The sequence below is a fragment of the Vibrio sp. TRT 21S02 genome (genome assembly GCF_050113675.1).
GTDB lineage: Bacteria > Pseudomonadota > Gammaproteobacteria > Enterobacterales > Vibrionaceae > Vibrio.
This window is the reverse complement of the sequence record NZ_JBNJOI010000002.1, coordinates 115,344-230,686: the sequence shown is the minus strand read 5'-3', so window position 1 is coordinate 230,686 and position 115,343 is coordinate 115,344. Positions and strand designations below refer to the sequence as shown.

102 protein-coding genes, 1 tRNA gene and 1 pseudogene (2 of these 104 cut by a window edge) are annotated in these 115,343 nt (G+C 41.4%); 56 read left to right on the top strand and 48 right to left on the bottom strand.

The genetic code is table 11. The features are described from left to right. Positions 1-1,055: the 3' end of a hypothetical protein gene (locus ACQEXU_RS03175; RefSeq protein ID WP_427009651.1), read on the top strand. 1,135 nt of this gene lie to the left of the window's left edge; the window shows 1,055 of its 2,190 coding nt (coding positions 1,136-2,190); its start codon lies off the left edge, out of view; it ends in the stop codon at positions 1,053-1,055. 55 nt (positions 1,056-1,110) lie between these two features. Here the strand turns inward: ACQEXU_RS03175 and ACQEXU_RS03170 are convergent, their stop codons facing one another. From ACQEXU_RS03170 to ACQEXU_RS03155, 4 genes are all read right to left on the bottom strand, one after another. Further along, the gene (locus tag ACQEXU_RS03170; protein ID WP_427009650.1) at positions 1,111-1,341 is read right to left on the bottom strand and encodes a hypothetical protein; all 231 of its coding nucleotides are present in this window, start codon (positions 1,339-1,341) and stop codon (positions 1,111-1,113) included. Positions 1,342-1,743: 402 nt separating this feature from the next. Beyond that, a complete protein-coding gene (locus tag ACQEXU_RS03165; protein WP_427009649.1) occupies positions 1,744-2,061 on the bottom strand; it encodes a c-type cytochrome in 318 nt (105 codons plus the stop codon). 88 nt (positions 2,062-2,149) lie between these two features. Next, positions 2,150-3,154 carry a low-specificity L-threonine aldolase gene (gene ltaE / locus ACQEXU_RS03160; protein ID WP_427009648.1) on the bottom strand — a complete coding sequence of 335 codons (1,005 nt, stop codon included), beginning with the start codon at positions 3,152-3,154 and terminating at the stop codon, positions 2,150-2,152. A 9-nt stretch (positions 3,155-3,163) separates the two neighbouring features. Further along, on the bottom strand, positions 3,164-3,694 hold the full coding sequence (locus tag ACQEXU_RS03155; RefSeq protein ID WP_427009647.1) for an NUDIX hydrolase: 531 nt from the start codon (positions 3,692-3,694) through the stop codon (positions 3,164-3,166). A gap of 268 nt (positions 3,695-3,962) precedes the next feature. Here ACQEXU_RS03155 and ACQEXU_RS03150 point away from each other — a divergent pair, with 268 nt between their 5' ends. Together ACQEXU_RS03150 and viaA are read left to right on the top strand one after the other, a co-directional pair. Beyond that, the gene (locus tag ACQEXU_RS03150) at positions 3,963-5,618 is read left to right on the top strand and encodes an ATPase RavA domain-containing protein (protein WP_427009646.1); all 1,656 of its coding nucleotides are present in this window, start codon (positions 3,963-3,965) and stop codon (positions 5,616-5,618) included. 10 nt (positions 5,619-5,628) lie between these two features. Continuing rightward, entirely contained in the window at positions 5,629-7,074 is a 1,446-nt protein-coding gene (gene viaA, locus ACQEXU_RS03145; RefSeq protein ID WP_427009645.1) for an ATPase RavA stimulator ViaA, read from the top strand. A gap of 53 nt (positions 7,075-7,127) precedes the next feature. On the opposite strand, the gene ACQEXU_RS03140 is transcribed toward viaA, so the two are convergent. Further along, positions 7,128-9,125: a methyl-accepting chemotaxis protein gene (locus ACQEXU_RS03140; protein WP_427009644.1), complete on the bottom strand. Its 1,998-nt coding sequence runs from the start codon at positions 9,123-9,125 to the stop codon at positions 7,128-7,130. Between the two features lie 190 nt (positions 9,126-9,315). Between ACQEXU_RS03140 and ACQEXU_RS03135 the strand changes: the two genes are divergently transcribed. After that, positions 9,316-10,866 carry a DUF3369 domain-containing protein gene (locus ACQEXU_RS03135; protein ID WP_427009643.1) on the top strand — a complete coding sequence of 517 codons (1,551 nt, stop codon included), beginning with the start codon at positions 9,316-9,318 and terminating at the stop codon, positions 10,864-10,866. 12 nt (positions 10,867-10,878) lie between these two features. Here the strand turns inward: ACQEXU_RS03135 and ACQEXU_RS03130 are convergent, their stop codons facing one another. After that, positions 10,879-12,825 (bottom strand): ATP-binding protein, encoded by a 1,947-nt coding sequence (locus tag ACQEXU_RS03130; protein WP_427009642.1) that lies wholly within the window; start codon positions 12,823-12,825, stop codon positions 10,879-10,881. A 99-nt stretch (positions 12,826-12,924) separates the two neighbouring features. On the opposite strand from ACQEXU_RS03130, the gene ACQEXU_RS03125 reads away from it, so the two are divergent. Beyond that, positions 12,925-13,896: an ABC transporter substrate-binding protein gene (locus ACQEXU_RS03125; RefSeq protein ID WP_427009641.1), complete on the top strand. Its 972-nt coding sequence runs from the start codon at positions 12,925-12,927 to the stop codon at positions 13,894-13,896. Between the two features lie 13 nt (positions 13,897-13,909). Here the strand turns inward: ACQEXU_RS03125 and ACQEXU_RS03120 are convergent, their stop codons facing one another. Next, entirely contained in the window at positions 13,910-14,824 is a 915-nt protein-coding gene (locus ACQEXU_RS03120) for a GGDEF domain-containing protein (RefSeq protein ID WP_427009640.1), read from the bottom strand. Between the two features lie 127 nt (positions 14,825-14,951). Here ACQEXU_RS03120 and ACQEXU_RS03115 point away from each other — a divergent pair, with 127 nt between their 5' ends. Continuing rightward, the gene (locus ACQEXU_RS03115; RefSeq protein ID WP_427009639.1) at positions 14,952-15,296 is read left to right on the top strand and encodes a HopJ type III effector protein; all 345 of its coding nucleotides are present in this window, start codon (positions 14,952-14,954) and stop codon (positions 15,294-15,296) included. 30 nt (positions 15,297-15,326) lie between these two features. Here the strand turns inward: ACQEXU_RS03115 and emrD are convergent, their stop codons facing one another. The 3 genes from emrD to ACQEXU_RS03100 all read right to left on the bottom strand — a co-directional run bounded on the left by emrD (position 15,327) and on the right by ACQEXU_RS03100 (position 18,391). Continuing rightward, positions 15,327-16,532, bottom strand: coding sequence for a multidrug efflux MFS transporter EmrD (gene emrD / locus ACQEXU_RS03110; protein WP_427009638.1), 1,206 nt, complete (start codon positions 16,530-16,532; stop codon positions 15,327-15,329). A 191-nt stretch (positions 16,533-16,723) separates the two neighbouring features. Beyond that, positions 16,724-17,032 (bottom strand): cysteine-rich CWC family protein, encoded by a 309-nt coding sequence (locus tag ACQEXU_RS03105; RefSeq protein WP_427009637.1) that lies wholly within the window; start codon positions 17,030-17,032, stop codon positions 16,724-16,726. A gap of 435 nt (positions 17,033-17,467) precedes the next feature. Next, a complete protein-coding gene (locus ACQEXU_RS03100; protein WP_427009803.1) occupies positions 17,468-18,391 on the bottom strand; it encodes a DMT family transporter in 924 nt (307 codons plus the stop codon). Positions 18,392-18,527: 136 nt separating this feature from the next. On the opposite strand from ACQEXU_RS03100, the gene ACQEXU_RS03095 reads away from it, so the two are divergent. After that, positions 18,528-18,983, top strand: a complete 456-nt coding sequence (locus ACQEXU_RS03095) for an Lrp/AsnC family transcriptional regulator (RefSeq protein ID WP_367989743.1) — start codon at positions 18,528-18,530, stop codon at positions 18,981-18,983. Here ACQEXU_RS03095 and ACQEXU_RS03090 read toward each other — a convergent pair. The 3 genes from ACQEXU_RS03090 to ACQEXU_RS03080 all read right to left on the bottom strand — a co-directional run bounded on the left by ACQEXU_RS03090 (position 18,976) and on the right by ACQEXU_RS03080 (position 22,307). Beyond that, entirely contained in the window at positions 18,976-20,031 is a 1,056-nt protein-coding gene (locus ACQEXU_RS03090) for a GGDEF domain-containing protein (RefSeq protein ID WP_427009636.1), read from the bottom strand. The two genes, ACQEXU_RS03095 and ACQEXU_RS03090, sit on opposite strands and share 8 nt — an antisense overlap. A gap of 129 nt (positions 20,032-20,160) precedes the next feature. Then, a complete protein-coding gene (locus tag ACQEXU_RS03085) occupies positions 20,161-21,420 on the bottom strand; it encodes an SGNH/GDSL hydrolase family protein (RefSeq protein ID WP_427009635.1) in 1,260 nt (419 codons plus the stop codon). A 410-nt stretch (positions 21,421-21,830) separates the two neighbouring features. Further along, positions 21,831-22,307: a MarR family winged helix-turn-helix transcriptional regulator gene (locus ACQEXU_RS03080; RefSeq protein ID WP_367989747.1), complete on the bottom strand. Its 477-nt coding sequence runs from the start codon at positions 22,305-22,307 to the stop codon at positions 21,831-21,833. A gap of 459 nt (positions 22,308-22,766) precedes the next feature. Between ACQEXU_RS03080 and ACQEXU_RS03075 the strand changes: the two genes are divergently transcribed. Beyond that, positions 22,767-24,344 (top strand): BCCT family transporter, encoded by a 1,578-nt coding sequence (locus ACQEXU_RS03075; RefSeq protein ID WP_367989749.1) that lies wholly within the window; start codon positions 22,767-22,769, stop codon positions 24,342-24,344. Between the two features lie 122 nt (positions 24,345-24,466). Here ACQEXU_RS03075 and ACQEXU_RS03070 read toward each other — a convergent pair whose 3' ends face one another. Genes ACQEXU_RS03070 through ACQEXU_RS03060 form a run of 3 tightly spaced genes read right to left on the bottom strand, consistent with a single transcriptional unit; the run spans position 24,467 to position 26,843 of the window. After that, on the bottom strand, positions 24,467-25,396 hold the full coding sequence (locus tag ACQEXU_RS03070; RefSeq protein ID WP_427009634.1) for a biotin-dependent carboxyltransferase family protein: 930 nt from the start codon (positions 25,394-25,396) through the stop codon (positions 24,467-24,469). Then, on the bottom strand, positions 25,389-26,102 hold the full coding sequence (locus ACQEXU_RS03065) for a 5-oxoprolinase subunit B family protein (RefSeq protein ID WP_427009633.1): 714 nt from the start codon (positions 26,100-26,102) through the stop codon (positions 25,389-25,391). The genes ACQEXU_RS03070 and ACQEXU_RS03065 overlap by 8 nt, the downstream gene beginning before the upstream one ends. Further along, entirely contained in the window at positions 26,103-26,843 is a 741-nt protein-coding gene (locus ACQEXU_RS03060) for a 5-oxoprolinase subunit PxpA (RefSeq protein WP_427009632.1), read from the bottom strand. It abuts the gene before it with no gap. Between the two features lie 248 nt (positions 26,844-27,091). On the opposite strand from ACQEXU_RS03060, the gene ACQEXU_RS03055 reads away from it, so the two are divergent. The 4 genes from ACQEXU_RS03055 to galE all read left to right on the top strand — a co-directional run bounded on the left by ACQEXU_RS03055 (position 27,092) and on the right by galE (position 32,574). After that, a complete protein-coding gene (locus ACQEXU_RS03055) occupies positions 27,092-29,029 on the top strand; it encodes a TonB-dependent receptor plug domain-containing protein (protein WP_427009631.1) in 1,938 nt (645 codons plus the stop codon). Continuing rightward, positions 29,019-29,522, top strand: a complete 504-nt coding sequence (locus ACQEXU_RS03050; protein ID WP_427009630.1) for a YfiR family protein — start codon at positions 29,019-29,021, stop codon at positions 29,520-29,522. The genes ACQEXU_RS03055 and ACQEXU_RS03050 overlap by 11 nt, the downstream gene beginning before the upstream one ends. Beyond that, positions 29,509-31,473: a diguanylate cyclase domain-containing protein gene (locus ACQEXU_RS03045; RefSeq protein WP_427009629.1), complete on the top strand. Its 1,965-nt coding sequence runs from the start codon at positions 29,509-29,511 to the stop codon at positions 31,471-31,473. Before ACQEXU_RS03050 ends, ACQEXU_RS03045 begins: the two co-directional genes overlap by 14 nt. Before the next feature lie 84 nt (positions 31,474-31,557). After that, the gene (gene galE, locus ACQEXU_RS03040; RefSeq protein ID WP_427009628.1) at positions 31,558-32,574 is read left to right on the top strand and encodes a UDP-glucose 4-epimerase GalE; all 1,017 of its coding nucleotides are present in this window, start codon (positions 31,558-31,560) and stop codon (positions 32,572-32,574) included. 142 nt (positions 32,575-32,716) lie between these two features. Here the strand turns inward: galE and ACQEXU_RS03035 are convergent, their stop codons facing one another. The 6 genes from ACQEXU_RS03035 to napF all read right to left on the bottom strand — a co-directional run bounded on the left by ACQEXU_RS03035 (position 32,717) and on the right by napF (position 37,290). Continuing rightward, positions 32,717-32,851: a TIGR02808 family protein gene (locus ACQEXU_RS03035; protein WP_367989758.1), complete on the bottom strand. Its 135-nt coding sequence runs from the start codon at positions 32,849-32,851 to the stop codon at positions 32,717-32,719. A 12-nt stretch (positions 32,852-32,863) separates the two neighbouring features. Next, positions 32,864-33,442, bottom strand: a complete 579-nt coding sequence (locus tag ACQEXU_RS03030) for a NapC/NirT family cytochrome c (protein WP_427009627.1) — start codon at positions 33,440-33,442, stop codon at positions 32,864-32,866. Positions 33,443-33,472: 30 nt separating this feature from the next. Beyond that, complete coding sequence (locus ACQEXU_RS03025) at positions 33,473-33,931, bottom strand: nitrate reductase cytochrome c-type subunit (RefSeq protein ID WP_427009626.1); 459 nt, start codon at positions 33,929-33,931, stop codon at positions 33,473-33,475. Between the two features lie 70 nt (positions 33,932-34,001). After that, complete coding sequence (gene napA / locus ACQEXU_RS03020; protein WP_427009625.1) at positions 34,002-36,491, bottom strand: periplasmic nitrate reductase subunit alpha; 2,490 nt, start codon at positions 36,489-36,491, stop codon at positions 34,002-34,004. Continuing rightward, complete coding sequence (locus ACQEXU_RS03015) at positions 36,488-36,793, bottom strand: chaperone NapD (protein WP_427009624.1); 306 nt, start codon at positions 36,791-36,793, stop codon at positions 36,488-36,490. Before ACQEXU_RS03015 ends, napA begins: the two co-directional genes overlap by 4 nt. Positions 36,794-36,804: 11 nt before the next feature. Then, on the bottom strand, positions 36,805-37,290 hold the full coding sequence (gene napF / locus ACQEXU_RS03010) for a ferredoxin-type protein NapF (protein ID WP_427009623.1): 486 nt from the start codon (positions 37,288-37,290) through the stop codon (positions 36,805-36,807). 245 nt (positions 37,291-37,535) lie between these two features. On the opposite strand from napF, the gene narQ reads away from it, so the two are divergent. The 6 genes from narQ to phaC all read left to right on the top strand — a co-directional run bounded on the left by narQ (position 37,536) and on the right by phaC (position 44,839). Continuing rightward, a complete protein-coding gene (gene narQ, locus ACQEXU_RS03005) occupies positions 37,536-39,236 on the top strand; it encodes a nitrate/nitrite two-component system sensor histidine kinase NarQ (protein ID WP_427009622.1) in 1,701 nt (566 codons plus the stop codon). Between the two features lie 11 nt (positions 39,237-39,247). Continuing rightward, positions 39,248-39,880 carry a response regulator gene (locus tag ACQEXU_RS03000; protein ID WP_427009621.1) on the top strand — a complete coding sequence of 211 codons (633 nt, stop codon included), beginning with the start codon at positions 39,248-39,250 and terminating at the stop codon, positions 39,878-39,880. A gap of 755 nt (positions 39,881-40,635) precedes the next feature. Then, on the top strand, positions 40,636-41,376 hold the full coding sequence (locus tag ACQEXU_RS02995) for an SDR family oxidoreductase (RefSeq protein ID WP_427009620.1): 741 nt from the start codon (positions 40,636-40,638) through the stop codon (positions 41,374-41,376). 14 nt (positions 41,377-41,390) lie between these two features. Further along, the gene (locus ACQEXU_RS02990) at positions 41,391-42,599 is read left to right on the top strand and encodes an acetyl-CoA C-acetyltransferase (RefSeq protein WP_427009619.1); all 1,209 of its coding nucleotides are present in this window, start codon (positions 41,391-41,393) and stop codon (positions 42,597-42,599) included. Between the two features lie 34 nt (positions 42,600-42,633). Next, positions 42,634-42,981 (top strand): phasin family protein, encoded by a 348-nt coding sequence (locus ACQEXU_RS02985; protein WP_367989768.1) that lies wholly within the window; start codon positions 42,634-42,636, stop codon positions 42,979-42,981. Between the two features lie 58 nt (positions 42,982-43,039). Beyond that, entirely contained in the window at positions 43,040-44,839 is a 1,800-nt protein-coding gene (gene phaC, locus ACQEXU_RS02980) for a class I poly(R)-hydroxyalkanoic acid synthase (RefSeq protein ID WP_427009618.1), read from the top strand. Positions 44,840-44,954: 115 nt separating this feature from the next. On the opposite strand, the gene ACQEXU_RS02975 is transcribed toward phaC, so the two are convergent. After that, complete coding sequence (locus ACQEXU_RS02975) at positions 44,955-45,743, bottom strand: M48 family metallopeptidase (protein ID WP_427009617.1); 789 nt, start codon at positions 45,741-45,743, stop codon at positions 44,955-44,957. A gap of 74 nt (positions 45,744-45,817) precedes the next feature. Between ACQEXU_RS02975 and ACQEXU_RS02970 the strand changes: the two genes are divergently transcribed. The 6 genes from ACQEXU_RS02970 (at position 45,818) to ACQEXU_RS02945 (ending at position 51,985) form a co-directional block, all read left to right on the top strand. Next, positions 45,818-46,261: a hotdog fold thioesterase gene (locus ACQEXU_RS02970; RefSeq protein WP_367989773.1), complete on the top strand. Its 444-nt coding sequence runs from the start codon at positions 45,818-45,820 to the stop codon at positions 46,259-46,261. Positions 46,262-46,273: 12 nt separating this feature from the next. Then, positions 46,274-46,510: a DUF3389 domain-containing protein gene (locus ACQEXU_RS02965; RefSeq protein ID WP_427009616.1), complete on the top strand. Its 237-nt coding sequence runs from the start codon at positions 46,274-46,276 to the stop codon at positions 46,508-46,510. Positions 46,511-46,579: 69 nt separating this feature from the next. Continuing rightward, entirely contained in the window at positions 46,580-48,286 is a 1,707-nt protein-coding gene (locus ACQEXU_RS02960) for an SgrR family transcriptional regulator (RefSeq protein ID WP_427009615.1), read from the top strand. Next, the gene (locus ACQEXU_RS02955; protein ID WP_427009614.1) at positions 48,279-48,530 is read left to right on the top strand and encodes a hypothetical protein; all 252 of its coding nucleotides are present in this window, start codon (positions 48,279-48,281) and stop codon (positions 48,528-48,530) included. Before ACQEXU_RS02960 ends, ACQEXU_RS02955 begins: the two co-directional genes overlap by 8 nt. 500 nt (positions 48,531-49,030) lie before the next feature. Then, on the top strand, positions 49,031-50,989 hold the full coding sequence (locus tag ACQEXU_RS02950; RefSeq protein WP_427009613.1) for a methyl-accepting chemotaxis protein: 1,959 nt from the start codon (positions 49,031-49,033) through the stop codon (positions 50,987-50,989). A gap of 108 nt (positions 50,990-51,097) precedes the next feature. Then, positions 51,098-51,985 carry a LysR family transcriptional regulator gene (locus ACQEXU_RS02945; RefSeq protein WP_427009612.1) on the top strand — a complete coding sequence of 296 codons (888 nt, stop codon included), beginning with the start codon at positions 51,098-51,100 and terminating at the stop codon, positions 51,983-51,985. Between the two features lie 45 nt (positions 51,986-52,030). Here the strand turns inward: ACQEXU_RS02945 and ACQEXU_RS02940 are convergent, their stop codons facing one another. Continuing rightward, a complete protein-coding gene (locus tag ACQEXU_RS02940; protein WP_427009611.1) occupies positions 52,031-54,715 on the bottom strand; it encodes a GNAT family N-acetyltransferase in 2,685 nt (894 codons plus the stop codon). A 217-nt stretch (positions 54,716-54,932) separates the two neighbouring features. On the opposite strand from ACQEXU_RS02940, the gene ACQEXU_RS02935 reads away from it, so the two are divergent. Beyond that, entirely contained in the window at positions 54,933-55,508 is a 576-nt protein-coding gene (locus ACQEXU_RS02935; RefSeq protein WP_367989781.1) for an SPOR domain-containing protein, read from the top strand. Between the two features lie 156 nt (positions 55,509-55,664). Next, entirely contained in the window at positions 55,665-56,657 is a 993-nt protein-coding gene (locus ACQEXU_RS02930; protein ID WP_427009610.1) for a D-alanine--D-alanine ligase, read from the top strand. Here the strand turns inward: ACQEXU_RS02930 and ACQEXU_RS02925 are convergent. Further along, a complete protein-coding gene (locus ACQEXU_RS02925; protein WP_427009609.1) occupies positions 56,654-57,610 on the bottom strand; it encodes a tyrosine-type recombinase/integrase in 957 nt (318 codons plus the stop codon). The two genes, ACQEXU_RS02930 and ACQEXU_RS02925, sit on opposite strands and share 4 nt — an antisense overlap. 101 nt (positions 57,611-57,711) lie before the next feature. Here ACQEXU_RS02925 and ACQEXU_RS02920 point away from each other — a divergent pair, with 101 nt between their 5' ends. Both ACQEXU_RS02920 and yciH read left to right on the top strand, forming a co-directional pair. After that, positions 57,712-58,089: a DUF3319 domain-containing protein gene (locus ACQEXU_RS02920; protein WP_367990727.1), complete on the top strand. Its 378-nt coding sequence runs from the start codon at positions 57,712-57,714 to the stop codon at positions 58,087-58,089. A gap of 5 nt (positions 58,090-58,094) precedes the next feature. Next, complete coding sequence (yciH, locus tag ACQEXU_RS02915; RefSeq protein WP_367989785.1) at positions 58,095-58,406, top strand: stress response translation initiation inhibitor YciH; 312 nt, start codon at positions 58,095-58,097, stop codon at positions 58,404-58,406. A gap of 101 nt (positions 58,407-58,507) precedes the next feature. Here yciH and tkt read toward each other — a convergent pair whose 3' ends face one another. Beyond that, complete coding sequence (tkt, locus tag ACQEXU_RS02910; protein WP_427009608.1) at positions 58,508-60,499, bottom strand: transketolase; 1,992 nt, start codon at positions 60,497-60,499, stop codon at positions 58,508-58,510. An 82-nt stretch (positions 60,500-60,581) separates the two neighbouring features. Then, positions 60,582-61,532: a transaldolase gene (gene tal / locus ACQEXU_RS02905; protein ID WP_427009607.1), complete on the bottom strand. Its 951-nt coding sequence runs from the start codon at positions 61,530-61,532 to the stop codon at positions 60,582-60,584. A gap of 464 nt (positions 61,533-61,996) precedes the next feature. On the opposite strand from tal, the gene ACQEXU_RS02900 reads away from it, so the two are divergent. Both ACQEXU_RS02900 and ACQEXU_RS02895 read left to right on the top strand, forming a co-directional pair. Then, complete coding sequence (locus ACQEXU_RS02900) at positions 61,997-62,989, top strand: sugar-binding transcriptional regulator (protein WP_427009606.1); 993 nt, start codon at positions 61,997-61,999, stop codon at positions 62,987-62,989. A 984-nt stretch (positions 62,990-63,973) separates the two neighbouring features. Further along, a complete protein-coding gene (locus ACQEXU_RS02895) occupies positions 63,974-64,834 on the top strand; it encodes a LysR family transcriptional regulator (protein ID WP_427009605.1) in 861 nt (286 codons plus the stop codon). A 32-nt stretch (positions 64,835-64,866) separates the two neighbouring features. On the opposite strand, the gene ACQEXU_RS02890 is transcribed toward ACQEXU_RS02895, so the two are convergent. Next, positions 64,867-65,382: an A24 family peptidase gene (locus ACQEXU_RS02890; RefSeq protein WP_427009604.1), complete on the bottom strand. Its 516-nt coding sequence runs from the start codon at positions 65,380-65,382 to the stop codon at positions 64,867-64,869. Between the two features lie 145 nt (positions 65,383-65,527). Between ACQEXU_RS02890 and ACQEXU_RS02885 the strand changes: the two genes are divergently transcribed. The 13 genes from ACQEXU_RS02885 to ACQEXU_RS02825 all read left to right on the top strand — a co-directional run bounded on the left by ACQEXU_RS02885 (position 65,528) and on the right by ACQEXU_RS02825 (position 76,780). After that, positions 65,528-65,806 carry a Flp family type IVb pilin gene (locus tag ACQEXU_RS02885; RefSeq protein ID WP_427009603.1) on the top strand — a complete coding sequence of 93 codons (279 nt, stop codon included), beginning with the start codon at positions 65,528-65,530 and terminating at the stop codon, positions 65,804-65,806. Positions 65,807-65,860: 54 nt separating this feature from the next. Then, positions 65,861-66,634, top strand: coding sequence for a pilus assembly protein CpaB (locus ACQEXU_RS02880; protein ID WP_427009602.1), 774 nt, complete (start codon positions 65,861-65,863; stop codon positions 66,632-66,634). Positions 66,635-66,710: 76 nt separating this feature from the next. Then, positions 66,711-67,958, top strand: coding sequence for a type II and III secretion system protein family protein (locus tag ACQEXU_RS02875; RefSeq protein WP_427009802.1), 1,248 nt, complete (start codon positions 66,711-66,713; stop codon positions 67,956-67,958). Further along, positions 67,958-68,419, top strand: coding sequence for an ATPase (locus ACQEXU_RS02870; RefSeq protein ID WP_427009601.1), 462 nt, complete (start codon positions 67,958-67,960; stop codon positions 68,417-68,419). Before ACQEXU_RS02875 ends, ACQEXU_RS02870 begins: the two co-directional genes overlap by 1 nt. A gap of 2 nt (positions 68,420-68,421) precedes the next feature. Next, a complete protein-coding gene (locus ACQEXU_RS02865; protein WP_427009600.1) occupies positions 68,422-69,615 on the top strand; it encodes an AAA family ATPase in 1,194 nt (397 codons plus the stop codon). Then, the gene (locus tag ACQEXU_RS02860; protein ID WP_427009599.1) at positions 69,612-70,877 is read left to right on the top strand and encodes a CpaF family protein; all 1,266 of its coding nucleotides are present in this window, start codon (positions 69,612-69,614) and stop codon (positions 70,875-70,877) included. Before ACQEXU_RS02865 ends, ACQEXU_RS02860 begins: the two co-directional genes overlap by 4 nt. After that, positions 70,874-71,788 (top strand): type II secretion system F family protein, encoded by a 915-nt coding sequence (locus tag ACQEXU_RS02855; protein WP_427009598.1) that lies wholly within the window; start codon positions 70,874-70,876, stop codon positions 71,786-71,788. Before ACQEXU_RS02860 ends, ACQEXU_RS02855 begins: the two co-directional genes overlap by 4 nt. Continuing rightward, on the top strand, positions 71,788-72,654 hold the full coding sequence (locus ACQEXU_RS02850) for a type II secretion system F family protein (RefSeq protein ID WP_427009597.1): 867 nt from the start codon (positions 71,788-71,790) through the stop codon (positions 72,652-72,654). Before ACQEXU_RS02855 ends, ACQEXU_RS02850 begins: the two co-directional genes overlap by 1 nt. Continuing rightward, a complete protein-coding gene (locus ACQEXU_RS02845; protein ID WP_427009801.1) occupies positions 72,654-73,787 on the top strand; it encodes a tetratricopeptide repeat protein in 1,134 nt (377 codons plus the stop codon). The genes ACQEXU_RS02850 and ACQEXU_RS02845 overlap by 1 nt, the downstream gene beginning before the upstream one ends. Further along, complete coding sequence (locus ACQEXU_RS02840) at positions 73,784-74,311, top strand: TadE/TadG family type IV pilus assembly protein (RefSeq protein ID WP_427009596.1); 528 nt, start codon at positions 73,784-73,786, stop codon at positions 74,309-74,311. The genes ACQEXU_RS02845 and ACQEXU_RS02840 overlap by 4 nt, the downstream gene beginning before the upstream one ends. After that, positions 74,301-74,885: a tight adherence pilus pseudopilin TadF gene (gene tadF / locus ACQEXU_RS02835; protein WP_427009595.1), complete on the top strand. Its 585-nt coding sequence runs from the start codon at positions 74,301-74,303 to the stop codon at positions 74,883-74,885. The genes ACQEXU_RS02840 and tadF overlap by 11 nt, the downstream gene beginning before the upstream one ends. Before the next feature lies 1 nt (position 74,886). After that, positions 74,887-76,212, top strand: a complete 1,326-nt coding sequence (locus ACQEXU_RS02830; RefSeq protein WP_427009594.1) for a TadE/TadG family type IV pilus assembly protein — start codon at positions 74,887-74,889, stop codon at positions 76,210-76,212. Between the two features lies 1 nt (position 76,213). Continuing rightward, positions 76,214-76,780, top strand: a complete 567-nt coding sequence (locus ACQEXU_RS02825) for an OmpA family protein (protein WP_427009593.1) — start codon at positions 76,214-76,216, stop codon at positions 76,778-76,780. 61 nt (positions 76,781-76,841) lie between these two features. On the opposite strand, the gene ACQEXU_RS02820 is transcribed toward ACQEXU_RS02825, so the two are convergent. From ACQEXU_RS02820 to moeA, 6 genes are all read right to left on the bottom strand, one after another. Further along, positions 76,842-77,669, bottom strand: coding sequence for a sulfurtransferase (locus ACQEXU_RS02820; protein WP_427009592.1), 828 nt, complete (start codon positions 77,667-77,669; stop codon positions 76,842-76,844). 69 nt (positions 77,670-77,738) lie between these two features. Further along, positions 77,739-78,044 carry a hypothetical protein gene (locus ACQEXU_RS02815; protein WP_427009591.1) on the bottom strand — a complete coding sequence of 102 codons (306 nt, stop codon included), beginning with the start codon at positions 78,042-78,044 and terminating at the stop codon, positions 77,739-77,741. 60 nt (positions 78,045-78,104) lie between these two features. After that, positions 78,105-78,593, bottom strand: coding sequence for a hypothetical protein (locus ACQEXU_RS02810; RefSeq protein ID WP_427009590.1), 489 nt, complete (start codon positions 78,591-78,593; stop codon positions 78,105-78,107). 3 nt (positions 78,594-78,596) lie between these two features. Continuing rightward, positions 78,597-80,714: an LruC domain-containing protein gene (locus ACQEXU_RS02805; protein WP_427009589.1), complete on the bottom strand. Its 2,118-nt coding sequence runs from the start codon at positions 80,712-80,714 to the stop codon at positions 78,597-78,599. Positions 80,715-80,896: 182 nt separating this feature from the next. Continuing rightward, entirely contained in the window at positions 80,897-81,646 is a 750-nt protein-coding gene (moeB, locus tag ACQEXU_RS02800; protein ID WP_427009588.1) for a molybdopterin-synthase adenylyltransferase MoeB, read from the bottom strand. An 8-nt stretch (positions 81,647-81,654) separates the two neighbouring features. Continuing rightward, positions 81,655-82,890, bottom strand: a complete 1,236-nt coding sequence (moeA, locus tag ACQEXU_RS02795) for a molybdopterin molybdotransferase MoeA (RefSeq protein ID WP_427009587.1) — start codon at positions 82,888-82,890, stop codon at positions 81,655-81,657. Between the two features lie 150 nt (positions 82,891-83,040). Between moeA and folE the strand changes: the two genes are divergently transcribed. Beyond that, on the top strand, positions 83,041-83,694 hold the full coding sequence (gene folE, locus ACQEXU_RS02790) for a GTP cyclohydrolase I FolE (RefSeq protein WP_367989806.1): 654 nt from the start codon (positions 83,041-83,043) through the stop codon (positions 83,692-83,694). Between the two features lie 103 nt (positions 83,695-83,797). Beyond that, positions 83,798-85,174 (top strand): ATP-dependent RNA helicase DbpA, encoded by a 1,377-nt coding sequence (dbpA, locus tag ACQEXU_RS02785; RefSeq protein WP_427009586.1) that lies wholly within the window; start codon positions 83,798-83,800, stop codon positions 85,172-85,174. A gap of 66 nt (positions 85,175-85,240) precedes the next feature. Here dbpA and msrB read toward each other — a convergent pair whose 3' ends face one another. The 4 genes and pseudogenes from msrB to ACQEXU_RS02765 all read right to left on the bottom strand — a co-directional run bounded on the left by msrB (position 85,241) and on the right by ACQEXU_RS02765 (position 91,427). After that, a complete protein-coding gene (gene msrB / locus ACQEXU_RS02780; RefSeq protein ID WP_427009585.1) occupies positions 85,241-86,380 on the bottom strand; it encodes a peptide-methionine (R)-S-oxide reductase MsrB in 1,140 nt (379 codons plus the stop codon). A gap of 131 nt (positions 86,381-86,511) precedes the next feature. Then, a complete protein-coding gene (locus tag ACQEXU_RS02775) occupies positions 86,512-88,260 on the bottom strand; it encodes a formate--tetrahydrofolate ligase (protein WP_427009584.1) in 1,749 nt (582 codons plus the stop codon). 324 nt (positions 88,261-88,584) lie between these two features. After that, positions 88,585-89,961 (bottom strand): annotated as a pseudogene (gene pyk, locus ACQEXU_RS02770) (pyruvate kinase); the annotation flags it as partial. A gap of 86 nt (positions 89,962-90,047) precedes the next feature. Beyond that, positions 90,048-91,427: an MFS transporter gene (locus tag ACQEXU_RS02765; RefSeq protein WP_427009583.1), complete on the bottom strand. Its 1,380-nt coding sequence runs from the start codon at positions 91,425-91,427 to the stop codon at positions 90,048-90,050. Between the two features lie 343 nt (positions 91,428-91,770). Here ACQEXU_RS02765 and ACQEXU_RS02760 point away from each other — a divergent pair, with 343 nt between their 5' ends. Genes ACQEXU_RS02760 through ACQEXU_RS02750 form a run of 3 tightly spaced genes read left to right on the top strand, consistent with a single transcriptional unit; the run spans position 91,771 to position 96,636 of the window. Further along, positions 91,771-93,021, top strand: a complete 1,251-nt coding sequence (locus ACQEXU_RS02760; protein ID WP_427009582.1) for an extracellular solute-binding protein — start codon at positions 91,771-91,773, stop codon at positions 93,019-93,021. Further along, positions 93,018-95,381 carry an ATP-binding protein gene (locus ACQEXU_RS02755; protein ID WP_427009581.1) on the top strand — a complete coding sequence of 788 codons (2,364 nt, stop codon included), beginning with the start codon at positions 93,018-93,020 and terminating at the stop codon, positions 95,379-95,381. Before ACQEXU_RS02760 ends, ACQEXU_RS02755 begins: the two co-directional genes overlap by 4 nt. Further along, positions 95,368-96,636, top strand: a complete 1,269-nt coding sequence (locus tag ACQEXU_RS02750) for a sigma-54-dependent transcriptional regulator (protein ID WP_427009580.1) — start codon at positions 95,368-95,370, stop codon at positions 96,634-96,636. Before ACQEXU_RS02755 ends, ACQEXU_RS02750 begins: the two co-directional genes overlap by 14 nt. Positions 96,637-96,691: 55 nt before the next feature. Here the strand turns inward: ACQEXU_RS02750 and ACQEXU_RS02745 are convergent, their stop codons facing one another. Next, the gene (locus ACQEXU_RS02745) at positions 96,692-96,880 is read right to left on the bottom strand and encodes a hypothetical protein (protein ID WP_427009579.1); all 189 of its coding nucleotides are present in this window, start codon (positions 96,878-96,880) and stop codon (positions 96,692-96,694) included. A gap of 39 nt (positions 96,881-96,919) precedes the next feature. Continuing rightward, on the bottom strand, positions 96,920-99,271 hold the full coding sequence (locus tag ACQEXU_RS02740) for a fatty acid cis/trans isomerase (RefSeq protein ID WP_427009578.1): 2,352 nt from the start codon (positions 99,269-99,271) through the stop codon (positions 96,920-96,922). A gap of 301 nt (positions 99,272-99,572) precedes the next feature. Here ACQEXU_RS02740 and ACQEXU_RS02735 point away from each other — a divergent pair, with 301 nt between their 5' ends. Beyond that, positions 99,573-100,394: a 5'-nucleotidase, lipoprotein e(P4) family gene (locus ACQEXU_RS02735; protein WP_427009577.1), complete on the top strand. Its 822-nt coding sequence runs from the start codon at positions 99,573-99,575 to the stop codon at positions 100,392-100,394. Between the two features lie 226 nt (positions 100,395-100,620). Here the strand turns inward: ACQEXU_RS02735 and ACQEXU_RS02730 are convergent, their stop codons facing one another. Then, entirely contained in the window at positions 100,621-101,859 is a 1,239-nt protein-coding gene (locus ACQEXU_RS02730) for an L-lactate MFS transporter (RefSeq protein WP_427009576.1), read from the bottom strand. Positions 101,860-102,255: 396 nt separating this feature from the next. Between ACQEXU_RS02730 and ACQEXU_RS02725 the strand changes: the two genes are divergently transcribed. The 4 genes from ACQEXU_RS02725 to ACQEXU_RS02710 all read left to right on the top strand — a co-directional run bounded on the left by ACQEXU_RS02725 (position 102,256) and on the right by ACQEXU_RS02710 (position 106,694). Beyond that, a complete protein-coding gene (locus ACQEXU_RS02725) occupies positions 102,256-102,795 on the top strand; it encodes a DUF3332 domain-containing protein (protein WP_427009575.1) in 540 nt (179 codons plus the stop codon). A 175-nt stretch (positions 102,796-102,970) separates the two neighbouring features. Beyond that, the gene (locus ACQEXU_RS02720; RefSeq protein ID WP_427009574.1) at positions 102,971-104,971 is read left to right on the top strand and encodes a HAMP domain-containing methyl-accepting chemotaxis protein; all 2,001 of its coding nucleotides are present in this window, start codon (positions 102,971-102,973) and stop codon (positions 104,969-104,971) included. A 155-nt stretch (positions 104,972-105,126) separates the two neighbouring features. Further along, complete coding sequence (locus ACQEXU_RS02715) at positions 105,127-106,530, top strand: transporter substrate-binding domain-containing diguanylate cyclase (RefSeq protein WP_427009573.1); 1,404 nt, start codon at positions 105,127-105,129, stop codon at positions 106,528-106,530. A gap of 89 nt (positions 106,531-106,619) precedes the next feature. Beyond that, positions 106,620-106,694, top strand: a tRNA-Gly gene (locus tag ACQEXU_RS02710). 320 nt (positions 106,695-107,014) lie between these two features. Here the strand turns inward: ACQEXU_RS02710 and ACQEXU_RS02705 are convergent. Together ACQEXU_RS02705 and ACQEXU_RS02700 are read right to left on the bottom strand one after the other, a co-directional pair. Further along, a complete protein-coding gene (locus ACQEXU_RS02705) occupies positions 107,015-107,164 on the bottom strand; it encodes a DUF3693 domain-containing protein (RefSeq protein WP_427009572.1) in 150 nt (49 codons plus the stop codon). Between the two features lie 206 nt (positions 107,165-107,370). Beyond that, positions 107,371-107,988 carry an OmpA family protein gene (locus tag ACQEXU_RS02700; RefSeq protein WP_427009571.1) on the bottom strand — a complete coding sequence of 206 codons (618 nt, stop codon included), beginning with the start codon at positions 107,986-107,988 and terminating at the stop codon, positions 107,371-107,373. 250 nt (positions 107,989-108,238) lie between these two features. On the opposite strand from ACQEXU_RS02700, the gene ACQEXU_RS02695 reads away from it, so the two are divergent. After that, positions 108,239-108,862, top strand: a complete 624-nt coding sequence (locus ACQEXU_RS02695) for a thiol:disulfide interchange protein DsbA/DsbL (protein WP_427009570.1) — start codon at positions 108,239-108,241, stop codon at positions 108,860-108,862. Positions 108,863-108,879: 17 nt separating this feature from the next. Further along, positions 108,880-109,353 (top strand): FKBP-type peptidyl-prolyl cis-trans isomerase, encoded by a 474-nt coding sequence (locus ACQEXU_RS02690; RefSeq protein ID WP_427009569.1) that lies wholly within the window; start codon positions 108,880-108,882, stop codon positions 109,351-109,353. 48 nt (positions 109,354-109,401) lie between these two features. Here ACQEXU_RS02690 and ACQEXU_RS02685 read toward each other — a convergent pair whose 3' ends face one another. The 4 genes from ACQEXU_RS02685 to nrdD form a co-directional block, all read right to left on the bottom strand. Then, positions 109,402-110,019, bottom strand: coding sequence for an ATP-dependent zinc protease family protein (locus ACQEXU_RS02685; protein WP_427009568.1), 618 nt, complete (start codon positions 110,017-110,019; stop codon positions 109,402-109,404). 74 nt (positions 110,020-110,093) lie between these two features. Beyond that, positions 110,094-111,275 (bottom strand): aromatic amino acid transaminase, encoded by a 1,182-nt coding sequence (locus ACQEXU_RS02680; RefSeq protein ID WP_427009567.1) that lies wholly within the window; start codon positions 111,273-111,275, stop codon positions 110,094-110,096. Between the two features lie 174 nt (positions 111,276-111,449). Beyond that, positions 111,450-111,920, bottom strand: coding sequence for an anaerobic ribonucleoside-triphosphate reductase-activating protein (gene nrdG, locus ACQEXU_RS02675; protein WP_427009566.1), 471 nt, complete (start codon positions 111,918-111,920; stop codon positions 111,450-111,452). 73 nt (positions 111,921-111,993) lie between these two features. Continuing rightward, positions 111,994-114,114 carry an anaerobic ribonucleoside-triphosphate reductase gene (nrdD, locus tag ACQEXU_RS02670; RefSeq protein ID WP_367989865.1) on the bottom strand — a complete coding sequence of 707 codons (2,121 nt, stop codon included), beginning with the start codon at positions 114,112-114,114 and terminating at the stop codon, positions 111,994-111,996. Positions 114,115-114,406: 292 nt separating this feature from the next. Between nrdD and ACQEXU_RS02665 the strand changes: the two genes are divergently transcribed. Continuing rightward, a complete protein-coding gene (locus ACQEXU_RS02665; RefSeq protein ID WP_427009565.1) occupies positions 114,407-115,297 on the top strand; it encodes an endonuclease/exonuclease/phosphatase family protein in 891 nt (296 codons plus the stop codon). Between the two features lie 11 nt (positions 115,298-115,308). Here ACQEXU_RS02665 and ACQEXU_RS02660 read toward each other — a convergent pair whose 3' ends face one another. Next, a protein-coding gene (locus ACQEXU_RS02660; RefSeq protein WP_427009564.1) for an efflux RND transporter periplasmic adaptor subunit crosses the window boundary here: on the bottom strand, positions 115,309-115,343 show its final stretch. Its footprint extends 1,003 nt past the window's final position; 35 of the gene's 1,038 nt are visible here — the last part of the coding sequence; its start codon lies off the right edge, out of view; its stop codon occupies positions 115,309-115,311.

The following is a 115,343-nucleotide window of genomic DNA, read 5'->3' as shown; positions in this document are numbered from 1 at the left end:
ACCAATGGGTTGTAAACTACCTCACAGTTACTGCCGATAGTGTGGGGCAGGACGGTTTCTATAAAACGGGTAAGCTCAAATGGGGGGAGAGTGGACCTGAAGTGGCTGAAATCACCCCGACACTGATTCCATTATCGACCAACGACTCGTTATACATGTATTCCGATCAGCTTGGAGGAGAAGTTAAATACCTTGAAGGAAAAACAAGCCTGACGTATTACGAACAAACCTTTATCAATGGTAGTGAAACAGGTTCTGGTGAGTTACTTAATTCTGGTTCGGTCACCTTTACGTGCTACGACAATTGCCCAATTGGCACCTTCCAGTCTACTGATTTGGTTAACTATTCGGGTACTGGAAGTCCCTATGAAACAACGACGGGACCTTTTTCTTTCACCTTTAGTAACACAGGTGGTAACGCATTAACACTTGTGAGTAGTACAAGTTCAGAGCCAGTCAGGTTTGCTTCTTCTCTTACGGAAAGCGATATTTCGTCGTCTCCACATAGTTGGGGAGTTCGTAGTGGGCCGATGATCATTGGAAGTGTTAGTAACCCGTGGGATATTTATGATCCTGCAATTACAACTGAGTTCTATGTATGGGAAACTGGATTACAGACATGGAATCAAATGGCTACACTGAAAGATAGCTCGGGTAATTACTTAAGTTTCGATAGGCCAATACAGTTCACGTATCAACATACTTCAGCAAACGATCGTAGCGGAAATGCAGGTGTCTATGCTCAGCAAACGTTTTTGTTGAATTATGGTGGTAATGGCAGTTTTTGGGGTGTTCCCAGTGCAACGGATGGTGATGGCCGTTATCAACCTGCGTTTTCCATTGCTGATGGTGTAGTCATGGGGTCAAGCAATCAATACGTGATAAAAGCGTTAGAGATTGAGCAAACTATGCAAACCGCACCGGGAGAATGTGGCAGTCTAGTATTAAGTGATCCTGCTGCACCTGTGCCTACTGGAGTCACTGGAGACGCAAACATCGGTACGATGCCGACGGTCTCCGATGAGCCCGCTGTAATTGCTGGTGTTACGCAATAATGCTTTTTATTGTATCGTCTGTCATGTGTTGTGGCAGGCGATACATTTCAGTTGCTTAGGATTGTTGCTCTTTATCGATTTCTACTTTACGTGTAACGAAGTGTTCATAACCTAATTTATTCCCTTCAAATAAGCCTTTCATACAGGCTTCTTCTTTTGAAATACCTCGGTTGATCCTTTCACGTTTTAACGTGTTGCGGTAGCTGGCCTGAGTTTTATCGTACATTAAGTACGAATTTTGATAGCAAACTTCGTAATCTGTAAGGCTATCGGCTTTATTAGTCATTTGTCGAACAGTCTCATTGCTCGCGCATCCTAGGAGAGTCATTGCTAACCAACTGGTTATAATAATTATATGTTTATTCATCGCTCTATTTATATATTTTGAAGGCGATGCGTATCGTAATGATCAGAACTGATGAAATGTCAGGAAGGCGTTAGCTGCCAATTGTTGTTTGAATGCAAGGTTATTATTTGTCTTCTGTATGAGTTATTGGTGGTGCATTTGCTTGTCTTTGTTTTGTGGATATGAATTGACCGCGGCAGACAAGCAAAAACACCTCAAGGCCTATTGGTTGTAGGTATATTCTGAATGTTTATAACATGTTATTTACAGGCTCAGATCTGAGTCATCGTTAAGATTACAACCTAAGTTCAAAAGGCCTTAGGTTGTCATTTTGCTTACGAGTCAAGGAAGCTCAGCATAAAACGCGGCAACATCTTTTAAATCTAGATCGTTGAGCTTTTGAAGTTGAGCTTTCATCATTTCAGCGAGAGGTCCTTTGCGTTGCCCCGTTTGATAAGACTTCATTGATTGATATAAGTATTCGGCATTTTGACCATTAAGGTGGGGATAACCGCTGTTTTCTGGTGAGCCGTCTTTTGTATGACAATAAACACAGCTTGGTGCTTTACGCTCTCCAATTATTGGATCACCAAATTGCTGTGCTGCTGATGTAGAAAATGAAGCAATTAGAAAGACAAGTGATAGGGGGGCATATTTCATATCAGGATCTCAATAACCTATTGTATTTAGGTAAAATAAAGCTTCCCCTAAGGGGAAGCTCAATGTGGTGAGATCAACAAAATAGTACTTATGTGTATTGCTTAAGTTTTTCGAGTAGGAAATCGACATCCGTTTCAGTGATGTCGTGATGCGTTACAAAGCGGATTGGATTCCCGGCAGACACAGTGATGCCTTCTTGCGAAAGTTGTTCGACAAGCGTATTAGCATCAACAGACTCCGCTAGTTTAGCGAAAACGATATTTGTTTGAACAAAGTCGGATTTCACTTCGAATGCATCGAGTTTTTCGAGACCGTTGGCGAGACGTTTCGCGTTCGCATGGTCGATTTTTAGCTGTAGTACTTGCTCTGTTAATGCTAGTTTGCCAGCAGCGGCAAGAATTCCTGCCTGACGCATACCCCCCCCAACCATTTTACGTAATCGGCGTGCTTTGGCGATGTATTCCTTTGAACCGAGTAATAAAGAGCCAACAGGCGCGCATAACCCTTTAGAAAGGCATATTGTCATCGAATCGAAGTATTGGGCGATTTCTTTGACATCGATATCAAGCGCGACTGCAGCGTTGTATACGCGAGCGCCGTCAAGGTGTAATGATAGCTTGTGTTTATCTACAAACTCTCGGGCTTGTGCAAGGTATGAGATCGGAAGTACTTTGCCGTTAATGGTGTTTTCCAAGCTTAAAAGCTTCGTACGTGCAAAATGGCTGTCATTGGGTTTAATCGCAGCAGCCACTTTACTGAGGTCCAAGGTACCATCTGGATTGTTCTCAATTGGTTGAGGTTGAATCGAACCTAACACTGCTGCGCCACCTGCTTCATAACGATAATTGTGAGCTTGTTGACCACAGATGTATTCGTCGCCACGTTCACAATGCGCCATCAAACCAAGAAGGTTGGCTTGGGTTCCTGATGTTGTAAAAAGTGCAGCTTCAAAGCCATGTCGTTCAGCAGCCCAATGTTCCAGTTCATTGACTGTTGGGTCATCGCCATAAACATCATCTCCGACAATGGCATTGGCCATTGCTTCGCGCATTGCTGCCGTTGGTCGAGTTACCGTATCTGATCTAAAATCCATGCCACACTCCTAAATAAATCCACAAAGCTTTGCTTTACTCAAGCAAGCGATGGTCTTGGCGTCGGTAATTTCTCCCTGAATGATCTTATGTTCCAACTCAGGTAAAGAAAGGGTAATTACTTCAATAATTTCGTCTTCATCACATTCGTAACGATTGGTTTTGGATAGATTTTTTGCCACATAAAGGTATTGGATCTCATCACAGAAACCAGCCATAGGTGTTACTTGTCCCATAGGGATAAATGTTTCAGCACTGTATCCTGTTTCTTCTTCAAGTTCACGTTTTGCGCAAGTAAGTGTGTCTTCTTTTTCTTCGATGGTTCCAGCAGGCAACTCCAACAACCACTTTTTTAAAGAAGGGCGAAATTGATTGATAAGAACAATCTGATTGTCTTTAGTGATAGGAAGAATCACCGTCGCACCTGGATGAATGATTGTTGTATGTTGAATAGTTTGATTTGTAGGTAGCGTAACGGTCTCTTCTACGAGCGAAATACGTTTCCAGCGATGTATGGTTGTGTTGTGTTTTTTATGATTCATCTGTCTTCTATAAGCGACACTTCTAAGCTTGCTTTACATTACCACTAACGAGAAGGATTGGCAGGCTCATCTTTGAGTATCAACTTGTATATTCTTCTTAGAACAGTGATTTAATTATCATTAATGCAAACAATGATTACATCATAAGTCACAGAAATTCGTTCTGCTATAAATATCCGTCTGATAAAAAATCCACTTGTAACAAAGTGATAACAAATGTATAAATTTATATATACATAGCATACGGCTAAGGTGAAAGGAACGAAGCATGATCAGCCCGACTAGAGCATCACATTCTCAAAAAGCTTTGCTATCTGAGCGGATCAACAAGCTCGCTCAAGCTTTGTCTGATGGTGTTTACGAACGTGAAGATACCATAAAGATGTGTTTGCTTGCTGCACTTGCGGGTGAAAGTGTCTTTTTACTTGGTCCTCCGGGAATCGCGAAAAGCCTAATAGCTAAACGGCTGATTCAAGCCTTTGATAGCTCTTCTTATTTCGAATATCTGATGACACGATTCTCCACACCTGAAGAAGTGTTTGGTCCGTTAAGTATTCAAGAATTGAAAGATAACGGCCGTTACGTACGGCTAACAGAGGGTTACCTTCCAACTGCCCAAGTCGTATTTCTTGATGAGATTTGGAAAGCTGGACCTGCCATTCTGAATACACTGCTGACTGTCGTGAACGAAAAGACCTTCAAAAATGGTAATGAAATAGAGCGTGTGCCAATGCGTTTGTTGGTTTCAGCTTCAAATGAATTGCCTGACGAAGACAGTGGCTTAGAAGCATTGTATGACCGGATGTTAGTCCGAGTATTCGTAAACCGTATCCAAAATAAACAAAACTTCAAATCCATGTTAACGGTTGGCACTTCTCAAGAGGCGAAAGTTCCTGAAGGCCTAGCCATTACTGATGCAGAGTACCATCAATGGCAAAGTGAACTTGAACAATTAGAACTTTCTGATGATGTGTTTGAAAAGCTCTACGAGTTAAAAAATATGTTAGAGCAAGCTTCAGAGACAAATACGCTATCAGACGGTGATTTATACATTTCGGATAGACGCTGGAAGAAAGCAGTCAAACTACTTAAGGCGAGTGCGTATTTTAATGGCCGAGACGCGATCAATCCTTTGGACTTACTGCTATTACAGGACTGCTTATGGAACAGCCCTGAATCACGTGACGTTGTGCGCAGTGTAATTCATAATTTTGCGCTCAACCATGCATTCAATCAACAAGATGTTGAACAGCAAGTGAACTATTGCCGAGAGGAGCTGGAAGATGTTCAGCAAGCTCTAGAGTCGCAATTTGGCATTGAGCTGTCTAGTGAATCAACGACTGGCCTATTGAAAAAGCAGGTTAACCATTACGATATTTCTGGTGCGAAAAGCTACAAAGTGGGCAGTGCATTTGATTTGGTTAAACTTGTGTTGTTGCAAAGCAATATGTCGGTATCTGAATCAGAAAAAGGCGATAGCCGTTGGGTTTACGTTCCTAAGAATGAACTTGAGCGTGTGATAAAAGATGGACATGGTGATGTTTATGGTTACGTTAACCAAAACACCAACATGTGCCGGTTACGCTTCGATGTTGATGCTGCCAATAATCTAGTCATTAAGGATATTGCGAACCGAGCTGTACTTGTCGCGTTGGTGACAAATAAAGGGCTAGATGACGCTTTATACCAAAGCTGGGTAGACAAATCTCAATCTGCATTAGAGCAACTTGAACAAGCAGAACATGCTTTAAGAAAAGCGCGATCTGACTTCCATGGAGCACTGCCTCATGCATTCGTCGACCAAGATATCCTACGGACGATGGAAGCAAGCCTACAAAACCTTTCTCAATTAATCGAATCTACTAAAACCGAGTGTGAACGTACGGTTTTTCGTTTTAAAAACCTAAATCAATTTTTCTCTTAAGGAGGCGGGCATGCTCGGTGCAGATGGTTTAAACCTTGCTTTGATGATCGCGGATTCAGGCATTATTGACTCCGCAGTTAACGACTTAATGGCTCGTTCTCAAGTCATGGTTATGGCTGAAAATAAAGGGGTAAAAAGCTCGGTTAAAAACCATCTACTGAAGTGGCGTGGTAGCGTAAAAAAGAGAATCACTAAAGTCTGCGAAACTGAGCGCTTCCAACAAGAGCTCGCACTGTATCAAGAAGTTATTCACTGGGATGAAGAACGTTTTTTTAATGATATTCATGAAGTCATCAAAAAACTGGAGTGGCATTCTGCGTTCTATCTTCAAGCTCGTCGCTTGATAGAGAAAAACAAAGGGGTACATAACCCGATGTTCCCGCATTACTTTTGTGATGAATGGTACAAGAGTCTTTCTGATGCAATATTACAAGCACAGGTTTCTGAACTAGAGACAAACAAGGAGAAAGTACTTAAAGACCTTTATCAACGAATGGAAACCATGAAGAACATGGACAAGGTCGCGGAAGAAGGGGATATCGGTAGTGTGGGACGTTTGTGGGATATGGCTTCCGCTAAGCTGAGTAAAACGGATTTAACCGTTATGAAGCGTCATGCCGAATTTTTGAAAAAGAATAAAGGCCTGCAAGATATCGCTGAAAAACTAGGACGAATGGCCGGACACGTTGATGATCCCGAGCTAAACAAAGCGCCGGTAGAAGAATTACAGATGGTCGAAGAGAAATCGGACGAAGCTACTGACGACATCGTGGGTATTCATCAAAGTGACGATTTAAACAAACTTCTTCCAAATGAAACCATGTTTCTTGCTTATCCGGAACTAGAAGTTGTTTTCTACAAAAACCTCGCTGACAAGCGGCTAATGAACTATCGAATGCAGGGTAAGTCTCGCACTTTGCGTAAAGTCAAAGCACAGAAACCTGACAACAAGCAAGTTGACGTCGAAAAAGGGCCATTTATCGTTTGTGTTGATGCGTCAGGCTCTATGAGTGGATTCCCAGAACAGTGCGCCAAAGCAATGGCCTATGCCTTAATGCAAATCGCGCTAGCAGAGGATAGAGAATGTTTTGTTATTCTATTTTCAACTGAGCAAATTACGTATGAATTAACTAGGCAAGATGGTTTACGAGAAGCCAGTGACTTCCTGTCATACAGTTTTCACGGTGGCACTGATTTAGAACCCGTTTTGGGCAAATGCGTTGACTTGATGTTGGGTGATAAATATAAAAACGCAGATATGGTGGTAATTTCTGACTTTATTGCGCCAAAACAATCTGAAGCGTTACACGCGCGGGTGATGGCATTAAAAGAGAAAAAGAATCGCTTTCACGCTATCAGCTTATCTAAATACGGAAATCCTGAATTGATGAGTATGTTCGATCATTGTTGGGCATATCATCCAAATCTTGTTGGTCGTTTAATGAAAAAATGGTGACCGTATTGAGGCATAACTTTGGTATGCCTCAATACGTCATGTTAGCCTAGTTTTTATGCCAATTTAAAGGTTTGAAGTTGGTTCTGCACATGCTTAGCTTCTGTGCGGTAGTTATGGACGACATTATTCAAGTTGTTGGCAAGTTCCCCTGTGTTCTGAGCAATTTCAGCTAAGACATCAATATCTTTATCCACGGCTTCACTAGCTTTAGATTGTTCAATTGTTGCATTAGCAATGCTGGTTATGTGCGCGTTAACAAGCTCAATTATGGATTCTAACTCACCGACACTCTCAGTTACTTGTGAGACCGACGAGTGAGTTGAATCGGTTGCGGTGCGGCTTTTATTCATGTTTTCTACTGCGGTTTGAGTATTGCTGGTCATGTTTTGCAAAAGTTGACCAATGGACTCTGTCGCTTCTTTACTTCGTTGGGCTAAATCTCTTACTTCTGAAGAGACGACTGCAAAACCACGCCCATGTTCACCGGCTCGCGCAGCCTCAATGGCGGCGTTGAGAGCGAGCAAGTTTGTCTGCTCAGAGATGCCATTTATTGTATCTACGATCTTGCTGACGCTACTCGCATCTTGCTCTAGCTGCTGCATGCAACTTTGAGTTTGTTCGATCTGATCAACTAGCGCTTCAACTACATGGAAAGATTCTTTGCTTTGTGCTTGGCAGGCCAGAACTTTTTCAGTCATTTGTTTAGTTTCTTCAAGCGACCGTTCGGATGATGTTGCTATATCGTGACTCGACTGTGCAAGCTCGGTCATTGCAGTTGCGATGTTATCGCACTTGGCTGTGGTGGACTGGCTGCTTTCACCTAAATTCGTCGCATTTTGAACGATCTGTTCCAGTCTGTCAGAACTGTGGTCATTGGCGCGTGTTATGTCGGACAGTAATTTTTTCAGATTCTGAGTTAGACCGTTGACGCTTTTTGAAATTAGAGAAACTTCATCTTTGCCATGGTTCTCAAGAGAAATACTGAGATCTCGTTGGTTTGACATAATCGCGAGGTTCTCGGTTAGTAGCCCAACGCGCAGTTTAAGGTTCTTAACACATACATAAAGAGAGCCAACTAAGATAAGGGCAAGTAATGTGGTTGTTGTGAATAACATAGTTTGCATGAAAATAGCGTTATTCGCTTGGTTAGAAGCAAGAGCTGTCATCTCTTTCTGTATTTCATTCCGAACATTATTTAAGGATTTAATTCGCTCTGTTGCCATACCAAACCACTGAGAAGATTCTGGGCCAACAAGGGAGGATAATGTTGCTTTTTGAGAGAGGTAGGAATTTTGTATCTCAACCACTTTCTGCCATGTATCACTTTTAATCGCACGATTTAACATCACTGCATATTGGTTGGGCAGAGTAATGAATGCCATTCTTTGACCATACTCACCCGATTTTATGTACCCTTCGATTGAGGTGTATTGGCCTAGAGTTGAACTTTGACGCGCGAATGCACCGTTCAATGCACCGCGTACCTGACCGGCACGTTCTTTCATCGTGATAACTGAAACGAGTCCACTACCGAGTGAAGAAACTTGTGGGTTATTGAGCGAAGAACTTAACGTAGTGGCATTATCTATGGCCAGTTGATTTAAATTGGAATAATACGCGAAAGGAGAGAGGTTAGGCCTAAGCGTATCGACCTCATTTCGGACTTTAGTGAGCTCGTTTAGTTGTGTGGTTACGTCCTTTCGTAAAGCATGGACAAATTGTTTTTCAAGATAGACTGGTTGGAAATCAAGAAATGCATTTACATGCGTATTAACCGTAGAACGATGGCTCTGTAATTTTTCGACTTGCTTATTATTCCCTTTACTTCCAAGCACTCCCGCTGTTAATCCACGCTCGACCGCCAAGTTGTGTGCGAGATTGTCATACAGCAAGATAAGCTGAACGCTTTCTTTATCTTTTTCCGCATGGATTACTGCGTTCTTTTGATTCGAAACTAGCTCAATAGCCATCGAGATTGAAATAAGAATTGGAATTCCAGCTAACACAGAGACCACTACATAGAGTGGGAAATATTGTAATACCTTTTTCATTGGGTCACCTAAAGCATTATTGTTATATGGCAGTATTAGAATAGTTAATTTTATGAAATTAATGGTTAAGCAATTCGTGTTATATGATTGCACTCACAAAGAAAATTCACTCTCATTTTCGTATCGTAATTAACCATTTAAGTCGATTTTGTGCTAAACCTAAGTTGTGGATGCTAAGGAGTGTCAGAGCATGGAGCTTTTCGCTGATAAACGACAACCTAATAATGCTAGGCTGGATGAGAGTTCGAGTAAGCCAGAGGAATTAACTACGCCTTGGCGCGTATTGTTGGTGGATGATGATGAACAAATGCATCAGGTAACTCGACTAGCGTTAAGCGGATTTAAGTTTCAGGGACGTGGTCTAGAATTGATCTCTGCGTTGTCTGCATCAGAAGCAAAATCCATCCTTGATAAGGAGCATGGTATTGCGTTGGCACTGGTTGATGTTGTGATGGAAACAGAACATGCTGGCCTAGACTTAGTAAAATATGTCAGGGAGCAGACGAAAGATCACAAGATTCGACTCGTTTTGAGAACCGGACAAGCCGGGCAAGCGCCAGAAGATCTCGTCATACAAGAGTATGATATTGATGATTACAAAGAGAAAACTGAGCTTACGACCCAAAAGTTAAAAACGCTCTTATATTCAATGCTCCGTTCTTACCGTGACCTCTGTTTAATTGAAGAACAAAAAGAAGGTCTTTCTCGCGTTATTAAAGCATCTGCAAATGTTCAAAATACCACCACCTTAAAAACTTATGCTTCATCAGTCCTCAGTCAGCTAACCTCTCTCCTCAATTTAGATGCATCGGCATTTTATTGCTTAGCTCAACCATCACCCGATGGTGAGCAGTGCAGGGCATTAACATTAGCTGCAACAGGTGGTTATGTTGATTTTTCAAATAAGTGCGACTTTGATTTATTGCCTGAAGTGGTAGCAAATCGGTGCAAGCAAGTACTTGACTCTAAGAAGTCTCAACACTTTGGTGATGCATTTGTTCTGCTATTAAGTGATGAACACGATATCGATAATTTGCTTTACGTGAATCTCAAGCGGGAGTTAAGTGAATTAGACAGAAAGCTATTGGAAATCTATATGCAAAATATTGGCCTAACATTTGAAAACCTAAATCTGATGTTAGATCTAAGGGAAACCTCGAAAGAACTTGTTTATAACTTGGCAAATGCCGTTGAAGCACGAAGTAGGGAAACGGGTGCTCACGTTCAACGTGTTTCACTTATCTCGGAACGTCTTGCTGAGTTATATGGCCTCAATGATACTCAAGTTAACCATATTAAAAATGCAGCTCCTCTCCATGACGTCGGAAAGGTCGCAATTCCCGATAGCATTCTTCACAAACCCGGCAAACTTGACGCGGATGAGTGGGAGATCATGAAGAAACATGTCGAGTATGGTGTCGATATTCTCAGTAAATCCAAGCGTAAGCTCATCGATTATGCAAAAGAAATTGCAGCGACTCATCATGAAAAATGGGATGGCTCTGGCTATCCAGCAGGTTTGAAAGGTGAAGCGATTCCGATCAGTGGACGTATTGCCGCTGTAGCCGACGTATTTGATGCTTTAGGGGCCAAACGCTCCTATAAGGAACCCTGGCCTGATGATGAAATCATGCAAGAACTTGTAGCGCAAAAGGGCAAGCATTTTGATCCAGATTTGGTTGATCTCATGGTGGATTATTGGGATGACTTTATCCGCATACGTGACAGTTTACCTGATTAATGAACCGGTACGTTAACTCACCTTGCTATTGATCTCTGAAGGCAAAACAACGGGTAGGGTAATAGTGTAGTGGACCCCTCTATCTGGTTCTGAATGGAAACTAAGTGTCCCCTTTAATTTTTGATTCACTAAATTGAACACCAAATTCAATCCAAGCCCCGATCCCCCCTTACCACGTTTACTCGTGAAAAACGGTTCAAATATCTTGTGGTGGAGCTCTTTGGCTACGCCGACACCGTTGTCATGATATTCCAAATCGATGCTGGAGTTATCGTTTAAATGAAACTTGATAAGGATCTCTGGTGTCGCTGTTTGCTCGAAAGCATGGTTAACACTGTTCATAATTAAGTTGGATACGACCTGAGTTAACACACCGGGTAGGCTATTCATCATTATGCTTTCATCTCCTTCAACTTGGGGGATTACAGGCACTTTTCTAGTTTCAGGATGTAAACTGGCGATTAAGGCTTCAAGTACTTGTTTTACCTGAAACTGACTTCGGCTTTCGGATACTTGATCAACGGCTGTTTGTTTAAAATCTCGGATTAGTCGTGATGCACGATTTAAGTTTTGTTCCAACATAGATGAACTTGCAGTGATTTGTTGCATGAGCGAGGCAAACTGATCCGTCGTTAGGGATTGAGATTCAAATGCACCATTGAGTGTTTTTGTTGTATCTTGGATGACAGAAGCTGCGGTAACAGAAATTCCCAAAGGAGTATTCACTTCATGAGCTACACCAGCAACAAGCCCGCCAAGTGCAGCAAGCTTTTCCGATTCAATCAGCTTTTCTTGGGTACTTTCTAGCTCCTTCATGTTGTTTCTTAGATCAATCGTTCTTTCCGCTACAGTGTGTTCAAGATTTTGATTAAGTGCTTGAAGATCAAGTTGCGTCAGTTTTAAATCGGTAATATTTATCGCTGAACCGCGAAAACCCACAAATTTATCATCAACATACCGAGCTTGGGCTTGAAACATGAGGTATTGCGTCACCTCGTGGAGAGTAATCGACGTTTCAATTGTATTGAAATCATTTCTTCGAGCGACCGCTTTTACCAAATTCGTAGCGTGTGCGAGTTGAGGGATATCACTGAATAAAGGTTTGTCTAAAGCACTAAGTCCAAGCGCTTCGTACATGGAGTCTGAACAGTAAATGAGGTTGCCATATTCATTGGTTTCCCAAAGCCAATCAGAAGAAACATGAGCGAAATCCTGTAATCGTTCCTTTTCCTGTTTAATGTTTCGATAGAGGGTTGTTAGGTTGCTGGTTAGCCGGTTTGTTTCTTCACCCAACCAATCAAGCTCATCGACATTCTCTTTCATCCAGCCACCACGCATTAATTTTAATTGCTCTGGCGGATGTCTAGGACTGTACTCCCTAAGATAATGACTGATTTTGAATAGACGACGATTAATACTTTGATGAAAAACTAAGAGTATTACGGTGCAAACTAATAGGGTTTTGATGGCGTTAAGTAACAGCGTCACAATGAATTGCTTGATTAGGTAGTTGTAGATCTCTTGTGCATTTGATTCAACGTAAATGTGTCCAATGGATTCAACTGTACCCAATTGCTTGTTGTGATAGTTCAATGGATAAGTATCCGCTACGATGTCACCTGCAGTTTTTTGGCCAGCGTTAAAAGAGTACGTACCTGAAGTAACTTCCAGATAATCGATTTTGGGTAGATTGACCAAACCTTCTAATCGCTCTTGTAAAACAACGAGGTCGAAATTCCAAATAGACGTCGCGAGTAGATCAGCATGTACGGTTTGAACTTCAATATGTCGCTGCTCGACAACATTAAACTGATCTTTATAGTCCCAATATAGTTGAAGCAGGGTGGTCAGTAACGTGATGACACCGCTTAACAAAACTAGGATCAATATAATCCGTCTGCCAAGCCTACTCGAAAATGGGTTTGTAATACCTTGCTCAAACCTCTGGGCTCTACTCATCTTTATTCTTTCCCATTTAGCTTATTAGTTTGAGTATAGGTCTAAAAAATCATCGTTAAGTTCTAAACTTAATATATCGTAACTGATGTGAGGCAAATTATGCGTCTAGTTGTATTGCTGTTTTTGTTTTTCCCCTGTTTAGCTTTATCGGCTGATGTATTAATCATCGAAAGTTATCACAAGGAATATGCATGGGATGCCAGTTATGTCGTTGGTATAAAAACAGGGTTGGGCGATGAATATCAAATTGAACGATTTGAGATGAACACCAAGCGTCTACCTAAAGAAAAGTATCAAATGATGGCAAATAAGGCCTATAAACGTTATCAAGAGTTGAAACCACGTATTGTGATATTGGGAGACGACAACGCATTTAACTATTTACTACCTCAGCTATATAACGAACCTATTTCGATTCTGTTTTTAGGTGTGAACTCAAACCCTAGAAAGCTCATGAATAAATACAAAGGGCAGGCCGAAATATCGGGCATTCTTGAGCAACCATTATTTGTAAAAAATATTGGAGAAGTTGGCGCCATGCTGCCTAACGACAAAAAGAAGATAATTGTGTTGTTCGATTCTGGTGTAACGTCAAAAATTGCAAGTGATTATATGCACCTTCAATACAACTTGATTCAAAGTAAATTGGGAATCGAAGTTGATATCCTAAATATTGGCGCCTTATCCGACTGGAAAGCGGCAGTAAAAGGAGCAGCCTCTCAAGGAGTTGGGGCAATTATAGTCGGGTTATACCACACCATTGTTGACTCGGAAGGACGTAGCGTGAATGCTGATGACATCTTGGCTTGGACAAACCAAAACTCAACAGTTCCTTTATTTGGTTTTTGGGATTTTTCTGTAGGCAAAGGAAAAACGGCTGGTGGGGTTGTTTTATTCGGTGAGGCGCAAGGGTTAATGATTGGTGATATGGCAAAGAGTATTTTAAATGAAAAGAAACGCGCTAGTGATATTCCAATCCAAGTTGGAGTGAAAGGAAGGGCAATCTATAGCCCAACTGAGTTTGAACGATGGAATTTAGCCGCTCCCCCGCAATGGGAAGCGGTTGATTAAATCTATTCAGCTTTTAGTGCTCACTAGGCGTGTGTTGACTAGCATTACCGATAAGACTTTGGAGCGTTGGTTTGCTAAAACAATCTGAAATGGTTTGTTTTAGAGAAATTCGGCTAAGACTTAGGTTTTCTGTCTCTTTAGTCAGCTGATTGTAATCTTCAAAAATCCGGTTAGAAAGTTGGTTAAGTTCACGTCGCGTATTCAATAATGATAGGACGACAAAGGTTTTTTCATCGATACGTGCAATGATATCTGTTTCGCGGCAAACGTTTTTAAGTACATCAGCGACGGTTACAATGCACTGGTCTGCCGCTTCCACACCATAAGCATGGCTTACCTTATCGAGCTTATCGACGTCTAAAACTAGCAGCCCAATAGATTGCTCGTAACGAGGAGCATCTTTAAGCTTTTGCTCGCCCATTAAATTAAAGCCGTTGCTGTTGAGCAACCCAGTTAGTTCATCTGTCAGTATCAACGCTTCATTCGCATGTTTATTCCACAAAGTTAATAGGTCACCATGAAGTATGTGGGCTATTTGATTAATTAACTTCTCTAAACTTAGTGTTACTGGTGATGAGAGTTGCACCAAAACACAACCAAATAGCTCTTTATTTGACCAATAAATGGGTGAAGCGATAGCGGAGTGTTGATTAAGGTGGATGTTTTTTGGTTGGCTTTCTATTTCAATGTTGGGAAGTTGATTGAGAAATGCCACGTACAGATCACTGAGCTCCGTTGAAGGTAGGGTAAATGAATTAACATCCTTTTTGCTACTCGACACAACACTGAAATGTTTTTCGCACTGCTGCACAATATGACATTGCGTGTTGGGAAAGAGTTCAGCTACCAGCTCAACGGCATCCTGCCAATGTGAAAGGTCAATCAAACTATTACTATGGTGCGATAGACACTGCTGAGTATTAATCATAATGCAAAACCTTGTTATTTTTCTGACCTGCTAAAGCAAGTGGTTTTATGATGTGGTCAATTAGTTTAGCTATGAAAGCGTTACACATTGTCATAATATAGTTTGATTTTATTAAAAAGAGTGACATATGGACGTGAACACATTGATCCAAAAGCTAAAAGATGCACCACAAACTGTAGAGTTTGATGAAATTATAGCCGTTATTGACGACGTATATAATTTTAGTCCAACAACCTTTACCAATGGTGAGACAAAGAACGAACAAGGCCAAAATAACGGCTCATGTAAAATTTTTGCCTTTGCTAAACTAAATGGTCTAACTAAAGAGCAGGCTCTCGCCTGTTTTGGTCGCTATTATAGGGAAGATGTTCTAGGAAACCTAGATGGAACTGATCACCAGAATATTCGTAACTTTATGAAAACAGGTTGGGAAGGAATCGCGTTTTTTGGTGAGGCTTTAAACCTAAAGTGAATAAAAAAGGGAGGCAACGCCTCCCTTTAATTATATTGCCAATGGCATCTGACTTGATGAGTCGTGAGTTTTTGCAACTCGAATTAGTCCAAGTAGGGCAATGATGGACATTACTGCCATAATTGCGCCAACAGGCATCTGGTCAGTCGCAGGGATTGCTGACGCAATTAGTGTTGCAATACCTGCCCCCAAGTTTTGCATACCACCCAATATTGCGCCGCCAGTACCAGCATGATACGGGTAGGGTGAAAGTGCACCTGTCGTTGCCGCAGGGAATAGGATCCCGGCGCCTAAGAAATAAACCGTTGCTCCCCCAACAAGCGTTAAGGCGGTTGTCATCCCCAGCATCCCAGGGATAAGTACAATCAACGAGCCAACCATGATGGCAACAAGACCTACGATTAGTGATGCTTTTTCAGAACGTTTCCGTGCGATGTAACTGGATAGGCCTGCACCAATCAGGTAACCAGGAATAGGTAAAACAAACAAGATGCTCACAATCGTTGCCGGAAGCTTTAAAACACCAGCAAGTAATACACCTGCTGCCGCTTCAAAAACAGCGACGCCTGCGAACGTAGCAACCAAGCACAGCAAGTAACCTTGAAAGCGCTTGCTAGATAGAACAAAACGGTAGCTATCGGTAACGCGTTCATATTTTCTTTTTTCAATCGGCAAGGTTTCGTTAAAGCTCGTCGCCATCGTTATTACCACTGCAATCCCAAACAGAGCAAGGAACAAATAGCTAGAACGCCATCCGAAAACTTCGGTCAAGTATCCGCCAAGTACAGGTGCTAACAAAGGTGAAAAAATAACACACATACTAATAAGGCTATTTACTCGGTGTAATTCGTTTCCTGAAAAACAGTCACGAGTTAGTGTCCGAGACATCGCACCTCCGCAGCCAATTCCAACACCTTGAATAAAGCTACCAGCTAAAAACCATTCATATTGGTGGGCAAATAACGCAAGCAATGTACCCAGAATATAAATAACAAGCCCTGAGATAATAATGGGTTTGCGACCAAGGCGATCAGACAAAGGTCCATAGATAAATTGAGATAAACCGTATGGAATTAGATAGCAGGCCATGACAGCTTGTAGCGCTGCTGGTGACACTAGGAACTCTTTAGCCATGTGACCGATTGACGGTACGTACATGGTTTGAGTCATTTGACCAACAGCCGTCAAAATGGCAATTAGAAAAGTAAGTTTAATGACATTGGAAGAAGCAGACATTACTTTACACCTGAAAGAAAAACCATTAGCAGTAGCTATGGATTAAATTGCGAATTGAATTAAGTTAGAAAGTTCAGGCGCGAGATATTATAGGGGGTTAGAAGAATGGGCAATCAAAAAGTGTGATCTTGAGCAAGATATATTTCTATATTGCCCATTAGAAAATCTAATTAATAATTTTAGTGTACGGTTCATGATATAGGTTGCTTTTCTAAACAATCTCGGCATAAACAAAGCTGGTCTTGTTTGGTTTTAAAACACTCTCGTAGCTCCAGCTCAAAACACCAACAATGACTTTTTCCCGCTTGAATGTCACAGGTAGCAGGTTGGTTACAAGAAGGGCACTGGTTGTTAGAAGTGTGCCTAGACAAAGTTGATAGGATTTCATCACGCTTATGGTCGGTATAGCTTTGACATTGGCTGATTTCTAACATCGTTCGTTTACAACCTGAGCAAATGCCACCATTATTTTTACAAGCGGAGATACACGGTGTTTTCATATGTGATCCCTAGTATTTTAACACTGGCAACTATAATTGATTCGTTCTCAATTGCGAAATTGTAATGTGGTCTAAGTCCTAGATGATTGAAGGGAAATTGAGATTTTAGCTTGACCAAGTAGTCATAAGCGTTAATCTAAAAGTAAATGATAATTAATCTCATTGTAACGATATGATTTCTCTGTTTGCTACTGTTGTTTTTATTTTGGGCTTAGGTTCTAAGTTAAGATTCTCTGTATCTGAGATTTGTTTAAGTGTGTTAATGTTGGTGACAACGTCACATGCTAGACCGCAAAGTGCAGTATACATCCTTATTACACTATTCGTAATAGCACCTTTTTTGGTTCGTTTTCGAGAGTCATTCTTGAGTCGATGCGCATATTGGTTTTGTTTTATTGGCGCTAACTTATTTAATTTGTATTACTTTAGCCTTTCCTAATTATGCTTTGGCGGTTGATATAATAGGGAGTCATCATTTTTCATAAAGATGTTACTTGCGATTAAGCTGCCAATACAGACTAGCCCTAAGCTAAGCAGAATTCCTGCAGAAGGGTGCTCATCAAATATAAGCATTGCCATCAAGGTTGCCAATGCTGGTGTTGCTGAACCAAATGCGGCAGAGCGCTCAGCTCCTAAAACTGTCACCGCTTTTAAATATGTATATGCAGCGATTATGCCCGCACCAAAGCCTTGCACTAGCGTATGTACGGCAAGTTCGGAGTACGGCCAGTTAGAAAGTGGTTGTGAGAAGAGGTAACTGGGTAGTACGTCTAATCCGACGAGTAAAATTAAAGTTACCGTAGAGCAGATTGAAATGAAACCAGCGCTGACTAAAGCTTTCAAGTTAGCGACTCTGGCACAGATCGTAAAAGTCGCCCACATGATGCTCCCCAGAAGAAAGAACAAATGTCCATGAAATAATGTCGGTTGGTACTGATTAAAGCTATTAAACAAAAAGCCTGTAATACCTAATGACAGAATGATCAGACCAATGATGCGATGAGCACTTAAAGGTTGCTTAAAAAACAGGACTGCAATTGCAGAGACAAATAGGGGCAGCGTTCCGGGTATGAGTGCGCTACCGTCTGCGACGGGTGCATTTTCCATCCCAAAGCTAGCCACAAGTAAATAGGGAATACCGCAGCCAATGAACATCCCGAGCAAGTATTGTTTTGGGACAGCTATCAAGGTTGACCTGTGTTTCCACACCCATGGGAATAGTATTAGTGCAGGCAGGGCAAATCGAGTTAATGCGATATCTGCTGGGGTGAGCAGTGACAAAGCACCTCCTCGTAATGAAAGAAAAAATCCAGACCATAATAATAACGTTATGGTCATTGCAAGATATCCAGCCAGCATCATATGTTACTCAAATGTAAATAATGGTTGTTATTATGAGTTTTAACTATTGCTTTTGTGTGGCAAAGTTAGGCAAAAATGATGACTAAATTAGAGATTAATAGCGTAGAATGCACATTTTTTGATGGAAACGATTATGGATAGAATTGATAGACATATTTTGGAATTACTTCAGAGAGATGCACGCCAATCTACTGCTGACCTTGCAGAAAAAGTTGGCTTATCAGCATCTCCATGCGCACGTCGTGTAAAACGATTAGAGGAAGAGGGCATCATTGATGGATACCATGCCAATTTATGCAAAACTAAAGTTGGTGTAGGGATGGTGGTATTTGTTGAGGTCAGTTTGAGTAATCATCAAGTGGATTCTATTGATGTTTTTGAAGGGGCTATTACAGAGATGAGCCAAGTGATCAGCTGTCATGTGGTGTCAGGCGCATACGATTATTTATTAGAAGTAGTGAGTAAGGACTTAGAAGGATATGAGTCTTTTATACGTCAATTGCAATGCATGGATACGGTTAAAGATATCCATACGCACCTATCCATTCGACAAGTAAAAAAGACACGTGAATTACCCGTCTTCAATTAGATATTTTCTGTACTTCCTCAATAGGGCCAACCTCATTCTCTAATTGTAATGGTGGGGCATAAAGGGATATTTGGTTACGTCCACTTCTCTTGGCTTGATAAAGGGAAAGATCTGCTCGTTTTAACCATTTTTCAATATCATCCCCATACAGCGATTCTGCGATGCCAACACTTAACGTGATGTTAATATCGTTAGGGAATGTAATGTCTTTGATTTGTGAAAATACTTTACGCATCGCAATGTGTGCTGAATTTTGATCGGTATCGTTGAGTAAGAGTAGAAATTCATCCCCCCCTAAGCGAAACAAGGCGTCTTGAGTACGAGTACTGCTTTTGATGGTCGTCACTACTTTGTTAATGACGTCATCGCCGACGTCATGTCCATATAAATCGTTAACGGTTTTAAATCTATCGATATCAATCATAGCAACGGTAGAAGAACTTGACTGCCGCAAACTCCGTTGCAAAAAACTATCCAGTTGGCGACGGTTTAATGCTCCTGTCATCGCATCTCTAGTCGATAAATAATGCAATTCATTGTGCAAATTCATGATGGATTTAACCACATAGTGACCGATGATCAGACACGTTATTAAGGAAATAAAAAATCTTAAAGTTTCCGCAGGATCTTGATGAGGAAGCGCAACAATGGAGCTACCAGCAATAATGATGACATTGGCTGGTAAATAACGGTTCTCTGGTAGAAGAAAAATGACAGAAATCACCACAGGATAGACCCAATAAGTTGCCAGAGTTCCAAATATATGGACAGACAAAAGTAGAGAAGTAATAAGTAAACAGAGCGGTATAATATGGCCAACAATACTTCTTCGGCTGTATATGATCGCTGCGATCTCCGCCAATAAACTTAATTCAAAGCTAAGCAGTACCGCTCCTAGCATTATTTCGCCAATAATCAGGTTTTTGATACCCAAGGGGAAAAAAATCAAGATCGTAATAGTCGCAACGACTTTAAGTACTTTTTTTTGTTGAGCAGTGCTGAGAATGCTATCGGATGCTGAATCAAGGAAGAGAGACTTTCTATCCATAACTCCCCTCATAGGTTAGGAAAACGGCGGAGATAGTACGATATGTATAGTTAAAAAGTAAGTCTAAAGTTTGATAATTGCAATGTAAGGCAGGAACCCGGGACAGGGCATTACTGTCCCGGGATGGTTTTAGAAAGGATAGTAACCTAACATCTCCATCATGATTTGGTCTGATATATAACTGTGTGCTGCGGTTGTAGGGTGAGTAACGCCCCAGAACACGTATTTATCAGAGCCATATTGGGCACAGTCATTCGTAAGGTTATGACTTTTTAGATAGTCGAACGCTGAACTACGGTTAATATCGAGACAGGCATCTTTTGCATTAACGAACCCATGTTGCTGAGGTGAGTTAATCATTGAGTTAAACAGTGTGTAAGCGTCGTAAAGCTGAATATTGATACCGCTTGTTTGGCGTTGTTTAACCTGCTCACGAATGTACTGATTAAATGCGATGATTTTTGCGCGAACTTTTTCTATTTCATCATCTGATGAGTACTTAAATTGTGGGGCATAAGTCGCGTCAGGTAGTGTTAGCAACAGTAAGTTCTTGGCGCCGGACTGAGTTAGATTATTCAGCGCGTCTGAGAAGTCTGATTTCACATCTTCTACAGAGCGGTTGTAGTTCATGAAATCATTCAAACCGAAAATAAAGGTATATAGCGTATTATCTGGATCGTGATGTTTGGCACTCTCCATATAAGTGAGGTAAGACTTAATTTGATCTTTTACGCCTGTCAAAAGAGCATACTGGTTCGAACCCGCAGCTCCACCAACTGCCCAATTGTAAACGGGTAGTTGTTGGTTGTTACCGAGATACTCTGTCCAGACTAAGCCATTGGAGAAATGTCCGGCATACCAGCTGCTAGGATCAGGAAAACGCCATTGCGTTGCATTAAACATATTACCAGTATCGGAAAGACTATCACCAAAAGCGACGATACGGTTTATACCTTTACGTACAACCTGATCGTTGGTCCAAATGGTATGATTCAATGAAACACCGTAATCTGACGCATAATAGAGAATGTCAGCATTCGGATTGTTTGTTCCTATCGTCTGTTCACAGCGTTGCTTGATTTCCTGCTGAGGCGTTTCTGTGTAGAACATATTCTTGGCTGTAAACGGCGACCACCAGTAACCATTTATTTTGTAGTCTTTCCCGTTTGTATCTTTTGCCCATACCCAATCACTACCTGCCTCATCGTGACTCGCTCCCGTACGATACCAACAACGTACATAAGTAGATGTGGTTGGCTGGATTACACTGAGTATGTCACTCCAGCCAAATCGGCTTGAAGGGATTAAGTCTTCTGAGAAGCTAAATGTGTTAGCCATTGCAGAAGATATAGGAAGCAGCGAACATAATAATAAAGCTTTCTTATTCATAGTTTTTCTCTAGCATTTTATAGACGTTGTTTGTGAAACAACTTGTTTTATTGTGAAATAAGCAGCCTGAATGGTATGACTGCTAGTCATGGAAGCTACCAATGGAGATATTGCGTTTCAAATAGAAATAGAGTTTTAATTCTAATTCTGTGACTCTATGACACAGAAAACGTTTGCGGTTGGGCTTGTCCCAATACAATGGGCTACCGGTTTGATGTTAGGGTGAAGTTCACTAGAGAATAAGGCTGGAAATGGCTCCATCGACATACTTTTCGTGATGGAATTTCGTCCGAGAAAAAGGAGCGAAGTTAGAGACAGAGCCTCACTCACAGTAAACTTAAAGCTCAGTGAGGCTATTGGTTTGTAAACCTGACGCTAGGATTAGGGTGAGTTTGCCAATACTAGATACGTTATTCTGGTTTGGTTATGCTACCTAATTCTAAAACAGGCGCAACATCAATGTCTTCTGCGTTCATCATTGATGAAATTCGTTGAACAGAGGAGAGCAATAATGTTTGTTCCCACTCTTCTAACTTCTGGAACTTATTAATAAAGCTTTGTTGCAATGGCAGGGGAGCTTCCAGCAATATTTTTTCACCTTCAGGTGTCAATAAAGCGTGTACTTTGCGCTTGTCTTGAACATTTCTTACTCGCTTAACCATCCCATTTCGCTCAAGCCGATCGAGAATAGTGGTTGCTGTAGCTTGGCTCATATTCGTATGGTTCGAGAGCTGTTTAATGGTCACTTCACCTAATTCTTTAATAGAACGCATAAGAATCAACTGCGGACCGGTAAGCCCAGACTCTTTACTTAATTTTTTTGAATGTAGGTCAATTGCGCGAATAATTTGGCGAATTGATACTAAAACTTCTTCGTGCTTTTCCAATCTTCTATCCAGAAATAATTACAAGGGTGATCAAAGAGAGTGTATGCGACGGACGATACCGCAAAAGGAAATTGATTAAAAGTAAGAGAGTAAAAAGCTTTAACTCAGTCATTAACATACTCTAATTGTTTACGAGGTAATACGTCGCTTGGAATAAACATTGTCGACTTATTTTGATTAGTCGCTTTTATGCAGGCTCAGCATGAAAGTTTAGTGTACAAATGATTTTTGTAGTGTTTCTGAATTTGAGGGTTGGTTGTTTTTTTATCGAATGAAAAGAAAAAAGAGAATTTTTTGACTAAAAACCATACATTTGCTGGATCTTGTTGTGACGAAGCGTACAATATTTGTCACCTGAAAACAGCTGATGGTATCTGAGTAAGAGCGATATTCATTACAACACGAATTGTTGTGGGGGATATGAGGCTTTTTGTTGGTTCAGATATCGAGAGAGGAAGAATGACAAAAGGTATTGATAAGTACAGTATCGATAGTACCGATTACACAATCGGTCAAGATAACGTACAAAAATGGGGTTTTGATGTACATAACCCGGTGTTTGGTACAAGTGCAGGTTTTATTGCCTTGTTTTTGATCGCAACGCTTGTTGTGGATGCTGATACGGCAAAAAGTGCATTAGATGGGCTTAAGTGGCAAATCATTGGCTCATTTGATTGGCTATTTATCTGGTCAGGGAACATTTTTGTGATCTTTTGCTTGGCACTGATCGTTTCACCATTAGGTAAAATTCGCCTTGGTGGCCAAGACGCGTCTGCGGACTATTCGTTTATTTCTTGGTTGTCGATGCTCTTTGCTGCCGGTATGGGTATCGGCCTAATGTTTTGGAGTGTGGCAGAGCCTGTTGCCTATTTTACTGGCTGGTATGAAACACCACTTGGTGTAGAAGCGAATACAGCAGAAGCGGCGAAGCTCGCAATGGGCGCAACGATGTTCCACTGGGGACTTCATCCTTGGGCTATCTACGGTGTTGTCGCATTGTCTCTTGCCTTTTTTGCTTACAACAAAGGATTACCGCTCTCTATTCGTTCGATTTTTTATCCTCTATTAGGTGATAGAGCTTGGGGATGGGCTGGCCACATCGTTGACATTTTAGCCGTAGTTGCAACGCTATTTGGTCTAGCAACATCTTTGGGATTAGGCGCTCAACAAGCGGCGAGTGGTATCCATCATGTGTTTGGTGTCGATGCTGGTCTTGGTCTTCAAATTACCGTGATCACCGTTGTTACGTTACTTGCTGTAGTTTCTGTTATCCGCGGAATCGATGGTGGGGTAAAGGTTGTAAGTAACATCAATATGATCGTTGCTTTCCTCCTACTTATCCTAGTATCACTTATCTGTTATGCGGTGGCATTTGGAAATATTCCAACAACGTTCATGGCATATGTCGAAAACATTATTCCATTAAGTAACCCTCATGGCCGTACTGATGAAGCTTGGTTCCAGGGCTGGACTGTATTCTACTGGGCTTGGTGGATCTCATGGTCACCATTTGTTGGCATGTTCATCGCTCGCGTATCTAAAGGTCGTACTGTTCGTGAGTTCATGACAGCGGTTCTATTAGTTCCAACAGCAGTTACGTTGATTTGGATGTCAGTGTTTGGTGGTATTGCCATTGATCAAGTGATGAACAATGTTGGTGAACTAGGCGCGAAAGGTTTGACTGATGTCTCTCTTGCAATGTTCCAGATGTTTGATGTTCTGCCTTATGGCACTTTGCTTTCAATCATTGCTGTCGTTTTGGTTTTAGTCTTCTTTATTACGTCTTCAGACTCTGGCTCATTGGTGATCGATAGCATCACTGCTGGTGGTAAAGTGGATGCGCCAGTGCTTCAGCGCGTGTTTTGGGCCTTTATGGAAGGCGCAATTGCTGTTGCTTTACTATGGATTGGCGGTACAGAAGCAATCCAAGCGCTTCAAGCCGGAGCCATTTCAACAGCGTTACCATTTACAATTGTATTGCTGTTAATGTGTGTTAGCTTGTTGCTAGGTATGCGGACAGAAAAATTCGAGCGTTAATTCATGACACTCTGAAAATGTAGATAATTTAATAAAGCCAGTAACGTCCAGTTACTGGCTTTTTTCGTAGATGCCACGACGTTCATTTAGTTAAAGAAGCGGTTAGTGATTAGGTCATGTTGTTAGTAACCAAAGAAGTTAGCCCATTGACACCAGACATCTTGTAAACCAGCTAAATCTCCCTTAACAAAAGTTACTTGTTGTCCCGGCTTTGCTTGGGCGAGCCTAGGTAAGTCTATTCGTGCGACACAGCCAATTTTGGGGTAACCCCCAATCGTTTGTCTGTCATTTAATAAAATGATTGGCTCTCCATTCGGGGGGACCTGTATCGCACCCAAAGCTATCCCTTCACTCAAAATCGCTTTTTCCGGTGCAGTTATGGCGGCTCCTTCGAGTCTATAGCCCATTCTGTTTGAATGCTGACTGATACGGAATTTACAATTGTAGAATTGATTTAAACTTTCTTGACTGAACATATGGTGCTGATAGCTTTCGATTACGCGGAGTTTTAAAGGCAAGTTATAGTCGGGTTTATATCGAAATGTTAGTTGAACGGACTTGTGATCAATATGATTTGAAGTAAAAGCTATGGTATCTCCTTCGGCTATTGAACATCCGTTTTTTAAGCCACCAAGTTTATCTTTTGTAACCGTTGCGCAGCTACCTACTTGCATTGGTACTTTAAAGCCGCCTTTTACCGCTAAATAGCTTCTCAAACCATTCTTTGGCAATGAAAAAGACAATATCTGTCCCTTATATGCAGAAAATGTGGCCCAGTTAACTAGTGGTTCACCATCGAGTTTTGCATTTAGATCTCCACCAGTGATTGAAAGCTGGCAGTCTGAATTAATTCTAAATGCTGCTTGCCCTAAGGTAATTTCAAGTACGGGGCTGTTAACAGGGTTTCCTAATAAGTGATTTGCCCAGCTATAAGCATAATCATCGACGGGACCTCCTTGAGCTAATCCCATGTGTGCAACGCCAAATCTGCCGAAATCTTGTAGCAATGTAAGTGGGCCGGGCTTAACCACAGTGATCGTGTTATTACTCATTGACGCCTTCCTGCGGCAATATGCCACCTAAGCTAAGGAATTCTTGTTTACCGATTGGTCGGAAAGTCACTTGAGTACCAATTTCGAATGGAATCATAGGGTGGTTAGTTGGCTGATATAACTCAAGCGGGCAGTTCCCGATAATGTTCCAGCCACCAGGAGATTCTGACGGATAAACCGCAGTCTGATCTTCGGCAATAGCGACACTTCCTTTCGCAACTTTAAGTCTAGGCCTATTGTGACGCGGTAACGAAATTTGAGGATTTAAGCCAGATAGAAAAGCGAAACCAGCACTAAAGCCGATAGTACTAACGGTATAGGTAACGTTACTATGAAGTTGGATTACATCTTCAGTCCGATAACCCTGTTGGTGATATTTGGTTAAATCAGGCCCTACAGTTAAGTCGTAATAAACTGGTAACTCTATTTTAGTTTGTGAAATAGCAGTGATGGTATCGTTTGTAGCTTGAATCAATAGCTTATTTATTAGAGCTACAATGTCTGGTGTATGAATTCGGTAGGGAAGATAATCAACCAATAGAGTGTTAAAAGCTGGAGTTATGTTCATTATCCAAGGGGATAGTTGCTCTCTGAGTTGGTCGTTTATATGACCTATGTAGCGTGAAAGATTAACAGATGGCGGGCTGTTGAAGCGAATCAATAAGCTGCTTTCGGAGACAGGGTCGATAGCAAAGTCTGAAAACATCTAATCCTCCAAAATGGTTTTGATTTTAGATATTAATTGCACTGAAGATTCGTTATCACTATGAACACATATCGTATCGGCTTCTATGGGAATAAAATAACCATCTAATGTATGCACTTTGCCATAATTCACGATTTGTTTTACTTGATTGAGAATATCGTCTTCTGATTGTAATAAAGATCCTTGTATCTTTCGCGAAGCTAATGTTCCATTCGCGAGATAGGCTCGGTCAGCAAACGCTTCAAACAACAGTGGAAGTTCATACTTATCGGCAATATCAAGAAAACGTTCGTTATCTTGTATAGCTAACATCATCAGGGGAACTCCAAAGCTTGATACAGCCAAACAGATGGCTTCAAAGATGCCTAAGTCCCGCATCATATCGTTATATAATGCGCCATGAGGTTTCACATATTGTAACGTTGTGTTTTGGTATTCGCACAGACCCTTAATAGCCCCAATTTGGTAGACCAACATATTGGTTATCTCCTCGGGTTCCATAGGAATCGTACGACGTCCAAAACCTTGAAGGTCTGGATATCCGGGATGGGCGCCAATTTTTACATCATTTTGAATTGCTAATGCAATGGTATCGTACATAACTTGTGGGTCAGAAGCATGAAAGCCGCAAGCGATGTTAGCCATATCAATCCAGCGCATAGCCATTGAATCTTGGTTAAGCGACCAAATTCCGAAGCTTTCACCCATATCACAGTTAAGAGTTATTGCTTTAGTTTTCATTTATTTTTGACTCCATATCACAATATGTGTCTCATTTGCTAAAATAGTCATTAAATAGTGAGCGATATCATCGTTTTAGCGAATGCTTATGGATGACTGTCTTTCTCAATATACATTTATATCAGTAAGTGGAATAATAAAATTTGCTTATGTAGCTGGATTCATAGATGCCTAATACGAAGTTAAGTCCATTAATATTATTGTTGGTTAGTGTTCCTGTTTATAGTGACGACTCGCTAGAGCATCTCATGTCATTGAGTTTAGAAGAACTTTCAATGTTAGAAACTGAGATGCAAATTTCATCAAAATTTTCACAAAAACTCTCAGAGATCCCCGCTTCGGTATATGTGCTGGACCATGAACGTATACAAAGAAGTGGTGTACGTAGCATTGCAGAGGCTCTCGCGCTTGTTCCAGGCTTAAATGTCACAAAAGCTTCGGAAACAACGCCTATAGTGTCAAGCCGCGGCTTTCATGATGGCTTTTATAATAAGATGTTAGTCTTAATTGACGGCCGTAGTTTGTATAGCCCGGTATATGGTGGGGTCTATTGGCGAGATGTGGATTACATATTACCGGATATCGATAGAATCGAAGTTCTTAGAGGTCCCGGTGGTTCAATTTGGGGTGGGAATGCGGTCAATGGTGTTATTAACATCATTACGAAACCGATTTCTGAAACTCAGAATACGCTTGCCACAACAACTCTCGATGAAAAAGGTGGTAAAAGCATTAGTGTGAGAACTGGACTTGCATTTAATGAAAACACCTCAGCAAAAGCCTTTTACAAGTATCGTGACCAGAAAGTGTATTTTAATTACCCGGCTTACTCAATGGAACAGCATCTTGCGGGGATGTCGTTTGAGGGGAAAGGTGCCAACCTAGATTGGAATCTAGACTTGGGTGCTCAAAAAAATATATGGTTCTATGATAATTTGCGACTACATTTTACACCAGTAAGCTACGAGGGTGGAGTAGTCTCACGTGTTGAAGGCCTTAATCAAAAGCTATACGCACAACTTGGTGTTAGTAATACGCTATCCGAGACGTTAATAAGTAACTATCGGGTTGGCCTCTCCTATAGCGACGAAGACGCGATTGATGGGCCCGGAAGCTACACTTTATTTGATGCCGAAGTTAATTTTAGAAACAAAGCCAGTGATCAACATGTTTTGACTTACGGCGGTGGTTATCGGTTTATCAATGCACACTTTAATCGAACAGTGGATGAGTTAGATATCTACAATATCGACGTTTTTTCTCGGTCTTACGAGTTATCTGGTGCAAAAGACAGCACCCTAAACGCGTACATTCAATCTGAGTTTGAATGGAATGACTCTTTCAAAACCGTTGCCGGAGCGAAAGCAGAATACTTTGAATATACCAACGCATTCGAGCTTTCCCCTCAACTCCGCGCACTGTATCAGCTTGATAAGAAAAATACTCTTTGGGCTGGCATCGGACGTGCAGTGACTTCTCCGTCTTATATTGACAATGCCGCACACTATTACCCGGCATTCACACTAGGCAATTTCTTATTGGTGGAAGATTCTAAGCCAAATCCTGACATGGGAACAGAGTCTGTTGTTACAACTGAGCTTGGTTACAGACGAATTGCTCAGCAATATGAGTTAGACATTACGTTATTTTATAGTGAGCATGAGGATGTTAGAGGTGTAGAAGACGTCGGCTGGTCTCCTGATTATCTGCATGTTTTTGAAACTCAAATCACCGATGCTTATTCACTAAGAACATACGGTGCTGAGGTAGGAGCTCAATGGCAGCTCTCAAAACAGTTTCGAACGTTTCTATCATACAGCTACTTTAAGTCTCAAAGTCAATGGGATGGTGGAAGTGATTCTGATGGTAGTGCGGTCGATTTATATAAAATAGATGACCACCATTTAGTTTCACTTCAAGGTTTATGGGATATCTCTAAGCAGTGGCAGCTTGATTTTGTTGCTCGCGGCCAAAGTATTCGTTACCCAGAAAGTTTAATTCAGATCCCTAATTATTTGGCATTAGATGTACGGCTTGCTTGGCAATATGATCAAAGTGCCCCTTTGTTCGAGTTCATGGTAAAAAACCTTGGAGAACAGACAGGTTATTACATGGACGGTGAATCATACTGGTTCAGCTATGGTCAAGAACAGCTCGTTTATTTGAGGGCCTCTTATGAATTTTAAGTCGCTGCTCATTTTGGCTATAGCTTCTTTCTCTTTTAGTTATTCTTCCTTTGTAGTGGCGAAATACACACCAGAACAAGTGAAAGCCGTTTACCTTTTTCGTATTGCGAGTTTCATCCATTGGGTGGATGAAAATAATATGGTCGAAGTCAGGTACTGTGTCCCCGACAATAAGCGAATTAAAGAGCTTTTGATTTCAATCACCGCTGGGAAGTTGATACGTGAGTTACCTATTACCGTCACGGAGAATTCTTGCGATATTTTGTTTGTATCAGACAAGTCTAACTTAGCATTAGTGCAAGGTTCAGATAAACACACAGTTACTGTTGGAGACATAACTAGCTTTACCGCTAATGGTGGCGCAATTGGGCTTGAAAATGTCAACGGTAAGATAAAGCCAAGGGTAAACTTGGATAATATTGGTGACTATTCCATCTCTTCAAATTTCCTACGTGTGGCTACAGTAGAAGGGGGCGAAAATGAGCGTCCTTAATCACTTCTCACTCAAAAGCAAATTAATGCTACCAATTGTCTTATTCACAAGTGTTATTTTCTTTGTATCTCAGATGTATACATTGAGTTTGGCGTTTGAAAGTGAAAAAGAAAATGTCATTGAACGAGTAACCGTGCTTGCAAAGGGAGTGGCATACAACTTACAAGCAGCAATTTTATTTAATGATGAACTGACGGCAACAGAAGTACTTTCTGCGTTCTCTGCGGATGATGAGGTGCTGAGAGTAAAACTCTATACGCAAGATAATCGTCTTTTCTCCATGTATGAGCGTGACAACGTAACTGCGCCGGTGCCAAATGATGCCCAGCAAAGTGAACTATCACGTAAACAGCAGTCAATTGGAGATAAACACATTTATTTGGTTGTCCCCGTTGTTGTTGAACACGAGACTATCGCAAGTTTACGTGTTGTTATCTCAAAAGACTCGTACAACGATCTATATCGTAGCGCACTCAACAACGCTGCCTTGTTCCTAATATTTTTGATTATGTCTGCAACCATGCTCTATCTGATGGTTCAGAAAGTCATCATTGAACCTGTATACTCGTTGAATCAAGGGATGCGGACCTTTATTGAGCGCAAGCGCCATACAGGAAAAATTACGACTAAATCAAATGATGAAATCGGGCATTTGGTTGCTGCATTTAACACAATGATCGATAGGTTAGAGCAAAGAGAAAAACAAGTTGCTTTTACGTTGGATAAGCTTGAAGAAGAAAAGTCATTTGCAAATGAAGTGGTTGAGACAGTTCAGCATGCGCTTGTTGTAGTAAATCAAAAGGGTGAGGTTATACACTTTAATGCAGCAACGTGTGAGGTATTTCGTTGCACAAGCGCTTATTTGAAGGGAGTGCACCTAAACTCACTAATTGACACTTCAAATAAGTTAATTAGCCAAGCGATCAATAATGGGATTGAGTTTAGTGAACGCCAGCTATGGGTAACAGATGTATTTGGTCATAACCAGCTATTGCAAGTTAGTTGTACTAAGTTATCTAAAGTCGGACAAATGCTGTTCGCTATTCAGGACGTAACGGATGTTGAGGCTGCACTTAGTCGTCAAAGATTGGCTGCGGGCGTATTTGAAAATAGCCAAGATGGCTTGATGGTGGTGAATCAAGATGGTGTCATCACCATGGTAAACCCAGCGGTAACAAACCTGTTGGGATATGCTCAAGAAACCATGATTGACCGAAAACCAAGTGATGTTTTAGAGTGGCAGCAGTTTATGTCCTTGATGCCAACCATCGAAGAGTCGGTGGTAAACTACGGCCAATGGCAGGGTGAAATTTGGGAAAAACACATTTTTGGTCACCTTGTACCAATGTTTGTGAAAGTCAGTAGAATCGTTAATCACGATGATGATCAGCTTTATGACTTTGTTTTCATACTCTCTGATCTATCGAATATAAAAGAGATGGAGCGGCTTGAATATCTTGCTCACCATGATTCTCTAACAGGCCTTGCAAATCGTGCTCAGCTATACCGTTCATTAGATGAAACCTTACGGGACCAAACGAGTAAAACAGCGTTTGCCTTGTTGTACATTGACTTAGATGGCTTTAAGGCAGTGAATGACACCTACGGGCATGATGCGGGTGATGAAGTCCTAAAACAGGTCTCTGAAAGGCTACTATCTCAAGTTCGTTCTCAAGATCTGGTTGCGAGACTCTCAGGGGATGAGTTTGTTGTATTGATCAACCCAACAGACCCGGACAGTGTCCAAGTTTTAGCAGAAAGGCTAATTACGTTAATCGGTCAAGACATCATTTACAAAGGGCGTTCTGTTAATGTTGGTGCAAGTATTGGCGCTAATGTAATAACGGACCGGAATAAATCTCTAGACGACATTATGAAAGCCGCCGATACGGCGATGTACAATGCGAAAAGCAAAGGCAAAGGCTGTTTTGTGATGGCAAAGGCGTCGTAAGCCTGTTGAGTCTCACTTTGTTGACTATATTTTTTTAAAGTTACTCGTTAGTATCTGACGAAAACAAATCAAAAGGTTAGTTACATGAAAGTACTAGTAACCGGCGGTATGGGTTATATAGGAAGCCATACTTGTATTCAGATGATCGAAGCAGGAATGACACCTGTCGTTCTCGATAACCTATACAACAGCAAAAAAACAGTATTAGAGCGCATTGAAACTGTTGCTGGGGAAATGCCAGCATTTATTGAAGGCGACATTCGCGATAAATCGCTACTGGTTTCTGTGCTTAAAGAGCACAGCATTGAAGCAGTAATCCACTTTGCAGGCTTAAAAGCTGTGGGAGAGTCTGTTGAGAAGCCATTAGAGTATTACGATAACAACGTACATGGCACGCTTGTTCTAGTTGATGCAATGCGCGAAGTGGGTGTTAAAACTCTTGTGTTCAGTTCATCAGCAACAGTTTATGGCGATCCGGCTTCTGTGCCTATTACGGAAGATTTCCCTACGAGTGCAACAAACCCATATGGTCGCAGCAAGCTAATGGTGGAAGAGTGTCTCGGAGATTTCCACAAAGCAAACCCAGATTGGAGTATCACGTTACTGCGTTACTTTAATCCAGTCGGCTCACATCCAACTGGCTTATTGGGTGAAGACCCGCAAGGCATTCCAAATAACTTAATGCCGTTTGTGTCTCAAGTCGCAGTAGGGCGTCGTGAGTTCCTATCGGTATTTGGTAACGACTACCCGACGAAAGATGGCACTGGTGTTCGCGATTACATCCATGTGATGGACTTATCTGATGGTCACGTTGCTGCTTTAGAAAAAGTGGGCAAGAAAGAAGGCTTGCACGTATACAACTTAGGTACGGGCAATGGATACAGTGTGTTGGAAATGGTTCAAGCATTCGAAAAAGCTTCCGGCCGTGAAGTTCCATATAAACTTGTTGACCGTCGTCCTGGCGATATCGCCGAGTGTTGGGCAGATCCAGCGAAAGCAATGAATGAACTCGATTGGAAAGCGACTCGTACACTTGATGATATGACAGCAGATGGCTGGCGTTGGCAATCGAATAACCCAGAAGGGTACCCTGAAGCGTAAATTTACTGCATGATGAAAGCCTTCGTTTATTAACGAAGGCTTTTTTATAGCCAACAGTTTTGTCGCCACATTGACTTGTAGATAAAATAAAAGCCACCAAAAGGTGGCTTTTAACGTATCAACATAAATAGGCAAATGTTGATTATGATTGCTTATCTTTGCCCATAGACAAGAGCCAAACGGAAACTGCAGCAACAGCAACAAAGCCCGATAGAATGATAACTGGCATAGCGCTGTAACCTAAGATATGCCAAATTGCTGATTCTAATGTACTCATTGGTTTGTCCCCTTATTGCCAGCCTTCAACGCCATGCATGTTTGGCAGTTTGTGCGCGATGCCTTTATGGCAGTCTACACAGGTTTTCTCACCAGATGCTAAAGCAGTTGAGTGTTGTTTTGCACTTCTTGAGCCTTGTTCAGAAAAATCCATAAACTCAAACTCGTGACAATTTCGACATTCAAGTGAATCGTTATTTTTCAAACGAGCCCACTCACGCTCTGCGAGGTGTGCACGACGTTGTTCGAATTTCTCAGGAGTGTCGATTGTTTTCAAAACATAATGCGCAAAGAGCTCTTTCGATGCTTGCACCTTACGAACGATCTTATCTGTCCATTCATGAGGTACATGACAGTCTGAACAAATAGCTCGCACACCTGAACGGTTAGAGTAGTGGATAGTCTCTTGTATCTCAGCAACGATAGGAGCGTGACACCCTGAACAGAATTCCTCGCTGTTAGTCGCTTCCATACCCGTGTTAAATGCGCCCCAGAATAGAAGACCACCAGCAAACCCCATCGCTAAAACAACGCCAACGGCAGCTTTACTTGGGCTTGTTAGTCTCTTCCAAAACGCTTTAAGTATTTTCATAGATAGCCTCTTTTTCGTATTGGTTGGCTATTACTTGCGTAACGAATCAACGCGCTGGAATTCGTTATTAACTAACGGCTTAGCATTGGCTTGTGGAACGTGACATTGCAAGCAGAAGTAACGACGAGGTGAAACATCAGCAAGCACCGCGTCTTCGCGGTTCATATAGTGAGTCACACTGATTTTCGTTGCACCCATTTCCTTTGCATTTTTCCAACTATGGCAGGCTAAACACTTATTTGCGTTAAGTGAAACTTCATATCCACGAATATTATGGGGGATAAGTGGTGGCTGATACACAAAGTCTGTATCAAGTACCTGTTCTTTAGGGTATTTCTTAAACTCATCGGCTGGGCGCGTGTCTTCAAGATTTGAAGCTCCACGTAAAGACTCAAGTCCACCGATACCACCAGGGTTGTCAATCTCAGCTTGAGCAACACCCGTAACCAATGCACCAACAGACAACAGTGCAATGACAAATTTTCTCATGATAAATTCTCCGCCTTAGGCTAATTCTTTGGGCTGCCAAACAAGTTGGCAGCCATGCATTCATTGCTAGTTATGCGATCTTAGTGATTTTTACAGGACACTTTTTAAAGTCAGTTTGTTTAGAAAGTGGGTCTGTAGCATCAAGAATTAACTTGTTAATCAAAATGCGTGCATCAAAGAATGGTACAAAGACCAAACCTTCAGGTGGACGGTTACGACCGCGAGTTTCGACGCGAACGCGAACTTCGCCACGTTTGTTAGAGATAAGAACTTCGTCACCACGACGAACACCTTTCGCTTTCGCATCTGCTGGGTGCATATAACAAACTGCGTCCGGAACCGCTTTATACAGCTCTGGAACACGACGTGTCATAGTGCCGGTGTGCCAATGCTCTAGTACACGTCCAGTACATAGCCACATATCAAATTCAGCATCTGGAGATTCAGGTGGTGCTTCGTATGGTGCGGAGATTATGAATGCTTTGCCATCTGGTTTGCCGTAGAAGTCCCATCCAGAGCCTTTTTTAGCATATGGATCTGAACCTTCTTTATAGCGCCAAAGTGTTTCTTTGCCATCAACAACTGGCCAACGAAGTCCGCGTGTTTGGTGGTAAACGTCATATGGAGCAAGGTCGTGAGCTTTGCCGCGGCCAAATATTGCATATTCTTCAAACAGACCTTTCTGAACGTAGTATCCAAAGTGGTGAGCGTCATCATTGAGTTCTTTTGCTTCTTCGACAGAGAACCTATCAACGACGCCATTTTTGAATAGCATGTCATACATTGTCTTACCACGGTATTGTGGTGCTTTTGCTAGTTGCTCTTCCGTCCAGACTTCTTCCATTTTGAAGCGCTTAGAAAACTCCATGACTTGCCATAGATCTGACTTAGACTCGCCAATGGTTTCTACTTGTTGATACCAAGCTTGAGTACGACGTTCAGCGTTACCATATGCGCCTTCTTTTTCTACCCACATTGCTGTTGGCAAGATTAGGTCGGCAGCTTGTGCAGTAGCAGTAGGGTATGGGTCTGAACAAACGATAAAGTTTTCAGGGTTGCGGTAACCCGGTAGACGTTCGCCATTAATGTTTGGGCCAGCCTGCATGTTGTTATTACACATAACCCAATAAGCATTTAGCTTTCCATCACGCAACATGCGATCTTGAAGTACGGCGTGGTATCCAGGTTTTGGAGGAATGACACCATCAGGAATATTCCAGATCTTCTCAGCGACCTTACGGTGTTTCGGATTCGCTACCACCATATCAGCAGGAAGACGGTGAGCAAACGTACCCACTTCACGTGCTGTACCACAAGCAGAAGGTTGACCAGTCAATGAGAATGGGCTGTTACCCGGTGTTGCAATTTTACCAGTAAGCAGGTGAAGGTTATAAATTAGGCTGTTTACCCAAACACCACGTGTATGCTGGTTTGTACCCATAGTCCAAAGTGACATAACTTTGGTATTTGGATCTGCATACTGCTTAGCTAGTTCGACCAATTGCTCTTCAGAGACTCCAGACATCTCGGCTGACTTCTCAAGTGTGTATGGCGCAACAGACTTCTTATACTCTTCGAATGAGATAGAAGTTAACTTACCAGAGTTTGGATTCGCTGCGGCTTTTTGCAGCGGGTCATCATCTCGAAGACCGTAACCAATGTCAGTCGCAGTTTGTTTAAAGTTGGTGTGTTTATTAACAAAATCCCAGTTCACAGCATCATTTTGGATGATGTAGTTTGCAATGTAGTTTGCAATCACAAGGTCTGTTTGAGGTTTGAAAATGTAGCCTTTATCAGCAAGTTCAAATGAACGATGGAAATATGTAGAAAGTACATTTACCTTAACGTGCGGATGGCTTAGGCGTCGGTCAGTAATGCGAGTCCAAAGTACAGGGTGCATTTCAGCCATGTTTGAACCCCAAAGCACAAACGAGTCAGCTGCTTCGAAGTCATCGTAACATCCCATTGGCTCATCAATACCAAATGTGCGCATGAAAGCGCCTACAGCGGAAGCCATACAGTGACGAGCATTAGGGTCGATATTGTTAGAACGGAAGCCCGCTTTCATCATTTTTGCTGCAGCGTAGCCTTCCATAACGGTCCATTGACCTGATCCAAACATGCCAACGCCAGATGGGCCTTGTTTCTTAAGCGCTTCTTTCCACTTTTCTGCCATCGTATCAAACGCTATATCCCAAGACACTGGTGTGAAGTCACCATCTTTGTGGAACTTGCCGTCCTTCATGCGAAGTAGTGGTTGAGTGAGTCGGTCCTGACCATACATGATCTTTGACAGGAAATAACCTTTGATACAGTTAAGTCCCTTGTTTACTGGTGCTTCTGGGTCACCTTGTGTCGCAACGACTTTACCGTTTTGAGTACCTACCAATACAGAACAGCCAGTACCGCAAAAACGACAAGGTGCTTTGTCCCATTTAATCGCTGTTTGGTCTGAGCTGGCAATCAGGTTGGTTGCTGAAGCTGGGAGTGTGACTCCTGCTACGGCTGCCGCTGATGCTGCTGCGTTTGCTTTCACAAACGCGCGTCTTGTCATTTTCATACTTCACCCTCAGTTTGGGAATGTTGAGTTCCAGTGTCTTCGTCCGTGTCATCGAGCGTCGATTCGATTTGGTGGTAAACCAAAACAGTGCTCAATACATTCGGTAAATTATTAATTGCATCAATGGTATCGGTGATAAAGCCTTGATTTTCTGTTTCAAGTACCACCACGATCTTTCCTTCTGGGCTTTCACCAAACACTTCAGCGTTATCGAAACGTTCGATTTCCGCTTTGATGGTTTCAAGCTGCTCAGGCGGAACATGTACCACTAAGCTTGAAATATGCACTTCATTTAGTGACATCAATTCTCTCGTTATTGTTTTACGTTGCTCACATTGATGGATGAAGTAGGGCACACCGATACACATGCGCCGCAACCTGAACATTCATCAAGACTTAAAATTGGTTGTGCTACTTTACCAAGTTGTGGTTTGAACCGAATTGCCATGGTCTCGCACATATCACCACAACTTCTGCATTCCACATTTTGCTTAGCTAAGCAATTTGAGGTTATTTCAGCTTTCGCTTCCCATGGTTGCTCAGTTTTGCTTAGAAATAACGGTTCCGGACATGCCTCTGCGCACTTGTAGCAAAAGGTGCACTCGTCAACGGAAAAATCGACAGTTGGAAAACCGCCATCACCTTGTTTGATGATTTTCGTTTCACAACTATCCACGCATTTTTCGCATCGGGTACACTGCTCTGTGAACAGGGCGCCATTTGCCAGCCAAGGAAGACGAACAGAGTTGTCCTCTTTAACATTTCTGGAAAACAAGCGTCGTTTTAAGAGATCTACCACTGCGATATCCACAAAATAGGTATATGTATAAGCTTAGCTCACAATCCCTATTAATAAACTGTCATTTATCAATACAGAAATTGTAGTTTTTGACATATTCGTATAAATACCTCTTAGGGGGTAATTGGTTTAGGTTCTTGTTTTAGATCAATTAATTCCGTCAAGATTGATCACATATTGATAGCATTCTCAACGAATGCTCATTCATGATTCGTAATATTAGAGAATAAAAGCTAGGAGAGAGGGTGTTTAAGAGAGCAAAAAAATCAGTTGTAAGTACGATAGCTACGGCTATGGTGCTTATTTTGCTTTTGTCTGTCGCAACCACGAGCTTTGCGATTATTACATTAGCTTCCAGCCTTAACGATGCCGAAGCAGTAAACGTATCTGGTTCCATGCGAATGCAGAGCTACCGTCTTGCTCACGACATTCAGAGCCAGTCAGTGGACTACTCCGATCACATTTATATGTTTGAGCGCTCCATATACTCTCCTTCTATGAAGGCACTTCAAAATTGGACTGTGCCAGATGACATCACACATGATTACTACCGTTTGATCATTCGGTGGCATGAATTAAAGACGGTTTTAGAAAGTCATGATAGAGAGCGTTACCTTGTCTTGGTTGCTGGTTTTGTCGATCAAATTGATGCTTTCGTTTTCAAACTTCAAAACTTTTCAGAACAAAAATTGATAAAGCTTGCGTGGGTAGGTGGACTTGGTCTCGGTGGTATTTTACTTGTAAGTATTTTTGTTGTGCATTTTGTTCGTAGAGAGGTCGTTAGCCCATTGAGTGCGCTCGTTTTGGCGAGTGAACAAATGCAATCACGGTCATTTGACGTCGAATTGAATGTGATTAGTGATAATGAGTTAGGTATCCTCACTCGTGGTTTTAATAATATGGCCCGAGAGCTTGGCAAGCTTTATAGAGGGCTGGAGCAAGCAGTAAACGAAAAAACTCATAAGCTACAAAATGCGAACCAATCTTTACAAGTCTTGTACCACTCCTCTCAAGAGCTTACGGCTTCACGCATCAGTCCCGATAACTTTCAATCAATCTTAAAACATATTGTAAGTATTGAAGGTATAGTCTCTGCACGTCTTGAAATGAAAGAAGTTGGAGAGAAAAGTCTGATTTTTGAACAGGGCGATATCGACGAAGAGCGTTTGAGCAGTTTACCCCTTGAACTTGATGGTAATAACTTAGGAAATTTGTACTGGCAAGCAGGCCTACCATGTCCAGACCAAGCTCTTATCGATAATTTTGCACAAATTTTATCCAGAGCAGTGTATTACAATCATACCCAAAGGCAGTCAGAGCAACTTCTATTAATGGAAGAGCGAGCGACAATTGCGAGAGAGTTACATGACTCTTTGGCTCAATCTTTATCTTATTTGAAAATACAAGTTTCTCTTCTTAAGCGTACTATCAAAAAGCTGCCTAATGACTGTCCGATGGATAAAACTAATACTGTAATTAGTGAATTGGATACGGGATTATCAGCCGCTTATACGCAGCTAAGAGAGTTATTGACAACATTTAGGTTAACGATCAAAGAAGGCAGTTTTGGCCAAGCTCTTCACGAAATGGTAAATCAGCTGGCAACTCAAACAGATGCAGAAATTTCATTATCCAATGAGCTGTCTTCTATCGAGCTTGATGCTCACCATCAAGTGCATTTATTACAGCTGATCAGAGAAGCGACGATTAATGCAATTAAGCACTCTGAAGCGACCAATATCGCAATTAATTGTTTCGAAGATACACAAGAAATCCACGTTTCAATCGAGGATAATGGTGTTGGTTTTGAGCAACACGAAGACAAACTGAACCATTATGGCATGAGTATTATGCAAGAGAGAGCCGCTAGGCTAAATGCCACCCTAAAATTAACATCGAAACCGAGTAAAGGCTGTAAAGTTGAACTCACTTTTCAAACCAGTTAAGGAACCGCATTTTGACCATATGTAAAGTTATGTTAGTAGATGATCATCCGTTAATGCGTAGAGGAATCAATCAGCTTCTTACCTTTGAGGATGAGTTTGAAGTTGTCGCAGAGGCGAGCAATGGGACGGATGCTGTTGCGCTAGCCCATGATACCGAGGTTGATCTGATTTTATTGGACTTGAATATGAAAGGTATGTCCGGCCTTGATACTCTAAAAGCATTAAGAGCAGATGATTGTGAGGCGAGAATCGTAATTCTAACTGTTTCTGACAGTCGATCTGATATTGATGCACTTGTTAAAGCTGGTGCTGATGGCTACATGTTGAAAGACACGGAACCCGATGAGCTTATCGAACTGCTAAAAGAAAGTGCTTCGGGAGACAAAATATACAGTTCTGTAGTCGCTGACTACCTAGAGCAGCGAGGGAATGAAGTCGATATTTTTGAACAATTAACTGAGCGAGAAACGCAGATTTTACAAGAAGTTGCTAAAGGTTACCGCAATAAACAAATAGCAGATAAGCTTTTTATCTCTGAATCTACCGTAAAGGTACACATGAAAAGTTTGCTTAAGAAGCTAAAAGTACCGTCCAGAACGGCTGCTACAGTGTTGTACTTAGAGCGCTATGGAGAAGCAAAATAACAAAAAATAGATGCGTACTAGTTTGTTCCATCATCTAAACTGGTGGTTCTAACTAGAACGTGTTCATCTGTATATCGAGTAAGTGCATCAGCGAGCCTATTTAACTATTTCCAGCAAACAAATAGAAGAATTGAGAGCCAACTTAGAACATTCAAATAAAAGAAAATTACATTTTTGGCTAAATATTAGAAAGGCACTTATTATATAATTTGTTGTATTTTATAAATATGCCAAATTTACTATATTAGACTAAAGTATTAATAATGACTTTATCTTTAAGGCATGAATTATAAGCGATTTTTTAAAATCAAAGTTTTTGTCGTGTCTAATCTAGTTATTAAGTAGATATTCAATATCAAACATATTAATTCTATTTTCTTTATTATCAAATAATAACAATTCTTATTTATCTATGAAATTTGTGTAAAAAGCACAAGTTCTATCAAAAAGCCTTTCTAATTATATACTTAACGTCTACTGATAAATCCCCAAAGTAAAATAAATCCATTCTAAAACATATAGATAGAATCAATTAACATGTAAGTAACATTTCATACCTTATGAGATACGGCTCAACTTTATGCGTTTAAATTAAATTTTTATTTGAAATGTAATATTTAGAGATTAGCTTTAATTATTAGAAAGGCACTCATAAGAATTAATGAGATAAAAGCCAATAATTTTAGTTTTTCGGTATTTCAAAAAATGCCAGTTAGTAATTTTATTTATTTGCTGTTAAGAAATGGAGTCTCTTAATGAATAAGGTCGCTTTGATCACTGGATCAAAAGGCGGAATTGGTTCCGCTATTTCCTCTCAACTTGTTAATGATGGTTATCGTGTCATTGCCACATATTTTACGGGTAAGCATGAGTGTGCCCAAAAGTGGTTCAACGAAAAAGGGTTTAATACAGAACAAGTGCGTTTGTTTGAGTTAGATGTAACCAACACAGATGAATGTGCTGAACGGCTTAGTAAACTTTTAGAGGAAGAAGGAACCATCGATGTTATCGTGAATAATGCAGGCATTACTCGTGATGGCATGTTTAAAAAAATGTCACCTCAGGCTTGGAAAGACGTTATCGAAACGAACTTAAACAGCCTGTTCAATGTTACTCAGCCACTTTTTTCGGCAATGTGTGAAAAAGGTGGTGGAAGAGTTGTCAATATATCATCAGTAAACGGGATTAAAGGGCAGTTTGGACAAACCAATTACTCAGCAGCTAAAGCTGGAATGATTGGCTTTTCAAAAGCGCTTGCTTCAGAAGGTGCCCGTAGCGGTGTTACCGTTAATGTAATCGCACCAGGCTACACTGCTACGCCAATGGTTGAAGAGATGAAGCCAGAAGTTCTTGAAAGTATTAAAGCCCAAATCCCCCTTGGTCGCCTTGCGTTACCTGAAGAAATTGCGAAAGCAGTAAGCTTTTTAGTAAGTGAATCGGGCTCTTACATTACTGGTGAAACGCTGTCGGTTAACGGCGGCTTATACATGCACTAACAAGGATGTTGGACATGGAAAAAGTATTTATTGTTGCAGCGCAGCGTAGCCCTGTGGGTGCATTTGGTGGGAGCTTAAAAGATATTCCAGCAGGGAAACTTGCTGCTGAAGTTATTAAGTCGACCTTGTCTAAGGCAAACCTGAAACCTCAATTTATAGATGAAGTCATTGTTGGCAATGTTGTCTCTGCTGGTCAGGGAATGAATATTGGTCGCCAAGCAGCTTTACTTGCAGGCATTCCTGAGTCCGTTCCGGCTTACACTTTAAATATGGTCTGTGGCAGTGGAATGAAAACCGTTATGGATGCTGCTTCACACATAAAAGCAGGCGACGCACAAGTAGTCGTTGCAGCTGGTGTAGAAGTCATGTCTCAAATACCTTTTATCGTGCCTTCGAATATTCGTGATGGGCAGAAAATGGGCAACATGACGCTAACTGATCTATTGATCAATGATGGTTTAACAGATGTTTTCAATCAGTATCACATGGGCGTTACTGCTGAAAACGTCGCCAAAAAAGTTGGTATTAGTCGCGAGCAACAAGATGAATACGCGCTTTCTAGCCAACAAAAAGCTGTCGCAGCAATTCAAGCTGGAAAGTTTGTTGATGAAATTGTGTCGGTAGAGGTTAAGCAACGCCGTAAAACTTTCTTATTCGATACTGACGAATACCCGAAAGCAGATGCCACTATTGAAGGTCTACAAAAACTAAGACCAGCTTTCGACCGTGAAGGAAGCGTAACAGCAGGTAATGCATCAGGCATTAATGACGGCGCAAGTGTTGTTATCGTAGCAAGCGAAGCTGCTGTGAATAGCTACGGCCTAACTCCTATTGCAGAAATTACTAGTTATGCACAAACAGGACTTGAGCCCGAAGTTATGGGGCTTGGACCAGTTGAAGCTGTTGGTAAAGCGCTGGAGAAAGCAAACTTAGCGATAGAAGACGTTGATACCTTCGAGTTAAACGAAGCATTTGCAGCACAGGCGTTAGGGGTAGTTCATTCATTAGCGAAAGAACACAAAATATCAGCATCCTCGATATTAGCAAAAGCAAATGTAAATGGTGGAGCTATTGCACTTGGGCATCCCTTAGGTGCATCTGGAAACCGTATTCTCGTTAGTCTAATACATGAACTCATTCACTCTAAAGGTCGTTATGGCGTGGCATCACTTTGTGTTGGTGGTGGTATGGGCACAGCGGTTGTTATTAAGTCACTAAATTAATCAAATTTAAAAATCCCAACTAGGAGAACTTGTTATGTACACGGACTTTTTTAAAACATTCACGGATCAAACTGAAAAGAACATGGAACCTTACGTAAAGTTTAATAAGCTTGTTACTAAAAACGTAGAAGTTCTAACGGAACTTCAGCTGAATGCAATTCGTACTTATAGTGAAATGGGGCTTACTCAAATGAAAGCTGCTGGTGATATCAAAGATATTACTTCACTAACTGCTTTTAACAGTCAACAGCTCAATGTTCTAACAAAGCTTTCTCAGCAAATGATGGATGACAGCAATAAACTGCAATCAATTGCGAAAGAGTTCAAAGAAGATGTCGAACAATTAACTTCGGAAAACCTTAAGACAGTGACTCCTGCGTAACACTGACTATTATGCCGCCTTATAAGGCGGCTTTTTTTCCGAATAAAGGAGTAGCAAAATGTTTCAACACTTCTTTTCGGATTACCTTGTTAAGCTCCAAGAAACCAATCAACAATGGTGGGAAGACTTTGAACTCGGCAGGGCATCCGTAAATTCCCCTTTAAATAAGGCCATGCAAGAAGTGAACTTGGAAGACACGGCCAAACTATTTGAAAAAGCAGCAAATCAGCCGTCTTCGTTGTTAAAGATTCAGACAGAATGGTGGCAACAACAGCTACAAATTTGGCAAAACGTTGCTCTTACTAACAGTAAAGACAGTGTAGTCAGTGCTGAAAAGGGCGATAAACGTTTTTCTGATGAAGCTTGGCAGTCTGAAGCTTTCTATAACTTCATTAAGCAGTCTTATTTACTATTTAGTAAAACTTATCTCGATACAATTGATAGTATTGAAGGACTAGACGAGAAAACAAAGGAACGAATTACTTTTTTCTCTCGTCAAGCCATCAACGCACTTTCACCTAGCAATTTTATTGCAACTAATCCTGAACTAATGAAGCTAACCATCGAGAAAAATGGTGAAAACTTGTTAGCTGGACTAGAGCAACTAAAAAAAGATGCAGAAGAAAGTGCAGATATTCTGAAAATTCGTATGACGAATAATAACGCGTTTCGAGTTGGTTTAGATATCGCTAATACGAAAGGTGACGTTGTATTCGAGAACGAATTATTTGAACTTATCCAATACCATCCAACGAAGAAAAAAGTAAACGCAGTACCACTTTTAATCGTTCCGCCATTTATTAACAAATACTATATCCTTGATTTACGACAGAAAAACTCCATGGTGAGATGGCTACTCGATCAAGGGCACTCAGTATTCATGATGTCTTGGAGGAACCCAGGAAAAGAGCAATCTAATGTCGAGTTTGGCGACTATGTTACTGAGGGTGTAGCAAAAGCTGTAGGGGCGATAGAAAGCATAACTGGCCAAGATCAAATCAATGCTGCTGGTTATTGTATTGGTGGAACAGTGTTAGCGGCTACCGTTGCGTATTACGCAGCGAAACGCATGAAAAAGCGAATTAAGAGCGCGACATTCTTCACCACATTATTGGATTTTGAGCAACCTGGAGAAGTTGGTGCCTATATTAATGACACCATCATCAGTGCGTTAGAGTTACAAAATAATGCAAAAGGGTATATGGATGGTCGTTCTCTTAGTGTGACTTTTAGTCTACTGAGAGAAAACAGCCTTTACTGGAATTATTACGTTGATAATTACTTAAAAGGTAACAGTCCAGTCGACTTCGACCTGCTGTATTGGAATAGCGATAGTACAAATGTTTCTGCTGCTTGCCATAATTTCCTGTTACGTAGTCTGTATTTAGAAAACAAATTGATACAGGATAAAGGTGTCAAGATTGGTGGCGTATGGATTGATCTGAATAAGATAAAAATTCCAAGTTATTTTGTATCAACGAAAGAAGACCATATTGCTTTATGGCAAGGGACTTATAGAGGTGCTCTCAAGGTTGGTGGTAATAAAACCTTCGTTCTTGGCGAATCAGGACACATCGCAGGCATCGTAAATCATCCATCTAAAAACAAATATGGTTTCTGGACAAATGATAATTTGGACGACACTGCTGATGAATGGTTTAACAATGCAAAACATGTTGAAGGCTCTTGGTGGCCACATTGGCACCGATGGTTAATGAGCTTTAATCCTGATGAACAAGTAGAACCATTTACCCAAGGGAATGAAGATTTCCCAGTTCTTGGGCCAGCTCCAGGTAGCTACGTAAAACAAGTTTTACCTGTATGCACAGAAGAAGTTGAGCCTGAATCAGTTGAGTGAAGGTTAGTCAGCATTTCAGCATGACGTGTAACTAACGGAAATCTAACCATTTCTACTTAACCAAAAGCCTAGTTGTCATACAGCTAGGCTTTTTATTTGGTTGCTCTCACATAGGTTATGAGCAGTTGGGTCTTGCAGTTTGATAATTTGGCAAAGAATTGATCGTATCTGTTAAATCCTGAATTCGCGTTTGGTGTGAAGGGTGGGTTGATAACAGCTCAGGAGGTTGATGTCCACCAGAAGCTTTCGCCATGTTTTGCCATAGATTGATACTTTGTTTAGGGTCAAAGCCTGCTTTTGCCATCAAATCTAGGCCAAAAATATCAGCTTCAGACTCTTGTTCGCGCCCGTAAGGCATAAGAATGCCATATTGAACTCCTAACCCTAGCGCTGCCATAGCGGTGTTATGATAAGTTGCATACTCTGAGCTACCTAACGCGATACTTGTAATTTGTAACCCGGTATTCGCAAGCTGAGACTGAGATAGCCTTTCATTGCTATGGTCAGCAAGCACGTGTGCAATTTCATGGCCAATGACTGTAGCGAGTTGATCCTGGTTTTCTGCCACTTTAAGCAGGCCAGTATAAACACCAATTTTACCACCAGGTAATGCAAAAGCGTTGACTTGAGCACTATCAAAAACGACAACTTCCCAATTGGCTGGATTGTATTGATTTGGCAGGTGTTTAGTGACGTTATTCGCAACACATTGCACATAAGCGTTGGTTTTCGCATCTTTGCTGATAGGCTGTGACTGTTTCATTTGTTCAAAAGATTGTGCGCCAAGTTGCCCCATATCTTGGTCTGAGAATAAAAGCAGTTGATTCCGACCTGTAGGGGACGAAGTGCATGCAGAAAGAACAAATGATGCGGTTAGAACACTCAGAGTTAAGCGATTGCGCATTGAAACCTCCGTTTTTCGTGCAATTTATGTAATCATAACATTACGTTACAACAAGTTTATAGTGGAAGCGATAGATGACGATTTGGAAACGCACAATTAATCTAGACATTCTAAATGAAACGTCCAAAAATACTTTAATTGATCACCTTGGTATTGTTTATACCGAAGTTGGCGATGATTACATTTGTGCGACAATGCCTGTTTGTCACTTTACTCACCAGCCTTTAGGTATGTTGCATGGTGGCGCTTCCGTTGTATTGGCAGAAACGTTAGGTTCAGTCGCTGCAAACTTTAGTGTTGATACAGATTGCTATTGTGTTGGTTTAGATATTAACGCAAACCATGTGCGTGCAATGCGTGAAGGAACAGTTATCGGAAAAGCAACACCGATTCATCTTGGTATTTCAACTCAAGTTTGGCAAATTAATGTCACAGATGAGCGAGAGCGCTTGGTTTGTACTAGTAGGCTAACGATAGCGGTTAAACAATCAAGAAAACGAGCTGTTTCTCCTATTTAAATTGGATAAGTTATGGTTTTAGATTTTAAAAGCGGAAAAATTATCGTTAATGCTCATGAAATTGTTATAAGACTAAGTGGTGATCATATGATCACAATGCAAGCCCAATCTGAGCTTGTTCAGCTTATCGGTAAAGGGGCTAATGTCATTGCCGTCAACTCTTCTGATGCTAAGTGGTCGATAAAGCTAGACAATGAACAACAATTAGCTGTTATTGCACAAGAGCTCGGGTGTGAAATCATTACTTAAAATAACTTGCACTTAGCTCTTAAATAAGGAAACTTAGATCTAACTATGAATTTTTGAGTTTCCTCCTTTATGAGCAGCCCCCGCCTTAGAGTTCAATTCGAGACACTATTTGAACATTACAATGGAAAAGATAGTGATGTGCAGCTTGATGAAATAACAGAGCTGCTTTTTTGTACGCGCCGTAACGCACGAATCGTGTTGAACAAAATGGAAGAAGAAGGGTGGATCGAATGGCATCCAGCTCCTGGTCGAGGAAAGCTCTCTCAACTCAATTTCAAAAGAAGTCGGACTGACGTTAGTGATAATCTAGCACGTCGATATCTTGAAGAAGGGAAGATTGGACAAGCATTAAAAGTTCTTGATAATGATGTAGCGAAACTGGCCCAAGTTGTTGAGAACTTCTTAGGGGTACAGAATCAGTCCGGACATCAAGTGATACGTTTGCCATATTATCGTCCACTGTCGATGTTAAATCCTTTAAAACCTGTTCGTCGTTCAGAACAACATATTCTTAGGCAGATTTTCAGTGGATTAACCAAGCTTGATGAAAATGAGTGTGTCGATGGTGATCTTGCTCATACGTGGGAGATGATATCAACAACGCACTGGCGTTTTTATATTCGGCCTAGTGTACGTTTTCATAATGGTGATTTATTGACGATGGACATTATCGTCGAAAACATCGAGCGTCTGAAAGAGCAAAAACTATTTCAACATATCGAACGTGTCGTGTCTCCCAGCTCTTTAGTTGTCGATATTTATCTAACTCGTTCTGATCACCAACTTCCTTTATTTTTAACTGAATCAAGTGCAAAAATTCTTCCTCCTTCTTCTGAGATGGAAGAGAGCTTTGATCTGTTCCCGATTGGAACAGGGCCTTATAAGGTTGTTCAAAATGACGAGCAAAAGCTGATATTGCAAGCTTTTGATGGATATTTTGGTTTTAGACCACTAATCGATCAAGTGGAAGTTTGGGTGATCGATGAAACACACTCTTCAATTATTTTTCCAAGCTTGTCAAACCCAATCAAGCCTGAAAACTTAGCGTACAGAGACGATGTTGAGCTCGATCCCGGTTGTACATACTTGTTACTTAACCGCAAAACAGGATTGGCCACTTCTGATGAATGGGCTCGTTATTTTACCCATAAACTCAATGCGTTAGATTTGGCTAGTTATATTCCAAAACAGAAGATTGTAGATTTTGGCCTATTACCAGCCTATGGCCTAAAACCGGGTTGGTATCATCAGAAAGCCGGACGATACACGGCTTCCGTACCCGCTTATAGGACAGTAAGGGTAGCATTTCAGCGCCTTCATCCTATGTTTCCAACGATTGCAGCAATAATTGAGAAACTTCTTAAAAGCGACGGTTTAGACGTTGAGCTCATCCAATATGAGTCTGGAATCGATGACCCTAGTGATATTGATATCTGGTTAAAACCAATGGGAATTGCAAACAATCGAGAGGATGCTGTTGCTGGGTGGTTGATGAACTATAGTGACATCGAAAGGTTAAGTCAGGATGACGATTTTCAGTATTGGACCAAGGTTGTAGAAGATTGGCGAGCGACAGAAAATATGGCATTTCCTGCAAAAGAGTTGGGTAAATCACTGGTTGATAAGATGCAACTTATTCCAATGTTTCATTGTTGGCTTGGAGTTAACAAGGATCAGTGTGGCTCACTTCAAAATGCGAAATGCAATGCTCTCGGTTGGTTTGATTTCAGTAAAGTTTGGGTTAAGCCGATAATGGATGCTGATACAAATGGCTAAGCCTCGTAAAAAAGCCCCCTTGAAAACGGTTGATATCTATTGCGCTAAGTGTAGAACTCAGCTCTTTAAATATCGAAAAGCCGGGAAAGGCGCATTGGTTAAGTGCTTTATCGAAAGAATTGTTGAAAACTACACAACTAGTTCTTGTACATGCCCCGAATGTAAAGGGGAATTTGCACGTGAAACAATGATAAGAGGTACACCTGCCTACAGAATTATCGGTGGTAAAGTGACAATGAAATGAGGCTAAGCACCGCATAAAATTTTAACAACTTACGTCGTTTGATATTTTACTTTAATTGTTGAAAATGGGTAACAGCAACGCGTTTTTGATCTGAGTCCATAAAAATCGTAAAAATTCCGTTAAAAGCTATCAACTTTTTGTAATGATGTTAGAATCACAAGCGGTTATTAAATGGTCACTTTTTGGTTAGGGGTACTTTGATGGAGCTAGCACTCATCATCGCTTTTATTGTTGCAGCAGCAGTAATGGTTAAAAAAGAGATGGCAAACTCAAAATAATATTCATTTCGTTCTTTTTACAAACATTTTTGATGAATATAATTTGAAATTAGCTAACTATGCTGAGATAAAGGTCAAACTTCATGTTTGGCTTTTTTTGTTGCTCCTGTTTCTGTCCACACATCTACATAATTTATCGATATTTTCTTTCATTTATAGACTTGTTTGCTAACTTAAGTATTAGGTTGAGTAATAAAATTCTCATTAATAGGGACTTAGTTTATGAAGCTGGACAATATTTCTGTTTCGAAGAAGCTGTCGATATCTCCTGCCGTGTTGATCATTATTTTGATTGTGATAACAGTACTGAGCTCACGGTTACTCTATAGCTTATCAGATGACATGAACAAAATTTCATTCGATTTAGCACCAGATACTGAACTGGCCGCGGAGTTAACTGACAGTGTTTACGGTTTAAGATTGACCGTTAAGAACTTTATCAAAACGGGTGATTCAAAGTTTGTAGATAAATTTCAGGCGCAATCCGATCACTGGACGAAGGATATGAACGCTGCATTCGACAATATCCAAAACCCGTCACGCGTGAAATTACTCGAAACCATTAGTGCAAAAAAATCGACCTACTTGGATACGTTCATGAATGTTGTTGTGGCGAACATGAATACAAGAAATGAGTTGGTAAACGGAACGCTTAATATCAATGGTCCACAGATAGAAAAGCGTTTAACGCAGGTAATGCAATCTGCCAAAAAAGATGGCGACGTTATTGCAGCGTATCATGCTGGGAGAGCCTTGCGTTCGATGTTGCTAGCACGTTTATACGTATCGAAGTTCTTAGTTGAAAATCAGCCAGCACAAGTTGAACGATTTAATAAAGAGTTTAACGATTCAAAAGCAGAGATCTCAGAATTGCTGGCGACGCTAGAAAACCCAACCCGTAGAAAGCTTACAGAAGAATCGAGCCAACTGCTAAACCAGTATGAGCTTGCCGCTAATAGTGTCTCTCAAATGATTTATGACAGAAATGCAGGGATTAAGATTCTCGATACAATCGGTCCGGAAACCGCGCAGTTAATTGCTGATCTGCGTGCTTCAATTTCAACCTCTATGGAAGAAGCAGCTCAGCATGCAGAGGCAAATACTGAGCAAGCCTCTTCTATGCTCATGACGATTGCCGGAGCGGCGGTCATCTTTGGCATTATTTTATCGATGGTGGTAACAAAAGCGATTGTTAGTAAGCTCACGAGTACTAATGCAGTATTAAAAGATATTGCTGAAGGGGAAGGCGACCTTACGATCCGAATTCCTGTCGCTGGTAGTGATGAACTCGCGATGCTGGCTCAAAACTACAATACTTTTGCTGACAAGCTTCAAGGAACGATTGAAAAGCTTAATCAAGCATCGGAGAGCATGCTTCACTCTGCTCAAGAGCTCACATCCAAAGCGACCAATACACAAACAGAAGTGCGAGAACAACAATCTCAGGCTCATATTGCAGCTTCTGCTATGACGCAAATGTCAGCGAGTGCGCAAGAGGTTAGTGGTAGTGCGCAACAGGCGGCTGAGCTTTCTCGCTCCACATCAGATAGCACGATTCAAGGGACAAAGGTTGTTTTAGAAGCCACACAGTCAATGCAGAACTTAACCCAGCAAATCAATGAAGCAAGTGAAACGGTTGAACAAGTTCGAGCAGACAGTGAGCAAATTGGGACAGTGCTAGATGTAATTCGAAGTATCGCGGAACAAACTAACTTACTCGCATTGAATGCGGCTATTGAAGCAGCGCGAGCTGGTGAACAAGGTCGTGGTTTCGCGGTTGTTGCCGATGAAGTTCGTTCTTTAGCCTCAAGGACTCAAGAATCCACTGAAGAAATTCAAAATATTATTGTGAGTTTGCAACAGCGATCCGAATCAGCAAGTCAAGCAATGGTTAAGAGTCGAAATAATACTGAGACCACAGCTGAACAAGTACATTCAGCAGAGCAATCATTGACATCTATTGCTGGTTTTGTAGAGCAAATCAATGACTCAATTGGCCTGATTTCAACGGCAGCAAGTCAACAAGCAACAGCGGCTGACGAGGTCAGTGTGAATGTGAACAACATGTCGGATATTTCAGAGAAAACCTTGGTTCAATCTGAAGAAACGACTGCTTCTGCTGAACATTTGACAAGTATCGGTATGCAGATCCGGCAGCTATTAGGGCAATTTAAAGTTTAAATCACGCTCCATACAAAAGGTCAGACTTGGTCTGGCCTTTTTGTATTCCTAGCTACAAATCTATGTTATTACTACTGAAACAAGAGATAACAATAAAAGGATGTTGTTTTGCAAAGCCCAATTACGCTAGAGGCGCTTTATATTCTGGACTCCATCGATAGGAGAGGTAGCTTTGCAGCCGCTGCAGCTGAACTGGATAGAGCGCCGTCTTCCCTCAGTTATCAAATCCAAAAGCTTGAACAAGACTTGGATATTACAATTTTCGATCGCTCTGGACACAAAGCCGTATTGACAGATGCTGGCCAGCTGATTCTAGAGCGGGGACGGGCAATACTTGGTGCAACTGAGAAACTTGTTAATGATGCGAGTGTGTTAGCCAATGGATGGGAGTTGGATTTAACCATCGCCTTTGATGGCATCATACCTGTAGACAATTTCTTTCCTCTAGTTAATGAAATGGGCAGTGTAAGCTCCACTCGTATCCGATTACAGGAAGAAATATTAGCAGGGTGTTGGGAAGCTTTGGAGGATGGTCGAGCTGATCTTTTGGTTTGTCCTCGAATGGAATCATTGCCAATTGATGTAAAAACAGAAGTGATAGGGAAGATGTCGATGGTATGGGTCGCCTCAACAGATCACTATATCCACAATCGCAAAGGTGAATTTAATACTGAAGCCAGAGAAAAATACCGCGTAATTGCGATTGCGGACACTGCGCGAGATCAACCCGCTTTAAGCGTCAATATCCTCCAGAAGCAGCCGCGTCTAACGGTAACTAACTTTCACGCTAAATTAGAGGCTTTAATTGGCGGGCTAGGTATAGGAACGTTACCTAAGCAGATTGCTGACCCATTGATCCAAGAAGGAAAACTTCGTCTAATTGCTGGAACAGAACCTCAACATGTTGAGATTATTTTAGCGTGGAAGCGAAACAAAATTGGTGAGGCTAAATCTTGGTGTATTCAGTATCTTAAAAAACACTGGAAACTCAAGTAGTCACTATTTATAGAACCTAAGAAAGTGGCTCATTTGAGCCACTTTTTAAATTTGAAGTGGTAGCACCATATCTGCTACGCCATCTTCGAATTGGATATCGAGCTGAAACCCCATCTTTTGAGCCAAAGTAAGCATGCCTCGGTTATTAGGCATGGTCATGCCAGACATTTGCACTGTTCCTTTTGACCTGCAGTAATCAATGATTTTTTCCATTAGAACTCGCCCAAGGCCATTCCCTTTTAGATCGGAACGGATGAGTATAGCGAACTCTGCATCTGTATTTTCTGGATTTATCAATGCGCGAGCAACGCCAATAATGGCAGGGTGACCGTCTTGGTTGGAAACGGCAACAAAAGCCATTTCCCGGTCATAATCAATTTGTGTCAAATTTGCCAATGCTTCATGATTAAATTCACCGACGTCGGTGAAAAAACGCTTATATAAATCTTCCTTAGAAACGTTGTGAATAAACTCAGCGTGTAAAGGTTCGTCTTCAGGAAGAATAGGGCGAAGTAAAACAGAAGTATTGTCACGTAGAGTAATTTGTTGTTCGTGCTCTACTGGATAAGGCCGAATTGCAAGCCGCTCTTGGGCATCGCCTTGATATGTTGTTAACGTTAAGTCTGCATCTAAAATGATAAATTCTTTGCCACTTGATAATACTGGATGTATATCCAGCTCATGAACTTCAGGGCAATCAACCACCATTTGAGACACTCGGACTAGGAATTCCGACAAACCCGAAATATCCATCGGCTCTGGCAGTTTTTGTGGCCGGATCTTGCCACTTTTAATAGCACGCACAACTAAGTAACGGGCGAGAGCCATATTTAAAGGAGGTAATGCTGAGGCCGCGTCAATGCTTTCATCCCACTCAGAGCCTCCTTGTCCGAGCAAAATGACGGGCCCGAATGTTTTATCGTTTTTAACTTTAACTCTTATTTCTTCTCCGCCAGCAAGTTTGGCCATACCTTGCACTAACAAACCATGAACATTTGCAGAAGGATAGGAGAGTTGGACTCGATCTAAAATTGCTTGAGATGCACTAGCGACTTCATGGCTGTTGCGTAGGTTCAACATGACACCTTGAACATCAGACTTATGCGCGATGTCTGGTGAACGTAGCTTTACTGCGACTGGATAACCAATTTGTTCCGCGACATGTACTGCTTCACTAGAGTCTGACGCGATCCATGTGGGAAGTACGTTGAAATTGAAGTGTTTTAAAAAGTGACCAATTTGGTGTGTATCTAGCGTCACTGTGTTTTTATCCAGTAATTTGTCTTGAATCCATTTTTTTGCCGTTTCCAACTCGTTAACATGCACTGGCTCAGCGGTAGTAGGGGTTTCCATCAATTGTTTTTGATTTCGTCTGTATTCCACCAAGTGCATGAATGCAACAACAGCACTTTCGGGGGTTCGATACGTTGGAATGCCTGCTTGTGTGAAAATCAATCTTGCTGGCTTAGCTGTTAGTTCACCGGACCAATTGGTTAGAATGTTGAATCGCTTGTGCCTTGGGTGGGCCTTTATCGCGGCAACAATCTCTTTGGCTGTTTTTTCGGATTCTGCGACGGCTGAAGGACTGTGCATGATCAGTATCGCATCGGCACAATCGCTATCCATTAGTGCATTAAGTGTTTTGATATAACGAACGTGGTCAGCATCACCAACCATATCAATAGGGTTGTTACGGCTCCAACTTGGCGGAAGAATCGAATCTAAAGTGGAGCATAATGTATCATCGATCTCAGCAAGCTTTCCTCCACGCTCTAACAAGGTGTCTACCGCCATTATTGCAGGGCCTCCACCGTTGGTGATCACAGCGAGCCTTTCTCCACGTAAAGGAACTGAGTGTGTGAGTGTTTCAACAGCGGCAAACAGCTCGTGTGAGTTATTTACACGCAACATTCCGGTTCGTCGAATGGCTGAGTCGTAAATAATATCTAATGTATCGTCACCGCCAGTATGTGCTTGCGCTGCTTTCCTACCTGCAACCGTTCTGCCACCTTTTAAGACGAGAATTCTTCGATTTCGAGATGCAGCCCGCGCAGCAGACATAAAACGTCTGGCATCTTTGATCGTATCAACGTAGAGAAGTATGGCATCAGTATGACTATCTGTACTCAAGCAGTCGAGTAAGTCTGCAAAATCAATATCAAGTGCATTACCAAGTGATATGAAGGCGGAGAATCCGATATTTTTGTCATTAGCCCAATCCAAAATCGTGGTGCAAACAGCCGCTGATTGAGAAATGAATGCGATGTTTCCTTTTTGAGCAGTTACCGGAGAGAAAGAAGCATTAAAATTAAGCCAAGGAAGGATCAACCCTAAACTATTGGGACCAAGAAGACGGATACCCGCGGACTTAGCAATAGATAGGCAAGCTTGTTGTATGCTTTCTCCTTCATCATTCGCAAGGTGCATATCAGCAGATAAAACAATCGCGGATTTTACTTTTTTTTCTGCCAGCTCTTTAAATATTTCCTCATTACGCGACGCGTGAGTACATAATATGGCAATGTCTGGAATAACTGGGAGGGATTTGATATCCGGGTAAGCAAGTACACCGCAGACAGAAGGATACTTTGGCGACACAGGCATGATGGCTCCGTCAAAACCACCTTGTAATAAGTTTTTCATTACAATATGCCCAGCTCTGAAAGCTTGTGTGGATGCTCCAATTACCGCGACTGAACTAGGTTTTAAAAAATGCTTGAGGTTGCTCATTTATCTTTTCCAATGATGCAGATAGCATATAGTTTAATGAACTTCATATAATATTGCTGTGATTCACCTGTATGCTTTGCAGCCGTATTTGCATCGGGCTCTTAGTTTGTGTAATAGGTCACAGTGTAATGGTATATAATTACGTAGTTGGCTTGATTCTAAGTCACTCTAACGGCATGATTTACAGTAATTTCTACTTAAGGCATTTGAATAATTCATGAAAAAAATTGCAATTGTTGGTTTATCAGTTTTGCTATCGGCTTGTGTCTCTGACGAATACATCACTGATGTTACTACGGAAAGTTACAAGGAAGAATATACAGTTGCTACGGTTCAAGAGCCGGTCGTTTCTCAGGATGGAATGACAAACGGTATCACCGAAGATAATGTAGATATCAATGTAGTTAAACTTTCTCCAACTCACGAAAAGCAGGTTGTTAAGATCCAACCACAAGCTAAGCCTGCAGTGGCTATTACGCCACCGACCGCAAAGCAAAAAGCAATGAACCCACGTTTTGGGTTTACTATCCAAGTTGTGGCGGTTGGTACTCAGGTCAAAGTTGATCAGTTTGCTCGAAAACTTCCTCGTGACGGACAACCAATTTGGGAAAACTACAAGCTTGTTAACGGCACTAAGTGGTATACCGTTCTTTATGGCGATTATGCAACTCGAGCAGAAGCTAAGAAGGCAATCGCACAACTACCTTCGGAGTTTAGAGGCCTGAAACCTTTTGTGAAGAGTATTGATTCCATCAAGAATTCAGAGTATCCAACTCTGAATAAACTCAATTAATTTGAAAAGGGGCACTAGCCCCTTTTTTTATGTCCAACAAATCATCAGTTAAGTCTGATTTTCTTCGTTAAAGCGGGTAAAACCGTGTAACTTTCTGTTGAATTGATTATCATACCTCAACTGTTTCTATCTGTTTATCACGGAAAGATTTCTTAAATGACTAACAAGACAATTTTATTACTTTGTGGCGGAGGTTCATCCGAACATGAGGTTTCATTGGTTTCGGCAAACTTTATTCAATCTCAGCTGCAATTAACGCCTGATTTTAATGTTGTTCGCGTTGAAATGAAAAAAGATGGCTGGTTTACTGAGTCCAACGAACTGGTTTATTTAGACACAAATACAGCAACATTAAATACGAATGACTCCAGTATAAAAATTGACTTTGTTGTTCCTTGTATCCATGGTTTCCCGGGGGAAACTGGTGACATTCAATCAATGCTTGAGTTAGCCGGAATTCCTTATTTGGGTTGTGGCGCAGAAGCGAGTACCAATAGCTTCAACAAAATCACGTCAAAACTATGGTATGACGCAATTGGTATTCCGAATACACCCTACGTTTTTCTATCCCAAAACACACCAGATGCACATGAATTAACTAAAAGTGCGATGCGAAAATGGGGACATGTTTTTGTTAAAGCAGCATGCCAAGGTTCTTCAGTTGGATGTTATAAAGTAACTGACGAAAACGAGTTAGAGCAGGCTGTTAACGCTGCGTTTGGCTATTCAGACCAAGTGCTTGTGGAGAAAGCGGTAAAGCCAAGAGAGTTAGAAGTCGCGGCATATGAAATCAACGGTGAGCTCCACATCAGTAAACCTGGTGAAGTGATTGCACCTGAAGACCAATTTTATACGTACGAAGAGAAGTACAGCTCAGACAGCCATTCAGAAACTGATGTTGAAGCAAAAGGCTTAACAGAAACGCAGATCGACTTAATCCAAAATTATTCTAGAAGAGTGTTTGAACAAATGAAGTTACGACACTTATCTCGTATAGATTTCTTTCTAACAGTGGATGGTGATATTTACTTAAACGAAGTGAATACATTCCCTGGAATGACACCGATATCCATGTTCCCACAAATGTTAGAGCATAATGGCCATAAGTTTAGTGAGTTTTTAGCTAGTTGTGTTAACGAAGCTTTCTAATCCCATGCCTTAAAACGTTTGTATTTGACCATCTCAGCCTCTGATCGTGTTTTGTCACCTAAATATTGATAGGGCATCACGGGGCTGAGCCAACGGCCATGCTTTTGAATGTCGGCCACTTTCTTTCCTTGCTTAGACAATTCTCTCACCGCTCCAACTCTTAGCGACTGACCTGAAAAAGAAACATCCAAATTTAGCTTTTTGCTAGCTGAATTTAGGATTCGATAAATTGAAGAATCATTAAGCGGTTGTTTATTGATATTCCCGTGTTTGTCGATTGCAGAAAACAAAGGGGAAGTTTTAGCTATACGATGAGACAACCACTTACTAAGATGAGTACTTGCGTCCTTCGAAAGAGCATACTGTTGTTCTTTTACGTGAATGACATATCGACCGTTCGAGAGTACTGCGTTTTGTCTTTTCAAATTTTTGAGTTCTGAACGCTTGAGAGCACATTCAAACATAACAAAGTATAATGCTAAATTACGAATATCAGTGAGTTTACTCGATGTCGATAGCAACGACTGAAGCTTAACCAAATGAGACCGGTCAAAAGCCGTTGTTGGTCGCGCATCACCCGATTTCTTAACACGTAGTTGAGCGAGTGATTTTTGCACGGTTGCTGTTGCAGTTGGATCAGCTAAGTTGAATACTCGATGAACGACACTAATGGTTACATTGTAACGCCTGAGTGTCGCATATTTTCTTTGTTCACTTTGTCGCTCTATAAAAAGTCTTACCGCTGTTGCTGAAGCGGGTAGAGGCATGACCATATTGATCGAACAAAAGTTAAGAAATAAATTCCAATCTTTTGTTAATGCAAGAATAGAGTTATCAGAGTAGTGATTACCGACTAGTTGGACGAATTGTTCACGAGTGACAGGTAGGCGAAAATATGTAAGCGCTTGTTTTAGGGTCTCTTGATCTGTGACTGCGGAAACACTTTTAGTCATTTATACGCACTATAACAGAAAGTAATACTACTAATTTACTTGATTACGACCGATATACAATTATTATTAAGAAATAATTGCTTACATTGATTATTATTTTTATGGCTGTCGCAACTTATAGAGGTTTTAACCTCAAAACTGCTGGTAACACCACAGACACTTGGCAAGTCCAAATAAAAAATCACGTGCTAACAGGAAGTATGGCTGCGGTAAAGAAGAGTATCGATTGGTTTTGTGATACGGCAACGATCATAGACCCAAAAGAGTTTAGTTCTTTAGCAGCAAAGCGTGAGCAAAGTGGACAACCGGCTCAAGAATCCTTTGCTGGATTCACCCTTAAGAATGACACTGGCGAGGCGAACGCCTGGTATTGCTTCTTTAATGGTCGTCTGCTTAAAGGCGGAAAACTTGCAATTCAGAAACATATCGAGGCATACTTGCTGGCTCAGAAAAAAGCAGCCCAGCAACCTAAGAAGTAATTGTCATGACGCTCGTATATTCAACTGAAATTGGCCGTATTAAACCGGAAGAAGAAAAAGTTTCACGCCCTAAAGGTGATGGTGTTGTGAGAATTCAACGCCAAACTAAGGGACGTAAAGGCAAGGGGGTATGTATCATATCAGGTTTAGATATGGACGATGCACCACTGAAACTTTTAGCAGCTGAATTGAAAAAGGTGTGTGGCTGCGGAGGTTCTGTCAAAGATGGGACTATCGAGATCCAGGGTGACGCCAGAGATAAAATTAAAGCGTTGCTCGAGAAGAAAGGATTTACAGTTAAACTCGCTGGCGGTTAATTAACATTAATGTCGTTTTATATCGTTGTTTACTGAAAATATGCTTAATGAAATATAAAAAAGCCACTTACTTAGTAAGTGGCTTTTTGTTTTATGCATGTTTAAGCAAGAAGCTCTTTCGCTGTGTTCACTACGTTTTCAATTGTGAAACCGAACATCTTGAACAGTTCGCCTGCTGGAGCAGATTCACCGAACGTTGTCATACCGATGATCTTGCCACCAAAGCCTACGTACTTGTACCAGAAGTCAGCGATGCCAGCTTCAACAGCGATACGAGCTGTAACGTCTGATGGAAGTACAGACTCACGGTATTCTGCGTCTTGCTTATCGAATGCGTCAGTTGCTGGCATAGAAACAACGCGTACTTTCTTACCTTCAGCTGTCAGTTCAGCCGCAGCGTTAACCGCTAGCTCAACTTCAGAACCTGTTGCGATAAGGATAAGCTCTGGTTTGCCTTCACAATCTTTCAGGATGTAACCACCGCGAGCGATGTTTGCAACTTGCTCTTCGTTACGCTCTTGCTGTGCAAGGTTTTGACGAGAGAAGATTAGAGACGTTGGGCCGTCTTTACGCTCGATTGCCAGTTTCCAAGCGACTGCAGACTCAACTTGGTCACATGGACGCCATGTGCTCATGTTTGGAGTTAGACGTAGCGATGCCATTTGCTCAACTGGTTGGTGAGTTGGGCCATCTTCGCCAAGACCGATAGAATCGTGAGTGTACACTTGGATGTTCTGAACTTTCATCAGAGCAGCCATGCGCATTGCGTTACGTGCGTATTCCATGAACATTAGGAAAGTTGCACCGTATGGTACAAAACCACCGTGTAGTGCAATACCGTTCATGATAGCTGTCATACCGAATTCACGTACACCGTAATGGATGTAGTTACCAGACGCATCTTCAGCAGATACTGACTTAGAGCCAGACCACATGGTTAGGTTAGACGGTGCAAGGTCAGCAGAGCCGCCTAGGAATTCTGGTAGCATAGCACCGAACGCTTCTAGAGCATTTTGAGACGCTTTACGTGATGCGATGTTTGCTGGGTTAGCTTGAAGGTCAGCAATGATTGCGCTTGCTTTCTGTTCCCACTGTGCTGGTAGCTCACCGTTTACGCGGCGTTTGAATTCTGCTGCAAGCTCTGGATATGCTGCTTCATAAGCTGCAAGTTTCTCGTTCCACGCTGCTTCCTTAGCTGCGCCTGCTTCTTTCGCGTCCCACTGCGCGTAGACATCTTGCGGAATTTCAAAAGGACCGTACTCCCAACCTAACTCTTTACGTGTAGCTGCAATTTCTTCAGCGCCTAGTGGTGCACCGTGACAGTCGTGTGAACCAGACTTGTTAGGTGAACCAAAACCGATGATAGTTTTAGTACAGATTAGAGTAGGGCGCGGGTCAGCTTTAGCCGCAATAATTGCTGCGTTGATCGCTTCAGCGTCGTGACCGTCTACTGCTGGGATTACGTGCCAGCCGTACGCTTCAAAACGCTTAGGTGTATCGTCAGAGAACCAACCTTCAACTTCACCGTCGATAGAGATACCGTTGTCATCCCAGAAAGCGATCAGCTTACCAAGACCTAGTGTACCCGCTAGTGAACATGCTTCGTGAGAGATACCTTCCATCAGACAGCCATCACCCATGAATGCATAAGTGAAGTGGTCAACGATGTCGTGGCCTTCTTTGTTGAACTGTGCAGCAAGAGTCTTTTCAGCTAGCGCCATACCAACAGCGTTAGTGATACCTTGACCTAGAGGACCTGTTGTTGTCTCGATACCTGGTGCGTAACCGTACTCTGGGTGACCTGGAGTCTTAGAGTGTAGTTGACGGAAGTTTTTCAGATCGTCGATTGAAAGCTCGTAGCCTGCTAGGTGCAGCAGAGAGTAAATCAGCATAGAGCCGTGGCCGTTTGAAAGTACGAAACGGTCGCGGTCAGCCCACTCTGGGTTTGAAGGGTTGTGGTTTAGGTGAGAGCGCCAAAGAACTTCAGCGATGTCAGCCATACCCATTGGTGCGCCAGGGTGGCCAGAGTTTGCTTGTTGTACACCGTCCATGCTTAGAGCGCGGATAGCATTAGCTAGATTTTTACGATCCATAATAAATACCGATTAATAGATTGTTTCTTAGAAAGGATGTTAAGAGGGGAACGCAAACGTTCCCCTCTAGAAATTCTGTTGATTAAAGCTTAGCTTCAATCATTGCTTCAAGTTTGCCTTGGTCAACTGCGAAGTTGCGGATACCTTCTGCAAGCTTCTCAACTGCCATAGCGTCTTGGTTGTGGTCCCATAGGAACTCAGCGTGAGTCATTGCAGCAGGGCGCTCTTTAGCACCTTTAGAGTCAACTAGCTTCTCAACTACTTCACCTTCAGCTGCTTCTAGTTCAGCAAGAAGTGCAGGAGCGATAGTTAGACGGTCACAACCAGCAAGCTCTAGGATCTCACCGATGTTACGGAAGCTTGCGCCCATTACTACAGTGTTGTAGCCGTACTCTTTGTAGTAGTTGTAGATGCTAGTTACAGATAGTACGCCTGGATCTTCTTGAGCTTCGAAGTCACGACCTTCTTTCGCTTTGTACCAGTCCATGATACGACCAACGAATGGAGAGATTAGGAATACGCCAGCTTCTGCACAAGCACGAGCCTGAGCGAATGAGAATAGTAGAGTAAGGTTACAGTTGATGCCTTCTTTCTCTAGGATTTCAGCTGCGCGGATACCTTCCCAAGTAGAAGCCAGTTTGATAAGGATGCGATCGTTAGTGATACCTGCATCGTTGTACATTTTAACTAGTTGACGTGCTTTCGCTACGCTGCCTTCCATATCGTAAGATAGACGAGCATCTACCTCAGTAGAGATACGGCCAGGGATAGTTTTTAGGATTTCTTTACCGATGTTTACCGCTAGCATGTCACAAGTGTCTTGTACTTGTTGTGCTTTGTCGTCACTTTGCGCTTTAGCGTATTCAATTGAAGCATCGATTAGAGGTGCATACTCTTCGATTTGAGCTGCTTTCAGGATTAGCGAAGGGTTAGTCGTTGCATCTTCTGGTTGGTATTTCTTGATTGCATCAATTTCACCAGTGTCAGCTACTACAGTCGTTAGTTTACGAAGTTGCTCTAATTTGTTGCTCATTCCGATCATCCTATTTCTTGAGCTTGTCCTTTGTTTGATTAAACAAAGTAGCTCATTTGCAAGCGGGTTAGCTGTTAATCAACTGCAAGTATATGCGCAGGTAGACATTAACTAACAAAAATCTCTGTCCTATTAAACAGATGTCATGAACATATGTTCAATAGGTGAGTAAATGATGTATCCATATTTATCTGAACCAATATGAAAGTCAATCCAAAATCGTGAGGTTAAGTGACCTAAATCACCATTTTTTTATACGACAAACGGTATTTGGAAAAAGTAAACGTTTTCCTTGTTTTGCAAGGCTTCAGACTAGCGCTTCAAAGAGAAAATATAATGCTGAGAATGTGTAATGGCCTTGAGCAAATGTTGCATTATACTTAGGGGGTAGCATATGCTTAGGCAATGAGCGGATGCTCAAACATCCAAAATAAAGCCGAAATGCAAGCCTAGAGATTTATTTTATGAGCAACTCACATTCAGACACTTCTTTGGAAAATACAGATGTACTCACTGAGATAGCTGTTGCGTATTATCAAGATGGGGCCACTCAAGAAGAGATATCAAAGAAATTTGCGATTTCTCGTGCAAAAGTCGGACGCATGTTAAAACAAGCTCGTGATGAAGGCATCGTTGAGATCACCGTAAAATATCACCCTGTTTTTAGTGCAAAGATAGAACAAAGACTCATTGAGCGGTTTGGTGTGAGGCGTGCATTGATTGCATTAGATCAGCCAAATGAAGAACAACAAAGAAGACAAGTGGCTGGTCTTGTATCAAGTTATCTCGATTCATCGTTAAAAAATGGGATGGTTGTGACTGTAGGTCAGGGGCGTAACGTATCAGCTGTCGCTCATCATGTCGGTGTGATCACGCCCAGAGATTGTAAGTTTGTATGCGGAATAGGTGGTATTCATCCACGTGGAGGGATGTTTAATGCTGACCATATTTGTCGCCAATTCGCAAAAAAGTATGGTGGTAATTCAGAAACCTTATATGCGCCGGCATATGCAGAAAATAGAGCACAAAAATTGGCCTTTATGCAAAATGCGACCGTTAAACAAACCTTAGACTTGGCTAGAAAGTCAGATGTTGCACTTATCGGCATTGGTGACATGAGTGAAAACAGTTATATGGTCGACTTAGGCTGGTTCACTGCAGATGAAGTAGTTCAATCACGATTACAACAGGGGGTAGTGGGGGATTTCGCGGGTTACGACTTCTTTGATATCTATGGGAATGCCGCTGACACCGTAATGAGTGACCGTGTTATTGGATTGGGTATCGAAGAGTTCAGACCAATATCTGAAGTAATTGCTATCGCAGCAGAAAACAGCAAACCGCTAGCATTGTTAGGTGCGTTGCGTACTGGAGCTATCGATGTTATCGCAACAAGTGTCAGTAATGCATTAACGGTTTTAAACCTAGACGAACAAATAGCAGAAGCAAAAAATTGATATCAATCTAGGAAGACTCCTTTAAAACGATGCTACTCCCCAAAATGACTCATACAAAATAGATTTTGTGTTGATAAATACTTAACACGGCTACTCGATTTCATGAGACGTTGTTAAACGCATGTTTAAAACAAAGCCAAGGCTTAAATTAGAGTAATTACGCTAATTTAAAGACATTAAACGACCTGTTAAAAACATAATTTATTTAGTTAAGTTTTCAAAAAGAGCTTAGACCAATGATTCAACTAAATATCATTTTGTTATAACCAAAGATATCACTCAGACTATATCAATATAAAAGGAGTATCACCGGAGATTAAGACTTGAATTTGGTAGGTAACTTTTCCTTCTAAAAATTGCATTTCTATTCTTAAAACAAGAATCCGCAAAATACAGGGAAATGTAAATTCCCATTAATAACTCTAAATACATATAGAAGATGTAAATAAATTATTATCAATTTTGAACTCAGGTCTCGTTTGAAACATTTAGTTACTTTGTAAATATAAAACTTCATAATGTTGACTTTGCTTCCAATCACTCTTGTTATTTTGCTTACTTTTTGTACAGTCCGTGTGTAAATATTCTTTTTTTTATAAATTTACCTTGGTTGCAAATCACACAATTATTGCAATTATGATAATAAATCTTAAAAATTAGAGTTTTGTAATGCTCTATGTCATTGATATTAATCTATAGTGTGACATCCATTCCAAAAATGACCATGGGTGTTTTATGCTCACAGTTATTCGTACGCAATGTTAGATATAGTTAAATCACTCAAAGAAACCTTATGGTATTTGGGGATATGGCTAACATAAGCAACTATTTGTACGCATTAATACGTTGCCTTATAAGTAATTCTTATGCGTGTATAACGAATATTTTTTTGTAACTGTTATGACGTATTGTTACTTTGATGCCAAATTACTAATGAATAATAAAAATAAACAAAAATGAGCAACATCGAGGTAAGTCGCTGCCATGAAAACAATGAATAGAGTCATCGATGCAAAATATTTAAGGACCTTTTCCCAAGTTGCTAAGCATAAAAGTTTTACTGCTGCTGCAGAATCTTTATTTATGACACAGCCAGCAGTTTCTCAGCACATAAAAAAAATTGAATCTTTAATCGGGGCCAGTATTTTTGAACGAAAGGAAGGATTTGGATTAACAAAACATGGGCAAGTTCTATTAGAATATGCTGATAGAACAATGTCAATGTATGAAAAACTTTTTGAAGACCTCGAACGTGTAGAAATAAGAGATCAGTTCAATATAGCAATTGCAGATTCTTTTTGTCCGGATCTTGTCGAAAGGGTAGTTAATGAATTTAGAGTGTTAAACAACACAGATTTAGCTTTTACAAGTTTTGGATCAAACCAATGTTTAGAAGCTCAACAATTTGATTTGATTTTTAGCATGGACAGAATGCCAGAAGAACATGGTAAATCATATCAATTACATACATCTAATTACGTGATAGCACATTCCAATTTTGTTGATCCTTATGAATGCTATCCAACGCGTATTGTTTATTGCAACACGCTGACAAAATCTTATGTTCAAGAGCTTCTAACTGAGCGAAATATAGATTTTAGTTATGTATCAAGTTGGGTAACTACAAGCTCTTCAAGATTAATGAAAAGCGAATTAGATACACCAGGCACAATTCTAGTCTGTCCAGATTGGTCCGTGCGTAGCTCGGAATGTACCAAGCTTTCGCTACGTCAACGTGTCAACATGTATGTATGGTGTAGTGATGAGATCTCTCAGGAGATCGATGAGTTGGGCATTAAAAATAAAATCCACCAAATGTGCGGTCCGTACGTCACAGATTCTTAAAGCTGCTTTTCCATATTCATTAACACCAAAGTTCATGACGATAGTGCAGATAAAGTAGCAAAAACAAAACAGCTTAATGAGATTGGTATCCCGTATGGGATGCCATTTTCAAACATAGGTAGCTTTTTGCTTTTATACCATATTGTCATAACAACAAGTTGCACTCCACCTAAAAGCCCGATCATAATTAAGGCTGGAAATAGTAAGTCGGGTTTAATACCTACGAGAAATGCACTCAATAATTTTACGTCGCCCGCACCAAATACTCCTAAAAGCCAGAGTAATAATAAAATAACAAACCCGCCAACAGCAAAAGGGACAGAATCCCATATAAATCCATAACAAAGAGCTGCAACTGCATTTGTAAATAAAACAGTTTTGTTTATACGATTTGATATTTTACGTTGTGTACCGTCAGACCAACAAATAAAAGCTGTGACGAATAAATTCGACATGAAAAACGGTAAATAGAACAATATTTGAGCTTTCATGCCTTTGAGTCTAATGGCAAGATTTTTTAATTCAACCGTGTTAATACTAATTTGCACATAATTATTTCTTATGAGAAATGTAATAATAAAAAACAATTATACTGACATAATAAACAATAATTGGATAGCAACTGGTACTTAAGTTATTTTATTATCGCCAATAAGTAAATGTGTTTGCTTGAAAATGTAAAACGAGGAAATTATGTATTATAAAACTTTAGCTAAGTTTTCGGAATGGAAAACAAAATTCAGAGATGATATTCGTGGTGTTACTGCAGTTGAATATGCAATTATTGCAGTAGTGATGTCTGGCATTGTATTAGCAGCTTTTAATAGCACTTCATTAAGAGGTGGTATTGAACGAGCGCTAGCACAGGTTGAAAGTACTCTGGACGCTGCTGATGGTACGGGTGGTAGTAATGCGGGTGGTACTGAACCGGGTGGTACTGATACGGGTGGTACTAGTACACCTAGTAGCTAATAGTCTCTAATCAAGGGGCGAAAGCCCCTATTTAATGAAGCAATTGGATCGGTCATGAATAGAATTATCACATTGATTCTTGTTGCACTTGTCATATTTACTACTCTTTTTTTTATTGCGAATAATTACTTTTCTTCAAATGACTTGCCTAAGGATGAGGCTATAGAAGATCCATTAGTGTCGATTTATGTCGTTAAAATGGATGTTAAGAAATCTCAATTTTTATCTCAAGGCATTATTATGACTCGTGAGCTTAAACAATCTGAGTTGAAAGGGTTTAATTATATAGAAGCAGAAAGAAATAAACTAAGCCCAAAAGCAATTTTTAGAAAAGATATTAGCTCAGGTACATATTTAAGCAAAGATATGATATCAACACCAAAAGACAGTGATTATATGTATCTTTCACTTAAAAAAGATGAATTACCATATCTTTACGAAGCGACAGGAATTGGTGTTGTTCAGTCATTTGATTTAAATCCTGGTGATAAAGTAAGTTTTGTTTCAACGACATCGTCCAAGTCAAATTTAATTGAGTCAGGTTATAGAGATTTTGGTCATTTAGTTAGTAAGATTATCATCAGTAACGCTCGTATCCTTCAAGTCGTTAAGGGGGAAGGTGAAGACGATGCCGGTGATGTGGAAAATAAAGAGTACAGCTTAGTTATTGCGTTAAAACTACAAGATGTCCTTAAGCTGGAAATGGCACAAAAAATTGGTGACGTAAATATCATTCCTTCAGAAGTTAATAAACGATTTTTATCGATAAGAAGCAGCGATATTTTAGAAAACCAGTTTGGTGTTAGAGAATTAAGAGGGACAAATTAAAATGACAGGAAGACTTAAAAAGATTATTCCTTTGGTTATTGGGTTTGTTTCAATCGATCTTTATGCTTCTGGATTAATGAATTTAGACCAAGGTGCTGCAAAGACAATTAGTTTAAAACGTCAGGTAGCAACTGTGTTTGTAGCAAACCCACACGTAGCAGACTATAAAATTATTGATGATGATAAGGTCGTTGTTTATGGAGTAGGTCAAGGGACGACTTCTGTCATTGTTTATGATCGCGGTGGTAATGAAATCTACAATTCAGAACTTGTAATTAATCAAAGCCTAAGACTACTTAAGCAAACGTTAATAGCACGCTTTCCCGACGAAAACATTGTAATTTCTAATGTCGGTGATCAAGTGGTTATTGATGGTGTTGTGAGTAGTGAAGAGGTAAAGAAAAAAGTTTATCGCTTAGTGGGTGAAATGCTTAAAAAGCAACGCGATCGTAAAACATATAAAGCTCCACAAGATGGTGGAGGTAGTGACCCTATTTACTATATGTCTGAGTACATTTACGAACAGGTTATCAATAATCTAAAAGTACTAACGACTGAACAAATTAATGTAAAGCTCACAGTGGCAGAAGTTTCAAGCTCGTTTTTAAGCGAATTAGGAGTGAGTTACAGTGACAATGGCCAGTCAGGTCGATTTGTAAATAAACTACTTGATTTTACGGCTCAAGACATAGTCGCTGTCATATCTGCAAGTGGTGACGACAAAATTGGCCAGGTATTAGCTGAACCAAACTTATCTGTTATATCCGGTGAGCAAGCAAGTTTTCTAGTTGGTGGTGAAATTCCTATAGCGGTCCGGAGTGAAGATGGCATAAGTGTTACCTACAAAGAATATGGCGTTAAGCTCTCAATGATTGCTAAGGTAACTGATACCGAAAACATCCGTTTATCGCTGCACCCAGAAGTTAGTTCAATTGATGAATCAACCAAAACTTCGACGGGTTTAATCACTGTGCCTTCATTACGAACACGTAAAGCGAATACAACTGTTCAACTTAAAGATGGCCAAAGCTTTGTTTTAGCGGGCTTATTAACCTCAGAGGAACGCGAAGCTTTGAGTAAAATCCCTATTTTAGGTGACATTCCAATTTTAGGGGCGCTTTTTAGTCACACAACCACCAATCGCTCTAAAACAGAACTCATTATCGTGGCGACGGTCAATCTCGTTAATCCAGTAGAACCTGAAGACATCAAATTACCAAGCTTTCGTCGTACTAGTGACATAGAACGACTCTTACAAATTGATTTATCGGGTATAGATGAACCTGAGCTTGAGAAAGCTATCAACGCAGGAGGTTTCAACTAATGCGAATTTTAATAATCTCCTGTTTATTTTTGATGAGCTTCGGTTGTTCTCAAACAAAGGTTTCCAATACGCAAATAATCGACCAAATCGAAGAAAAGATTGAATTTGATGTGGTAAATGTCAGTGAATCTATCAAACGGGCGACAAGTTTTATACGCAAAGTAAATCGTGAGCAACCTAAAGCGCGCTTTGAAATTGTTTATAAAACAGCTGCTAGCGAGTTTGTCGATAAACTCAATGCTAAATTTAGCTCTGAGGGTATCCTAAAAAATCGATATAGCATCATTCTTGCAGAAAATGAGCAAGTTAAGTCCGTTACGATTCGTGCCTTATATATACAAATTGAGAGTAATAATTGTGGTGTTTTGAACTTTAAAAACCGCGATAAATATCGGTTCGGATGTGCTCTTGAACACAATCGTAACATTAGCTTAGTTAATCCAGTTAAAAGCGTGAAATGAGTATGGACTTAAACAATTTATTCCAAAGCTCGTCAGTTCGAACCAAGACACACAATGAGTCTACTGATCTTATCGTTTCGGACGATGAACAATTGCTTAATTCTATAAGAGAGCTGTACGCAATTGAAGGATACTCTGCACCTATAGAAGTACCGGATTTAGAGTCAGATGAGTCTTGGAATCGATCTGATGTGAACTTGAAACACGTTATTTTAGATATGCGAGGTGCAAATAGACTTGTTGATGATGTGTCTATAATAGCAACTCGTCTTGATGTCAGTATTTCTTTGCTTGTTTTAGCTGATATCGATTCCATTAAGTTACGAAACCAAATCCATGCAATAGGCGCTATTTATGTGCTTTGGGACCCAGATCTTGACGGGTTACTTGCGTCACTTCAACCGCATCAAATTGATAACTTATCAACCAAGAAAACACGCATTGCTAAACGCATTTTAATTTTGGGTACGAAAGGCGGAATAGGGGTTTCTTGTTTTAGTTCAGTGATCGCAAATGCTTTGGCTACTCAAACTAATTTGAAGACCCTCTTAGTTGATCATGATTCTGGTGCGACGAATAGTGATATTTTTCTCGGTGTTAAAGGGTTGAAACCAAAACAGAACAGTATTGACCTAAACCAAATTGATATTGATAGCGCCATTGCTAGAACTTATGTTCATAGAGTTGAGGATAAGCTTGATTATTTAGTGTTGGACAAAAACAGTGCGTGCTTAGCCGATCACGCTTCTACCTTATTTAATTTATCTTCTGAACTCGTTGACCAATACAATTTTATTATCGACTCAGCTCCCTTTAGTGTGTATGAGGAAATCCACGACAGAGAATTCTCTGATAAATATCACCGCGTGTTTGTTGTCTGCGAACCCTCGGTGTCCTCTTTACGCTCTTATAACTTATTAAAGAAAAAAATGGGGAAATCCGAACATCAAGTGGTGTTTATCCTTAACCGACCAGTCAAAGACTATATGGTCACTCTTTCAAACGCGAAGGAGCGTATCCGAGTCAAAGATACACTCGATATCATGTATGAACAAAATCTCGAAAAGACGATGATACAAGAAGGAATTGAAGGGCTCATGAAGTCAAAATACTCCAATCCTGTTGCGGAAGTTGTTATGAATCTGACAGGGAAAAAAATCAAAACCAAATCACGCTTTTCTCTGTTTAAAAAATGAATCAATTAAAACAAATATATATCGAGCTTCGCGACGAAATTTTTGATGCTTTAGATGCAGCAACGTTAGTTGAAATCAGCAATGATGAGCTCGAAGAACAACTAAAAGAATCAGTAGGCTTGCTTATCGAACGCAGGCAGCTGCAAGTGAGTTCGATTAAACGAGTCGAACTTGTGAAGGCGCTATTAGATGAACTAAAAGGATTAGGGCCTCTTCAAGCGTTAGTCGATAACGATAATATCTCCGATATTATGATTAATGGTCCTTCCGATATCTTCATTGAAATAGGGGGGAAAGTAGAAAAGTCTCCAATTCAATTCGTTAATGAAAAACAACTCAGCACGATAGCTAAACGTATCGCTTCTAATGTTGGTCGCCGTATCGATGAGTCTAAGCCTTTGTGTGATGCCAGATTGGCTGACGGAAGTCGTGTAAACATCGTGATTCCTCCACTCGCGATCGATGGAACATCAATTTCAATTCGTAAGTTTAAAGAACAGAAAATAAAACTCGAAAATTTGGTTGAGTTTGGTGCCATGTCAGTTGAAATGGCCAAACTGCTTTCAATTGCAAGTCATTGTAAATGCAACATTCTAATTTCAGGTGGTACTGGTTCAGGTAAAACAACTTTGCTTAACGCATTATCTGGTTTTATCGGAGAGGGTGAGCGTATCGTCACCATTGAAGATGCAGCAGAACTGCAACTACAAAAACCTCATATTGTACGACTTGAAACAAGGCAAGCGAGTGTCGAAGGGACTGGGGAGGTAACCGCTAGAGATCTGGTGATAAACGCACTGCGTATGCGCCCAGACAGAATCATAGTGGGTGAGTGTCGAGGTGGCGAGGCTTTTGAAATGCTTCAAGCGATGAATACAGGACACGATGGGTCTATGTCTACTCTCCACGCCAATACACCAAGAGATGCCATTGCGCGTACGGAAAGCATGGTGATGATGGCGACGGCAAGCTTACCAATATCGGCAATACGCAGAACCATCGTTAGTGCTGTTGATCTTATCGTGCAAGTAAAACGTCTACACGATGGCAGTCGTAAAGTTATGTACATTTCCGAAATCTTAGGGATGGAAGGAGAAAACGTTGTAATGGAAGATATTTTCCGTTTTGAGACTAGCCCAGATCTAGATAACGACAGGATCAAAGGTGAATTTCGCACACCTGGTTTGTCAACGCGCTCTGTGATTTACGAACGTGCAAAGTTTTTTGGTTTAGAAAAAGCGGTCAAGGAGATTTTCTCGTGATATGGATTTTAATATTGTCATGGATGGCGCTGTTACTTTACCTACTAATAGAGCGGTCAAAGCGAAATAAAAAACTGAGCACCTTGATTGATATGCACGCTGACTTTGAAGGAATTAAAGGTGTACGTTCAGTCATTGATTCCCACCAATTCGATGAGAGCCTAAAGGCGCGCATCACACAGAAGTACAAGCGTGCGATTAAAGTATTTCAACCCAATATGGCTTTAAAATTGACGGTGTTTTTCACCGTGAGTACCGTTGTTGTATATGTCCTAAATGATTTCTTTTTAAAAATGGATTTTCTGGTTTGCTTAATCATTTCAGAACCCATCTTGTTTGTCATTTTCTATATCAAACTGCAACAACGACAAGCTGAACAGTTTAAAAATAACTTTCCCGATGCGTTAAACATTCTTAGCGGCGCAATGTCTTCAGGTCAAAGCATTGTTCATGCATTCGAGTATGTAGGTAAACAGCTCGACAACGAAGTCGGGCATGAGTTTAAACGCATGGCAGAGCGCTTGCTTATTGGTGAAGACCCAGATGACGTTTTAGAGAGAAGCAGCAACAATTTTCCTTACCTTGAATACTTTTTCTTTGCTTCAACTATCCGGATCAATCTCAATCGTGGCGGTCAACTCAAAGACGTAATCAACCGGATTAATCGTTTAATGTTTGACTCAAGAGCCGTTGATAAAAAAAAGAACGTGCTTACCTCCGAGGCACGCGCTTCTGCAAAAATCATTGCTTCTTTGCCTGTAATATTCCTCGTAATTCTAAAATTTATGAGTCCAGAAAATTATAATTTCGTTATGTTCGAAGAAGGAGGCAAACCGATTTTTTATTACGTTTTGATCAGTGAATTTATCGGTTTTGCTTGTATCTGGTTCATCTTAAAAGGAGTGGACTGATGGAATTAAATAGTGTTTTGCTTTGGGGGGCTATTTTTCTTGCTTCATTGGGACTTGCCGCTTTATTTATGATGCTTTGGGATAATACCAAAGCCAACATTGCAACCAGAAAAATTATTGGTTCAACACGAGAAGAAAGCAAACGTTCTGAGGCTTTACATGCAATCACAAGTCGAGTGAGTTTTAACAAAGAAGAAACAAAGAAAAAATTCATTGCCGCCGGAATTTATAGCGATTTTTTAGTAGACACTTATTACTTGTTTAAGATTATACCCTTTGTACTTTGTCTAGTTGCCATTGGTTACGGATATTTGAGCAATGATCTAAGCCTTTTTATGACGCTAATATATCTACTTGGTGCCGTTATTGCCTGCATTATTGGACCAGACGCTTATATTTCAAGTAGAGGGAAATCAAACATTAAACACATCAGCTCTAGATTGCCGTTTTTGCTCGATTTGATGAATGTCTGTGTGCATAGCGGAATGACGATCGAGTCAAGCTTGGATTACCTTTCAAAAGAGTTAAATGCCGTCGATAAACATTTGGCTTATGTTGTGCGCGTAACTGTTGAGCGCTCTAAGGTCGTAGGTATAGAGAAAGCGCTGGAAGAATTCTATGAATTAGTCCCCACAAGCGAGTCACAAAGTTTTGTTATGACATTAATACAAAGCCTTCAGTTTGGCTCTTCGGTCGGCCCGGTGTTGGCGACTTTAGCAACAGATATTCGCGAAATTAACATGATGGATTTAGAAGAAAAAATAGGCAAGATGGGCGCAAAAATGTCGATTCCACTTATCGCATTCATTATGGTCCCAATCGTCGTTTTGATAGTCGCTCCCGGCATTATGAGGATGTTAATGTGATGAAGAAAATTCTAGGCTTACTGCTCAGTGTTGGGCTGTTTTCTGGCTGCACTAGTGTTAACACAGAATTGGCAACAAAAGAAAGATTGCTGCTTGGTTCTGGTGATGATGAAAAGTTAGTTGAGTTCTACAAGTCAAATCTCCAAAACGAACCGGATTATCGCGTTAAATTGGTCAACTTATATCTGGATATGAAAGATGTAAAGTCGGCAGAACTATATAGCAACACATACAGCGACAGTGAACTTGATGAACCTGAATATATTCTCACAGTAGCTCGACTTAACTACCAAAAGAAACGATTTGATGCTGCAAAGAAAGAACTTGAGAAATACCTCGATGAAGGCGGTGAGGATTATGAATATGCGTTACTTACAGGGAAAATTCTAGCCCGTCAAAAACGCTTTGATGATGCAATCAAGCAGTTTGAAGAAAGTCGTAAGCTTGGGGCGTCAGATAGAGAAGCTCGCAACAATATTTCCGTAGTGAAGATGATGCAATTCGATTATATGGGAGCTACCGATATTTTGTATGACCTTTATTTAGGTGACCCAAACGATACAAAGGTTCGATCCAACTTAGTTGTCGCTTCAGTTAACGCTGGGAGACCTGATATCGCCTTGGAAGTACTGAAACATAATAACAGTGATGAACAAGCGCGAAAACAGCTCAACTCTTTGATGAAGTCAGTGAAAAAGAATGAAGGAAGGGTGCAAACTATGAGGCTAGCGAGTACAGAAAAGGCGTCCCCCTTGGCATCAAATAAAGGGCATCCCAAAAGCAAAAGAGAACAGGTCCTGTCAAAGCCAAATGCATTTACCAAAGAGAACGGTTTTCAACCGGGTAGCCACATGTTAGATGGATCTGTATTAGACCCAAGAAATCTAAAACCGGGTACTCCTTCAACGTATCGCATTCAAGTTCTAGCAACGTATTCAGTGATCCCGTCCGATTATCTTAACTATTTAAAATCAAATTTTGGTCCGGTGTATTCATATACCCATGGGCTTTGGAAGCGTTACTGCATTGGTAGTTTCACCGATTTAGATCAAGCCAAATCATTTCTAGATAGCTTGGACATTAAAGGCGCCTTTATTGTCGACTACACCAAGAAAAGGTATGTGAAGCTATGAGAAAAAAACAAAAGGGTTCATTAACAGTTGAAGCTGCCATTGGGATCCCTATTTTTCTTGCGGTCGCATTTGCGTGGGTTGAAATCTGCATCATGACGTATTCGATGAGTATGACAGATCATGCATTAACAACTGCCGTCATGCGTGTAAAAAAAGCGGGGAGCTCAAGTAACCGCGATACGGTCAATTACTCTCAGAGGATACATGATGAACTGAACAAAGCAGGGGGGTTGTTATGGGCTAATGTTGTCCAAGAAGGAAGTGTACAAATAAAAGTGGATTACTTTCGTAATTATGACAGTTTACTCGAGTGTGACGACAGTTACGATAACGCAGAGGAATGTCCAGATCGCGAAGAACAACCAAAGGATATGGCCATTGCTATTTATGGTTTGGTTTACACCTATGATCCAATCGTGTCAATTTGGTTTCCTGAAATACGTATTCGACGTGAAATCATAACGATCCAAGAGTACGAACGTTGTTCATTCAAAGTTGGTCAAGGAGCAGGTTGTGCAAGTTAAACAAAAGGGCTCTTTTACTGTTGAACTAGCGTTAGTATTAGTATTCGCATCGGGAATATTCCTAGCAGTTGTTAACTATATGTTGGCTGTAAATCAAAAAGGTCAATTGGATAGAGCAACTTATTCGCTTACAACTATTTTAGCCGAGCGAAAACAACTATTTAGCGATGACTTAGACGTTTGTGCCGGAAATTGCAATCGAACGAAAAATACTCTTTTTTCCATTGCCTCATCTTCGCTAAGACGCATGACCCCAACCTTTGACAAAACCAAATTTGGCATGCGAATAGATGAAATACGACTAACAGAACGTACACTACCTAACGGACAGATAAAGTATACGCGCCATCATAAACGGTTAGAGAAAGGGAATGTAATTGGATGTAATTTCCCAGATATGGAAGATATAACCGAGGAAAGAGCCAACGAATTATTGCCAGTTACATCACGTAAAAGACGATTACCTATGTATCAAGTATCACTGTGTTATGAGATTCCATTTAACTTGCTAGGTGTAACTAGTGGAGAAGTAAATCACATCATTAGTACGTCATATTCATTCGCAAGGATTTAATATGAAATCAATAAGAAAAAATCGAGGCGTAGCAGGAGTTCTTTTTGTTGGTGTCTTGCCTATGATGGTCATTGTTATGGCATTTTCAATGCAAATGTCGCAACAGTTGATGGCTCACGCAAGGATACTAGAAGCATCTGAAGTCGCTAGCTTAGCACTTATTGCAAGCCCTAAAGGCAACGAAGACGATAACGTAGCTTATGCAAGACAGCTGGTTGATCGTTACATTGTCGATAATATTGAAGATATCGATGTCGAAGTTGTTGATCGCAAATGTGAGTATAAGGACGGTTGTGTTCAAAACAGTGGTGAACTTGCACCGTTTACTGACTTAATTGTTCGCGCGACATCTAAACATCGTTCATGGATATCTTATGAAGAAGTCAACTTAAAACCAGAATTTCAGGTCAAAGGACAATCAACTACACGTATGTACTTACCACAACCTGTTGATGTTTACTTTATTGGTGATTTTAGTGGTTCAATGAAAGACCCGTGGAGAGACGGCAAATCAAAACTACAAGTGGTTAAAGATACGATTGTACGTGTAATCAATGATCTCAAAGAATTTGAAACTGAGGACAAAAGTAGAGTATCGCTAGTTGGATATAGCTATTACCATCTAAAGCAGACAAGCGAAGTAGTTCGTGTCAATAAATATGGCATGAAACGTCGCTGGCCAATGAAAATTGCCTACGATTACCGCCGAAATACACCTAAATTAACAGTCGCAAATATGTTCAACACTCCAAGAGAGTTCCAAAGAACTGGAAAACCTCAGGGGTGGATGGGGTACAAAGCGACAAAGGATTTAGTCGAAGCAAATGAAGAATTTGTTGAGCGATACCCATTTTACGATATTCCCCTGACAGATAATTACGACGTTTTTAAAGCAAAGGTTCTAGATACGAATCTAAAAGCAAATTGGGGAACAAGTTCTTGGAACGGCATTATCGCAGCCGCTCAAGAAGCTAACAAAGCTAAGGACTTAAACCCAGAGCAAGTATTTATTGTCCTCTCAGACGGAAAAGATTCTGGTGGTGGCGGGTACCTTCAGTCCCTTGTAGATGCAGGGCTATGCACTAAATTGCGTTCCAAGATCAGTTCGAAGAAAAATCGATATCAGAGTGATTCATCCAACCCAGATGACAATGAAAAAACCAAAGTTACCATGGGCGTTATTGGGATTAACTATCAAGTATCTGCAAGTGATGGTTTCGGTGACTGCTTCGGTAGAGAGAATATCTACCACGCGAAAGATGGTGACGATGTTTACAAATTCATTCTGAACTTAATTAACGAAGAAACAGGAAGACTTAAGGATTAACATGAAGTACCCAGTCATTATTACCGCTATACTCATATCTCCACTGGGTTATGCCAACTGCCTTGGTGGGGTCAATGAATATGTTACATCGAAGCAGTTGGTCTCTTCTCATAAAGTGACGACGCAAGTCTCTGGTAAGTTAGTACAGCTTGAGTCGACCACCCCAAACACACAATTGAGCTTAAATAGTGAAAAGATAAAAACAACACCATCAGACGAGGCATGTTTTTATGATCAAAAGACTAAATCTCTTGTCTTAAACTACGCGCACGACAAATATCAATTAACAACAACGCACAAAGATGTGTTGGCCCAATATTTACCATTGGTTCATGATAAGTCACAAATATTTATTGAGGGGCATGCTGATAGTACAGGTACCAAACAATACAATAAGGGACTATCGGCACGCAGAGCCAAAGAAGTTGCCAACTACCTTAAACATAACTTGAAGCAAGGTAATCGAATCGTAGAAAAAGCATTTGGAGAAAGCGCACCAATATGCCAAGTGGAACAAAATCTAGCAACTGGTTGTAATCGTCGTGTCGTATTAACCGTCAAGCAGTAATTGCCATTGAAATAGATTTTAACATGTATTAAAAAAGCCAGTGATTGCCACTGGCTTCTGCTTATTCAATAGGAAGATCTGATCTCTGTCCCCATTCAGTCCATGAACCATCATATACAGACAATTGCTCATAACCACATAACTTTGCTGCCAAAAGGACGATACAAGCGGTCACACCAGAACCACAGCTAAAAATATACTGCGTTTTGTCTTGTTCAAGCTTAGCTTTAATTATCGGTTCAAGTGCTGAAGTCGCTTTTAACTTATGGCCATTCATTAATTCAGCAAAAGGCTGACACACTGAACGAGGAATATGCCCACTGCGTATTCCTTCACGAGGTTCTGGTACTTCAGCATCGAAACGAGCTTGAGAACGCGCATCAAGCGTTTGGATATCCGGTCTATCAATAGCCTTTAGAACGGTAGCGGCATCAACAAAATAATCTGGAGATAGCACTCCAAAAAAATCACCATCGGATTCAACACTCCGATAACATCGAGTTGTTTCGTAACCATGAGCTTTCCACTCAGTCAGCCCACCATCTAGCACATAAACATATTCGTGCCCCATAGCCTTGAGCATCCACCATGCTCGCGGGGAAGCAAATGTCCCACTGTTGTCATAAACAACAAGAATTGAATCGTTATTGATGCCTTTATCTTGCATTAACTGATTAAAGCGAGCTTCGCTCGGCATCATGTGGGGAAGGGAGGAGGATGGTTCGCAAAACTCTTTGTCATAATCAAAGCGAATTGAGTTAGGGATGAGGTTTTCAGTATCCTTCTCGTTCTCAGAAGGGATCTTGAAATCAATACTACAATCAAGGGGAATAACTCGCTCCTCTCCCAGTCGGTTAAAAAGCCACTCAGCCGTTACTAGTATCATCATAATCACCTCAAAACTTTTCTTATATTGCTATTTAAACATAGTTGTAGCGACGAAATGTGAGTTTTAAGTTTATTCTGGATTGCAATGAAGAACTTTGTAGACCTCATCTCCAAAAGATGTGGTTTCTTTTTGTATACGAACATTAGAGCCCACGGGGCAATACAAGCTTGCCACAACGTGAATTAATAGCGGCTCATTAGTTTGCGTTATTATATTTAAGTATCGCCTTTGACCATCTAAAGATTGAGTGAGCGTATTAGCCGTTACCTTTGCGGAAAATTCATGTACATTTTTTTGCTGTAAGCTAAAGCTCAGTATCATTAAAACGATTACTGCTGCTATTAGCATGGCCAGATATACCTTAGGACTATTCATATCGTCTCTAAAAAATAGATACACTGACCTTACTATAGCGAGTCAGATAGAAAAACAAGTTCAATAAATCCAAGAACTTTGATTTCCGTTTAAGGTTTTTTGTAACGGGGAACTACCGTCATAAAACCAAACTTCTGCTAACAAACTAGCCTGAGATTCTTTGATACAGAAATCCAGCTTGGCGACTCCATTGTTCAATGAACCAGCGGTTAGCTTTGAATTATAGACTGGGGTATAGCTACCATCTGCGTTCTGTTCAAATTGCCCATAGATGGAAACATAAGCTCTGTTGGTTGAATAACTGCTGATATCGATGTCGAAAACATGCCCCTCAACTGGGTTGTAGTCAAAATTCTCCGGCACAACTAATTCATTCATATAGCGTAGTGGCATAACGTCAGCTATCGGCGGCTGAGTCGATGTTTCGGGAGCCGTGACGGTTGAATTACTTATATCATTGGTGTCAGCAGTGCTCCCTATGTCATCACCACCGCCGCCACAACCCATTATGAATAAGATAAGAGTGATCATTGGACATGCATATTTCATCATTTATTCTCCCTCTTGGTAAATGCGGCTAGTGACTGCATTTTGTAGTAAGTACCAATTCTGTTTTTGCTGACCACCAGATTCTGCGTAAGCCGCAAAGTCTGGATAAGCATTTACTAAATCAACCTTTTCTAACGGCCATTTCCATTCGTCAGTAACCATGAGCGCAAATGGTAAATTAGTATTGGTTTTGAAGTATCGACCAGTAACGGCATTGCTTGAGTCTTCCCCTAAACCTAACAAATTATCCGAATTGAATTTTTCAGTCGGTGCGTGGTCAGCTAAATGGACTTCCCATGAACGACCCGGCTGAAAAGGAAGCCCTTCACCGTGATAATACCCGGGAGTGGCAAAAATAAATGGGTCATAAGGCATTGCCATCAACCCAGACGTATCGGCACCATCTTTTAACGTAATATTTATCGTAAAAGAAAAGTTTAACGACTCATGACAGTTCGATAAGGTGCGGAAGTATTCACAGCTGACGCTCACATAGTCAGACAACTTATTTGAAATGATAAATATGGCTTCAGAAGAGTCGGCTTCAAGTCCCGAATGCGCTAATTGCACGCCATTATGCAGCTGGCGCGTCAATGCTTCGTCAATATCAGCACGAGCCAGCCCAGCAAGACGAACAGCAAATCCATTGTGAAAACCTGCACCGTAGGCAGCAAGGTAACCTTCGATTTTTGATTGAGTCACTGTACCGTCAGTTAATGTTTCAGTTACACGGTAACGAATAACGACATCATTCATATCGTAATCGACAGTAAATGGCCAATTATCTTCAAAAGCGACCGTCGCATATCCAGATGCGCTTGGGTAATAGCGAATGGCAACACCATCGACGGATATTAAAATTTGGTGATCTTCCACTTCTCCGGATTGCGCACCACCGAAATAATCCAATCCGGTCTGTTGGCTAAAGCGAAAGCGTGTCCACGTTTCCCCCATGACGGCACTATTTGGGACTGGGTAAAACAGAGTATTGCTACCTGCAGTTAGCGAAACATCACTAAATACTTTTTCTCCTGCATCGTCAAAGTCACCATCTTGGTTCCAGTCAAACCATGCAGAGAGATAGCCAGTCGTGGATGCTTGAACAACAACAATTGCATCCGTTCCTGCCTCAATTGCGGTAACAAATCCGACACCATCTTCATCTGCATATCCGGCTTTATTATCATTAAGCGGTGCAAGTAATCCATCTTGCTCACCATCCGGTCCAATGTTTCCAAGCCAGGTGATTCCATCAATAGCATGACGAGGACCATTTGAAGCTAGAAGTGTCACGTAAGAGTCGGGGGCGTCACCAAAGTCAATGGTCGAATCTTCGTCAATCACGGGCGCATTCGCACAGCGCGCACCATCATTCTGGTTAGAGCTTGGACCATCGGCAAATTTAACTGCTGTTACAATGCCATTATCAATGTTGTCTTGGCTGGACAGGTCAATACGATAGATGTTCCCATCTGAATTGCGCGATATGTAGTAATAACCATTAACGTCAAAGTAACCAGCGCCAAATGTTCCGGTAACACCCACATTTCCGATGTATATTTCACCCCCCACATCCGTATCGAAGCGGTATAAATTCCCCGTCGAATTATCGACACCATAAAGGTTGCCATCTCCGGGGTGAAAAGCGAAATCAGTAAGAGAAACCGTTGCAATCGAGCTAATCTTTATAACGTCAAGCACCGCATTTGGGTCGCTATCCAGTGGGCTCAAATCAACTTTGAAAATTCCTTTTCCCTTGCGATAAAGGTAGAAAACATGCTCATAAACGTCACCGACGAAAAATGTATGGTCAGTGGGTAAACCCGATGTATTTAAAATTTGTGCTTGGAAGTCTTTTCCTAATCTAACGAGACGTTTATTCGACGTATCGTAGCCATATATATAACGGTCTTGAAAGTCGAAACCAACCGCATTGATATTGGCATTAATGCCTGTATCACTTTCTAGTAGTGATGTTTGTCCTGTAACGAGGTTAACACCATAAACCTGAACGGGATTTGCTTGAAATAAATACGCTTTACTTGGACAAATATCGAATGGAGTCGCTATGGCGAGCGCAGAATAGAATATAGAGAAAACAAGAATCAGTAATTTTAGCATTGTCAGTCTCCTTCCAAATGACGTTGGAAGACACTAAACAAGTAACATGCCAAGCTATAAGACACTGATATATATAAACTTAATCTAATTTCAAAATAAAGAATGGGCGCATTCTCACTTTGACAACGATAATGAGAGAGTAAATTTGGCAAAACGATAAAAACATTTTGCCAAATTGAGAATCATGAGCAGACAGGACAAGCGGGGATTTTCATCAAGTTCATTTCGCGCCATGACATGGTCATCGCGTCAAGCATAAGGATCTTACCTTGCATTGGCGTTCCGTAGCTCGCTAATACTTTAATTGTTTCCATCGCTTGGACCGCACCGACAATACCAACGACAGGAGCCATCACGCCAGCCTCCACACACGATAGTACGTTACTGCCAAACAGCGAGCTTAAACACTGGTAACAAGGTTCATCTTTGTCTTGATACATAAACACGCTCACTTGACCTTCCATACGGATTGCTGCGCCTGAAACAAGTGGTGTTTTGCTTTGGTAGCATAGCTTGTTAAGTTGATTACGTGTATCAACGTTATCTGAAGCATCCAGAACTAAGTCATGTTGTTCAATAAGTTGAATCAGATTTTCATCAGCTAAGCGCTTATCAACCGTTTCTACGGTGATATGCGGATTAAGTTCTCTCAACGTCTGTGCGGCTGAATCCACCTTTTTAACACCAATATCGCAATCGTGGTGAAGTACTTGCCGTTGTAAGTTAGACAACTCGACCACATCATCATCAATCAACGTAAGCTTACCAACGCCTGCAGTAGCCAAATATTGACTAGAAGCACAGCCAAGCCCGCCAGCCCCAAGGATTAACACCGAAGCTTGTTTCAACGCTTCTTGGCCTTCGAAATCGAATTGCTTAAGAATGATCTGCCGGTTATACCGGAGCATTTCACTGTCTGACAGAATATCCAAAAGAACTCCTAATATAACGTATCGTTAAACAGTTGAATTTGGACAGTTTCGCCGACTTCAACCCGGGCACGCTCGCGCTCGAGTACAACAAAGCAGTTAGCAAGGCTCATCGAACGAAATGCGCCAGAGCTTTGATTACCGGTTGTCTCTACCACAAACTGACCATTTTCTAATGTATAAATACCACGTTGATAGTCTGTACGCCCCGGTGCTTTTTTAAATGCGGTTTTGGTAACAGCAGGGATAGATAAAGGTGCTTTCCATTCCGTGTGACCAGCTAATTTTGCTAGCATAGGTTGGACCAAGACATACATTGTTAACACTGCCGAGACAGGGTTACCCGGAAGGCCGCAAAATAGGGCGGTATTAAGCTTACCAAAAGCAAAAGGTTTGCCCGGTTTAATCGCTAATTTCCAAAAGCCGATCTCACCAAGTTCTTCCAAAATGTCTTTCGTGTAATCCGCTTCACCAACGCTCACACCACCAGATGTGACAACCACATCTGCAAGGGATTGCGCTTTTTCGAAGGTTGCTTTCAACGTTGCTGGACAATCAGGAATAATGCCAAGGTCAATGGCTTCGCAGCCAAAGTTTTCGATCAACGGTTTAATGCCATAACGGTTGCTGTCGTAAATCTGGCCATCTTCAAGAGGTTCACCAAGTGAGCGCAGTTCATCACCAGTTGAGAAGAACGCGACTTTGGGTTTGCGTACAACCGTCACATGGCTAACACCGAGTGACGCGATCATTGGGATATCACGTGGGGTTAGTTTCGCCCCTTTAGGCAGAACCATATCGCCTTGCTTGATGTCGTCACCCGTTGGTCGGATATTGTTCTGTGGCTTTACATTCGTTTGCTTAAACAAAACGCCTTGTTCAGTCACTTCTGTTTCTTCTTGCATGATGACGGCATCACAACCAGTCGGGATTTTTGCGCCAGTCATAATGCGAATACAGGTGCCCTCCGGCCAATCGCCTTCAAACGGCTGACCAGCAAACGACTTGCCTGCCATTGGTAGGGTACTGTTTTTGCTTAAGTCGGCAATTCGAACCGCATAACCATCCATCGCCGAGTTATCAAAAGGCGGTACGAAAATTGGCGAAAGTACGTCTTCCGCTAATACGTAACCTAATGCATCTGCAAGGGGAAGTTTTAAGGTGGTTTGAATTGGTTTGATTTGCGACAGCATTTTATCCATCGCTTCTTCAATCGGCATTAAGCCCGGAGCATCACAGCAACCCATGGAGATATCCTGTTGTATTGTAATTTGTGGCCAACTCTACCATAGAAAGGGGTTTAGAAAGAATGACCACCAATAAAATATGGTCGTAATTATTCAAAAATCCGAGTATCCTTGTCAGCCATCCGAAAGGGGTATTTAAGAGGAAGTGCGATGTCAGGTCTTAGCGAATCAGCCAAGTTAGTAAAAGATGCGCTAGAAAGCCGAGGTTTAGAGACACCAATGTCTCCAAATCAGTTCAACCGTGAAGAGAAAAAGGAAAAGATCGAGCACCACATGCGTGAGATCCTTTCTCTACTAGAATTAGACCTGTCTGACGACAGTCTGGAAGAAACCCCTCAGCGTATTGCTAAGATGTACGTTGACGAGATTTTCTCTGGTCTGGACTATCATAACTTCCCCAAAATTACGGTTATCGAAAACAAGATGAATGTCAGCGAGATGGTTCGTGTGAAAGACATTACCGTAACCAGTACTTGCGAACACCACCTTGTCACCATTGATGGAAAAGCCGCCGTGGCTTACATTCCACGCGGAAAAATCATTGGTCTTTCTAAGATTAATCGCATTGTTCGTTTCTTTGCTCAGCGCCCACAAGTGCAAGAGCGTATGACGCAGCAAATTTTGGTTGCACTGCAAACCTTGCTGGAATCGGATGATGTAGCGGTTACCATTGATGCCACTCACTACTGCGTGAAATCTCGTGGTGTGATGGACGCAACAAGTGAAACTACAACTACTGCGCTGGGGGGAATATTTAAATCCAACTCAGCCACCCGCCATGAATTTTTACATGGCTTACGTTAATTAGAACGAAGTATTGAGATTGATAAAAACCGCTTCCATTCGAAGCGGTTTTTAATTTAGTTGCATTAGCAACCCACAAAATTAAAGACATTAGGAAAAAATTGTGACTGTTCCTTTTAATACACTGCCACTAAAACCTGAGCTATTAGACACCCTGAAGTCATTGGGCTATAGCGAAATGACGCCTATTCAACAACAAAGCTTACCGGTGATTTTACAAGGTAAGGATGTGATTGGTCAGGGGAAAACGGGTTCGGGTAAAACTGCAGCGTTTTCATTGGGGTTATTATCAAACCTCAACGTAAAACGATTCCGAGTACAGTCTCTTGTTTTATGTCCGACACGTGAGCTCGCAGATCAAGTTGCGAAAGAAGTTCGTACACTTGCACGCGGTATTCACAATATTAAAGTGCTAACTTTGTGTGGCGGTATGCCGATGGGACCACAAATTGGTTCACTTGAGCATGGCGCACATATTCTCGTTGGAACGCCTGGTCGCATCCTCGATCACTTATCCAAGGGTCGTATTCAGCTAAATGAGCTCAACACACTAGTCTTGGACGAAGCCGATCGCATGTTAGAAATGGGATTTGAGGAAGCAATTGACGCGATTTTGGCTCAGGCGCCAGCCAATCGCCAAACACTTCTGTTTAGTGCAACTTTTCCAAAAAATATTGAATCGCTTGCAACGAAGGTAATGCAAAACCCTGAGATGATTCAAGTTGAGTCAACTCATCAACACACCACCATTACTCAGAATATTTATCAACTAGATACAACAGAACAGCGTGATGATGCATTAGAAGCTTTGTTGCTCACTCATAAGCCTGAATCATCCGTCGTATTTTGCAACACCAAAAAAGAAGTAATGAATGTGACCGATGAATTGTCACATCGCGGATTCTCAGTGGTCGAGCTGCATGGTGACATGGAACAGCGCGAGCGCGAACAAGCATTGACTATGTTTGCAAATAAAAGCATTTCTATTCTGGTCGCAACTGATGTCGCAGCGCGTGGCTTAGATGTCGATAACCTAGACGCAGTATTTAACTTTGAGTTATCGCGTGACCCAGAAGTTCATGTCCATCGCATAGGTCGAACAGGCCGTGCGGGGTCAAAAGGTGCAGCATTCAGTTTCTTTGGTGAGAAAGAAGCTTACCGTGTTGCACGCATCGAAGAGTATATGGATGTCGTATTAGAACCTTCGAAACTTCCAGAGAAACCGATCGAAAGACCTTTCTACCCGAAAATGCAAACTATCCAAATTTTAGGTGGTAAGAAGCAAAAAGTGAGAGCGGGGGATATTTTAGGTGCACTCACAAAACAAGCCGGTATCGATGGCAAGCGCATTGGCAAAATCAACATACTACCGATGGTTTCGTATGTTGCCGTTGAGCACGAAGTTGTTAAACCTGCATTGAAACAGCTTCAGACAGGGAAAATGAAAGGGCGTAGCTTCAAAGCGCGAGTAATGAAATAACTCAACATCATAAAAAACAGCCAGTGGAGAAATACACTGGCTGTTTTATTTCGACATTTGGATGGATTAGCTGTCGAATAAGTAAAGGTAGTCTTCATAACCTTCTTTTGCCATGTCTTCTTTGGCGATAAATCTCATCGCCGCTGAATTCATGCAGTAGCGCAAACCCGTTGGAGCGGGCCCGTCTTTGAATACATGCCCAAGGTGTGAGTCACCAAAACGGCTTCTGACTTCGGTTCTTGGATACACCAATTTGTAATCAGTATCGGTGACAATGTAACCTTCATTAATTGGCTTAGTAAAACTTGGCCATCCCGTCCCTGATTTGTACTTATCGGTCGAAGAGAATAGCGGTTCACCCGTTACAATATCAACGTAAATACCCTCAGCTTTGTTATCCCAATATTCGTTTTGGAACGCACGCTCGGTGCCATCTTTTTGAGTCACGTAATATTGCGTATCACTAAGCATCTCACGAATTTTGCGATCAGACGGCTTACTGTACGCTTTAACCTTTGGCAGATGTTTGTTTTCATCGATTAACATACGCAGTGTCTTTGGATTCTCTTCTCTATCTTCACCGAAAATTTCATCTAGGTATTGATCGCGTCCTGAGCCATAACGGTAATAGTTATAACGGACCTTATTTCGCTTATAGTAATCTTGATGATACGCCTCAGCAGGCCAAAATGAGCTGTATTTGATGAGTTCCGTTTTTAACGGTTTACCAAAGATACCGAGCTGTTCTACTTCTGCCATAAAGTCGGTAGCGATCTGTTTCTGTTGTTCATTGTGGTAAAAAATGGCAGGACGATATTGAGGGCCACGATCTACAAATGAACCTTTATCGTCGGTCGGGTCAATATGCCTAAACAATTGATCTAACACTTGCTCATAGCTAACAACGTTGGGGGCATAGGTCACTTGTATGACTTCAATATGGCCACTTTTACCCGATGAGACTTGTTTATAGGTTGGATTATCTAACGTCCCTCCAGCATAACCGGAAACAACATCGACCACACCGTCGAGCTTTTCCAAGTCAGATTCTGTACACCAAAAACAACCACCAGCTAATGTGGCAGTTTCTAATGTACTTGAGCTGGCCAATTTTGGCTTATTTTCGTTGCCAGCTTGAGAGAGGAAAGAGACGGCGACTACAAGCGTCGTAAAAATCGCAAGTAGAAAACGAGACTTCACTTTCATTGTTACCTCACTAATGAACGTTTATCTCTTTAATAGAACGTGGTTGAGGCAAAAAACTTGCACAGAGATCCATTTAATTTGTTCACCAAACAACGAAGCAAAAAAAGCGGGGAAAATTCCCCGCTTATTTACTAACTTAATCCCACGATATTACCATCATCATCGAGGTCTAAATTCATAAATGCTGGTTTATCAGGCAGCCCCGGCATGGTCATCACATTGCCACACAGTGCGTAGATAAACCCTGCACCAGCGCAGAGCTTAAGCTCCCTAACTGGAACATCAAAATGCTCAGGGGCACCTTTTATTGAGCCATCTGTGGTAATGGATAATGGTGTTTTTGCCATACATACAGCCAAGTCGTCAAAACCTTGGGCTTTCAACTGAGCAAGTTGCTGTTTCGCGGTTTCACTTAATACGATACCTGACGCACCGTAACCACATTCAGCAACGGCCATGAGTTTTTCTTCTGTGGATTGAGAAAGGGCATAAAGCGGCTTAAATTGGGTCGTTTTATCACATTGACGCACCACTTTACGTGCAAGTTCTTGTGTGCCTTTACCGCCAGAAGAAAATCCTTCGCTGATCTCCACTTCAACATCGTTTGGAAGACCTTCAACCATTTGCTTTAATGCTTGTAATTCTTCTTCGCTGTCTTGTGGGAAACGGTTAATTGCAACCACAGCCGGGATTCCGTACTTATTAACATTATTAATGTGCCATTTGAGGTTATCAAAGCCAGCTTTTAATGCTTTATCATCTTTTTCGAATAAGCTTGATGGGATAGGTTGACCCGGTTTTAAATCATACAAACCAGAGTTGGCTTTTAATCCACGTAGTGTTGCAACGATAACAGCACAATCCGGCGCTTGCCCAGAAGCCTGAGCCTTGATGTTACACGCTTTTTCAAAACCCATATCGGAACCAAATCCACCTTCAGTCACCGTGTATTCAGACAGTTTTGTCGCGATCTTGTCAGCAATGATAGAAGAGTTTCCGTGCGCGATATTTGCGAATGGACCGGCATGAATCAGTGTTGGTACACCTTCAAGTGTTTGCATCAATGTAGGTTGAATGGCCTCTTTCATGCTCACAGCCATAGCACCTGCAACTTGAAGATCTTCAGTTGTAATAGGGGTGTTGTTTTCAGAATAAGCCACTACAATACGACCAATGCGGGCGCGTAAGTCTTTCAAATCCGAAGCAAGAGCCAATATTGCCATCAGCTCGGAAGCGGCTGAGATATCAAAACCATCTTGCCGCTCGTAACCATTAATGGTTTTACCTGCTTCATTTTGACCAACAGTGACCATTCTTAAAGCGCGATCGTTATGGTCCACAACGCGCTTCCATGTCACGCGTGTTGGGTCGATTCGTAAAGCTGGCAACCCTGTACGGCATTCAAAATCGTCATAGCCATTGCGCTGCTCGTGATAGATACGGGCATCAATCGCCGCAGAAGCTAAATTATGTGCTGCGGTGACGGCATGAATATCACCAGTAAGATGAAGATTGAGCTCTTCCATTGGTGCAACTTGAGAATAGCCACCGCCTGCTGCGCCGCCTTTTACGCCAAACACAGGTCCCATTGAAGGCTGGCGAATACACGCCATGACTGATTGACCAAGTTGTTGTATGCCTTGTGACAAACCAATTGTTGTAACGGTTTTTCCTTCTCCCAGAGGTGTAGGAGTGATTGCAGTAACCAAGACTAACTTACCCGAAGGATGGTCACTGACACGCTTCAATACATCCAGCGACACTTTCGCCTTGTATTTACCTTGACTATAAAACTCTTTCTTTCGGAGCCCACAATCCGTTGCGATCTGTTGAATTGGCAGCAAATTAGCAGCGCGGCAAATTTCGATGTCTGACAGCATAAAAACCTCGAACTATATCTAAAACTGGTGAGGAAAACGTTTGCGTGTGCATAATATCGACAAAATATTCTTTGTAAAGTGTTATCGATAGCAAGGGCTAAATTCTAACCCAAATTTTATGTGTCAGAAACAATGCGAGTCACATCAATAAAAAAAGACCTGTCTTACGACAGGCCAAAATCCCTACGGGGGTCCTTGTGGAGCAAGGGTATGGGGTGATTAATGGATAGCTAAATGATCTTAGGCGGCAATCGCTTCGAGATTCTTCAAGTGGAGTAGTCGACACACATTGATGTTGCCAACACCTTCAACTGAATCCAGTTGCGTCATCAATATCGAATTAATACGGTGCGTTTTCGCTCGGCTTTCGAGGGATTCAATGATTTGGTTAGGTAGTTGCTCACTGCTGCCTTCGGGTGTGAAATACACAGGCTCGACACCGCGTAAAATGGACAGCTTAGCAAGCAACTGTATGTCGTCACTCAACGCCCATATCGCGGCTTTGCTTTGACAGCGTGACATGAGCAGTGGCGTTTCTCCATGCTTGGTTAAAATAGCCACACCAAGATCATTGTGTACTTTCGAAGCAGAGATCATCGATGACAAGGCAAAACTCTTACCAGCATCATTACAGAGGTGTTGTAAGTGTTCCCAGCAATTGTGTGAGCATTCAATTTCTTGCTCCGCACCTTTGGCGATGCGTACCATCGCTTCGACTGCTTGAACAGGGTATTGGCCAGCTGCCGATTCAGCAGATAACATGATCGCATCGGTACCATCGATAATTGCATTCGCAACATCCAGCACTTCAGCGCGGGTCGGTAATGGGTTTTCAATCATCGATTCCATCATTTGGGTGGCGGTAATAACAGGCTTTCCTAGAAACTTTGAACGTGCGATAAGCGCCTTTTGTACAGAGGGAAGACGAGCGTCACCAATCTCCACCCCCAAATCACCACGTGCAACCATAATGACATCGGATGCATTAATCACATCATCCATCGCTTGCTGGTTAGCCACAACTTCAGCTCGTTCAACTTTAGCGACTATATGCGCATTGCATCCCGCTGCCACTGCAAGCTCTCGGGCATAATCTAAGTCTTCCGCGCTACGTGGGAAGGAGACAGCTAGGAAATCGGCTTGTAGCTTGCCTGCTGTGATAATGTCCTGTTTGTCTTTTTCTGTCAGTGCCGGAGCCGAGAGGCCACCACCAAGTAAGTTGATTCCTTTACGGTTTGAAAGTTTGCCGCTATTTAAAACTTCAGTTTTAGCCCACTGTTGATCGGTATTTACTTCTTTGACCAATAACTGGATACGTCCATCATCGAGCAATAGAGTGTCACCCTGCTTGATGTCTTGCAGTAGCTGCGGATAATCCAAACCTACCCGTTGTTGGTTACCAGATTGCGAATCCAACGTACCATCGAGAATAAACTCATCACCTTTAGCCAACTGGATTGCACCTTGTTCAAAGCAAGCAATACGAATTTTCGGACCTTGTAAGTCTACTAACACGCCAACATGTTGATTAAGTTCGGAAGCAATTTTTCGTACCTGATGTGCTCTTGCAATATGTTCTTCAGCGGTGCCATGAGAAAAGTTAAGACGAACGACGTTCACACCAGCTTGAATTAATTGACTTAGAATTTCAGGACTTTCACTGGCAGGGCCAAGCGTTGCAACAATTTTAGTTTTACACATAAATTTCTACCTATAACGACACTATATAAAAGGGGAACTAAAAAGGAGGAGCAGGGACCTGAGCCTTAAGTCCCTGCGATAGTGCGTTAGTTAGCAGTTTTTACCTGAGCTTCTGATGCTTCTGGTGCATCAATATCAACAACTTTCTTAGCATTCCATACCGTTAGGGCTAAGAAGAGTGATACCACACCTGCCGCGAGCCAGAAATATTGCGCTTGGGTAAAGTCATAGTGCTTAACGCCATCAACTTCAGTAATCGCAATCAACGATGCAGAGATAACTTCCTGTGCTGATGCTGCGATGTATGAGAACAGACCGATAAACCCTTTTACTGCGCCCACTGCATTTTTAGGCATTAAGTCACAAGCGGTAAGACCAGCAAGGAAGACAACAAGACCACCAATTGCAAAACCGATTAGGCCGAGTGCTACAGCGTCAACAACGCGGTTATCCGGGCCAAAGAACATCAAGCACATACCCGCGATGTTTGCGATTCCGTAAAGTAGAGTAGGGATATGACGGTTTGCGTTGAACACTTTGTCAGAAATAATGCCTGATAAAATTGCACCTGCTAGACCCGCAATTGGATACGTTGACATTGCAAAACCAGCATCAATTAACGAGTAACCTTTGGACTCTTGTAGGTACAAAACAGCCCAAGAAGACATTGCGTAACGAGAGACATACATAGCGGCACATGCTGCTGCAATTAGCCATACTGCTGGTTGTTTAAGAATGAAAAGCTGTGCTTTGCGAGTTTCTTTTGGATCGTTTTTCTTCTTAATTTCCGGCTCTTCATCAAATGCTGTAGCTGCATCTGGCAAACCGTAGGTTTGTGGGCGATCTTTCAGTGCTAGGAACATGCATAACGCAGCAGCAATAGCAGCGATACCTGCACCGATGAAACCAGCACGCCAACCCAAGTAGCTCACTAGTGTTGCAGTTAGGATCCAAGTGATACCTTCACCAATGTTACGTGAGCCACCCCATACAGAGTAACGACTACCACGTTGTTTTGGAGAGAACCACTGAAACAGTGACACACACGATGGCGCAGAGCCCACAGACTGGAACCAACCATTCAAACCCCAAAGTAGGATAAAAAACAAACCAGCGGTGTTCATGCCCATCAGGATCGCTGTTATACCCGACAAGACAAGGGAGAACGACATAAAGCGGCCGATATTGGCATAGTCAGAAAGGAAGCCGTTCGAGAACTTACCAATTGCATACGTAAAGAAGAACGCCGAGCCCATAAGGCCAAGTTCTTCAATCGTTACAATCCCAGCGTCTAGCATTGGTTTTTTAACAACACCAAGGCTCATTCGCACAACATAAAATACTGCGTATCCAAACACTAATCCAAGAAATACTTGCCATTGGTAGCGTTTAAAACGCGCTTGCATCGCCTCTTTCGAACCGTCCGATAATGGTTGGTCTGGGCGAGTTTTAAAGAAATTAAGCATAGTGCTGCTCTCCATGTTTCTCAAAGTTACAAAACTCAATTTGTTTTGACGGGAGCATCATGCAACGCACTTATTTTTCTATCAAAAGTACCAATTTGAGGCAGAAATGACTCAAAACGTTTAAGTAGGCGGGTCAGAAATGGGACTTTTTATCGTGGCAAACGAAGGATAGTTGGTAAAATTATCATTATTGAATGCGGCATTGCGTCATCAATGACCCATTTCATCGCTTTGGTTATTTTGTATGAGAGTGCGATATTTTGAGTGAACGCACATTAAATAAGGTTTTTGTGAAGTGGCGATAAAGTGTTTTAAGCAAAGGATATGGTCATTAGGTTTAATTTTGTGCGGGTTAGTTGCACCTTTAGCCTTTGGCAAAAACAATGAGTTGGTGATTTTAACGACGTTTTCCAGCGAGCCGATAGAAGGATTGATTTCGGAATTTAAAATCAAACATCCTGATACGGAAGTCAAAGTGATTCATCGTCGAACACAGTCTGCTATTCAAATGCTAAACAAGCGTTTTATTCAAGACATCGACATGGTATTGAGCTCGTCGCCTTTTTTGATGCAACAGTTGGAAAGGCGAGCACAATTAGCACAAACACCTGTCAAAACCATTACACCAGAGTGGCTTTCTGAATTTGTATTACCGCCGAAAGATAAAGTAGTGAGCATTGGTTATTCAGGCGCAGGCGTGATTTGGAATCAGGACTACTTAAAAACCTATCATTTACCTTTACCTACATCGTTTATCGACTTAACGGCACCGACTTACTTTGGGCATATTACGATGAGTACGCCGAGTCGTTCAGGTACGACTCAAATGATGATCGAAAGCATTTTAACCCGATATGGCTGGGAACAAGGTTGGCGCATCGTGCTCAACATAGGTGCGAACTTAGGTACCATCTCTTCGCGTAGCTTTGGTGTGAGTGATTATGTGGCTAAAGGACAGTTTGCCATTGGGCCAACCATCGATAGTTACGCAATGATTTTAAGCAGGCGCTTTAACCACCTTGGATTTGCGTACGATAAAGACTTTACATTAATGCCAACTTATGTGGCTCAAATTAGTAAAAACGATAGCGACGAAGCGGTGCGTCAGTTTATTGAGTTCTTAATTTCGGATTCTGTTCAACAAAACCTACAGACGATCAGTTTCTCGAAACACGCGCTAAACAATCCAGAATTGTTCAACCAGAAAATACCAAGCCTTGATTTGGCGATTGTGATGGAAAGGGAAACCTTAGTTAACCAAATCTTCGACAACGCTATTACCCAAAGGCTACCAAGATTACAAGATAGCTGGGCGAGTATCATTAAGCTTCAAAAACAATTCCAAGATTTTCCCAAACAGCAACAACGATTAGAGCAAGCAGCGAAATTACTATTCACGCTCCCTGTCAGTGAGAAGGAAATACAACAATTAAGCCAACAATTGAATGCGCTTGAACAGAACACCAATCAATTGAGTGGTCAAAAAGAGGCGATGATCGCTGAGTTTAACTATCGACTAAACAGTAAGCTCGACAAGAATCTTGAGCTGGTTCAGCAAGATCTGCGTGCAATTCAACAAGAGTTAATGCCGTGAAGAAATACAATACGATAGGGACCAAGCTTGTTATCGCTTTTGCATGTTCTACGCTGCTTTTAACCGTAGTAAGTATCGTTGCATGGGGCACATGGAATCGGCTGGATGGGCAGGTGAGTGAATTACTTGAAACCAGTGTGCCTAAATATAACGCCAGCTATGTATTGGAGAGTAAAAGTAGTGAGATCCGCCACCGAGTGCAATTGCTGTCTAAAGTCACTAATAAAGTGGAGTTAGAAAGCCAGATTCAAATTCTCAACGAACAATTTGCTCTCATCACCACAACGCTCGAACAAGATGTATTGAACCAACAACCCGTGAATAACGAGCTTCATCAACTAAAACAACATTATGTTTTATTGAAATCCTCTTTGGTTACATATGGCGAACTTGTACATGCACGTGTTGACCAAGTCAGACAAATTCAAATGCTAACGGAGCGATTGGATTGGATCCACCAAGATATCCGCTCTGAACTTAAGCCAATGCAGCAGGAATTTCATTGGCTGATTGAGCGGGACAATAAAACCAATAATGGCTATAGCACATTTGAACAACTACGTAGTATTCAGCAGATCCTTGATCTTGAGTCTTCCGTTTATGAAATGACCTCAGAGTTAATGAACGCAAATCAGGTTGCACAAGTTAACAATGCACTGAAAGTCATCCAATATCGTGTTGATGATTTAGCACAAAGCAGCCAAACCATTCTCAAGTTGCCATCATCCATTGCTTACGAACAGTTGTTGAATGAGTTAACCATCTTGCTCGGTCCAGAGGGGCAATTTCACCAACAATTACTGGAACAGGTTTCACTCACCAAGCGGTTACAAGCCATTAGTTTCAGTATTGAACGACAATTAAAATCGATCCATGACGAGATCGCTGGGTTAGTGGCCAATGCTGATAATGATTTTGTTAAAGTAAAAAGTGACACTGCAACGTTGGTCACATCTGGAAACCAAGTTTTACTCATTTGTTTTGGCTTATCGATTTTAACCAGTCTATTTTTAGCCTTTTACTTTATCAATCGCCGTATTGTTGCCCGTCTTAATGCGCTGAGTTCAAGCATTGATGCGATTATAGACAATGACTTGAATCACCCAATTCGAGCTGATGGAAATGATGAAATAGGGCGGCTTAGCCATAAGTTGATCGAGTATGGTGAGAAAGTAAAAGAAATTCAGCGTACCAACGCCATCAGCTTAATTAACAATACTACCGCGAGTCTGCTTACTTGTGATCTTAAAGGGCACATCGAATCCGCCAACCTAAGTGCACGAAAGCTTCTTGGCATTGAAGAATTTATCCAGCAGCAACCTATTTGGCTGTCATTTACCGAAGTTAACCAAAGGGCACTGGCAAATGTATTTCAATGCAGCGGAGAATTATTTGAACAAGGGTACGACGAAAGAACATTAGCCATCGAGGTCAATGAACATTGTTATCTGCACTTTGATTTTCGTCTGTTCTCTCACGGCCAACTTGAAAAAGTCATCGTCACTATCACCGATGTAACTGAGCAGGAAAGTACCAACCGTGAGCTTGAAAAACGAGTTGCAGAAAAAACGCAAGATCTGTTGGAAAAGAACTTAAAACTGTCACAAGAAGTGATTGTTCGCGAACGGGCAGAAGAGCATCTTCGAAAAACGCAAGGGGAGCTCATCCAAGCGGCTAAAATGGCTGTTGTTGGCCAAACCATGACAAGTTTGGCTCATGAGTTAAATCAACCTTTGAACGCCATGTCGACCTACCTATTTAGTGCGCGCATGTTTAATCAGCAAGGTGAGCTAGAAAAGGTTGAGCATTCGATTAGCCATATCGAAGGTCTGTCTGAGCGAATGGGCAAAATCATCAATAGCCTGAGAAATTTTGCTAAAAAATCCGACCCAGACAAACACACACAGCTTAAAAACCTTCATGAAATCACCGAACACGCCATTACGATCGTAAATACCAAAGCGAAGCGGCAACAGGTAGTTATCAGAAATCAGCTTCCTGAAGAGTTTAATGTATGGGCAAATCCTGTCGCGATTGAACAGGTGCTTATAAATTTGTTAGTAAACGGCTGTGAAGCCATTGCTGAGTCGAAAAGTAGCAAAGGATGGATCGACATCGTTCACCTTCATTCAACACCCAAACATCATGTCGTTGCGATTGCAGACTCTGGTGATGGATTTGATGATGGTATTGTGCAACAACTATTTACCCCATTTACCACTACAAAAGAAGTGGGGCTTGGACTTGGACTCAACATCTGTAAATCAATCGTAGAAAGATACTCAGGACATATTTATTTAGCCTCAGATATTGACCGTGGGGCATTGGTAATTTTGGAACTACCTTATGAACAGCAATAAATTTTCAGTTTTACTTGTCGACGATGATCAAGATGTGCTCGATTCATACGCGCACCTCATGGATATTTCAGGGATCAATGCAAAAGCAGTCAATGACCCAACAAATGCGTGTGATCATTTAGAGCCGGACTGGCCTGGGGTAGTTTTACTCGATATGTATATGCCCCAAATGCATGGTATGGAGCTATTAGCACATATCAAAGACATTGATGAGCGCATTCCCGTCGTTGTTATCACAGGACATGGTGATATCCCAATGGCGGTGGACGCTGTCAAGAAAGGCGCTTGTGAGTTTTTAGAGAAGCCGATTAATCCGGTCGAACTGTTGACCTTAGTGAAACAACATTTGGAGGTGAGAAGGGCTTTTGTTGAGCAGAAACGTTCTGTGGACAAAGCTATCGATAAAGCTCTGATTGGTACTTCAGCTCAAATGAAACAAATACGAGAGCATGTGTCTCAGTATGCGTTGATCGACAATCATATTGTCATTTGGGGCGAGTCGGGCAGTGGACGCCGAAGCATTGCGCACATTATCCATCATATGGTAAACATTAATCACGAACGCCATATCCAAGAGCTACGCATAACAGAAGCTTTGTCTCTTGATGAGCTGGATCAGGCTTTCAAATCCTGTATCGATGGGACTTTAATTCTTGAAAACTTGATAGCAATGAGTGAGCCGCTACAAAGAGACCTGATTCAATTGCTGTTAAACCAAGAGCGTTGTGGAACAAACCGCGTTCGGGTTATTACGATTTTCTCAGAAGAACCTGAAAGCTTAATGGCGAGCAATTCACTCTTGCCTGAGCTCTATTATTTACTCAATCAAGGGGCCATTCAGGTCCCTTCATTACGCCAACGGCCTGATGATATAGCATCGATTTTTCACTACTTCCTTAAACAGAGCTGCAACAAGCTGGGGAAACTGTTGCCAGCAGTCGATTCAAATTACTTGGGTTTACTAAGAGCACATGATTGGCCGGGAAACGTCCGCGAATTACGCAACGTAGCCGAACTGTATGCGATTGGAATCGTAAAATTGACCGGAAAAGAGCGTATTTACACCCAGACAGAGCTACAAAGTCCATTGGATGAGCTGGTGGATGATTATGAAAGGCGAATTATTGAAGATGCACTGTTTCTTCACTCGGGACGAGTCAGTGATGCAGCAAATTACTTGCAAATCCCGCGAAAAAAACTGTATTTAAGGATGAAAAAACACGGCATTGAAAAAGACGATTATAAAAGCCGTTAACCAATAAAAAAGCCCCGTATTGTCGGGGGCTTTTCAGTCACTAGGCGAATTTAACTTAATACCAATCATCGTCAGGGTAAAACTTACCTTCTGGCGCATAGGGGTCATCATCAAATGGATGTTCAGCTTTGCCACGTAACATTTCAAGCTGGTTTTCAAGCATATTGACAGTATCGTAATCGCCTTCAGAGCAGGCTACATAGATCTGCTGCTCTAACGCCTCAATGCTATCTCGAATACTCATAACCCACCTCCTGTTACCACTACAGCCGATTAAACGGTTCTACCTATTCTCAAATCGATTATAGTCAAGTAATCCAAATTCGATCGGTTGATTTTTCTTATACCAAGCGTGGACTCTGTCGCTAAATGGCCAAAATGCTTCAGAGCTACGACGAATTGCGAATTTATCCAATAACTTAACGTAATCTTGTTCAGTTTTTATTGATTCCAACATCCCAACCAGTTCCGCTACATCGTCTTCTTTTAGAGACAAATATGCGGCAGGATAGCTGCCCAAAACACCTCTTACTAATGTCAGATCGTCATTTTGAATATCACGGTTGCTCGCTTCATCAAACAAACTGGAAATATTGGTGTGAGCGTTGTTATGCAATAGAGTAAACAGCTGGTCTTGTCCTGAGTTTGATTCGATCATGATCATCATAATTTGAGGAATGTAGACCAGTCCTTCACCCTTAATATTATCAATGCGGCGTAATAATGCTTCGTTTTTGCCACTCAAGCCCGTTTGCTCAATTGCATAGCGGCGATTGAGAACTGGCGCGAGTTGCGTTCTAAGTACATCATATAATTCAGCCTTCGGATCATCAGTTTGATACGGCACGTGAGTAGGTTGGTTAAATGGCTTCACATTCCTTTGTAAAAAGTCACTCAGTTGAGGGCTTTGATCTTGGTACCAACTTTGCTGCTCAATATGGCGCATATCTTTTGGTAATAAAGCGACGAAATTACTTTCGCCTTCAAGGCGCAAGAAGTCCATGTACATACGAGTAATAAGCTGATGCCCGAAATTGCCATACACATCAAACCCAGCCACCAATAAATAGTGGATCCGTTCTAACAGTGCATAATCTAATACCCAAGCGGTTTTCGGCGGTTTGCCCACAAGACCTTGTACAACAGAAGCGCTATCAAAATGGCGGAATACCGTCAGTGCAGCATTAGAGTTTACGCCGTCGCCATCCCAAAGCACGTCCGTCGTTAGATGCGTACCATCGGCAAAAAACTGATTGATGAAGTCAGACTTTGCTTGGAGGTACCGAGCTTGTTGACGGGAATAACGCACCCAATGCGTGATCGGCAGGGTATTGCTTTCAAGTTCACCAGGCAATTTTAGGTTGTCTGCTTGGCTGCGGTAGAATTCATTAACTTCAGGAATATTCGACGTCTCTGGGTCTAAGAAGAATACCCAAAAGCGGTCGTTGATGACATTGAGCGCTAACTGACCGCGGCAAACCGGCCCTTTGATAAACGCCATAATGGTATTTTGTGCATTATCTAACATGAACTTAAAACGTGACTGCACTGGTAGATCGATAAAGGCAGTCATCGGGTTGGCTGCGACTTCAGTGTCATAACTTGGTAGCGTCGCAACCGTGTAGTCCGCATCGATAAACCAAGCTTTCCAGTTCTCCATACGCGCATCATTCAACGCGTATGGCATGTGCGTTTTGTCGACAATCGTCCCTTGCTCAGGAATAAGACGGTAGTAAACCCGATCAACCTTAGGATCATCATAGGGGCGACGCGTTGCAACACGTTTAACGGGTTCGCCGGGTGGTGTTTCAGAACGTACTAGCGTGAAAAAGCGAGGTTGTGAAAGGTCAGAAAAATACAGGTGAGATAAAAACAAATGCTCGTAAATATACCTTGCTGCCAATTGGTTTTTACGAGAGCCCTTATTGAGCAATGCTTCATATTCATTGACAAGCGCTTGTTGCTCAAGTGTCAGTGGAATATGGGCATTCATTACCGCACCATTTTCAAGCCAGTACATCAATGTGTTGTACTCATCCTTGGCAAGATTAGGCATCCCATAAGGCATTCCCCATGTTGGATGTTCACTTTGATAGCTATCCAGCTCTTCAATTGTAGGACAGACTTGATCGCGGTCGACGGAGAAATCAAAGCCTTCTAACTGTGCTTGTTGAGGTAATGGATGCTTCTCTTTTTGTAACAATAACCGAGCCATGAGACCCGCTTCCATGTTGGCCGTTGTTGTTTGGTCTCGTTCATTCAAAACCGGATGGAATCCAGCATCACGCCACCCTTGAGTGGTATCAGCATCTTCAAAAAGTCGGGTAGGAGACGTAGCACGAAGGCGAGTTCCTTGATAGACCAGCGTCTTATTCGCTCCTCGATCAATACCTTCCACTGAACTCATCTTTAACTGACAAGGCGCATCATAACAGGCATGACAAACCACGCAGCGATTATCAATAATGGGTTTTACATCATTAAGGAAAGTCTGTGCTTGTTGGCTGCTCAATGGGGCCTGTCGTACTTGAACTCGCTCAGAACCGAATAGTTGATCGTAGTTGAGTCCGGCATAGGTGGCACAACCAGCAAATAACGTTGCTGCAAAAAGGATGGCTACAGTGCGTAAATTCATAAATTGTCAGTATTTTCTTATTAATCCAAACAGTATAACGAAAACTCAGAATAAGTGAGAGGGGACCTAACAATAGTAAACACGTTGATCCGATTAAGAAGCGTAAATAAACACAATTCAACAAGCAATTATGAGTTAAAAAGAAAAACAAAAGCCACATTACTTATGTGGTTATATTTTGCACATTAAAGAAATTCAACGTGATTAGAATCACTTTTTAAATAAAAGGTACTTGTTAGATTCAAATTCCTTGATAACGAAAGGGGCTTCCACTGGCCCTAATAGAGGATAGAATTTGATAATGAAAAACATCATCGTTTTAAGCTTATCTGCCATAGTTACTTTATTACCGAGTATTTCATCTGCGAATGATAATACTAGCGAACGTAACTTACTGGGCTATGCTGTTGCCTGGAAGCAGACAGCAGCAGAATATCGAGCGCTATATTACCAAGGATTTAATGTAGCAAAAATGCATCTTGATAAGGCTCTTTCAGAGCATAAGAAAGGAGATAAGCCTTTAGCTATTGTGACAGATCTTGACGATACTCTTGTACTCCCCCTTGAATACTGGGGGAACTTAATAGAAAACAATAAAAACTTCTTCGAAGATCCTCTTTGGGACAACTGGATCCCAACTAACGGTATGGTCCCTAGTCCTGGGTCAAACGATTTCCTTGAGTATGCTAAAAGTAAAAATATCGAGATTTTTTATGTAACCTCACGCAACCAAGGTGAACCTACATGGGAGCTAGCCAAACAAAACATTTTGGCAATGGGTTTTCCTTTAAAAGACGATTCCCATCTTACGGTATTAATGGATACTTCGAATAAAGAAACACGTCAAAATGAAATCTTAAAAGATTATAATGTGGTTGTGTTCCTCGGAGATAACCTAAATGACTTTAGACGTAAATACTACGTTAAAGGCGATATAGATGGGCGCATTGCGAAGATGGAAGAAGATAAAGATCTTTATGGTAGTCAATATATTCTTTTTCCAAACCCTACCGATGGTCACTGGCTTTCAGCTATTTTTGGTGAATCTGAACCACCGGAAAGCCAAGAAAATCGCAAGTTACTTATTGATGCCGCAACCAGAACTGCTTGGGAAAATAAATAGGTTTACTGCGAGATATAGTCAGAGATGAATTACTATTATTGTGCTCTTCATTTTAGTTAAAAATTACTTTTCCAACATTTAACTACCGTTAATAGCCATGAGCTTTGCTTGAAAGCACCTTTGATAAGCCTTTAGAAGTTCATAAAGTAATAGACATCCATGGTAATCTTTAGATACAAAAAGGGCTTAACACTAGGTTAAGCCCTTCATTCAATTATGCAATTAATTATGCGACTGTTGTTTTAGCTTCGTTAGATTTCGCTTCACGTACAGGCTTGGTTACTAGTGCCAACACAATACACACCGCCATCATCACAGCTGAAATCGTGTACGCTAGATCATAACCACCATCGTGAGTCATTGAATAACCAACAACCGCGGCACCAATCGCGCCACCAATCCCCCATGATGTGTAAAGTACACCATAGTTCGTACCGTAGTTCTTCAAACCATAGTATTCAGCGGTAATTGAAGGGAATACCGCAAGCAATGTGCCATAGCCAACCGCAGCAATAGCTGTACCAATAATTAACGTAAACTCAGAATTAAACGTCGCAAACATCACCATGTTGAAGCCTTGCAATACAAACGCAAGAAGTAGGGTACGTACACCACCAATTTTATCTGACAAGATCCCTGCTGCCACACGGCCACCTGAGTTGAATACGGCAAGAATAGAAGCCAAGTAAACAGCATTTGGTAGGTTAGCTTGCACGCTTGCAATATTGGTGATGTTACCAATGATCATCAAACCCACTGATGCAGCAAATGCGTACATAATCCAAAGCGAATAGAATTGAGGCGTTTTTAACATCTCTTTCCAGCTAAAATCCATAGCTTGCTTAATCGTTTTTGGTGCTTGGCCTTGTTTGACTTTTGGTTCTGCCGGTGTGTAACCCGCTGGTGGGTTATTAATGGTACAAGCCAAAGGCACAGCAATCGCAAGAACACCCACACCAAGAATCATAAAGCTTGTATTGATGCCAACTTGGCCAATGAGCATAGACGTCAAAGGAGCAAGATAAATTGCTGCTAAACCAAAACCCGCAGCGATCAGACCATTTACCATACCTTTCTTCGATGCATGGAACCATTTCATTGCAGAAGGAGACAAACACGCATAGCCAAAACCGATGCCTGCACCTGTAATGACACCAAAGGTGATGTTTAGCATTAAAACCGATGATGCAAAACCAGAGGCGATCATTCCTAAGCCAGTCAAGGTCGTACCAAGAATAAGGATTTTACGTGGCCCCATACGGTCTTGAAGGATCCCTGCAACTAAAAGACAAACAGAGAAAGTAATCGTTGCGATAGCATAAGGAGAAGATGCATCAGCAGCACTCCAGCCGAAATCAGTGACTAGTGCTTTATTAAATACACTCCAGGCATAAAGAATGCCAAGACAAAGGTTGATACAGAAACCTGCTAACAGGATGCGCATTGCTTTATCAATCTTGCTCATTTTCGTTCTCTGTTGTCCCAATAAAGAGGGAAGTTAACAATGGATTTATTCAAAATAAGTTTGCGTTTATCAACATAAACCGCAATGGGCGCGAATTATAACCAAATAAAGTGTGATTGGAATCTCTTTTTGTGCAGCGAGCGAAATTTATTTCTAATTGTTAATAGGAGTGATGAAAAATCAAACAACCATATCTTTTTACAGTGCGTAAGATTGAATATCTCCACAGATGGATAAACGAGTTGCTTACTATCAAGCCACACAAGCCAGTTCATATGCATGATTTTTGATAAATAACTGACACAGTAAGATTTATGTCAAATATCGTTAAAGAGTATTTCTGGACGCCATTCTCAGATGTAAGATGCGCGCCGTCTTAATTTAGAGTGGTTTTAAATGAAAAATAACGTTTTGAAAATTGCAATGGTAACGGGCTTAGGCTTGACATCTCTAACTGGCTGTATGGGCCAAATGGCAACAACCGGAATGGTGTCTAAATTCAACCTAGAAATCGTTGATAACCGTTATGCTCGTGAAGGCATGTTCTTATTGCTATCACCTGTTTATGGTATCGCGGGTACAGCCGACCTATTTATTTTCAATGCCGTTGAGTTTTGGACGGGTAAAAACCCAATCACAGGTAAATCGCCTGCTGTTGTAGATACACCGACAAAAAACTACATCAAGGTAAATGATCAACTGGATAGCTCTTTGAAGTCTGTACCGCTTTCAAACAACGCTGACATCAAACAAGCAACAATGCAGCAAATCGACGAAAACACCATGCAGATGGATGTGTCTTACGTTGATGGTACAAAGAAAACGCTGCGTGGCGAAAAAGAAGCAGACAGTGTTGCTTTTTACGTTGACGATCAATACATCACGACGGTTTCTAACGCTGAATTAGAAACTTACGTGAAAGCAGCAAACATTTAACCATCATTGTTATTTATTGTTGACTTGAAAGCCTCCGCTTAATGTGGAGGCTTTTTTCTATCTGTTCTTTAAGTAAGAAATAAACTAAAGTTTTACAAAAATACGCAACATATATTTAACACAAAGGAAGTTCGAGTTATAGTGGATTGGTCTTAGAAAAGTAGGAGTTAAAAGGATGAAACTCACGATATCAGGGAAGTTACAGTTTAGTTTTCTGTTACTTGCAGTACTTTTTATCGTTTCTGCATTGTTTATTTTCCAGAGCATTTCAAACGTAAACCGACATAGTGAATCCTTGCTCCAGTCTGATTTGCCAACTGTCGATACGGCTCGCTCGATCCAACAATCCATTCAAGCCAGTCTATCTTCAGTACGTGGCTATATGTTGCTTGGGGCTGAGCCTGATGTTGGCGAACAACAAAAACAACAAATCCAAATCATTGTCGAAAAAACAGACACGTTACTTCCCACCCTTGAAGCACTCGTACAACAGAATCAATACCAGATGATCGTGTCACAGTGGGCAGCGGTAAAAGACTCACTTACTCGTATTGCAACGTTAAGCCATACCGATGAAAACCTTCCTGCTCACGCTCTATTTATAAATGAAGCTGCGCCGATAGCAGAGGTTGCACTCGACCAACTACAAGGCTTAATCAATGATGAGGCTGATAATAAAGAAGGCCAAGAAAGAAAGAGACTCTTTAGACTCTATGCAGACAGTTATACTTCTTTAGCCAATGCCTTATCAGCAATGCGTGATTTCCTTTTGTACGGTAAAGATGAGCACTTGAGCAAATATCAAGACCTGCTTAAGGATCATGACAAATACGTATCCGAAATCGAAAGTAAGCGCGCTTTGCTCAATGACAGCAGTCAAAGTCTTTGGGAACTGTTTGTTGAAATGCAACAACTGTATTTTCCTCTGGCCCAGCAAGTAGTTGAACTTCGCCAATCTCCAAGTTGGAACTTATCCAATAAAGAGATGGCAGAAAAACTTGTACCCGCAGCTCAGCTTTTGGATCAAAGTCTGGAGAATATTGTCAATGAACAACAAGAACACGCTAAAGCAAGCGGAGAAGGTATTAACGAATCACTAAGCCGTGTTTTAATATCACTCTTAGCCTCTGTTGTCATTGTTGTTGCGGTTGCCTTTACCGTTGCGAGATATATGGGACGTAACATCGGTCACCGCGTAACGAGTTTATCAAAACGAGCTGAGCTGATTGCTAACGGCGATATTTCAGAGCCACCACTGACCGTAACAGGAACCGATGAACTGTCGAGTTTGACCAACTCAATTAATGGTATGAACCATTCTCTGTCGCAAATCATCCAAGGTGTTACTGATAAGGCCCATCAGGTAAATGAAGGGCTAATCCAGCTCAATCAATCAAATACGACAACCCAAAGTGAACTCAAAAAACAGCAACACTCGATTGACTCGGTGAGTCAAGAACTCGCCCAAGTCGCTGACTCTGCCGATGCAACGGCCACTTTAGCACAAGAATCGGTTACAGTAATTGATGCAACCAAAAACCAAATTCAACACGGTACGTCAGCATTAGCAAAGAATAAAACGGCGGTAGACCAGCTACATAGTGCTATTGAATCTGCAAACAACCAAGTTGATACCTTAAGTAAGGAAAGTGAGGCCATAGGTAAAGTTACCGAGGTAATTGAAGGGCTAGCAGAACAAACTAACTTGCTCGCATTAAATGCAGCCATTGAAGCTGCGAGAGCAGGTGAGTACGGCCGCGGTTTTGCAGTGGTTGCAGACGAAGTTCGTCTACTCGCGACAAGAACCACCGAATCCACCACAGAGATCAACAACATCGTCAACGCAATTCAAAACTCAACTTCAGCGGTAGTGACTAGCATCCAAAGTAGCAAGGAACTAGCAGCAGAAGGCATGTCTTTAACACAACAAACAGATGCGACGTTGAAAGAAACCTCTGCTCAAATCGAAGTGTTAGATAACAAAATTCAGAATTTTGCCAGTGCCGCCTATGAACAATCGACGGCAACTCAAGCAATCAACACTATTATGGAGCAAGTAACCTTATCAGTTCAGGACGTAGCCAAAATGGCGATCCATTCTTCAGACTTGTCGCAAACTGCCGGAGCACAAGTGATGGACATGAATGAACAAATGGCTCGCTTTAAGCTTAAATAATGACTTGTTAAATGAGACGAGAATCAAACTATGATCAATTTGATGCATAAGTTGATTCCTGATGAACTATAAAACACTTATTACATCAATTAATAATATTCTCACCCTAAATAACTCCCGCACATACAGATGCACAAAGGGTAATGAGGTTGGCTGTGTTAAGAGTGTTTTATGCAGCATTTGCTGTAGTTGTTATCTGCTTTTCGGCGGCTACGTTTGCAGACAGACAAACAATTGTCGTAACAAATTCAAAGTCATGGAAACCTTTTTCATATCTTGATGAAGAAGGAAAACCCACTGGAATCTTGGTTGACTATTGGCGTGAATATGGCGAAAAAAATAATGTAGCCATCGAGTTCCTATTACTTGATGACTGGCAACAAGCGATTGATGCTATCCTGACAGGTAAAGCCGATATTCATGCAGGTTTATTGTGGTCTGAAAACCGAGAAGCGATTCTTGATTATGGTTTACCGATTATTTCGGTAGATACGCAACTCTATTTTAACCATAAGCTTGTTGGAATGGATGTTGGTACCTTTCTAAAAGGAGATCACAAGTATTCCGTTGGCGTAGTAAATGGAGGTTATGAGCAGGAGTTTATCAGCCTGCATTTTCCTAATATTCAGCTGATTACATACTCCAATAATGAAAAATTGATGCAAGCAGCATTTGACGGCGATGTTCAAGCTTTTGTCGCTGACGTTCAGGTTGCCAACTTTTATTTCTATATTTCAGATAACCCGAACCGCTTCATTGGTGTCCGCCACTTATACTCAGGCAAGCTAAAACCTGCGGTTAAACAAGGTAACCATGAACTCCAGCAAGCAATGCGAGTTGGAATGAGGAAAATAACTGAAGAAGATCGTAACCGAGTTTTAAACCGGTGGATGTATATTCAAACCGTTTATCCCGAATTTCTCGTCCCATTAGCCATCTTCTTAGTCGTAACGCTTCTAGTTGTGTATATCCTTACGTTAAAAGTTTCCGTTAAAGCAAAAACAAAACAATTAGAAGATGCAAATAAAGAACTGCGTGATTTATCCGAGATAGATGCACTCACAGGGGTAAGTAATCGACGTCACTTCATGAACGAATTCGCAAACTTATGCGCAACCAAACAAAGCATTACTGTAATCGTATTTGATATTGATGATTTTAAGTCTATTAACGATACGTTTGGTCACAGCGTCGGTGATGTCGTCATACAACGAGTGGCCGAATCAGTGAGAACACTCACTAGAAGTGAACATTTGTTTGGTAGGATAGGGGGTGAGGAGTTTGCGGTTGCAATAACGCAATCTAACCTTAACCAAGCCACCATGTTTGCACATCGAATTTGTCATACGATCAGGGGCATCGAGTTCGAAAATCAACCCAACTTACAAATGTCTGTAAGTTTAGGGTGCGCTTATTATGAGAATTATTTGGGTCCGATAGACTTAAATGATGCCGATGAACTGATGTACTCAGCTAAACGGCTGGGTAAAGATCGCGCTGTAGTAAAAGTAATAAAACAAGCAGGAGATCAAAATGTGGCTAGGTTTGAGGCAATTTGATTGCCGATTGACCAAACAGACTGAAATCAGTAAAAAATAACTTTTCTTTTCAGCTAGATGTGGCATATTGGTTTTCGTTCCGATGCGAAGCGTGCATCGTATAATGGCTATTACCTCAGCCTTCCAAGCTGATGATGCGGGTTCGATTCCCGCTGCACGCTCCAACTTCTTTTCTTAAAATTTCCCAGTTCAAAAACAAACCTACACACTTTATAACACCGAATATTTTCAAACTCATACCCACCATTTTTCCAAACCAGCCCACACAAACAGCTCCACAAGTTACCAGTGATCATGGGAAGGTTCAAAAGAATAGCAACTACATCCAATACAAAAGTGACTCGGCTAATAATCAGATTATATCGTCAGATAATAAAACTGATTATTAGGTATTTTATGGTAAATCCATTATGTTCAATTCACATACAGCAAGTAAAAGAGAGGAGTTATCTTCGATAGAGTTTTTAGGATTCAAATACACCATTTAACATAATATACATAATGCGCACTTAGCTATAGCTTCATTAGGGCTACCAAACCACAAAGCCAAGCCTCCGCAAAGCGCTGAAACTCTTTGTAAGCCTTGTCCGTTAAACTTTTTTGCAATGCTGTTCCTGTGAATCCCTTTACGCATTTTGCTTACTTTGTTGGGTTCGATATTCAAATCGTGTGCAATTTGTTTGTCTTGTACGTAGTTTTGAGCCTAGTTCACTGCGCTGTCAATGATTCAGCAAGCTTTTATATGCCGGCATTTAGAGCGCAAGCGAATCCAACAAGCGCTGCACGTTAGATGATCAATGTCATTTATATGGAAACTATTTCTATGCATGACTGCTATGTTTAGTTATTCGACATAACAAAAAAGACTTCAACACGGCGGTTACATGCTTTTCCAGCTTTGGTTCTATTGCTACATGCCGGTACATATTCACCATAGCCGCGCGTGTAAATCGAATTCATCGCTACATTATTTCTAATTAGTTGGCTTTTTACTGCTTTGGCACGCTTCAATGATAAGTTGTCGTTAAAACTTGGGGCTCCGGTTGCATCTGCGTGACCATCAATCACAATATCGATTCCCGGTTGGGTTGATAAATAGCTACCGACGATATCAAGCCAGTACGAAGACTCTGGTGAGACCATTGAAGAACCAGTTTGGAATTTGATGGTGTCTTTAAGCTTTACCATAACGTGATTGCCCGGTAATACTTCGTAATCGACGCCTTTACTCAATAGAAAGTTTTGTAAGGAACTGTAGCTCTTCGTTCTTTGTTGTCCAAAAGGCCCTTGCACTCCTGCAACGGTCGTTTTAGGAGCATAACCCCATTCAGGGTGCATCACATCAAGATCCCCCTTTGGCGCTGTGTCGAGCATTCTATCGCCCATTAACGCCATATCTGGCGGTAATGTTCCGCAACCTGTCAAAAGTAATAAGAGTGGAAGCGCTGCATATTTCATCGATTCACCGTTCAATTCATCACACTACAAATTCTATATCGGCAATCTCAGTATTTCTTTAATTATATCGCACTATATGATTTCCAAATGTATCTATGCCTGAGCATAGTCGAAGTCGAAACTTATCAGGCCAAGACATTTACATATTTTTTGCACCGTTCGCTTTTCGGTATGGATTGGACAAGGTAAAATCCGCCTCACTCATTACACATTGCACTTAATGCAACTTACCTAAAATAAGACGAAAATTATGAAAAAAGTTCTTTCGCTTTTTACTGCAACGCTGGCTGCAGGAGCTCTTCTTGTTGGTTGTTCAGACACAACCACACCAAAAGAAGGCGAACAATATCAGCAACTTCCTGCAAACCTCTCAACGTACCGTCTTCCTCAAGTTACTGAAGTATTTTCTCTTAACTGTGGCCATTGCCGTAAGATGGAAGGTGTAATCCCACAATTGGAAGAGCTTACCAGCCAAGAGATTGGCAAGGTCCATGTTACTTTCAACGAAAGTGCTCAAATCGGTGCCATGATCTTTTACACCGCAGTGATGCAGCTAAACAAAAATCCAGATCACGAGATGATGAATGAGTTATTCGCAGCGGTACAAATGGGTGAAGGTTCTACCTTAACTGAACGTCGTCAAGCGATAGAAGAAGCGTTCCACTCTCGCAACTTGGTTAGCCCTTACGAGCTCAATGAAGAGCAACAAAAGCAGTTGTTTAAGTTGATGAAAGTCGCTCAAGAAGTTTCTGTTAAAGGCGAGATCAACGCGGTACCGACGTTCATCGTTAATGGCAAATACATGCTTTTGACATCTGGACACAAAGATATCGAAAGCATCGCAAACACAATTAATTACCTAACTAAGCAATAATTCAACGGATAGAATTTATGTCTAAAATCATTTTTCCCATTGTCATCTTTGTTCTCGCGGCCTTCTTTATCTACCGCACATGGAACAACCACAAATTCGCAGATCAAAACTTTGCCGAAGGGCAGGCTTTCCTTGCTGAAAATGCAAAGAAAGAAGGAGTGATCACGACAGAAAGTGGTCTGCAATACCAAGTGTTACAAGAAGGTACTGGAACAGCTCACCCTACAGCAACTAGCCGCGTAAAAGTTCACTATCACGGTACGTTAATCGATGGCACCGTGTTTGACAGCTCTGTAGAGCGTAACGAACCTATCGCATTTAGTTTGAATCAAGTGATCAAAGGTTGGCAAGAAGGTGTGCAATACATGGTTGAAGGTCAGAAGATTCGTCTTTTTGTTCCTAGTACACTGGGTTATGGAAAAAATGGTACCGGCCCTATCCCACCAGCTTCTACGCTGATCTTCGATATTGAATTGTTAGAAATTCAGTAACACAGATAAAAAGAAATAAAAAGAAACCCGCATTAAGCGGGTTTCTTTTTATTTCTTATGTTTGTCTTGAATGTACTGCTGACTCACATCCACTACAGCAACGTCTTTAAAGAAGCTTCTCCCCAGCAATAGTGGGAATGTCAGGTGGGTTCTGTCTGCTAATGTAAATTCAGTTTTTTCTTTTAAATCACCAATTTGAATCCAAGCAATAACAACCGCCCTTCTCTGCGTTTTATCGGCGCTAGACTGTCGGATCTTCACCCAACGTTCCACTGGCAGTGCAATCTCTTTACTCTTGATGCCATCATGTTCAATTTTAAATTTGACCCAATCTTGTCCATCACGTTCAAACGGAACAACATCAACGGCTGAGATGGATGACGTTGTTGCACCAGTATCAACTCGAGCTCTAAAGTTTTCTTCAAGTCCAGGTACAAACACCCATTCTTTTTCACCTAAGATAAGCTTACCGTCAGACGTTTTCTTTGCTTCCACTTCAACGACTGGTTCTGTAACTACTTTTTGCATCGGTTTAGTCTGTTTAACAGGTTGTTCGACACGAGTTTCTTGTTGATCCGGACTTGTCGTCTCTGGTGTAGTCGTAGCACACGCCACTAAACCTGTAGTTAAAAATAATGGGACAAGGGCTTTCCAATTCTTCTTCATTCAATCACCTAATCACACAAAACATTTAAATCAGCGTTACTCGCTAGCAGTTTACAGCGAGTAACCACAAATGCTTACGCTATGTTGATTATCGCGTTGGCAACGTATGGAATGTCCTTTTCCGTTAAACCAGCGATATTAATTCGGCCATCTCCTACGCCATAAATACCATATTGTTCACGCAGTTGGGCCATTTGATCTTGGCTAAAGCCTAGCATAGTAAACATGCCTTTGTGGCTTTCAATAAAATCGAATTGTGAAGTATTGTGTGTAATTCTCAATTCATTACACAACGTTTTACGCAGGTTTAACAATCGTTGCTGCATTTCACACAACTCTTGCTTCCAAACCGTTGTTAGCTGGGAACTTTGTAAGATTGTTTTCACCAAAGCTGCACCATGATCGGGCGGCATGGTGTAAGTCGCGCGCGCTAAGGTTAGAAGTTTGCCTTTTGCATTATCAACATCTTGTTGCTTTTTACCCACCACAATCGCTGCGCCAGTACGCTCACGGTACAAGCCAAAGTTTTTTGAGCATGAAGTTGTGATCAACATTTCTTCTACGTTATCAGCCATAAAACGTAGGCCCTTTGCATCTTCTTCGAGGCTATGGCCAAACCCTTGGTAAGCAATATCAACAAATGGAGTAAAACCATTCTTTTGCGCAAGTTCAGTAATGGCTTGCCATGCTGAGAAATCGATATCAGCACCAGTTGGGTTATGACAGCAGCCATGAAGTAAAACCACATCTTCAGGCCCTGCCATTGCAAGCTCTTCAAGCATACGTGCCGTGTCCACTTGCTTTGTTTCGTAACTAAAATAGGAATAGAACTTAACCTTGAGTCCCGCCGCTTCCATCACTGGTTTGTGGTTAACGTAGCTCGGATTAGAAATCCAAACGGTGGTGTTTGGTTGAGCGACTTTCATTAGGTCACCAAGCATCCGTAATGCACCACTTGCCCCCGGAGTTTGAATCGCTGCGACACGATCCATCGCTGAAGTTCCACTAAGTAGGAGATCGATCATGGACTGGTTAAACTCTTCACAACCAGCAAGACCGACATAAGATTTGGTTTTTTGCGTCTCGACAACAATGTCCTGTGCTTGTTTGATCGCTTGCATCACCGGTGTTTCACCGTCGCTATTTTTGTAAACGCCAATGCCAAGGTCTACTTTTTCGCTACGGGGATCGTTACGGTATGCAACGGATAAAGAGAGAATAGGATCCAATGTTGGAGTAGATAAGTGAGTAAACATGAAAGTCACAACCCTTTGAAATTCAGTTAGTGAGACTCAACTTACCATCTAATGAAAAGATCGAGAATTAAAATTTTATTGGTGAGTAATAAAATAGAATAAAGAATCGTTGTCCTTAACAATTACTTAACCATATCATGCAAAGCCGGAGATTATTCTATGAATAAATGAGGCTCACAGTTTGAACCGATGGATAATTTGATTCGCGCTACCACGCCATTCAAGGTTTAAATCTTTTTTCTCTTGTTCAAACTTACCATCGATAAGAACATCAATGTAATCTAACACCTCACGCTGTTCGTCGTTTAGTTCAGCAAGTGTATACCCTGTCCATACCCAAATGTCTTTCTCTGGAGAGCACTCTGCTCTCACTCGTTTAACAAGCTTTAGAATATCAGCCACATTAGCCGGATGCAGTGGGTCTCCCCCGGATAACGACAAACCTTTGCGCTTGATTCTTGAGTCATTAAGGTCTTGAATGATTTTATCTTCAGCTTCCTGAGTGAACGACGTACCAGAATCTAACCTCTGAGTAGACTGGTTGTAGCACCCTCTGCATTGATGAATGCAGCCAGAAACAAACAAGGTACAACGTGTTCCCGGGCCATTAACAACATCAACTGGGTAATACTGGTGATAGTTCATCGCAAATTTCTATAAAGTAAAAACAAAAATAAGCCGCCACGATAGTTTCGAAGCGGCTTGAACACTAAAATGATTACAGGTGCTTCACCCTGCGCTTAACTTCTTCTTGTTTACCAAAGTTAAACGGACGCGCATCTGGGCTTCCTAAATATCCGCACACACGACGTGTTACGGAAACTTTTGTCGAATCATGATTACCACAGCTTGGGCAGGTAAAACCTTTACTCGTACAATCGAATTCGCCCATATAACCACATTCATAGCACTCGTCGATTGGTGTGTTTGTGCCATAGTACGGAACACGTGAGTAGCTATAATCCCAAACATTTTCTAGCGCTTCGACATTACGCTGCATATTTGGAAACTCACCGTAACAAATGAAACCACCGCTAGAGATTTCTGGGTAAGGCATTTCGAAATCGATCTTATCGTATGGATTTACTTTCTTCTCTACATCAAGATGGAAACTGTTGGTGTAGTAACCTTTGTCCGTTACACCTTTAATCACACCAAACTCTCTCGCATCGATGCGACAGAAACGGCTGCATAGGTTTTCGCTTGGTGTGCCGTATAGGCTGAAACCGTAACCTGTTTCCTCTGCCCAACCGTTCACCGTCTCTTTTAGGTGCTTGATGATTGCTACTGCTTTCTCTCGTAGCACAGCATCATCGTATACGTGCGCTTCGGTACCAAACAATGCGTTGATTGTTTCGTGTACGCCGATGTAGCCAAGAGAAATGGAAGCTCGACCATTTTTGAAGATTTCTGCGATAGAATCGTCTGCTTTCAGACGAACACCACACGCTCCTTCCATGTAAAGAATTGGTGCAACACGTGCTTTTACGTTTTCCAAGCGAGAAATACGTGTTTCTAGCGCTTTGCGAGCAAGATTTAGGCGCTCGTTAAGCAGTTCGTAGAATTTCTCTTCGCTGCCGTTTGCACGAATTGCGATACGAGGAAGGTTTAAGCTCACAACACCTAGGTTGTTACGACCTTCGTGGATTAGCTCACCATTTTCTTCGTAAGTACCAAGGAAGCTACGACAACCCATTGGCGTTTTGAATGAACCCGTTACTTCTACGACTTTGTCGTAGTTAAGAATGTCTGGGTACATACGCTTAGACGCGCACTCAAGTGCCAGTTTCTTAATGTCGTAGTTTGGATCTTCAGACTTGTGATTCAAACCATCTTTGATGCCGAATACTAGCTTAGGGAATACCGCTGTTTTACGGTTTTTACCTAGACCAGCAATACGGTTCTTCAGAATCGATTTCTGAATAAGACGTGATGCCCAACTTGTACCAAGACCGAAGCCAAACGTTACAAATGGTGTTTGACCGTTTGCCGTGTGCAGCGTGTTTACTTCATATTCTAACGATTGGAACGCATCGTAACACTCTTTCTCAGTGCGCGCTTTTGCGAACTCTTCTGGTTCAGAAATGCTCCACTCTTTTGCGATCTCTAGGTGTTTCTCGTAGCTTGTCATCACGTACGGTTCTAGTACTTCATCAATACGGTTGATGGTTGTACCGCCGTAGATGTGGCTTGCTACTTGAGCAATGATCTGTGCTGTTACTGCTGTTGCTGTGGAAATTGATTTCGGTGTATCAATTTCAGCGTTACCCATTTTAAAGCCGTGCGTAAGCATGCCTTTAAGATCGATAAGCATACAGTTAAACATTGGGAAGAACGGTGCGTAGTCTAGATCGTGGTAGTGAATGTCACCCACATCATGTGCCTGAACGACATCACGTGGCAAAATATGCGTTTTCGCGTAGTGTTTCGCAACGATACCCGCTAACAAATCACGTTGTGTTGGAATCACTTTACCGTCTTTGTTTGCGTTTTCGTTGATTAGGTCGACATTGCTTTCTTCGATAAGGCCTTCGATTTCACGAGTAAGTGCGCTTTGCTTTTCGCGGGCAATATCTCGATCATGGCGATATTCGATGTAAGAACGTGCAAGTGATTTGTATGGTCCTTGCATTAGTTCGTTTTCGACCAAATCCTGAATTTCGTGGATATGAACTTCATCGTAGTCTTTAAGCTTTAGTTCTACAGCTAACGCTACATTTAAAGCGTAAATCGCGATTTCCTTATCGACATGCTCTGCTGCCGCTTCAACTGCAGATTGAATACGATCCCTGTTAAACGGAGCTCTAGAGCCGTCACGCTTGATTACGATTGGTTTCACTTTTTCTCCTTACCCCAGCATACTCACAGAGTTATCCACAAACACACTATATAGGGTTATTTTTTATTCTACTGACACTACATGTTGTGGCGTATTTAACGAGAAGCACCATATAAAAGTATTGATTTAGATCAACAAAACGCGGTACCAGATTAAGATCAAATCGATCTTAGTGCAGCGGATCTCACTTGCTAAGAAATATCTGCAAACAGCAAAAATTACATGTTTTTTGCTTGCATTTTTTCGAGGTCTTGTAAGATAAAGGCTGGAACAAAATTTTAGATTACTTGTTATGAAAAATACGATAATTAGACTTGTTTTTGCTAGTGCCTGCCTTATCCACACTAGTACTTATGCAGCAACACCCTCTACGACTTTTACCTCATGGAATTTAGAGTGGTTGACGCTAGCGCCTTCAAACAAAATTGAAGAATCCCATAGAACCAGTAAAGACTTTGAAGTATTGAATTCACATTGGAACAAGCTTGAAAGTGATGTGCTTGCTTTTCAAGAGGTCGACAGTGCAGACGCAATACAGGAAGTTGTTGGTAAAGGTTATAAGATTTTTCTATCTGATCGCGCAAACAAAACTTACCGCAATAACCAATTCAGGGACATAAACCAATACACGGGCTTTGCCGTACGTAAAGGTATTTCGGTTAAAGATGTAGGCGACGTTCGTTTGGCAACATCGGCAAATAGTAAACTGCGCTTTGGCAGTTATATTATTCTTTTTGACAACACTCCGACTCCGATTCATGCCTTATCGGTTCACTTGAAAGCGGGTTGCAGCGGCGCATACAACAACAGTAAGAGCTGTCGTAAATTAAAAGCTCAAGGCGCAGCGATCAATGATTGGATTAAACAAAGAGAAAAAGCAAACGAGCAATACATTATCCTTGGTGATTTCAACCACAATATGGCGTACAAAAAAGATTGGTTGTGGGAAAGTATCGCCCAGAATAACAGTGCTGAATTAACCACACGTAACACGAAGGCAAATTGTAAAGTTCGTTCTAAGTCATCCCCGCACAAATCACATCAATTTCGAGCGGTAATTGACCATATCATTGTGAGTTCAGATCTAAATGCGGCTCAGACTGAGCAAGTACCCTATAAAACACAGCAAGTTTTAGACTACCAGCTTAGCGATCATTGCCCCGTTAGCACCAAGTTAAAGTAAGTCTATTCAGATTAGGGGTTCAACACCACGTTGTCCCCCACGATGA

Excerpts from the sequence above, each read along its gene's own strand:
- ACQEXU_RS03170 (WP_427009650.1), bottom strand. The coding sequence starts at position 1,341 with ATGACTAATAAAGCCGATAGCCTTACAGATTACGAAGTTTGCTATCAA.
- ACQEXU_RS03165 (WP_427009649.1), bottom strand. The coding sequence starts at position 2,061 with ATGAAATATGCCCCCCTATCACTTGTCTTTCTAATTGCTTCATTTTCT.
- ltaE (WP_427009648.1), bottom strand. The coding sequence starts at position 3,154 with ATGGATTTTAGATCAGATACGGTAACTCGACCAACGGCAGCAATGCGC.
- ACQEXU_RS03155 (WP_427009647.1), bottom strand. The coding sequence starts at position 3,694 with ATGAATCATAAAAAACACAACACAACCATACATCGCTGGAAACGTATT.
- ACQEXU_RS03150 (WP_427009646.1), top strand. The coding sequence starts at position 3,963 with ATGATCAGCCCGACTAGAGCATCACATTCTCAAAAAGCTTTGCTATCT.
- viaA (WP_427009645.1), top strand. The coding sequence starts at position 5,629 with ATGCTCGGTGCAGATGGTTTAAACCTTGCTTTGATGATCGCGGATTCA.
- ACQEXU_RS03140 (WP_427009644.1), bottom strand. The coding sequence starts at position 9,125 with ATGAAAAAGGTATTACAATATTTCCCACTCTATGTAGTGGTCTCTGTG.
- ACQEXU_RS03135 (WP_427009643.1), top strand. The coding sequence starts at position 9,316 with ATGGAGCTTTTCGCTGATAAACGACAACCTAATAATGCTAGGCTGGAT.
- ACQEXU_RS03130 (WP_427009642.1), bottom strand. The coding sequence starts at position 12,825 with ATGAGTAGAGCCCAGAGGTTTGAGCAAGGTATTACAAACCCATTTTCG.
- ACQEXU_RS03125 (WP_427009641.1), top strand. The coding sequence starts at position 12,925 with ATGCGTCTAGTTGTATTGCTGTTTTTGTTTTTCCCCTGTTTAGCTTTA.
- ACQEXU_RS03120 (WP_427009640.1), bottom strand. The coding sequence starts at position 14,824 with ATGATTAATACTCAGCAGTGTCTATCGCACCATAGTAATAGTTTGATT.
- ACQEXU_RS03115 (WP_427009639.1), top strand. The coding sequence starts at position 14,952 with ATGGACGTGAACACATTGATCCAAAAGCTAAAAGATGCACCACAAACT.
- emrD (WP_427009638.1), bottom strand. The coding sequence starts at position 16,532 with ATGTCTGCTTCTTCCAATGTCATTAAACTTACTTTTCTAATTGCCATT.
- ACQEXU_RS03105 (WP_427009637.1), bottom strand. The coding sequence starts at position 17,032 with ATGAAAACACCGTGTATCTCCGCTTGTAAAAATAATGGTGGCATTTGC.
- ACQEXU_RS03100 (WP_427009803.1), bottom strand. The coding sequence starts at position 18,391 with ATGCTGGCTGGATATCTTGCAATGACCATAACGTTATTATTATGGTCT.
- ACQEXU_RS03095 (WP_367989743.1), top strand. The coding sequence starts at position 18,528 with ATGGATAGAATTGATAGACATATTTTGGAATTACTTCAGAGAGATGCA.
- ACQEXU_RS03090 (WP_427009636.1), bottom strand. The coding sequence starts at position 20,031 with ATGGATAGAAAGTCTCTCTTCCTTGATTCAGCATCCGATAGCATTCTC.
- ACQEXU_RS03085 (WP_427009635.1), bottom strand. The coding sequence starts at position 21,420 with ATGAATAAGAAAGCTTTATTATTATGTTCGCTGCTTCCTATATCTTCT.
- ACQEXU_RS03075 (WP_367989749.1), top strand. The coding sequence starts at position 22,767 with ATGACAAAAGGTATTGATAAGTACAGTATCGATAGTACCGATTACACA.
- ACQEXU_RS03070 (WP_427009634.1), bottom strand. The coding sequence starts at position 25,396 with ATGAGTAATAACACGATCACTGTGGTTAAGCCCGGCCCACTTACATTG.
- ACQEXU_RS03065 (WP_427009633.1), bottom strand. The coding sequence starts at position 26,102 with ATGTTTTCAGACTTTGCTATCGACCCTGTCTCCGAAAGCAGCTTATTG.
- ACQEXU_RS03060 (WP_427009632.1), bottom strand. The coding sequence starts at position 26,843 with ATGAAAACTAAAGCAATAACTCTTAACTGTGATATGGGTGAAAGCTTC.
- ACQEXU_RS03055 (WP_427009631.1), top strand. The coding sequence starts at position 27,092 with ATGTCATTGAGTTTAGAAGAACTTTCAATGTTAGAAACTGAGATGCAA.
- ACQEXU_RS03050 (WP_427009630.1), top strand. The coding sequence starts at position 29,019 with ATGAATTTTAAGTCGCTGCTCATTTTGGCTATAGCTTCTTTCTCTTTT.
- ACQEXU_RS03045 (WP_427009629.1), top strand. The coding sequence starts at position 29,509 with ATGAGCGTCCTTAATCACTTCTCACTCAAAAGCAAATTAATGCTACCA.
- galE (WP_427009628.1), top strand. The coding sequence starts at position 31,558 with ATGAAAGTACTAGTAACCGGCGGTATGGGTTATATAGGAAGCCATACT.
- ACQEXU_RS03035 (WP_367989758.1), bottom strand. The coding sequence starts at position 32,851 with ATGAGTACATTAGAATCAGCAATTTGGCATATCTTAGGTTACAGCGCT.
- ACQEXU_RS03030 (WP_427009627.1), bottom strand. The coding sequence starts at position 33,442 with ATGAAAATACTTAAAGCGTTTTGGAAGAGACTAACAAGCCCAAGTAAA.
- ACQEXU_RS03025 (WP_427009626.1), bottom strand. The coding sequence starts at position 33,931 with ATGAGAAAATTTGTCATTGCACTGTTGTCTGTTGGTGCATTGGTTACG.
- napA (WP_427009625.1), bottom strand. The coding sequence starts at position 36,491 with ATGAAAATGACAAGACGCGCGTTTGTGAAAGCAAACGCAGCAGCATCA.
- ACQEXU_RS03015 (WP_427009624.1), bottom strand. The coding sequence starts at position 36,793 with ATGTCACTAAATGAAGTGCATATTTCAAGCTTAGTGGTACATGTTCCG.
- ACQEXU_RS02995 (WP_427009620.1), top strand. The coding sequence starts at position 40,636 with ATGAATAAGGTCGCTTTGATCACTGGATCAAAAGGCGGAATTGGTTCC.
- ACQEXU_RS02990 (WP_427009619.1), top strand. The coding sequence starts at position 41,391 with ATGGAAAAAGTATTTATTGTTGCAGCGCAGCGTAGCCCTGTGGGTGCA.
- ACQEXU_RS02985 (WP_367989768.1), top strand. The coding sequence starts at position 42,634 with ATGTACACGGACTTTTTTAAAACATTCACGGATCAAACTGAAAAGAAC.
- phaC (WP_427009618.1), top strand. The coding sequence starts at position 43,040 with ATGTTTCAACACTTCTTTTCGGATTACCTTGTTAAGCTCCAAGAAACC.
- ACQEXU_RS02975 (WP_427009617.1), bottom strand. The coding sequence starts at position 45,743 with ATGCGCAATCGCTTAACTCTGAGTGTTCTAACCGCATCATTTGTTCTT.
- ACQEXU_RS02970 (WP_367989773.1), top strand. The coding sequence starts at position 45,818 with ATGACGATTTGGAAACGCACAATTAATCTAGACATTCTAAATGAAACG.
- ACQEXU_RS02965 (WP_427009616.1), top strand. The coding sequence starts at position 46,274 with ATGGTTTTAGATTTTAAAAGCGGAAAAATTATCGTTAATGCTCATGAA.
- ACQEXU_RS02960 (WP_427009615.1), top strand. The coding sequence starts at position 46,580 with ATGAGCAGCCCCCGCCTTAGAGTTCAATTCGAGACACTATTTGAACAT.
- ACQEXU_RS02955 (WP_427009614.1), top strand. The coding sequence starts at position 48,279 with ATGGCTAAGCCTCGTAAAAAAGCCCCCTTGAAAACGGTTGATATCTAT.
- ACQEXU_RS02950 (WP_427009613.1), top strand. The coding sequence starts at position 49,031 with ATGAAGCTGGACAATATTTCTGTTTCGAAGAAGCTGTCGATATCTCCT.
- ACQEXU_RS02940 (WP_427009611.1), bottom strand. The coding sequence starts at position 54,715 with ATGAGCAACCTCAAGCATTTTTTAAAACCTAGTTCAGTCGCGGTAATT.
- ACQEXU_RS02935 (WP_367989781.1), top strand. The coding sequence starts at position 54,933 with ATGAAAAAAATTGCAATTGTTGGTTTATCAGTTTTGCTATCGGCTTGT.
- ACQEXU_RS02930 (WP_427009610.1), top strand. The coding sequence starts at position 55,665 with ATGACTAACAAGACAATTTTATTACTTTGTGGCGGAGGTTCATCCGAA.
- ACQEXU_RS02925 (WP_427009609.1), bottom strand. The coding sequence starts at position 57,610 with ATGACTAAAAGTGTTTCCGCAGTCACAGATCAAGAGACCCTAAAACAA.
- ACQEXU_RS02920 (WP_367990727.1), top strand. The coding sequence starts at position 57,712 with ATGGCTGTCGCAACTTATAGAGGTTTTAACCTCAAAACTGCTGGTAAC.
- yciH (WP_367989785.1), top strand. The coding sequence starts at position 58,095 with ATGACGCTCGTATATTCAACTGAAATTGGCCGTATTAAACCGGAAGAA.
- tkt (WP_427009608.1), bottom strand. The coding sequence starts at position 60,499 with ATGGATCGTAAAAATCTAGCTAATGCTATCCGCGCTCTAAGCATGGAC.
- tal (WP_427009607.1), bottom strand. The coding sequence starts at position 61,532 with ATGAGCAACAAATTAGAGCAACTTCGTAAACTAACGACTGTAGTAGCT.
- ACQEXU_RS02900 (WP_427009606.1), top strand. The coding sequence starts at position 61,997 with ATGAGCAACTCACATTCAGACACTTCTTTGGAAAATACAGATGTACTC.
- ACQEXU_RS02895 (WP_427009605.1), top strand. The coding sequence starts at position 63,974 with ATGAAAACAATGAATAGAGTCATCGATGCAAAATATTTAAGGACCTTT.
- ACQEXU_RS02885 (WP_427009603.1), top strand. The coding sequence starts at position 65,528 with ATGTATTATAAAACTTTAGCTAAGTTTTCGGAATGGAAAACAAAATTC.
- ACQEXU_RS02880 (WP_427009602.1), top strand. The coding sequence starts at position 65,861 with ATGAATAGAATTATCACATTGATTCTTGTTGCACTTGTCATATTTACT.
- ACQEXU_RS02875 (WP_427009802.1), top strand. The coding sequence starts at position 66,711 with ATGAATTTAGACCAAGGTGCTGCAAAGACAATTAGTTTAAAACGTCAG.
- ACQEXU_RS02870 (WP_427009601.1), top strand. The coding sequence starts at position 67,958 with ATGCGAATTTTAATAATCTCCTGTTTATTTTTGATGAGCTTCGGTTGT.
- ACQEXU_RS02865 (WP_427009600.1), top strand. The coding sequence starts at position 68,422 with ATGGACTTAAACAATTTATTCCAAAGCTCGTCAGTTCGAACCAAGACA.
- ACQEXU_RS02860 (WP_427009599.1), top strand. The coding sequence starts at position 69,612 with ATGAATCAATTAAAACAAATATATATCGAGCTTCGCGACGAAATTTTT.
- ACQEXU_RS02850 (WP_427009597.1), top strand. The coding sequence starts at position 71,788 with ATGGAATTAAATAGTGTTTTGCTTTGGGGGGCTATTTTTCTTGCTTCA.
- ACQEXU_RS02845 (WP_427009801.1), top strand. The coding sequence starts at position 72,654 with ATGAAGAAAATTCTAGGCTTACTGCTCAGTGTTGGGCTGTTTTCTGGC.
- ACQEXU_RS02840 (WP_427009596.1), top strand. The coding sequence starts at position 73,784 with ATGAGAAAAAAACAAAAGGGTTCATTAACAGTTGAAGCTGCCATTGGG.
- ACQEXU_RS02830 (WP_427009594.1), top strand. The coding sequence starts at position 74,887 with ATGAAATCAATAAGAAAAAATCGAGGCGTAGCAGGAGTTCTTTTTGTT.
- ACQEXU_RS02825 (WP_427009593.1), top strand. The coding sequence starts at position 76,214 with ATGAAGTACCCAGTCATTATTACCGCTATACTCATATCTCCACTGGGT.
- ACQEXU_RS02820 (WP_427009592.1), bottom strand. The coding sequence starts at position 77,669 with ATGATGATACTAGTAACGGCTGAGTGGCTTTTTAACCGACTGGGAGAG.
- ACQEXU_RS02815 (WP_427009591.1), bottom strand. The coding sequence starts at position 78,044 with ATGAATAGTCCTAAGGTATATCTGGCCATGCTAATAGCAGCAGTAATC.
- ACQEXU_RS02810 (WP_427009590.1), bottom strand. The coding sequence starts at position 78,593 with ATGAAATATGCATGTCCAATGATCACTCTTATCTTATTCATAATGGGT.
- ACQEXU_RS02805 (WP_427009589.1), bottom strand. The coding sequence starts at position 80,714 with ATGCTAAAATTACTGATTCTTGTTTTCTCTATATTCTATTCTGCGCTC.
- moeA (WP_427009587.1), bottom strand. The coding sequence starts at position 82,890 with ATGGGTTGCTGTGATGCTCCGGGCTTAATGCCGATTGAAGAAGCGATG.
- folE (WP_367989806.1), top strand. The coding sequence starts at position 83,041 with ATGTCAGGTCTTAGCGAATCAGCCAAGTTAGTAAAAGATGCGCTAGAA.
- msrB (WP_427009585.1), bottom strand. The coding sequence starts at position 86,380 with ATGAAAGTGAAGTCTCGTTTTCTACTTGCGATTTTTACGACGCTTGTA.
- ACQEXU_RS02775 (WP_427009584.1), bottom strand. The coding sequence starts at position 88,260 with ATGCTGTCAGACATCGAAATTTGCCGCGCTGCTAATTTGCTGCCAATT.
- ACQEXU_RS02765 (WP_427009583.1), bottom strand. The coding sequence starts at position 91,427 with ATGCTTAATTTCTTTAAAACTCGCCCAGACCAACCATTATCGGACGGT.
- ACQEXU_RS02750 (WP_427009580.1), top strand. The coding sequence starts at position 95,368 with ATGAACAGCAATAAATTTTCAGTTTTACTTGTCGACGATGATCAAGAT.
- ACQEXU_RS02745 (WP_427009579.1), bottom strand. The coding sequence starts at position 96,880 with ATGAGTATTCGAGATAGCATTGAGGCGTTAGAGCAGCAGATCTATGTA.
- ACQEXU_RS02740 (WP_427009578.1), bottom strand. The coding sequence starts at position 99,271 with ATGAATTTACGCACTGTAGCCATCCTTTTTGCAGCAACGTTATTTGCT.
- ACQEXU_RS02735 (WP_427009577.1), top strand. The coding sequence starts at position 99,573 with ATGAAAAACATCATCGTTTTAAGCTTATCTGCCATAGTTACTTTATTA.
- ACQEXU_RS02730 (WP_427009576.1), bottom strand. The coding sequence starts at position 101,859 with ATGAGCAAGATTGATAAAGCAATGCGCATCCTGTTAGCAGGTTTCTGT.
- ACQEXU_RS02725 (WP_427009575.1), top strand. The coding sequence starts at position 102,256 with ATGAAAAATAACGTTTTGAAAATTGCAATGGTAACGGGCTTAGGCTTG.
- ACQEXU_RS02720 (WP_427009574.1), top strand. The coding sequence starts at position 102,971 with ATGAAACTCACGATATCAGGGAAGTTACAGTTTAGTTTTCTGTTACTT.
- ACQEXU_RS02705 (WP_427009572.1), bottom strand. The coding sequence starts at position 107,164 with ATGCGTAAAGGGATTCACAGGAACAGCATTGCAAAAAAGTTTAACGGA.
- ACQEXU_RS02700 (WP_427009571.1), bottom strand. The coding sequence starts at position 107,988 with ATGAAATATGCAGCGCTTCCACTCTTATTACTTTTGACAGGTTGCGGA.
- ACQEXU_RS02695 (WP_427009570.1), top strand. The coding sequence starts at position 108,239 with ATGAAAAAAGTTCTTTCGCTTTTTACTGCAACGCTGGCTGCAGGAGCT.
- ACQEXU_RS02690 (WP_427009569.1), top strand. The coding sequence starts at position 108,880 with ATGTCTAAAATCATTTTTCCCATTGTCATCTTTGTTCTCGCGGCCTTC.
- ACQEXU_RS02685 (WP_427009568.1), bottom strand. The coding sequence starts at position 110,019 with ATGAAGAAGAATTGGAAAGCCCTTGTCCCATTATTTTTAACTACAGGT.
- ACQEXU_RS02680 (WP_427009567.1), bottom strand. The coding sequence starts at position 111,275 with ATGTTTACTCACTTATCTACTCCAACATTGGATCCTATTCTCTCTTTA.
- nrdG (WP_427009566.1), bottom strand. The coding sequence starts at position 111,920 with ATGAACTATCACCAGTATTACCCAGTTGATGTTGTTAATGGCCCGGGA.
- ACQEXU_RS02665 (WP_427009565.1), top strand. The coding sequence starts at position 114,407 with ATGAAAAATACGATAATTAGACTTGTTTTTGCTAGTGCCTGCCTTATC.